Below are 115,343 nucleotides of genomic sequence, written 5' to 3'. Positions count from 1 at the left end.
TTGGTTACACTCCAGACCTGATGGCTGTTTTCGTAAAATTCGAAAAAGGCGCAATTGGCCATCCACACACTCATGATATTCATGATCAAATTGGTTATGTTGCAGCAGGTAGTTTTGAAGCCGAAATTGATGGCGTTAAAAAAATCCTTAAAGTTGGCGACGCATATATTGCACCTAAAATGGTGATGCACGGCGCGGTAGCATTAGAAGAAGGCAGCATGTTGATCGATATGTTCAACCCTGCGCGCCAAGACTTTCTATAAAAAATAGAGGAACCAATATGTCTATGTTGAATGTCGGGATCATTGGCGAATGCATGGTCGAACTGCAACAGCGCGATGGTTCACTCGCACAAAACTATGGTGGCGACACCCTTAACACTGCGGTTTACTTGTCACGCCTATCAAAAGGCAAAGACATGTCAATCAGCTACTTCACCGCACTCGGCCAAGACTTTTTCAGCAAAGAAATGCTCAAAATTTGGCAGCAAGAAGGCATAGACACACAACACGTTCAGATTATGGATAACAAACTTCCTGGATTGTATGCCATCGAAGTAGACGAAACCGGTGAACGCAGTTTCCATTACTGGCGTAATGATGCCGCTGCTAAATTTTGGCTTGAACAAGCAAGTAGCCAACTATTAGCCACATTAAGCCAATTTGACGTGTTGTACTTGTCGGGTATTAGCCTTGCCATCTTAACTGAGCAAAGCCGCGCAGTATTATTCGACGTGCTTAAACAATGTAAAGCCAATGGCGGCAAAGTGGTATTTGATAACAACTATCGCCCTCGCTTATGGCGCGATGCCGCGCAAGCCAAAGCGGTTTATCTTGAAATGTTGGCATTAACCGATATTGGTTTACTGACCTTTGAAGACGAAGAAGTCTTATTTGGCGACACCGAAATAGCACAATGCTTAGACCGCAGCTTTACCCTTGGCCTTAGCGAAGTTGTCATTAAACGTGGCGCGCAAGAATGCATTGTAGCAACTAAAGATTCGCAAATTAGCGTACCAGCAACACATGTCGACAATGTTGTCGACACGACCTCTGCAGGAGACTCGTTTGCCGCAGGTTATATGTCTGAGCGTTTACTTGGTCATGATGCCACCTTAGCAGCTAAAACTGGTCACGCACTTGCTGGCATCGTTATCCAGCATAAAGGTGCAATCATTGACCTTGCAGCAATGCCAAGCCAAGTTTAATCGTTAATAACAATTATATTTATTAGCCAAATTACTCTGAATATCCCAAAGGAAGTGACATGAGCACGCTAAATGAAAGACTAAAACAATTGCAAGTGATCCCAGTGATTGCAATTAACAATGCTGATGATGCCGTTTCATTAAGTAAGGTGTTAGTTGAAAACGGCATGCCTTGTGCAGAAATTACGTTTAGAACACCCGCTGCAGCGCAAGCAATTAAAAATATGCGCGAAGCTTATCCAGACATGTTAATTGGTGCTGGCACCGTGCTTAACTCAGAAACGGTTGATGCCGCAATAGATGCAGGCGTTGACTTTATTGTGAGCCCAGGCTTTAACCCAACAACGGTTAAATACTGTCAGCAACGCAATATGCCCATTATTCCAGGAGTGAATAATCCATCGCTTGTTGAACAAGCAATGGAAATGGGTTTAGACACATTGAAGTTTTTCCCAGCAGAACCTTCAGGCGGCATTCAAATGCTTAAAGCATTAACTGCGGTTTACCCAGTAACTATCATGCCTACGGGTGGTGTATCACCAAGCAATATTAACGACTACCTTAATATTGATGCCGTAGTTGCTTGTGGTGGAACGTGGATGGTGCCAGGCAAACTTATTGACAACCAGCAATGGGACGAAATTGGCGCGCTAGTACGTGAAGCCGTTGCCGCACTGAACGCTTAACGATTTGTTGGTATTGATAATCTGAGTCACCTATCAATACTTGTCAGGCCCAAATGACTCATTTGGTACTCCAAAGACCAAAGTTAAAAGGTGCGCCTTGCTAATCCTCAGGGCGCATTTAACCTTACGCTCCTGTTATGCATTTATGTTTAACAGTAAAAATAAATATAATAATATGCGTCACGCAAGTGGAAACAACTCTATCCCTGACACGGAGTTCGGGGATTTTTTCCTACCTCTACGGTTTAAATACCGCTTTAAAAACCCCTTTACTATGACCAAACAGTTTTACCGACAACGCCATAAATAACTCGGCGGTGGCAATGGCATCTACCGACGCACTGTGACCATGATATTCAGGTAAACCATAACGTTGACGAATAGACGCCAGTCGATAATCGCCATCTTGTTGATGCTGACGATTCGCTGACATCGACTTTTCAATGGCTAATGTGTCAAGCCACAATAACGGCATTGGCGGTAACCCAAAGCGCTTATACACATAATGGTCGACAAATTGCTGCTCAACTTGCTTAGCGTGAACCAAAAGCAATTTGCCCTGCATTTGTTCAAACATATGCATCATTACGTCATCAAGTTTGCGCGCCTCGCGGACCATTTGCGGCATAATATGGTTTATCACTGCCGTTTCAGGACGAACAACCCCTTTAATAAAAGTATGATCAACACTAGAAAGATCAATGGTTTTACCCTGCATGGTGACGTAGCCCACACTTAAAATATGATCAACCTTGGCATCTAAACCACTGGTTTCAATATCGACCGAGAAATACACTAAATCCTCAACTGGCGCATAGAGATCAGGCAGAGGTTCTTGCAAGAGTTGTTGTAACTGTTCTGGCATGGTGGGGTGAGCGAGCAAATAAGCCTTACGCGCCCGCGCTAAGCGCGACAACGGATGAAAATAATTAAGCCACTTATTCATATAATCGTCCTACTTAAAGTAGAGTTGATATTACTTTGCAAAGGTGTGGTTTCGCTAACGGTTAGTAATGGCTAAATCGAAGCTTTGATGCTTCTTGCATATTACTGATAATCCTAAAGACATCTTTTAAGTGCTTACGTTCAAACGAGCTAATCATGCTTGGGTCCATATGATTATCTGGTACTAATCCTGCTCTTAATGACGTTAGCTGATGGTCAAAGCGTACTTGGGTTAAAAAGTAAAAAGCTTCAATAATGTCTTTAAAGTCATTTTCAACTAATAGCTTCTTCTCTACCGCATACTCAAAACGCTCGCGAGTACCGCTACCACTGCAACCGACGGCCAAACCATAAATACGCGCTAAATCGACAATTAAATTTAATGCGTACTTTTTAATATTGAGGGTTTGAGTGTTATTGCCGCCCTTTTCAAGCACCAATTTGTTGAAAATGCCTAATGGCGGTTGTACCCGCACTGCATCGTTAACTAACGACGGTAAAAACTGACGTTCATCTTGAATCAATTGATGTAAATGTTTTTGCAATTCAGCAGATAAGGATTCATTGCCGTATAAACTGCGTACTTCTAGAAACACGCTGACATTCATCAACATGCTGTATTGCGGATTACTGACCCATTTGCTGTAAAACTCTTTCCATACCGACAAAGTTTGGCACCATTTGGTATTCGAGGCCATATAGTGACCACTGCAATTTGGGAAACCACATAAGTCGAGACTATCAGTAACAAATTGGGCAAATTTAGCAAAATAAGCTTTGTCTTCATCGGTGGCCGAATTCGTCAAAATAAGCGCGCTGTCTTGGTCTGATAACATATGGATTTCATTACGCGCATGCGATCCTGCCACAATCCAGTTAAAGTCACACGGTGGCGGGCCAAATTTATCTTCCGCCATTTGCAATAAACGGCGGTTATAACCGTCCATGATCATCGTCATTAATTGACCGATAATTTCCGAGTTAACCTTACCTTCAACCAACGCTTCAAAAATCGCTTGGCGCTCAGGTGTTAACTGCGCCAGCGCTTCGACGGTTTCGCTATATTTGAGTTTCTCAATTAAGAAAATCGCCTGCATACGGTGCTTTTGCACTAAATGCGATGACGTTAACAAACCAATCACCTCATCGCCTTTAGCAATAGGTAAACTGCGGATGTTGTATTCCATCATTAACGAGGCCGCTTTAAATACCAAGTCATCAGGGCTAATAGTGATCGCAGGAGATGTCATTACTTTACTGACAGGCAGTTGAATATCTACACCGTCAGCAATCACTCTTTTGGTCAGGTCTCGGTCGGTGATCAAGCCAACAATTTTCCCCTGTTGTTTTACTACCGCGGTAAAGCTTCTACAGGTATCACGCATCTCTTTGGCGACCTGTTGAATGCTCATATCCACATCCACCACGGCAACTTGACTATGGGCTACATCAGAGACCTTTTTAAGAAATAGGCCTTTATCTTTATTAGACCACACCACATTAAGTGCAGAGCGTAAACGCGACTGCGCCCCAGAGGAAATGCTTTCACTAAACTCTTGATGTTTTTTGGTCAGTTTTTGCAACTTACTGTGAGGAACAAGATAAAGCAGAGTATTTTCTATCGCGGTTGCAGTATAGCCTTCACGAGCATTTTTTAGCGGCGCTAAAAAAGTAAACCCAAACAAATCTTCTGGGCCCATTTTCGAGCGCAAAACACCATCGGGTTTACGCTGCTCCATCGAGCCGGTACGAATGATATAAAGGTATTGTTCATTCGAGTCTTCACTAAATTGAATCTGATCGCCGCGCCCAAGATAGGTAATGCTAATGCAACTAGCGACATCTTTTAACACCGAAGCAGGCAGAAGGTTGAAAGGATCGATTTGACCAATAAAATCAACAATATTAGGAATTAAGGATTCATCCATCTGACTACCCATTCTAGTGACGATATAATTTGTATGATTTATATCATAACCCACTTTTTAAGATAATGGACAACGCTTTAATGCGTTTCTTAGCTTAAGATCAATGAAAGTTAACATTCACCCCGCCCAGCTAAATGGGGGCAATTTACACGCTATTATCCTGTTTGTATTTGCTGGGGTATGAGAGGCAGTTGCTCATGTCAATATCATTAAACGCCGTTGTTGAGCAACGCGCCCAATAAAAAAGGCCAATGTGAAAACACATTGGCCTTTTTTATCAATGATAACGTTATTTAATCGCTTCTAACTCATGGTCACTTGCAGTTAATAAAGCTTGGCTTGCTTGGCGGGCTTTTTCGCTATTTCCCGCCATAATGGCTTCATAAATTGCACGATGCTCTTCAATACAGGTTGTGCCGCGTTTCGATGCATGATGAAAGTAACTTTTAAACATGGTCGATAATACGTTAGCAAACGGTAAGAAGAAGCTGTTGCCAGTAGAGATAAAGATTAAGCGGTGGAACTCTAAATCCACATCAACCCAGACATCTTGATCAAAGCCTTTGGCGATGCTGTCCATTTTTTGAAACAGTTCAGACAATTGCATACGTTGTTCAACCGATGCAAAACGTGCTGCACTCGCACATGCTTCTGGTTCAATCGCTTTACGTAATGCCAAAAATTCTTCGTATAGGTAAGCGGTTTTTTCCATGTCTATCAGCCAATCAAGTAGCTGAGAATCAAGGTAGTTCCAATACTGCTGTGGACGCACTCGAGTGCCGACTTTCGGCTTAGACTCAAGTAAACCTTTAGAGGTTAATAACTTAATGGCTTCACGCAGCGCAGTACGACTGACACCAAATTGGGTGCATAAGTCCATTTCGCCAGGAATAATCTCCCCTTCTGGCAGCTCACCTAAAATAATACTCCGCGCCATTTCACAGGCAACTTGCACATGTAAGCTTCTTTTTGAACCGCCAATTTGTGTAAACTTCGTACTCATGTTGTGGCTATCCCGTCTATGAATTCCACGTTAATTAATACAAAAGGCCGCGCTGATAGGTCGTTTAATGAGTTGACTTGTAACGCGTGGTGTCACTCTCGCCACAGTATTGAGGCGACGTCACCTAAGTGAATGTTGCGCGTCAAACTAAGCAAGTAAATGGCACTTTCGCTTGTCCTATAAATAGTAAAACTCATCCTTGGTTTTATATTTCAATAATATAAACAATTTAATAAGCGATTTTTTAAGTCACTTACTTTAACGATATCCTATGGCTAAACAGCCTTTTACTCTCATCAAGAATTTTTACATACCATCAAAAGTGGTATTTTCTATGTGGATTGATATTACCTGTTTTTGGCAAATAATAATATTAATGTGTTAACAATTGTGATGCGTAAAGAATAAATAAGGTTCATCCTCTATTGCGCTTTACACTAAACGTGATTGACCTAAAAACCGCCTCAATATCTGATGTAGATGAAAAAATGCCGCTTGCATCCATTAATTAAAAATGGGCAAAGCGGCATTTTGTGTCGGTTTTGGTTTGCAAAGGTAACACAAAGGTGATGTAGCTAGGGACTACCCCCCTTATGAGTCACTCAGTTAAAGGTTAGAAACTGTATTTATAACCTAACTCAACTGCGGTATCGACTTTACCATACCAATCATAACCACCGTTGTTTTCAGCTTTGTGGCTGTTTTTCTCTAGTTTTGATTTGTACTTATACTTAGCATAAAGCGTGTGCTTCTTCGCGTGGGGTAAACGGTAGTTTACTGCGAACTCTTGCTCAATCTTATGCTGTTTATTGTTGTCATAAACATGCTGCTCTTCGCCTGAGCTATTAAGCGCAGATGAATGCTTTTGGAAGTAGATAACGGTATAAACAAAACGGAAGTCATCCCAGCGGTAAGTAAACCAAGAGTCATATCGCATTTCTCTGTTGATATCATCACGGTAGCGATCACCTGTTGACATTCTGTCTAGGTTTTCACTGTAACGCGCACGGAATTTAACGTTAAAGTTGCTATTAAATTTATACCCGTAATAAGCACCAGTACGGATGTTATTAGCCCCTTCTTTGGTTTGGTAATCTAATACCGCCCCTACGCGGTGATCATTATCGGCACCAAAACGGTATTCATAGTCAGTTTTAAAGGTTAACTCATACTGTTTAGGCGCAAAACCACGGTCTAATTCAGTTTCACTGCGGTCATATTCCCAAACTTGTTCAACACCAAACTTGAAACCGTTACGCATACGGTGACCAAATTCAACTTTAGGTCGGGTTGTACGACCGTCGAGTAATTTATGTTCCCATTTTATTGCAATGGTACTTTTACCAGGCTTAAGATAATCTTCATCAGCCTGAGCGTTAAAACTTAGTGCGCCCAAAATCGCAAGTGCTAGATACTTCTTCATAATACTTTCCTAATATTTCGATAATCTAATCGGGTTAATGCGGTTTATTCAGCAGCATCTACTGCGTCAGGGCCCACTTGGTCAGCCGTTAGCATGACAAGTCCAGCTGCGCCTTTACCGTCAACATTACCGCCTGCAGTGGCAAGGAATAGTTTGTTATCTGCCACCGTTTCGGTCAGTTCTGCACTACCATTAGCCATTAGGTCACGTTCACCTTCTACTTCAGGGTAAAACCCTTGCGTATTTAAATCAGTCACTGCAAATACGTTACCAGCCCAAGTTGAAGCGGCATCGAGCTCACAGTCATCACGCATACCTTTGTCGCTTGAGTTAACACCATCAACACCATTGGCCACTAAGTTATTTTCAAACTTAACGACCGAGTCATTAGTACAAGCGCCAGACTTACCAAAGATAAAGCCTTGTTTTGCGCTCACAATGGTGTTGTTAGCAATGGTTGATTCTGCTTTCTCTGTCACGCCAGGATCAATTTCAGCTTCAAGTACTGAAATCGCGCCGACCTCGTTACCGGTTTTAGCGCGACCTGCGTTGTAGATATAGTTATTTGTTACCGTGTGACCTTTAGAGATAATACGAATACCCGCTTCATATTTACCGCTGTCATCACCTAAGCCTTCGTTAATGAAAATGTTGCTATCAGCCGTGTTATTTACACCAGCTTCTAGTGACACAAAGCCGTTACTACGAACAAAGGTGTTATGGTCAATGCTGTTACCACTGGTACGCACATAGATAAGGCGACGAGAGGCATTTACATCAGTGAATAAGTTTTCAGTGATGCTCGCATTGGTTACACGATCTGTGTCCTCATTGCTTTTAATACCGATACGAATACCGAACGCTTCGTTAGTACCGCTAAAGGTGTTACCTACGGCAAAGTTTTGGAAATGATTATGTTTAATTACCACGTCTTTATAAGAGGCACTTGAACCTTGAAGCGTAATAAATGAACCTTTTTCATTTGGCTTATCGGTGAACAAGTTATTGATAATTTGAGTGCCTTCACCACGCACCATCACCCAGTCAGTGATATCGCCTGAGTGACCAGCAGAAGCGAGATTAGTCCCATCAATCGTTAATCCAGAAAGCACAACACCAGCAGGTTTACTTTCAACCGTGCCATATTCAGTCCCCATAGAACTAGAGGTACCGACGTTAATTAACGTGGTAGTTGATGAGTCTTTACATGTTGGGATAACGTCTTTGAAAGTGATGTTATTTAACTGCATATTGTCAGCGGCAATCACCACACAACCGTCGCCGCCATTAATGACCGCTGCATCACCAAATTCACTACCTTCTTCGCCATCATAAGCAGCATCGCCACCAATTAAGACAACAGGCATTTCACTAGCAAGCACTAAGTTACCTAAACCAGTAAAATCAACAGTGTTATCTAACATGATGACAAGTTTACCGTCATCATTTTGGTCAGTTGTCGATTCAATAAATGAACCTAATGTGCTGATATCAGCGGCACCAAATACTGCATCGGGCTTCAAATCTGTTACTGGTGGTGGTGTTTCTCCCCCACCATCACCATCAGAGACATTTGGTTTATCATGGAAATCACAAGCAGATAATGTTGTTACAGCAAATACAGCACTAATAAATAGCGATAATTTATTAAGTTTCATACAACGTCCTTTATCTTTATAGTCTAATAATCAATTATTTAGTAATTGTGTAATTGGCACCGGTCTCGGCCATCGTCAGTACTTTTAAGCCTTTCGCTCCACCATCAAAATCCACGGCTTCTAATAAACCGTTTGGTGCAACCTTTAGCTCTGGCTCAGAAGTGCGAATACCTTGAGTGGGTAACTCAACGCCTGTGGTTGGGCCAAAGTACAATTCGTTTTCATAAGTTGGATTAACGAGCTTCGCAACATCATCATTACCTTTAATAGCTAACGATTTTTTAACTTTTGCATATGACAAGTTGTTTTTGAAACTCACATCAACACCAGCAAATACCGTCGATACCTTTTTGTTGTCATATAGGCTGACACGGTGCATCTTGTCTGAATAAAGGATGTTTTGACGCGAGTTTAAAATGGTGTTGTTTTCAATCGTAACCTTGTAAGGCGTGGCTTGTTTATTTAAGCCTTTGCCTTTCACTTCAGTGCTTAAACGCTCACCGTTTTGCACATCAGTAATCCCCGTATTAATGGCAATGCCACCACGGACATTACCTGTGCCCATAACACGTTCAATGTAGTTATTACGGATAACATGGCCTTCATCGTATAAACGAATGCCGCCTGAACGGTATTTGCTGTTACCTAAAATAACGTTGTTTTCAACAAGGTTATTGGTACCGTGACGCAGTGAAACCATTGATGAGCTGTTCATAATGGTGTTGCCACGTAATATGTTACTACCTGATTTAAATGACACTAATTCAGTTTCACCGTCACACTCATAAAATAAGTTATCTTCAATTAATGTGTGAGATGGGTAGATAGAACTTTTTGAATCACCAACACGAATCGCTTCCCAACTATTTGAGTTGTAACGAATAGCAGAGCTGATATCGAACTCTTCATATTGGTTATGTTTGTGATCATAGAAAAGGTTACCTTTAATGACATGGTTGTCAGCAGTGGTGTCACCTTTTGCTTTTTGAACACCGATTAAGGTGCCGCGCTTATGCTTGCCTTGGAATGTGTTGTTCAATAGTTTGTTGTTTTTACCATATAGCGTTACCCATAAGTATTTTGGGTATTCATCGCGGCGGCTATCTGGTTGATATTTATATTTGTCGTTGAAAAAGAAGAACGTTGAGTTTTGTAGGGTGTTATCGTTACCGCGAAATTGTAATCCGCCCATACGCTCAGCTGGACCACCTTCAGTAAACACCACACCGTCTACAGTAATGTTGTTACCTTCTAATACCATTTGAACTAAACCCGTGAACCATGTTTTACCTGGCACTTTGGCTTTAATCACGACATTGTTTGCTGTAATGCTAAATTTACCTAAATCTGGGTACTTACCAGGTTCAAGCACCAGCACATCTCCATCAGCAAGTGAAGTTAACTTACTTTTTAGTGCTGCACTATCAGCAACTTGAATAGAACCAGATGTGATTACTGCCTTCTCATTTTGCATGATAGACGCAACAGACACTTGGTTGACTTGCGTACCTTTAGCGACTTCAGCGAATTGTTCAGTGGCACACCCACCAAGTAAACCTAAAGTTACCAAACCTGCAATCAAGCTAATCTTCATTAAAATCGCTCCCTTAATTTGTGTTATATTATTGTTTTATTTTTAACGATTTTAATCTGTGACATAGCGCAAACTTTTTTGACAATTATCTGCATCATTTCACTAACATTTAAATTATTGCAAATATAACCATTTAATTCAATAACTTAAAGGTATCGGTAAACTACCGTATAAAATTCACAGTCAAATTTATGAGTCAAGTCACATATAAATACGCAAAATAGCACTTTAACAAACACGTTTGTATTGTATTATTTATTAGACTATTTTGTTGGAACTATGAAATGAAAAAAATAATAACAATCACCTTAGCAATGAGTCTTTCGTTAATACTTTCAGGCTGTGGTGGCAGTGACAGTGGCACTGAAACCGCACCAGAGATACCAAGTACCCCCGACGTGCCTGAAACGCCAGACATACCAACAGGTTACGAATGGAACATCGAACAATGGAAGATTACTCTACCTATAAGTAGGGATGAATATTACGGCCAAGGAGGAGAGTCTGCTGCAGAGTTAATCCCTGCTGACTGTAGTGGTAAAGAATGGTTTTCAAATGAAACTGACCTACCGTACTTTTGGGTTGATGAGCATGACAAACGCATGCACTTTGTGGTTAATCTCGCCGATAAAGGCGCAACCACAACCAATTCAGATTATGTTCGCTCCGAACTACGTGAACTGTATCAATATGAAAATGGTAATAAATGCAGTAGCAGCAATCAAAACTGGGAGATAACAGGTCGTCACTCATTACACGGGCAATTACAAATAGAACAATTCCCCACAATCAGTGGCCAACAACCTAAAGTTATCGTGGGTCAAATACACGGTTATGAAATCAAACAAGCATTAGTAAAATACCAGTGGGAAGGCGAGAACACGCCTGTAAGAGTGATCCTCAATGATAACTTTGCCGACAACAACTCAAGTGATTGCGGCAACTGCCAGTCATTTAGTGTTGAACTTGCCACTGTCGCAGCAAATACACCGTGGAGTTACGATATTGTCGCAGATAAAACCGAGCTAACATTATCGATGACGGTCAATGGTAAAACCACCACCAAAGTATTGCCATGGGGCGTGGCGGTAGAAGCTAAAGATGGTAAAAAGTACACCTTAACCAAAGACTGGCTTAACGAAACATTCTATTTTAAAGCCGGTATTTATCCACAAATACAGCCTAATACCACTTATCAAAACCAAATTTTTGAAGTGTCGTTCGACAAGATCAATATTGAACACAAAAACTAACTCAACAATCACCCGTAAGCCCAACTGACTCACGGGTGTTTTTTACCACTTTCATACCAAGCAGCTTATTTTCATCAATATTTTTTAGGCATAAAAAAACCGCTAACAACACGTTAGCGGTTACAACGTGACCCGAAATGACAAGAGATGACTTAATCAGATTCATCTCCAACTCAAAACAGGCTACTCAAAACAGGTATTTACACGCCAACAAGCAACGCTATCGATAACTCAAACACTAAGTCACCTCACCAAATCAAATCAAACAAGTCATATTAATTGTATTAATTCATGCTTTCGTGAAGTGTGTTGCTTCAATAATAAAGATATTAAACCACCCAACTACCAACGTATAGCCATAAATGTAATACAAATTACAATTTGTGGTTTTACGCAGCGTTCATTTTTTCAAAATGGATCAACATCACAAGAAAACACTAAACCCTTATTTTTTATGTGAAAATAATTTTAAACAGCAAATTAATTAACAGATCACCCAAATAACACTAACAACCAGATCTGGGTCACAGCATATAAATTGCTTAAAACACAACTCAATTGTATTATTTAACATCTAGTACACTTTCACTAAAGGATGGTATTGTGAAAAAGATGACATTACGCCCAATGACCCTGATATTAGGTGCTCTCGCCTTCACGCAGCCCGTTTTAGCCGCCGATTTTGTCTTTTTAAACGAAGATGTTTTACAACATAACCGTACTGTACTGCAGTCAGACGCTGCATCAGTTTCTATGCAGCAAGCTTACCAACGCTTATTAGAAGAAGCTGACATCGCCATGAAAGCGCCGTTATTTAGCGTGACCAACAAAGGAATGACCCCACCAAGTGGCAGCAAAAATGATTATTTGAGCATTAGCCCTTACTGGTGGCCAGACGAAACCCAAGCAGACGGTTTACCGTGGATACGCCATGATGGCAAAACCAATCCCGCCTCTAAAACCAACGAAACCGACTCTCGACGCATTGGTAAATTTACCCGTTCAACCCGTGCGATTGCCTTGGCATATTATTTTAGCCAAGACGAAAAGTACGCCAAGCAAGGTATTGAGCTAATTAGAACTTGGTTCATTAATGACGCCACCAAAATGAACCCGAACGTTAAGTATGGCCAAGGCGTACCTGGCCGTGCTGATGGACGACGCAGTGGTATTATTGATACTCGTACACTAGCCGATCGTCTACTCGATGCAATTGCGATTTTATCGCAGTCAAAACACTGGACAGATAAAGACGAACAACAAATAAAACAGTGGTATAGCGACTATCTAGATTGGATGTTAGAAGCAGACTTAGCTGGCGGCCCTAAAGGCGAAGCCAACGCACTCAATAACCATGGCACTTGGTACGACTACCAAATTGCAGGCATTTCATACTTTTTAGGCAATGAACACCTAACAAAAGTGATGGTGCAAAAGGGCAAAATGCGTATTGACACTCAATTTGCGGCCGATGGTTCACAACCTCACGAAATACAACGCACTCGTGCTTATCACTACCATTACTTTAGCCTTGTTCCTTTAGTGGGGATTGCTCAGTTAGGTGAAAAAGTGAATGTCGACCTTTGGCACTACAAAAATGCCCAAGGCGGTTCATTAGCAGCTGGTATTGGGCTAATGGCTAGCTATAACGACCCACAAAAGCAGTGGCCTTATAGCCAAAAAGATAAACGCCGCAGAGTAGAGCGGATGACAAGTTTGTACTTAAAAGCGGGCAAGTCTTTAAATAAACCACAATGGATAACCCTTGCCAAGCATACCGACTTTAGCCAATTTTCAGTGAAAAAGAACCTCGCTGAAGTGTGGGAACAACGTGCTGTTGAATTACTCCTTAACAAACAATAATCACGATAAATAATACCCAATGTGTTTATTCATTGGGTTCTTCAATCGTCAAGCTTGTCTTGGCTAACTATTTAGTTAAGACAAGCCCTAACGAGGCTTTTATGACATTATTTAAACCAACCACATTCGTTTTAGCTATATTGGGCAGCGTGGGGATCAATGCAACAGCAACAGCGGCAAATTTAGCCGAACAACAAGCACAATATAAAGCACGGCTGACGCAACCGTTAGACCCAAGCAAAGCCCCTTCGCAAAATTTTGATTTATCTAAAATGAAAATCAACTTACCTGTGCCAGACCATAAACCTGCCCGCAAAGGTAAAGTAATGGAAATTGAGATTGAACAGCTTAACGACCCTATTCATCCTTATACCAACCATTTTTGGTTTTACACCAACCCACAAGATGGTGCGATGGTGATGGCGTCACCTAACACCGCACCCACAACCAAAAACAGCAGCAATGCCCGCTCAGAACTAAGAGTAATGTTGCGTAAAGGCACAGCAGAAATGCACCCTCGCCACGCGGCAAACAACTTTGTAATTGCTGCTCACTCAACACCCGAAAAATTTGGGGCAATAGGAGGTGAACTTAGCGCAACATTAGCAGTAGATTGGGTTAGTACCAGTGGTGATGACAGTAAATTCCCTGCTCACTCTGTAGTCGTTGGTCAAATTCATGGCCCAAGTAAAACTGAACCGTTAAAAATTTACTACCGTAAAATGCCTAACCACGAGTACGGTTCATTATTTTGGAACTATGAGATTTACCCGCAAGATATTGACCAGCGTAAGGATATTCCAATTGCCATTTGGGGCGATCCTTCCCTCACTAAAGACAGTGCGGACCCAGTCAATGGTATTAAGTTAGGCGAGTTATTCAGTTATGACGTGACTATTAAAAATAACATTATGACACTGACATTTGTTAAGCACCCTGGTACATCAGCAGCCCAAACCAAAATCTTCAAAACGGATTTAAGCAAACCCTATCCTGGTGAGCCATTAGATCAAGGTTACAAGGATGCTTGGATGTACTTTAAAGCAGGCGCTTATAACCAATGTAACCAAGGCACCAAGCACCCAACCTGGGGCACAGGCTGCTCAAATAACGGCATTGAAGCTGGCGACTACACGCAGGTGAGTTTTTATCAACTCAATTTAAACCAATAACGCCAATTGTGCACAACTTGTTTGGTGTAAACCAAATCCACGCTAAGTAAGATACCAAGGGGAGTCAGTTCCATCCCCTTTTTTTACCGCCCCAAAAATGAACTTTCCCAGTCAACGCCTCATAACCTAAAACAGCAATTGATTAATTTGTTGCTTAACATCATCAACCGTTGGCACCTCAATACCACATACTGTCGCCTCATCAACAGCCTGATGATTAACATCAATGAGCGCTGTCATTTGATTAAGATCTTTTACCGTTTGGCAGCCGTCATACACATCCGCCGCAGTCACGGCCAGCATCACCCCAATACCAACATAAGGCACTGCTTCGCCCATAATGGATGAGGTGTTTCTAACCACACCTTTAACCACCCGCTTTGAGATCCGCCCAGATATCCTTTTCACTTGCACCATATTGTGCTTTTTCAGTTTCAATTGCTTTTTTAACTGCGCATTATTTAATTTAACCTTATTAAACTGGGCAGACTTGCCGTGGCCAAGCAGTGCTTGAGGCGACACATATGACAACGCACCATGCAATGCATCAAACACATTGGCGCTGAGCACCGTTGCCACATTTAACCCCAATGACGCAATCACCGTTATTGCCCACAACATGGTTTTGTACTTCATTGTCTTATCCTTTAATGCATGAATCTAAGCTTAGTTAAACACGGCGAGCCAATCATTTATTTAGCGATCACGATTAAACTGGGTTGAAGTTGATAACCCTTAAATCAATGCATAAATTCACTAAAAATAAAAAAGCCACCTGATTGCTCAAGTGGCTTTTATGATAGCGATTTTTAGTGGTCTGAACCGACTAGCGATTCACAACATCTATCTTAATCGTGGTTTAAGAGTTCGCTTTTGCTTCAGCGGCATCTTCAATTTTGTCATCAACGGCTTTGATAAGTAGCAGACCCACTGACAGTACAATGGCACCACACAACACAAAGATGAAGCGTCCAGACAATTCATTTGGTAAGAAGAACATCGTCATAATTGCGATACCTGCAACAGAGATTAAGGTCCCTAGCATCTTGCGTTGCTTGTTATCGAGTTTCTTCTGTTCATCATCTTCTGACACAAGTGGTGTATCTAAGTTCTCAAAGAACTTATCGACATCTTTTTGGCGCGCTTGTGACAATGGTTTGTAGAACAAGGTCGATAGGCAGAAGAAGCCTGCGGTAAAGATTAAGTGACCAACAAGACCAATTGCAACAACCAGATCAGACCATTCACGTGAAGTCAGTTTTTGAGACAAGCCCAATACAGACTCAACCATTTCTGGTGTCACCATAAAGCCGACGAAGAATGAAACAAAGCCACCAACAATCAATGTACCCCATGCAGCCCAGTCAGGTGTTTTCTTAATAAAGAAGCCACAGAATGCTGGAATCGTCATTGGGAAACCGATCAAGGCCCCCACATACATCATGGTGTCGAATAGGCTTAAACCTTTGAGCGAGTTAATAAATAACGCGACTAAGATAATGGCCACACCAAAGAAAGTTGATGTCAGTTTAGACACCATGACTAACTCTTTTTCGTTCGCTTCAGGGCGAAGAATCGGTTCATAGAAATTTTTAACGAAGATACCTGAGTTCTTATTAAGACCTGAATCCATAGAAGACATTGTTGCAGCAAACATTGCAGCAATTAACAGCCCCACCATACCTGCAGGCATGTATGTTTGTACAAAGTAAAGGTAAGCAAAATCAGCGGCTTTACTACCCGCTTCAGGGTAAGCGGCTGCTAAATCAACACCTTGACCAGCAATAAACCAGCTTGGCATAAACCAAATAACCGGGCCAACGGTCATTAATATACAGGCCAGTAATGCTGCTTTACGTGCATTTTTAGAATCTTTAGCCGCAAGGTAACGGTAAGAGTTAAGCATGTTGTTAGTAATACTGAACTGTTTTAAGAAGATAAATACCCCCCAAACAGCAAAGATACTTAAGTAGTTAAGGTCAGAACCAGCAATAAATGACTCTGTAGGGAAGTTTTCAATAATGTTCGTTACGCCACCGCCATGAATAATGGCTGCAACAGCACAGGTCACGGTCACTGCCATGATCACTAACATTTGTAAGAAGTCCGACGCAATAACCGCCCAAGAACCACCGGTAACGGACATAACCAATACTACTAACCCCGTTAGAATAATGGTGGTTGTCATATCAAAACCGAAGATACCAGAAGCAATAATTGCGAGACCATTTAGCCAGATACCCGCAGTAATGACACTGTTTGGCATACCTGTCCAAGTAAAGACTTGTTCGTTTGCTTTACCAAAGCGCATACGGATGGCTTCGATAACAGTGACGACGCGCAACTGTCTAAACTTAGGCGCGAAGTATAAATAGTTCATTAGGTAACCAAAAGCGTTAGCTAAGAACAAAATGGCAACGGCAAAACCGTCAGTGTATGCTTTACCTGCTGCACCGGTAAATGTCCAAGCGCTAAACTGTGTCATAAACGCAGTTGCCCCTACCATCCACCACAACATATTTCCGCCGCCGCGAAAGTAATCACTGGTATTGGTTGTGAATGATCTAAACATCCAGCCAATACCGACGAGAAATAGAAAGTAAATTCCTACAACAATCGTGTTAAGTTCCATTGTTCTACCTTAATCTTAGATGCTTTAGTGGACTATAATCTATAAGTCGCGGTCAATTGTACTACAATATAGCAAATATGTGATCAAACGCATAACACTAAATCATCTATCCAATATGTGTCGTATTTTTCACTCGTTTGCGCATAAAACCAAAATCCACCCCACATTTAAAACCAAAAAATAAACACCTAAAAACATATACTTACAAACAAACAAATATGGCGAAGGATAAATTACCCTTATCAATATTAACTATAACTAAATGCATGCCAAATATTTGTTCATAACAATAACGTAAATAAAATCCGCTCAATTGTAGTATTTATAAAAACACGTTGATCGTGATAACGTTATCATCATGATGATAAGCACTGCCAAACAATATTAACCATTCCTGTTTTAGCAATACCTTGTATTGGCTTTTTTATTCAATAAATTCATAATCTAATTTCAACGTCTTGAATATTTACTTGTAACACAACCCTTGTTCTAGCGCGTGTTTAACGGCATTTGTATCAGCTGACAAACAACAAAAACCCACAATTTTCCACCGTAAAAGCCACAGTAGATAACGCATTAACTTGCACCTTTTTCAGGTTCGCTTTACCCTCTGTGGCTTGTTGTTCGCTCACACATAACACTTTCTTTATGGCTAAACCCAACAAAAAGCTGCCCACTCGCACTGTCGATATTTTCTGCCGTCGCTGCAAAGGGCAATTATTTAAATACCATAAAGGAGGGAAAGGTAGTTTGGTGAAGTGTTTTAAGGAGCGAATTGCCGTTGACTACACAACCGAGCTTGGCGTGTGCCCACATTGCCAACAGGTGTTTGGCCGTGACACATTGGTTCGTGGTACCCCAGCATTAAAAATGATTGGCACCAAAGTAACGATGAAATAATCCAGTGACATACTCCAACAACCCGACGATTTGAGCATGCGACTGTAATCAGTTAGCGAAACCATCAATATTTGCAGTTAAATGTATTAAGGTAATAATTGATGACCGATCGTGAGCAACTTTTGACGCAGCCAATTATTCACCGGGTCTTGTTCAGCTTGTTCATGCCAATACATGTGTACCGGGATTGGTGGCACCTCAAACGGTAAAGGTGACACCGCAATAGGCAGTTTTTGCTGCAACATGCGTGCATACGCATTGGGCATGGTGAGCAACATATCACATTGGCACGCCACCGACGCGGCGGCAATATAATGCTCACAACGTAATACCACATTTCTGCTGACACCATATTTAGCCAACGCCATGTCCACCGTATCAATCGTCGATCCCTTTAAAGACACCACGCCATGCGAATAATGTTGATAATTTTCAACATTAAGCTCAGCTAAAATGGGGTGGTTTTGCCGACAAATTAACGAAAAGTGCTCATCGCATATCAACTGGCTTTTAATCCGTTTACTGGTGGGTGTGAGCATATCTATTACCAAGTCGACATGCTGCTCAGTTAACAACGGCTCAATTTCAGCAAGGGTAACTTGATGACTATCAATCCCAATATTGGGTGAGTTTTTGACAATATCGCTCAGTAAAGGTGGAAAGAAAATCGACTCTAAAATATCGCGCAACCCTAAGCGCATTATCCGAGGTTGATTAAGTACATCGTTTAACCCATCAATATTGGGTTCAGGATTTAAGGTGTTATAAAGCTCTGCCAATGACTTATCAATACTCGGCATCATTTGCTGACAAAACTCAGACGCCACCATTTTGCGCCCAAAACGGACAAACAAGGGGTCGTTATATTTACTGCGTAAGCGCGAAAGCGCATGGCTCACCGCGGGCTGAGTTAAATGCAGCTGCGCTGCCGCACGGGTAATCGACCCTTGTTGATATACCGCCTGTAAAACAATAAACAGGTTCAAATCAATTTTACTATGAATCATATTAATATTTACTCATTAACAAGCATCATTTGTATTAATACTACTTAGCGGTAGCCTAAAATTAAACCACTTTAATGAGAATGATGATGACTTCGATTGAACAGCAAATACAACAAAGCACTCGCGGCGATGCCCAGTTTAGTGTGCCGCGCCCGCCGGTATTTGACGACTCAATAGCTGAGCAAACATATTTAAAGCAAAGACTTGCCGCAGCTTTTAGAGTATTTGCCTTACACGGATTTGACGAAGGACTCGCTGGACACATTACGGTACGCGATAACATTGACCCCGACACATTCTGGGTAAATCCGTTGGCGATTCATTTTGCCCTGATTAAAGCATCAGACTTAGTTAGGGTTGATCATCAAGGTAATATCGTTGAAGGTCATCACCCCATAAACAACGCGGCGTTTGCTATTCATTCACGTATTCACCAAGCTCGCCCAGATGTGAATGCCATTGCCCATGCCCACACCACTTATGGCAGAGCTTTTTCAGCGTTAGGACAGCAGCTGCAACCCATTTCCCAAGACGCATGCGCCTTTTATAACAACCATGCATTACTAGACACCTTTACTGGCGTAGTTGCCCAGCTCAGTGAAGGCGACATGATAGCAACCGCATTAGCAGACCATTGCGCAGTGATTTTACAAAACCACGGCTTATTAACGGTAGCAAGCAGTGTCGACGCCGCTTGTGCGATTTTTTGCAGCATGGAGCGCTGTTGTCAAAGCCAGTTGCTGGCACAAGCAGCAGGACCACTTAAATTAGTCGACCACCAAACCGCGCTGCATACACGACAAGTCAACGCCTCTACGATTGTGACATGGGGAAATTTTCAACCTTTATATCAGCAAGTCCTTGCCCAAGACGCGAGTTTTTTAACCTAGGCTGATAGCTTGGTATCTTCAATAATTGCATTTAGCTAAAACGGCTCATTAAAACAGGTAATCCACAATGACAGCGTCTGTGTTAACCCAAGGCTTATTACCTTTGGCTATTGCCCTTATTATGTTTGGTATGGGCTTAAGCCTAACAATGACAGATTTCACGCGGCTATTTAGATGGCCTAAAGCGATGGTATTGGGCTTAATTGGACAAATATTGTTACTGCCGTTAATGGCGCTTCTCATCAGCGTAGCACTTGATTTGCCACCAGCAATGGCCATTGGTTTAATGATTTTATCTGCCTGCCCCGGCGGCACAACATCAAATGTTATTAGCCAATTAAGCCGCGCTAACCTGGCTCTTTCGGTGACATTAACAGGCTTAAGCACCCTCATTTGCTTACTCAGTACGCCGTTAATCATTCAATGGAGTCTGAATCATTTCAGCAGTGATAATCCTGTCGCGTTTTCATTATTAACCACAACGGTCGGCCTTAGCGCACTGACGTTACTGCCTTTGGCGCTTGGAATGTGGGTTAATCGCCATTGGGTGGTGAGCGCGCAAAAAATAGAGCCTATCTTTAGGCGCTTTTCCGCCATTTTCATGGTGCTAATGATTGCGGGGATTTTATGGCAAGAACGACAAATGCTGTCGCAATCGTTTAGCGACATGTTTCTAGCTTGTGTGCTACTTAATTTCACCAGTGTTGCCTGCGCGGTGTTGTTGTCACGCTTAGGCGGCTTAAGCAAACAAGATGCATTAACGCTCTGCATAGAAATAGGCATTCAAAATGCCACCCTAGCCATTCTGATCGCCATGACGTTTTTGAATCGCCCAGATTTAGCCGTGGCCGCAGGGGTTTATGGCGTAACCATGTATCTTGGCGCGGGGTTCATTGTATTGTGGGCAAAATGGCCAAATAAACAGCTTAGTGCGGTATCGATAAAACCTCGCCCATAAAACCAACCACGTTAGCTTACTGGCATCAATCTAAAGCCCATCGCCCCACACCGCTATCAACAGGGTTAAAAGATGTGCTTAATATTGTCTTTTAACCATGTTAAGGCGGGGTCAGCTTCGCTGTCTTGATGCCAATAAAAATGGGTATTTAAATTCGGTACATCAACGGGCATAGGCAATACCATCAGTGAGTCATCTAACAATTGCTTAGCAATAATTGACGGTAAGGTGAGCAAATAATCGGTGTTTTTAATGACATTTTTGGCCGTATAAAAGCTTTGGCAGCGTACTTTGTTTTGTCTATTAATTCCTTGTTGCAACAAGCTTATGTCTTCAATCACGTTACCGTCAATACGATTAGAGACCACAATATGTTTAGCCGCCAAATAGTGCGCTAATGATAATCGGTGTTCGCTAAAACGTTGTTTATCGACCAGCACCACAAAGTGGTCGCTCGACAAATTAGCATGCAAAATAGGCGCTTGAATTGGCCGAGCAATATCAATAACGACATCAACCAACCGATGCGCTAACTGGCGGCTCATATTACTGCGGTCGAGTTTAATACTTTTTAAAAACGCATTGGGCGCATGCTGATTTAATTGTTGTACCAGCTTGGGTAACACTATTGGCTCTAATGCTTCATGAATCGCCACAGTAAAGGTTTGCTGGCTTTGCTTGAGCTCAAACTCACCACAACGTTGCAGCACAATACGCAACTGAGACAGCAACGCCATCACCTGCGGCGCCATTTGTTGACACGCGGGTGTTGGCTCCATTATTTGCCCCTTGCGGACAAACAGTTCATCCCCTAATGACGCCCTTAACCTTTTAATGGCATGACTCACCGCTGATGGGCTGATAAATAACGTTTTGGCCACATGTGTCATGTTGCGTTCAACATATAGTGCTTCAAAAACTTTCAGTAAATTAAAGTCTATTTGCTGCAGCTGTTTTTCATTCAACATTTATCATCCCTCACAAGCTAGGCCACAACTATGAACCAAATTCATTACATGCTAACAATATATTTCACTTAATTCATTCAAACACCTGTATTAATGTAAATTGCACTGACCGATTTGGAGCAAAAAATGGACTTTCAAGCCAGCGAAAAAAGCCAAGCATATTTGGCCAAGCTCATCGCCTTTATGGATGAACATGTATACCCACAAGAACAAGCAATTATTGCTGAAAACCGCCGCTTAAATGAACACACCCTGTGGCAACATTGGCAAGTCCCCAGCGCAATAACCGCCTTAAAGCAACAAGCCAAAGCGGCAGGCTTATGGAACCTATTTTTACCTGATGCTGACTTAGGCCAAGGTTTATCTTGCCTTGAGTACGCCCCGCTTGCAGAAGAAACCGGTAAAGTATTCTTTGCTCCTGAAATATTTAACTGCAACGCGCCTGACACTGGCAACATGGAAGTCTTGTATCACTTTGGTAATGCGCAACAAAAGCAACAATGGCTCACCCCGTTGCTCAATGGCGATATTCGATCCGTCTTTGCGATGACCGAACCTGATGTTGCCTCGTCAGATGCGACCAACATGCAAGCCCGTATCGACGTTGAAGGCGATAACTTAGTGCTTAATGGCACGAAATGGTGGACGACAGGGCTTGGCCACCCGAATGCAACCGTCGCTATTTTTATGGGGTTATCGAACCCTGAAAACGCCAAACACAACCAACATTCCATGGTCATTGTGCCGCTTGATACCCCGGGCGTGACAATCAAACGTATGCTAACAGCCAACCAAGACTACGACGCACCATATGGTCATGGAGAAGTTCAGTTTACTGATGTTCGTGTGCCCAAAAGCAACTTACTTGTTGGTACTGGTAAAGGTTTTGCCATTGCTCAAGGACGCTTAGGCCCTGGGCGGATCCACCACTGTATGCGCGCGATTGGTGCTGCTGAGCGATGCTTAGCATTGATGATCAAGCGTGGCATGTCTCGCGTTGCATTTGGTCAGCCAATAATAAAACTCGGCGGCAACCTAGAGCGCGTAGCACAAGCAAGAATGGCCATTGATCAAGCACGCTTATTAACACTCAATGCCGCGTGGAAAATAGACAACGTGGGGGTAAAACATGCCATGACCGAAATATCAGCCATTAAAGTCGTCGTACCTAACATGCTGCAAATGGTCAGTGATATGGCCATTCAAGTCCACGGTGGCAGTGGCGTATCAGGTGATGTGCCACTGGCGTCATTTAACGCCATGGCGAGAATGCTTCGCCTTGCTGACGGCCCAGATGAAGTCCACATGGCAATGGTGTCACGCTTAGAATTAGCGAAGTACCGCTAATGAATAATTTATCCCCATATCGAATACTCATTACTGGCGGCGCAAGTGGCTTAGGTAAAGCCATGGCATTAACGTGGGCTAAGCATTATCAACAACAAGATAAACCCATTGCCATTTGCATTGCTGATATTCATCCACAAAGGGCATTAGAAACCCTTGATGCTTTAGATAGCTTGGGCGCAAACGCATTTTTTTGTCATTGCGATATAAGCCAAGATGATGATGTTACCCATTTAAGACAACAGGTTATCAAAGAATTTAACGGCGTTGATTGCATCATTAACAATGCCGGCGTGGCAACCGCAGGCTCACTTACCAGTGAAGATATTGCACAATGGCAGTGGCTATTTAACATTAACCTTTATGGCATGGTGCGGGTTTGCCAAACCTTTGTCGATGATTTTCGCCGCCAAGGCAACGGTTACTTTATCAATATTGCCTCTCAAGCCGCCTTAACCCCAACGCCATTAATGGCCAGCTATAACGCCGTTAAAGCTGCGGTAGTGTCGTTTTCTGAAACGTTAAAGCTAGAATTATGTGCAGATAACATTGCGGTAAGTGTTGTGTGTCCGAGTTTTTTCAAAACCAATTTAAATGAATCGCTGCGCTCAAGTGAAGCCTTAATGCACAACACCGTGGCGCGTTTATTTGAAAAAGCTGACCTGCACGCAGATGAAGTAGCGCAACACATTTACCAGCAAGCTCAACAGCAACGGTTTTTAATCTTGACGCACAAGTTAGGTAAACGGGCTTATTTTATGAAGAAATTCCTCCCGGTGGAAGTCTACCTAAAACGTGCCATTGCAGGCACAGCCAGATTGGTAGCTAAATCCAGACAAGCGCAGGAGAACAACAAATGAATCAGGCCATCATTGATAAAGCACACTCGGTTAGACAAGGCGAAGAGCTGGCTTTGGCTTGCCTTGGCCCTTGGTTGCAATCTCAAGCGTTAAATTTGCATGGTCAGCCCACCGTCACCCAATATGCTGGTGGCGCATCAAACTGGACTTACTGTTTAAGCTATGACAATACCGATGTTATTTTGCGCCGCGCACCAGCAGGAACAAAAGCAAAAGGCGCACATGACATGAAACGAGAGTTTACCTTGCAACAAGCGTTGCAACCGGTATACCCATACGTGCCCAATATGCTGAGCTTTTGCGACGATCCTAATATTATTGGCACTGACTTTTATGTCATGCAAAAACTACGCGGCATTATTCCACGCAAAAACTTACCCAAAGATCTCAGTACCAGCCCACAACAAACCCAACAGCTGTGTAAAAACGTCATCGATTGCTTAATCGAGTTGCACCAAGTTGACTACCAGCAAGCAGGCTTGAGCCATATAGCTAAAGGTGAAGGTTACATGGCGCGGCAAATAAGTGGTTGGAGCAAACGCTTTATTGACGCAAAAACATGGAATGTACCTAGCGGTAAATTTGTCATTAACTGGCTTGAAAACAACATGCCAGCCAATGAACGCATTTGCTTAACCCATAATGATTTTCGTTTTGACAACGTAGTGTTAGACCCACAAGACTACACCAAGGTCATTGGCGTGTTAGATTGGGAGTTAGCAACCTTAGGCGACCCATTAATGGATTTAGGCAATATGCTTGCCTATTGGGTTGAGGCGGATGATGACTTTCTAGCGCAAGCCACACGCCGCCAACCAACGCATTTAACCGGCATGATGACCCGCCAACAAGTGATAGAGTATTACTTAGAAAAAACCGCCATACGTTGTGACGACTTTACTTTTTATGAGGTGTACGGCTTATTTAGGTTAGCAGGCATAGTGCAGCAAATTTATTATCGTTATCATCACAAACAAACCGCTAATCCGGCTTTTAAACAGTTTTGGGTGTTTGTGCATTACTTACTTTGGCGTTGTAAAAAAGCCATTAAGGCGCAACAGCGCACCAAGCTGACATCAACGATTACTTCAGCCACATAACGAGGTCATAATGGGTTGTATTTATGTAGTTAGGCATGGGCAAGCGTCAGCATTAAGTGACGATTATGATCAGTTATCAGCTAAAGGTGAGCTGCAATCGCAAGTGCTGGGGCAATATCTCGCCGCCCAGCAGCTTACAGTTAATAACGTAATAAGTGGCACCATGAAACGCCACCAACAAACGTCAGCACTTGCGCTGCAGTCGTTGCCACAGTTAAGTTTGTCAGCACAATGGCCAGAATTAAATGAATTAGACCATCAAAATATCATTGCTAATTACGACCCGCGCTTTAGCAGTGCCAGCGCCATGTTACCCTTTGCCAAACAGGCGGATAACCCAAAAACATTTTTCTTAGAGACGTTTGGTCTAGCCATACAGAAATGGACTCAATCCACAGATAGTCACGGTTACAGCGAAACTTGGCCACAATTTGTCAGTCGTATGAATAACGCGTTAAATAAATTAATTAACCACGCCAACACTCACGGCAATGTAATGGCATTTAGTTCTGGTGGACCAATCAGTCTATTTTGTTGTCAGGCCTTAGGGATCCCGCTGACTCAGTTTCTAAAAGTTAACCAAACACTCGTCAATGCTGGACTCACCAAATTTATTACCAACAAACAAGGTCAGCTAAAACTGTCGACCCTAAATCAACACCACTATTTAGAATCCCCGCACGCTAATACACCCGAACATACCACCCTTATTACTTATACTTAATGGACGACTAGTATTATGAGAACCAATATTCTGATCACAGGCGCAAGCTCCGGCCTTGGTAAAGGAATGGCAATGGAATTTGCTAAAAAAGGCCACAATTTAGCCTTATGCGCGCGTCGGGTTGAGCGTTTAGAAGAGCTAAAACAACAACTCTTGAATATCAACCCACAGATAACGGTCATCATAAAGTCACTCGACGTAAACGACCATGATGCCGTGTTCAACGTGTTCAACGCATTTAAACAAGAACTTGGCACGCTTGACCGCATCATTGTTAATGCTGGCATGGGTAAAGGCGCATCAATTGGCCGTGGTTATATGCATGCCAACATGCAAACTGCGCAAACCAACTTTATTGCAGCAATCGCTCAATGTGAGGCTGCGGTAGAGATATTTAGACAACAAAAATCGGGACATTTGGTCACAATGTCATCCATTAGTGCTTTGCGTGGTTTTAGACGTGCGATGACAGTTTATGCCGCCACGAAAGCCGCATTAAGTTCCCTCACCGAAGGTATTCGCATCGACCTGCTAAAGACAAATATTAAGGTCAGCTGTATTCATCCAGGGTTTATCCGCAGCGAAATTAATGAAAAGGTTGAAAAAGTGCCGTTTATTGTCGACACCGAAGCGGGATGCAAAGCCTTGGTTAAAGCGATTGATAAAGAAAAGCCAACCAGTTACGTGCCTACTTGGCCTTGGGCGTTGTTACACTTTTTAATTCGCATTGCGCCGGTCAGCATATTGAGCAAAATGAGTTAAGGACGAATATTTACCCAAGCTGATGAATTCAATCCCATTTCTATTTACTTGAATTCATCAGCTTAAGGTGAGCGGCATATCACTCACCGATATATACCATTAACAGCAACAAACGCCATAACCACCAAAGCGTTGAGCCTTCATTATTGCCCCCTCAACGCTTTGGTATCCCGATTTAACGCCTTGGTTAAAAATATGATGTTGTTTTAAGCTTGATGCTAAAAACGAAAGTAGGTGTGATAAAAGAAATACACCGTGATAAGGCTGCTCATCACAATCACAAACTGCCTCATATGGTGCTGCGGAATTTGTTTCGACACCCTAGCAGACAAGTAACCACCAATTAATGTTCCCACCAATACAACACTACCCTCAAACCAAGCAATGCTGTCATTTGCAATAAACAAAATAATGGCCATTAACGACACCGACGATGACACAATTAGCTTAATGCCGTTCATGGTATTAATGTTGGTGTAGCCTGCCAATGCTAAATAACTTAGCGCAATAATCCCTAAACCAGCATTGAAAAAACCGCCATAAACACAGATACATAGCAAAACTAAAAATAACAACGCCGCACCGAACTGCGAAGCATATTTGTGCTGCCCAGATAAGCTTTTTGCAAAGGTATTTATTTTAGAACCAAAGACAAACAATAATGTGGCAAACAACAGCAGCCACGGAATGGCATGTTGAAACACACTTTCTGACGCCCACATCAACAACAATGCACCAATTGCACCACCAATTAAACTGGTAAAAATGATGACAGTAAGCGCTTTGCCGTGGCCTTTTAGCTCGCGACGAAACGCATACGCGCCACTTAAATAACCAGAAAAAGAGGAGAAGGTATTCGTTGCATTAGCACTAATGGGCGGCACACCAACAAATAACAAAGCAGGAAAGGTAATAAAGCTGCCGCCACCTGCGGCTGAATTTAACACCCCACCAACAACGCCTGCAATAAACAACAATAGTATTTCAAACACCATATAGACTCACTGGGTTATAAAACGACAAAAAGACACTCGTCAAGCTAGGTTACATAAGACACCGCTAACCAAGTAGCTTCTAATTTAACTTTGTTAAATCAGCTTTAAAAGCTGCTGTCATCCTCCCTTAAAATCAAAATGTTTTAAATAGCGTTGTCCATTTTCACTAAACAAAATGGAGAATCACAGGAAAAAGACACGCTTTACAGCAAGCCAAATGGTTAGTGAGTCTGGCGCACTGTTAGTGCCAGCGTTATGCCGCAAACATAATGTCGGTAAAAGTACCTGTTACAAATGACAACCAAAATAGGATGATATACAAGCCTCTGATTTACCCCGTATAGGTGAATTAGAAGCAGAGAACGCCAAATTTAAAAAGATGTTTGCTGATGGTCAGATCAAGACAAACCCTCGTGAGTTTAGAAGATACACCTTACTACCACTGTTGTTCGCGCATGGTACGTAAGGCGTTTTTGTGTGGTTTTGATAAATCGACTGGTGAGCACTTTGAGATCGCCGAGCGTGGGTTGATTCACGTATTGTAAAATTAGTATATTAATTATGGGTGGTAAGTTAGTTGTCCTGTCCCAGAAAATTTCGCGCTGGGCGGCTGGGTGATGCAAGGGAGTATAGCTGTTGATATCCTCTTGCTCGGGTGTGGGCGAAGCGCCACGACGTTGATTTTTTTTCAAAAATAATATAACAAACTTTGGGGCAAAACCTTCTCAGAGCAAAAGGAAAGCTATGACAACAAAGTTTTAAACTTTGTTGTCATAGTTCCAATCTTTATTGTCGAGTTTCAAACTTTAATGTCCATCAACAACAAAAATTTCATTCTAACTATTATTCTACCGTTACAGACTTAGCCAAGTTACGCGGTTGGTCAACGTCGGTACCTTTAATTAGCGCCACGTGATAAGACAGTAGTTGTAATGGAATGGTATAAATTAACGGAGCCATAAATTCATCACAATGCGGCACAGGGATCACTTTCATGGTGTCGTCTGACTCAAACTCAGCGTCAACATCAGCAAAGACATACATTAAGCCACCGCGCGCACGGACTTCTTCAACGTTTGACTTAAGTTTTTCAAGTAATTCGTTATTTGGTGCAACCACAATCACAGGCATATCGGCGTCAATTAACGCTAAAGGGCCGTGCTTTAGTTCACCTGAGGCATAAGCTTCTGCATGAATGTAAGAAATCTCTTTTAGCTTTAATGCGCCTTCCATTGCAATGGGGTATTGGTCACCACGGCCAAGGAATAATGAATGACTTTTGTCTGCAAAGTCTTCTGCTAATGCGGCAATGGCATCATCTAATCCTAATGCTTGTTCCACTTTTGCAGGCATAGACTGCAGGCTTTGCGTTATCGCTGCTTCCATTTCTGCAGACATAGCATTATGGCGACCAATTGCGGTAGTAAGCATTAACAAACCCGCAAGTTGCACGGTAAATGCTTTGGTTGAAGCAACACCAATTTCAGCGCCGGCTTTCATCATATAAGCCATGTCAGATTCACGCACAAGTGAAGAACCCGGTGCATTACAAATCGTCAATGTGGCTTTGTAACCCATTTCTTTCGCTAGGCGCATTGCAGCTAAAGTGTCGGCGGTTTCACCTGATTGGGAAATGGTAACTAATAAACTATTTGGAAACAGGTGTGACTTGCGGTAACGAAACTCTGATGCAATTTCAACATTACATGATACACCAGCCCAATCTTCTAACCAGTAACGTGCTGCCATACCTGCATGATAACTGGTACCACAAGCAATAATTTGCACGTGTTTGATGTCTTTTAATAGTTCCGCGGCTTTGTCACCAAAGGCGCTGTCTAATACTTTACCGCCAGCAATACGGCCATCAAGTGTATGAGCAATCGCCGTTGGTTGCTCATAGATTTCTTTAAGCATGTAGTGGCGATATTCACCTTTGTCACCAGCATCGTGTGTGACTTCAGACTCTTTGATTTCACGCTCAACAGGAGTGCCTTCAACGTCAAAAATATTGACTTCACGACGAGTAACTTCCGCTACATCACCTTCTTCTAGGAAAGCAAATGAACGCGTCACGGGTAATAGTGCAAGTTGATCAGAGGCAACAAAGTTTTCCCCTAAACCATAGCCAATAACTAAAGGGCTACCGCTACGAGCTACTATCATGCGTTCGCTGTCACGGCGGTCAATCACTACCGTGCCATACGCGCCTTCAAGCTGTTTAACACTGGCTTGAACCGCACTTAATAGCGTTTGATTAGTTTTAAGTTCGTGATGCACTAGGTGACAAATAACTTCGGTGTCGGTGTCTGATTCAAACACATAACCGTGACCTTTTAACATGTCGCGTAATTTGTTGTGGTTTTCAATAATGCCATTATGCACGACGGCAATGTCGCCTTGTGATTGATGTGGGTGAGCATTACGTTCACTTGGCTCACCGTGTGTTGCCCAGCGGGTATGAGCAATCCCCGTTCCACCAGCAAGCGGGCTGGTATCAAGTGCTGATGACAATTCTTGTACTTTACCAACACGACGAGTGCGCGTGAGTTCGCCGTTATTTAATACTGCGACACCTGCGCTGTCATAGCCGCGATATTCTAAACGTCTTAGTCCTTCAACTAAAATTTCTGCTACGTCTCTTTGCGCTACTGCGCCAACAATTCCACACATAATTTTGACCTAAAAATAATAATTTAATGATAATAATTTGTTGTAGATTACGCCTGCGTAATCGAGTCGACATAAGGGGCTAAAATAACCTTTACGCCGTGTTGTTCAATACTGTTAACCGCCTGCTGGGGAAGCCTGTCGTCAGACACAAACACACTAATATTGCTCCAAGGTAGCTCAAGGTTAGGAATGCGCCGGCCAATTTTTTCTGATTCAAGCATCACAACAACCTCCCGCGAAACCTCAGCCATCACTTTGCTTAAGCCGGTGAGTTCATTGAATGTTGTTGTACCTCGCGCTAAGTCAATGCCGTCAGCACCAATGAACAGTTGGTCAAAATTGTATGACCGTAAAACTTGTTCTGCTATTTGGCCTTGAAATGATTCTGAATGCGGGTCCCATGTGCCACCGGTCATCAATAATGTCGGTTCATTTTCAAGCTCTTGAATTGCGTTCGCCAGTAATAACGAATTGGTCATCACTAACAAGCCGCGTTTATTGTTTAATTGCGCAATTAGCCCCGCGGTGGTGCTGCCACTGTCGATAATAATGCGATTGTGGTCGTTAATTAATTGTGCAGCGGCTTTAGCAATTGACAGTTTGTTGGGCGCAATTTTGCTGGAAAATGATTGAATGACTTCATCAGGTACGGCAACTGCACCGCCATAACGGCGCAGTAATAAACCGCTTTTCTCTAATGTGGCGAGATCTTTTCGAATGGTCACTTCAGAGGTTTCGAAACGTAAGGAAAGCTCTTCAACACTTACTTCGCCTTGGGCGTTGAGCAAGTTAATAATGCTGTGACGACGCTGTTGAGTGTTTCGTTTATTCATTTATCTTTCATTAAGTTTCGATTCGAAAGATACATTATAATCAAACGAAACTTATTTGCTATATTTTTAAGCGTAAAAAAGCCACTATCGAATGATAGTGGCTGATGTTTCTAACAAAATGTGCTGATTTAGAATAGCACTTGCAATGCCAAACTCACGTGGCGACCGTCACCAATGGTAACGTCGGTATTGTTACCACCTGCAAGGTATTCGCTATCAAATAGGTTTTTGATATTCATCCGCACGCTGACGTCACTGCCTTTAATGTTCATCGAATAAGCAGCACCTAAGTCAAAGCGTACATAAGCATCTTTGGTGATGGTGTTAGCTTGGTTGGCATAGCGCTCACCCACATAAATAGCACCAAAGTTAAAGGCTAAGTCTTGGGTCATTTCATAACGAGTCCAAATATTGGCTGACCATTTTGGCGCATCAATGGGTGTTTTGCCATTTAATGCATCTGACTCTGGGCGCACATATTCTGCATCAAGGTTCATCATTGAACCGGTCATAAACCAGCTATCACTTATCTGACCTTGTGCGCCTACTTCAAACCCTTTATGGCGTTGCTCGCCCGACTGAGTCGTAATTGTAGTGTTGTCGTCAATATCTTCAGTAACGGTCACGTTGTCGACCGTAATATCAAACACCGCACTGGTTAATAATAAGCTGCCATCGAGTAGTTCCCACTTGGTGCCAATTTCGTATTGAATACCATATTCAGGGTCTAGATTCATTTGGTCATTAACGTCGTTTTCATCGTTAACAATGCTTTGTGGGGTAAAGCTTTTAGAATAATTGGCGTAAATACTCCCATTGTCTGTTGGTGAGTAGATGACCCCAAATTTTGGCGATACAGCATAGCTGTTGTTACCTGCACCATCACGCTTTTGTTCGTCATAACGCACGCCTGCAAGCGCCTGCCATTGATCGTTAATGGTAATAAGGTCTTGGAAGTAAAAACCATAATGCTTGTATTCGGTGACTGACTTGTCAGTATCTCGTCTGTAGTCAACATCGGGGCGGTCAATCGGTACACCAGGGGTAACATCGATAACGGTTTCACCGTTTTCACCAAGGTAGCTATCACGTAGCTGACCATAGTAATAATCAAGAATGTTAGCGCCAACTAATAGTTGATGGCTTATTTCACCGGTGTACACCTCGCCAGTGAAGTCTACATAAGCGGTTTTGTGCTGCCAGTCGTCATAACGGTCAAACGGTTTAATCGTGTAACCATCTGTCATGGCGTCTTGGTTGTATTGCGGTGATGAGTCTAAGCGTTGCCGATTAAACTGTTGATCGTTAAAACCAGTTTTGACTTTCCAGCTATCAGATAAATGGTACGTTAAATCAAGTCCTAAATTGGAAATGGTGTTGTCAGTAAATGCCCAAGACTGATCCCAGATAATATCATTACCACCAATTACTTCACCGTCGTCATTTAACCAACCACCACGGTCAATACCAGTTTTATCTTGGGTATGGTCGTATTTAACAGCAAGTAATAAGTCGTCGCTAATATCAAATTCAAGGTTAATATAACCTAACCAGCGATCACGTTCTTGATTGCTACCATCTTGATATTCACGTGAATACGTAGAGTCTTGCTTTACTAATACACTGCGATAACGAATGGTTTCAGACTCATTTAGCGCGCCACCAGCATCAAGTTGAAAACGGGTTGAACCATTTTCATCAGTATCAAAACCAAATTCAAATTGGGTTTCAGCGGTTGGCTTTTTGGTTACCATATTAATCAAGCCACCAGGGCCTGATTGACCATAAAGCATGCTTGATGGCCCTTTTAATACTTCAACTTGCTGCAGTGTTTCAATGGGTTGAACATAGTGTGACCATTGCTGTTGGCCGTTAATCAAAAAACCTGAACCCGAGGCGAGTTCAAATCCACGGATATTGAAAACCTGACGGTTCCATTTTTCACTTCCGCCAGTCACACTAGAATCATTCACTAATACTTCTGATAGATTCGTTGCAAGTTGTTCGTCAGTAACAAAGTCTGGGATAACGGTAACAGATTGAGGTGTTTCGAGGATTGACATATCACCACGCATCGCACCTGATGATGACCCCACTTTATAGTCGTTAAACTGACGTCCGGTGACGGCAATTCGTTCAATATTGCCATCATCAGGGGTAATATTTCCTTCAGCATTAACGGCTGTAGGAGTAAAACAGGCGGCGATTGCTAACGATAAGCAAGATAACTTAGTTAATGATTTCATCCATCAATCCATTCACATTATGTTGATGCGGGCAATGATAAATGAGAATTATTTTCATTAAATATTATTTACGTTAACTTTACCTTGTTAGTTAATTTGTTAACAAAAAAGGAAGGTTATGTAACCTTCCCTTTGGGGTGTTATATGCAATAGAGATTATTTTTTTGGCTGTTTTACTGGTCGATGCCAGTCAGCAATGTGACGCTGTTTTACTCGAGTAATCACCAATTCATTTTCGCCAACATCACGAGTGATAGTTGAGCCAGCACCAAGCGTTGCACCGCGGCCAATAGTTACTGGTGCAACTAATTGAGTGTCACTACCGACAAAGACGTCATCTTCAATCTTGGTTAAGTGTTTATTGGCACCATCGTAATTACAGGTAATTGTGCCGCAGCCAATATTTACCCCAGCACCAATTTCAGCATCGCCGAGGTAAGTTAGGTGGCCAGCTTTTGAGCCTTTGCCTAAACGGGCTTTTTTCATTTCAACAAAGTTACCAATATGGCTGTCTTCAACCAATTCAGAACCCGGGCGCATACGTGCAAAAGGCCCTGCACTACTTGCTGGCCCTACTGTCGCGTTTTCAATAATGGTATAAGGCTTAATTGTCGCGCCATCAGCAATGGTTGAATTAATCACAATAACACCTGCACCGAGTGTCACATTATTACCTAAGGTCACCTTGCCTTCTAATACCACGTTGACGTCTATCATTACGTCCATACCCACGCTGACGTCACCGCGAATATCAATTCGAGCAGGGTCACGCATATTGGCGCCAGCAATCATTAGCTTTTCAGCTTCTCGTTGCTGATAAGCACGTTCAAGTTGTGCCAGTTGCACGCGGTTATTTGCCCCTTCAACCTCAATAGCTGACTCAGGTTGTGCTGTGGTAATGTCTACGCCATCAGCATGTGCCATCGCAATAATATCTGTCAGATAGTATTCACCTTGAGCATTACTATTAGAAAGTTGGCTTAACCAATGTTTTAACTGTTTACCCGGTACAGCCATAATGCCGGTATTCACTTCATTAATAAGTAATTGTTCTGGGGTGGCATCTTTTTGCTCAACAATACCGATAACGTTACCGGCACTGTTGTCGCTATTAGCTACGCGTACAATCCGGCCATAGCCGGTTGGGTTAGCTAAGTTGACGGTTAAAATTGCCAAGCCATTTTCGGTTCTTGCTTGTAAAAGCTTTTCAAGTGTCGCTGCTTGAATCAGTGGCACGTCACCATAAAGAATTAACACGGTGTCATCATCAGCGATATTTGGGTTAGCTTGTGCAACAGCATGTCCTGTGCCTAATTGCTCAGCTTGTAATACCCAATTAAGTTGTTGTTCACCAAGTTTGGCTTGGAGTTTGTCCGCACCGTATCCGTATACCAATTGAATGGCATCACTACCGATACTGTTGGCGGTATCGATAACATGTTGCACCATGCTTTTATGGGCAATGGGATGGAGAACTTTTGGGAGATCTGAACGCATGCGAGTTCCTTTGCCTGCGGCCAAAATCACAACATTAAGTGTCATGGATATTTCCTTGATCTAATCACAATGAATTAACTGGTTTGTTTGGCAATTTTAATGGAATAGCCAAATAAAAGCGACTGTCGCGTAATTGCTGGTTGTTTGTTGCTAATAGGTTTAGACGTTTTAATCATTTGACTAAAATATCACCTAACACTATTATATCGTATAATTACAATATAACGATTTAGTTTAATTTGAGGTAACAAATGCTAACTCAATTTACGCCACTATCTGCACTGTTAGGTGGTGCTTTTCTTGGCTTTGCAGCGTTATTACTTTTAATTGGCAACGGAAAGATTGCCGGTATATCTGGAATAACCAGTAAAGCTATTAACCCTAAACACGCTAAAAGTTGGCATTGGAGCTTTGTTTTAGGATTAATCGTCGGCCCACTTTTATTGCCGTTGAGTCGCTTTGAGTTACCCCAAAACTTCGACAGCAGTTGGCTTGCTATTATTGTGGGTGGCTTTTTAGTCGGCCTTGGTAGCGTGATAGGTTCTGGGTGTACCAGTGGTCATGGAGTTTGTGGTATCGGTCGTTTTTCAAAACGTTCAATTATTGCCACGATTACTTTTATGTTCACCGCGGTTGTGGTGGTGTTTTTACGCCAACATTTTGCAATTAGCTTATAGGAGCCAACAATATGCCAACGGTTATCGCTTTTATTGCAGGGTTACTATTTAGTTTTGGGCTGGTTATTTCGCAAATGGTTAACCCAAGCAAGGTCATCAACTTTTTAAATATTACAGGGACTTGGGATCCAAGCTTAGCTTTTGTGATGCTTGGCGCTATTGCGGTGTTTGCTAGCGGCTTTTTTGTTCTCAAGCCAAATAAACCGCTTTTTAATAGTGAGTTTGATCTTCCAAGTAAAACAAACATCGATAAGCCGCTTATTATCGGCGCAGTTTTATTTGGTTTAGGTTGGGGAATAACAGGCATTTGTCCTGGACCAGCTCTGGCAAATATCAGCGGATTATCTCCAAAAATATGGGGGTTTATTTGTATGATGCTGGTGGGAATGACAATAGCAAATAAGGTAAAACAGCATAAATGAAACTAGAAGAAATGCAGGCTAATGCTGCTCAGGCTGTTAACTTACTTAAAGCAATGGGAAATGAAAATAGATTGATGATTCTGTGCTTATTGCACGATAAAGAATTATCGGTGACCGAGCTTAATCAGCAGTTAGCAATTCCGCAGTCATCATTGTCACAGCAATTAGGGGCATTGCGACGAGAAGGCTTTGTTAACACTCGAAGAGCGTCGCAAACAGTGTATTACTCATTATCGAGTACCGAGGTAATTGAAGTCATCCACACATTGCATAAACTTTATTGTAAATAGTTCGAGTCATTAGTCATTAGTCATTAGTCATTAGTCATTAGAAAACGATAAAAAATTTCAACAAAAAAGGCGCCCTAAGGCGCCTTTTTTTAATCAAACAAAACCTTATTTGGTGATGTTCTTTTTGATGGTGTCGACAACGCGAAGCTGTGCAATGGCTTGAGCTAGCTCAACCGCTGCTGCTGCGTAGTTGAAGTCAGCGCCAGCATCCGCCATAGCGGTTTCTGCACGGTGTTTAGCTTCTGCAGCTTCTTGCTCGTCAATATCATCTGCACGTTTAACAACGTCAGCCAAAACAGAAATTGAAGTTGGTTGAACTTCCAGGATACCACCTGAAAGATAAAACAGCTCTTCAGTTCCATCTTGTTTAACGATACGTGCCATGCCAGGCTTGATTTTGGTCAGTAATGCTGTGTGACCAGGCATAATACCTAATTCACCATCTACACCCGTCACTTGTAGCGATGCTACTCGATCAGAAACGATATGATTTTCTGCACTTACAATATCAAGCTGTACTGTCGTGGCTGCCATCCGTTCTCCTTTAAACTATCATTCTGTATTAATACAGCATCAATAGTTATTTTTTGTTAGCTTTCTCAACGGCTTCGTCGATTGAACCAACCATGTAGAACGCTTGCTCTGGAAGGTGATCAAACTCACCATCTAGAATACCCTTGAAGCCACGAATGGTGTCTTTAAGAGAAACGTACTTACCTGGAGAACCAGTGAATACTTCAGCAACGAAGAAAGGCTGTGAAAGATATTTTTCAATCTTACGAGCACGGAATACAGTTGTTTTATCTTCATCAGATAATTCATCCATACCTAGGATCGCAATAATATCTTTCAGCTCTTTATAACGCTGAAGTACAGTTTGAACACCACTAGCAACATCATAATGTTCTTGACCAACAATTTGCGGGTCAAGCTGACGTGAAGTTGAATCCAATGGGTCAACCGCTGGATAAATACCTAACGAAGCAATGTTACGTGACAGTACAACAGTCGCATCTAAGTGAGCGAAAGTTGTCGCTGGCGATGGATCCGTTAAATCATCCGCAGGTACGTATACGGCTTGAACAGAGGTAATAGACCCTGTTTTAGTCGATGTAATACGCTCCTGAAGTACACCCATCTCTTCAGCCAATGTTGGCTGGTAACCTACTGCTGATGGCATACGGCCTAGCAGTGCAGATACTTCAGTACCCGCTAAGGTGTAACGATAGATGTTATCAACGAAGAAAAGAACGTCTTTACCTTCGTCACGGAACTTCTCAGCCATTGTTAGACCAGTTAGTGCCACACGTAGACGGTTTCCTGGAGGTTCATTCATCTGACCATATACCATGGCCACTTTATCTAGAACGCCTGAATCTTCCATCTCGTAGTAGAAGTCGTTACCCTCACGAGTACGCTCACCTACACCAGCGAAAACTGATAAACCTGAGTGTGCTTTTGCGATGTTGTTAATAAGTTCCATCATGTTGACGGTCTTACCAACACCAGCACCACCAAACAGACCAACTTTACCACCTTTAGCGAATGGACATACAAGGTCGATAACCTTGATACCAGTCTCTAAAAGTTCAGTTGTGTTTGATTGATCTTCGTATGAAGGAGCTTCACGGTGAATCTCATAACGATCTTCTTCACCGATAGGGCCAGCTTCATCTACTGGTTGACCTAATACGTTCATAATACGGCCAAGGGTTTTTTCCCCAACCGGAACGGTAATTGGTGAACCAGAGTTAACAACCTCTAAGCCACGACGCAGACCATCAGAAGAACCCATAGCGATGGTACGAACTACACCACCACCTAATTGTTGCTGAACTTCCAGCACTAATTCTTCACTTTTGATCTCTAGAGCGTCATATACCTGAGGTACGGCATCATGTGGAAACTCAACGTCCACAACCGCGCCAATTACTTGGACAACAGTACCTGTGCTCATGATTAATCCTCTAAAACTTGTATTCGTTACCTAGCCTAAACAGCAGCAGCACCTGAAACAATTTCCGACAGTTCTTGCGTAATCGCAGCCTGACGAGCCTTGTTATAGACCAACTCCAAGTCACTGATAAGTTCACCAGCATTGTCCGTCGCAGCTTTCATAGCAACCATACGAGCTGCTTGTTCTGATGCGATGTTTTCAACAACACCTTGGTAAACTTGAGACTCTACATAACGCACCAATAATGTTTCCAAAAGTTCTTTTGGATCTGGTTCGTATAAGTAGTCCCAGTGATGAGAAATCTCATCTTCTTCTGACTTAGGCAAAGGTAGCAGCTGTTCGATCACTGGCGTTTGCGTCATTGTGTTAACAAATTTGTTGAACACAACGTACAAACGATCCAACTTGCCTTCGTTGTATGCTTCTAGCATGACGCGTACTGTTCCAATCAAGTCAGCGAGCTTTGGCGCATCGCCTAAACCTGAAGTGAAAGCAGAAACTTGTCCACCAAAGCTATTGAAGAATTGTACGCTACGTGCACCAATAGGGCAGAAGTCTACTTCTACTCCGGCTTCACGTTGCTTCTTCACGTCTGCGACAACCTTTTTGAAAAGGTTAACGTTCAGACCACCACAAAGACCACGGTCGGTTGACACAACAATGTAACCAACTCGCTTGGCTTCTCGGACTTCCAAATAAGGATGCTTATATTCGAGAGAACCTAGCGCTACGTGACCGATCACCTTACGCATATTTTCTGCGTATGGACGACTAGAAGCCATGCGATCTTGTGCTTTACGCATTTTGCTCGCGGCAACCATTTCCATTGCAGACGTGATCTTCTGAGTGTTTTGTACACTCGCGATCTTGGTTTTAATCTCTTTAGCGTTGGCCATCTTTACTCTCCAATCTGGACCTGAGGTGCCAAAGCACCTCTAATTTTTACCAGGTTTGGGTTTCTACGAACTTGTCCAAGCCAGCCTTCAACTCACCTTCGATGTCGGCATTGTAGTTGCCAGTTTCGTTGATGGTTTTCATTAGGTCAGCATGTTCACTGTTCATGAAAGAGAGCAGAGACGCTTCGAAATCACCGATTTTAGCTAAAGAAACAGCTTTCAAGTAGCCTTTTTCAGCTGCAAAAATAGACACAGACTGAGCAGCAATACTCATAGGAGCATATTGCTTTTGTTTCATTAGTTCGGTAACACGCTCACCATGCTCAAGTTGAGCACGAGTTGCATCATCTAAGTCAGATGCAAACTGTGAGAACGCTGCAAGCTCTCGATACTGTGCAAGTGCAGTACGAATACCGCCAGACAGTTTCTTGATGATCTTAGTCTGCGCTGCACCACCTACACGAGAAACTGAGATACCTGGGTTAACAGCAGGACGTAGTCCAGAGTTAAACAAGTCAGTTTCAAGGAAGATTTGACCATCGGTAATCGAAATTACGTTAGTCGGTACGAATGCAGATACGTCACCAGCTTGAGTTTCAATAATCGGTAAAGCAGTCAAAGAACCAGTTTGGCCTTTAACTTCACCTTTAGTGAACTTCTCAACATACTCGGCGTTAACACGTGAAGAACGTTCTAACAGACGAGAGTGAAGATAGAATACATCACCTGGATATGCTTCACGTCCTGGTGGACGTTTTAGCAGTAATGAAATCTGACGGTAAGCAACTGCTTGCTTAGACAGATCATCATATACGATTAGTGAGTCTTCACCGCGGTCGCGGAAATATTCACCCATTGTACAACCAGAGTATGGAGCCAAATATTGTAATGCTGCAGCTTCAGAAGCTGTAGCAACAACAACAATGGTGTTCGCCAAAGCGCCGTGCTCTTCAAGCTTGCGTACTACGTTAGCAATAGTCGATGCCTTTTGGCCTACTGCTACATACACACACTTAATACCAGAGTCTTTTTGGTTGATAATTGCATCAATCGCAAGTGCTGTTTTACCAATCTGACGGTCACCAATGATTAATTCACGTTGGCCACGTCCGATAGGAATCATTGAGTCAACAGCTTTATAACCAGTTTGCACTGGTTGGTCTACTGATTTACGCTCAATTACACCTGGTGCAATTACTTCAACAGGAGAGAAACCATCGCTATCGATTGGTCCTTTACCGTCAATTGGCTCACCTAATGTGTTGACTACACGGCCTAAAAGACCACGGCCAACAGGTACTTCCAAAATACGGCCTGTTGTTTTAACTTTATCGCCTTCTGCCAAGTTGGCATAAGGACCCATTACTACGGCACCGACAGAATCACGTTCTAAGTTCAACGCGATTGCGAAACGGTTACCTGGCAGCTCGATCATTTCACCTTGCATCACATCGGCTAGGCCATGGATGCGGATGATGCCGTCACTTACTGCAACGATAGAACCTTCGTTGCGAGCTTCACTAACGACTTCGAACTGCTCGATCCGCTGTTTAATCAGATCGCTGATTTCAGTGGAATTCAGTTGCATGCTCAAACTCCCAATTACGACTGCAGCGTATCAGACAGACGCGAAATTTTTCCGCGGACCGAGCCATCAATGACTAAGTCTCCTGCCGTGATAATTACACCAGCAATAAGGCTGGTATCTATGCTGCAATTCAGCTTAATTTTGCGTGCTAAACGTTTCTCTAAAGAAGCGTTTATTTCTTGTTGTTGCTCTGAGGTTAGCTCGGTAGCTGAAACAACATTTGCTTCAACTTCTTTCGCATGCTCACGTTGCATCTCAACGAATAGTTGAGCAACAGCAGGTAGCACTACTAAACGACCGTTTTCAGCCATTACCTTTAACAGGTTCTGAGCTTGCTCGTTGATTTGCTCACCACACACTCCGATAAAGAGTTCGGCAAGCTGTTTACTAGCTAAAGAGCCAGTGAGTAAAGGCTGCATAGTGTCGTTTTCACTAACTAATGCGGCGAAATTAAGCATTTCTGCCCAATTTTCTAAGTCTTTACTTTCAAGAGCAAAATCAAAAGCTGCCTTTGCGTAAGGACGAGCGATGGTGGTTATTTCAGCCATAACTCAAGCTCCTTATCAAAGTTCAGCAACAAGTTTATCAACTATGTCACTGTGGGCGGCTTCATCAATCGAACGTTCAAGAATTTTTTCTGCGCCAGCTATAGCCAATGCAGCAACTTGCTTACGCAAATCTTCTTTCACGCGATTGCGTTCAGCTTCAATTTCTGCTTGACCTTGAGCGATAATTTTAGCTCGCTCGGCATCGGCTTCAGCTTTTGCTTCATCGACAATCTGTGCTTTACGCTTGTTAGCTTGATCGATGATTTCATTAGCACTAGCTTTTGCATCTTTCAATTGCTCGGTCGCTTTAACTTGTGCTAGCTCTAAATCTTTGCTTGCACGTTGCGCGTCAGCTAAACCATCAGCAATTTTCTTTTGACGCTCTTCGATAGAATTCATCAAAGGAGGCCAAACATATTTCATGCAGAACCAGACGAATAGAATAAAAGCTATTGCCTGCCCTAGCAGAGTTGCGTTTATATTCACCGCATACTCTCCTTATGTTTGCAAATTAGAAAATATACCTAAAAAGGCACGATTATCCCGCTACAGCAAACATTATGTATAGACCCAGACCGACGGCAATCATTGGGATCGCATCAACAAGACCCATAACAATAAAGAACTGTGTACGTAGTAAAGGAATTAGATCAGGTTGACGAGCAGCACCTTCAAGGAACTTACCGCCAAGCATACCAATACCAATAGCGGCACCAATAGCTGCTAAACCCATCATAAGAGCTGCTGCGATGTACAACAGATCCATATTTAAATTTTCCATTTAAAACTCCAAAGTATTGCTTATTATTATTAACGAAATGGCTTAATGTTCTTCAGATGCTTGAGATAGATAAACTATCGTTAACACCATGAAAATAAATGCTTGTAACGTTATAACTAAAATATGAAATATCGCCCAAGGTACTGAAAGTACCCATTGAGACCACCACGGCAATAATCCTGCGATAAGTATGAAAATCAACTCACCAGCATACATATTACCAAAGAGTCGTAGACCCAATGAAATAGGCTTAGAGAGTAATGTTACACCTTCAAGGAGCAAGTTAATTGGTATAAATGCCCAGTGATTAAATGGCTGTAACGTTAGCTCTTTTGAGAATCCCTTTATCCCTTTTATCTTAATGCTGTAATACAGAATCAAAATAAATACGCCTAAAGACATTGATAATGTCACATTGACATCAGCAGATGGCACTACGCGAAGATAAGGAACGCCCATTAACATAGAAGCATGTGGGATGAAATCAACAGGAATTAAGTCCATAAAGTTCATTAAGAAAACCCATACGAATATGGTTAATGACAATGGTGCAATAAGTGCATTCTTCCCGTGGAAAATATCTTTCACAGTGTGATCGACAAACTCCACAATCATTTCAATAAAGCATTGAAGCTTACCCGGCACTCCTACAGTTGACTTCTTAGCTACAGATCTGAAAACCCAAAGGAAAATCACACCTGTAAGAACAGAGAAGATCAAACTATCGATATAAACGTTCCAAAAACTGGCCTCATCCGCCACCAATCCCAATTTTGCAAGTGAGAGGTTGGTAAGATGATGACCGATATATTCTGAAACTGTTTCAGGCCCAGACATAACTCATCCTATTTTTTGTAGTTTACTAATAATAAAGGCGCGAAAACACTCACACCAAGTACTATTAAATAGGTTAGTTTTAGTGGAGTGAACTCCACTTGCAAACACACATAGGTCGCAATAAATAAAATGATGGTTACCAGTATTTTTAGTGCTTGGCCTAAATAGAACGACATTAAAATGCCTTCTGCGGTCTTCGCGCTAAAAACACAAAAAGCAAAAATGCTATTTGCAATAAAACAGATCCCACCGCCAATAAGCGCTGAAAATCCTGACTGATAATCAATCACTAATCCTAAAGATATAGCAACCGCACAAACGACAATAAATTGGATCATCAACAGCGGCTTAGTTAAGCTACGGTTTGATTCAATTGTCGAAGGTTTCATGTATTTGTACCTTTTATATCTCACAAAACAGCATTTTGTGAGTAGACAGGTAAAGCGTGCGAGAACTGACAATAATGATAAAAATAACTTTTTAGTCACTTTTTGGCTTTAAAGGCAGCTTTTAAGTGAATTTCTTAGTTAACTAATTGCTTATTTAACATAAGAAATGCACTTTCTCACTTTTATGTTTTCTTACATTTGTTAAGATTGTTTTCAGAAAAAACTATCTGTAAAAAAACGTAGCAAGTATACCTTTTTTGCCATCCAATGCAACGATGGCATTGGGAAAAGAGGCCTTTTAAGCCTATATATAATTAAATCGATATAAACAACACAAAAAATACTTTCACCTAAGAATAACAATTAATTCTTTTATGTAAAATCACCTGATTTTACTAACAATTCCTTCTAATTCTTCTAAATTTTGATAGTTAATTACCATTTTACCTTTGCCTTTTTTATTGTGAGATAAAGACACTTTTGCACCTAATATTTCAATTAACTGAGTCTCTAAACGCTCAACATCATGATCTTTGCTCGCTTTTTCAGGTGTCTTAGTCGGATTTAAGGCTTTATTAACTAATAATTCAGTTTCCCGAACAGTCATTTCTTTGGAAGCAACCAATCTTGCTAGCTCTGTTTGCATATCCCCTTCAATACCAAGCAGCGCTCGAGCATGGCCCATTTCAATATCACCACGCTCAAGTAGCACTTTAACAGGCGCATTTAAGCTATTGAGACGTAATAAGTTTGACACGCTGACTCGAGATTTGCCTACCGCATCAGCAACTTGTTGATGGGTTAGCTCAAATTCATCTTTTAAGCGTGCAAGTGCAATTGCTTCTTCCATGGCATTAAGATCTTCACGTTGTATGTTTTCTATCAACGCAATTGCAACAGCTGCTTCGTCAGCCACTTGTTTAACTAAACAAGGTACGTTATCAAGGCCGGCAAGTTGAGATGCTCTCCAGCGGCGCTCACCTGCGATAATTTCATATTTGTCATCGCTAACCATACGTACAACTATCGGTTGAATAATACCTTGTGAACGAATTGATTCCGCAAGTTCTTCAAGCGCTTCTGGTGACATATCTTTACGTGGTTGATATTTTCCAGGTTGCAATAAGTCTGTGGCAAGCGTTAATAAATCATTAGCTTCTTTAGCTTGGGCATTATCAATTTGACTGGTTTTTTCGTTAGCCACATGACTCTTACTTAATAAGGCGTCTAAGCCTTTTCCTAAACCACGTTTTTTTAATGTCATTTGTATTTCCTAAGCTTCTTTGGCTTGATTTTGTTGTTCAGCTCGACGGATTATTTCCCCTGCAAGGGCTAAGTAAGCCTTTGCTCCAGCACTACTTTTGTCATAATACATGGCTGGTGCACCAAAACTTGGGGCTTCTGCTAAGCGAATATTGCGTGGAATAACCGTACGATAAACTTTTTCACCAAAGTGCTGTTTTAATTGATCAGATACATCATTAGACAAACGATTACGTGGGTCATACATTGTCCGTAAAATACCCTCAATGGTTAAGGTTTTATTGACCATCGCACCCAATTTAGTAATGGTATCAATCAGTGCGGTTAACCCTTCTAGCGCAAAGTACTCGCACTGCATTGGCACTAATACCGAATCAGCAGCAGACATGGCATTAACGGTCAACATGTTTAGTGATGGCGGACAGTCGATAAAAATATAATCGTAATCGTCTTTTATCGACTCAAGTGCATTACGCAAACGAATTTCGCGGGCAAAGAACTCCATCAGTTTGATTTCAGCGGCGGTGACATCACCGTTACTGGCTATCAGATCATATTTACCCGCGGTGTCTCTAACGACAATTTCTTCAAATGGTTTTTCTTCTACCAGCAGTTCATATGCGGTATTTTCAACTTCATATTTATCAACACCACTTCCCATTGTGGCGTTACCTTGCGGGTCGAGATCGATTAACAAAACACGTCTTTTCGTGGCTGCTAAAGATGCAGCTAAATTGACACACGTTGTTGTTTTTCCAACGCCACCTTTTTGGTTGGCTACGGCAATAATTTTACCCACAATGTCATCCTGTTATAAATTATTGATGTCCGGTAATATTTTAAACACTTTTACTTACGTCAATTGCGTTTTAGCGAGAAATTTTTAATAAATGACGTTGTTCTTCAAGTGTTGGTACGGTTAGGGTTATGGTATCAATCAGCGTAAACCCAGTAGGCATATTTTTGAGCTCGTCTGCTGATAATTGCCCTTTTAAAGCATAAAAAATGCCGTCATCACTTGGAAGATGGTGACACCACGTTAGCATATCTTCTATTGATGCAAAGGCGCGGCTTAATACACCATCAAATGTTTGTTCTGGCTGATAAGCTTCAACTCGGCTTTCAACTGATTGAATATTATCAATTTTAAGTTCGAATTTCGCTTGTTTTTGAAAGCGGATCCGTTTTCCTAAACTATCAAGCAAAACAAATTCTTTATCCGGATTTAAAATAGCAAGCGGGATCCCTGGTAATCCTGGCCCTGTTCCTACATCAATAAAGCGCTTGCCTTCAAGGTGGGCTGATACTGCTAAACTGTCCATAATATGGCGAATTAGCATTTGCTCAGGATCACGCACAGAGGTAAGGTTATAGGCTTTGTTCCATTTGTGAAGCATATTCACAAACCCAATAAGTTGTGTCTGTTGCTGCTCAGTTGCACAAATATTCATTTCGGCTAAGTAGCCACGTAGCTGGTCAGATAACACAAAAGCCTCGTTATATTTTAATTCGATCTGCCGTTATTATGATGCGCTAAAAGCACGAAAGGAAGCCTTTCGGCTCCCCTTACTATTTAAGTTACAAAAAACAGCTGTTTTAAGCACTTTTTTTCAATAATCCACGTCTTTTAAGGTGAACTAATAAAATTGAAATTGCTGCGGGTGTAATACCTGAAATTCGTGATGCTTGACCTACAGTTTCAGGTTTATGACTATTTAGCTTAGCAATGACCTCATTAGATAATCCGGGGACTTCTTGGTAATCAAGTGTTAAAGGCAATAATGAACTTTCATGACGAACAGCTTTATCAATTTCATCTTGCTGACGTTGTATGTAACCTGAATATTTTACTTGAATTTGCACTTGTTCAGCAGCGCGTTCATCAACAATTGCAGGGCCAAACCCTTCAAGAGAAGTTAGTTTGGCATAATCCATTTCTGGTCGACGTAACAAGTCTTCAAAAGAGGCTTCGCGAGAAATAGGTGTATTTAACACTGGATTTAAAACGCCTAGCAGTGGTGAACTTGGGTGAACCCATTGACTGCGTAAGCGCTGTAGCTCAAGCTCAATGGCTTCTTTTTTCTCACTATATTTCTGCCATCTATTATCGTCGACTAAGCCTAATTCACGTCCTTTTTCAGTCAGACGTAAATCAGCATTATCTTCACGCAATAATAAACGGTATTCAGCACGGCTAGTGAACATACGATACGGTTCTTTGGTACCTAATGTTGATAAGTCGTCAACTAGCACCCCTAAATAGGCTTGATCACGACGTGGACACCAAGCTTCTTTGCCTTGCACTTGCAGTGATGCGTTCATGCCAGCTAATAACCCTTGTGCCCCTGCTTCTTCATAACCTGTGGTGCCGTTAATTTGTCCGGCAAAGAACAAGCCATTAATCGTTTTGGTTTCAAGTGAGCTTTTCAGATCTCTTGGGTCGAAGTAATCATATTCGATAGCGTAACCAGGGCGCACGATTTCGGCATTATTTAAGCCTTTAATCGAACGAACTAAATTAAGCTGAACGTCAAATGGTAAACTAGTAGAGATCCCATTAGGGTAAATCTCATTGGTGGTTAACCCTTCAGGTTCAATAAATATTTGGTGAGATGATTTATCAGCAAAACGATTGATTTTATCTTCAATTGAAGGGCAATAACGTGGGCCAATGCCTTCAATAACACCCGAATACATTGGGCTACGATCAAGTCCACCACGAATAATATCGTGAGTTTGTTCATTGGTATGAGTGATATAGCATGAGATTTGCTCAGGATGTTGTTCCACATTACCGATAAATGACATCACAGGCAGTGGATTATCACCTTTTTGTTCCGTCATTTGACTGAAATCAATGGTGTTTGCATCAATTCTTGGTGGTGTACCTGTTTTTAAACGACCAACTCGAATTGGTAATTCACGTAAACGATGGGCTAATGCAATGGCTGGCGGATCACCTGCTCGACCACCACTGTAATTTTCTAGTCCAATATGAATTTGACCACTTAAAAATGTGCCTGTCGTTAACACGACACTTGGCGCTTCAAAAGCTAATCCCATTTGGGTGACAACACCAACCACTTTTTCATTTTCAACGATTAAGTCATCAACTGCTTGTTGAAAAATACGTAAATTCGGTTGGTTTTGAAGTATTTGTTGGATTTTTTGACGATAAAGTGCTCTATCAGCTTGAGCACGTGTCGCTCTTACTGCTGGGCCTTTACTTGAATTTAACGTTCTAAATTGAATACCTGCAAAGTCCGTTGCAATAGCCATTGCCCCACCAAGCGCATCGATTTCTTTGACTAGGTGGCCTTTGCCAATTCCGCCAATAGCAGGATTACAAGACATTTGACCTAAAGTATCGATGTTGTGAGTTAACAATAGGGTTTTTGATCCCATTCTTGCTGCAGCAAGCGCAGCTTCAGTTCCGGCATGACCTCCGCCGACAACTATGACATCAAACCGTTCGTGAAAATGCATTACGTGACCTTCAGTAAATTAATGAAATTTTGATCGTGGTTTCAAATTGAGCGGATCATTTTACCACTGACTGTACACAAGGTGAAAGATCAATTTTTGGTGTTTGATCTAGGGTGGTTTGCTTAATAGATCTTAAGATCTTTTTAAAGAGATCTTTATTATCTCTTATTATTAAGGAAGCCTTTTTCTGTGCGTAACTCTATTTTTTGTTTTAAATCATGATTTTGTATGCTTTCAATCATGTGATCAGATGGCGATCAAACTAGAGATAACTTGGGGATAGATCGGCTAGTTATCCACAGGGGGAAACATTGAGTCGATCTCACTGAAAACTGTACAAGGTTATGATCGGATAAAATAATAGTTTATCCACATATTTATTAAATAAGATCATAATATGTGGATAAATCTATTGTTATTGTGGGTATATATCTGTGTTATTCAGTTTTTAGATTTATTTTAGCGGTTAAATGGTGTCTTGCCATTGTGATAACCACGCGAGAGCGGGTTCTTCAGGTACCGGTGTATGTTGCACATCGATTTGGATCTTATCCACACACTGGCTTGATCCTGCCTGTGTAAACAATTCCACCAGCTTTTCTGGACCTTGACAAAATGTGTCATAACTTGAGTCGCCAATGGCACAAACGGCAAATTTTACCTTACTAAGATCGGGTTGAAACAACATGATCTGTTTAAAAAATGGTTGAATATTTTCTGGAAGATCGCCTGCTCCGTGTGTCGAACACACTAAAATCCATAATGAATATGTCGTTATTTCATCCAATTGTGGATCTAAAAAGACTGCTGTTTCATGACCGAGTTCTGTCAGCTGCGCTGCCATATCGTCAGCAACATATTCTGTGCCACCTAAAGTTGTGCCTACAATTAACGCTATTTTGGTCATTTTTTATTCCCAATTATTATCAATGTAGATAGTTTACTTGGTTTTGATTTCAGGTGTATTGCTATTGTACTGGTGACGGCTAATCGGTCATTTTATGGTTAATATCGCGAGGGTAAGCAGTATTATCGTGACAGTGGATTACGCGAGAATGGTTATTTTAAAGGCTGTTAATTTAGCTGATACAGTGTATGCACATTTAAGCTTTGATAATCCCTCAGTGCTGCCTATGCCGACAACTAAAGGTCAAATAGGAGGTCAATTATTGCGTTGTAAATGGGTAAAAGCGTAGGCTCGCTTGTGATTATATTCATCTTGTTCGTTAAAAGTGGATAGATAATAAATTACCAGCTTTTGAGTAATTTTTTTAATAAACCTTCGAGTTGTTGTTGTTCATCGAGGGTGAGTATTGCCATTTTTTGTTGTTCTTTTTGATGTAATTCAACCACTAACTTTTCAATTAATACCTTGCCTTTAGGGGTGAGTTTTACCAATTTACTGCGTTTGTCATCTGGGTTGTCTACACGGGTAATTAATCCTGCTTTTTCTACTCGATTTAATACTTTAGTGAGTCCACCTGAGCTAAATAATAAAGAATGATATAAGGCGGTAGGTGATAAACAGTAAGGCGCGCCAGATCTTCTAAGTGTGGTTAAAATGCCAAATTCAGCCCCCTGCAACTGGTATTTTTGCTGGACATTATTTAACACCACGTCGATATGATAATGGGTTCTAATCAATCTAAGAATCGCTGGCGTAATGGTTTTATAAGCTTCCGGCCAATGTGTTTTTGTGGAATACAAAATACTGTCGACAGTTTCTTGTTGCTGCAAAATGATGAAACCTTAGTTATGAGTTAGGTGTTTAATATATCTTGCTAGAAAGCTAAATGCTAGGTATTATCTTTCTAGAAAGATATATAGAGGTATAAATGCAACAATCCATATCAAAAAGCTTAATTTTTCTGTTGGCGGCTGTTTTTGCAATGACGCCTTATGCCATAGACTGTTATTTACCCGCTATCCCTTCAATTGCTGCTGACTTTAACGTTAATACAGCCATGATTTCTGTCACCGTTAGTATGTATATTTTTGGCATGGCGGTTGGCCAATTAATTGGTGGACCATTATCTGATAAATATGGGCGTCAACCAGTGATGTTTGCTGGATTAGTCATGTTTGGTGTATGTAGTCTAATGTTGGCTATTGCTGATTCATTATCGTATTTTTGGTTTTTGCGCTGTTTGCAATCAATTGGTGGTGGTATTGCTGTGGTTGGCGTACCTGCCACTATTCGGGATAATTCTGAAGGTAAGGAGGCCGCTAAGCTGTTTTCTTTGGTGATGCTTATTATGATGATTGCCCCTTCAATCGCCCCAGCAATGGGTACTTTAATAATGACGACAACGAGCTGGCATTGGATTTTTATTTCTTCTGCAATGTTCGCCATTTTTGTCGCTATTATGTCATTTTTTATCATGCCCAAACCTAAAGCTAACATTAATTCCATTCCAAGCGGCGGCTTTATGAGTGTGCTCAAATACAAACCTGCTCGGGGTTATTTAATTGCGGTGGCATTTTCTTATGCGGTCTTAATCACCTTTATTACCAATGCGCCATTTGCCTATTTGGTGAAATTTGGTATTTCGGAAGCCTTATTTTCAGCCCTTTTTATTGGTAATGTGATTGGTGTGGTGACGGTTAATCGAATTAATGCATATTTTCTTAATCGTTATGAAGCTGCGCGAATGTTAGTGGTGTTTTTATGCTTGCAGTTATTTGGTGGTGGTATTTTATTTGCGTCATTATTCTTTATGCCAGACAATTTGTGGTTTGCGGCCGCAGGCTTTATTACTTGTATGGCCGCCACAGGCGGTACGATGTCTAATGCCAGTGCTTGTTTCTTAAAGTTTTTTGCAAAGAATGCCGGTACAGCGTCAGCATTAATGGGCGCAACTCAATTTTCTGTCGGTGCGTTGATAAGCGGGTTAACGGCTTTATTTTTACATGATTCATTATGGCCTATGATATTGGTGATGTTCAGTTGCGCTGCATTTGCTTTGTTGTCGACGATGAAAACCAATCATTATCATCAGTCTCAACAACTTGTTGATTAAACGCTAAGGCAGGCATTAACTGTTTGGTGATAAAAAGGGATATTCATTGCTGAATATCCCTTTTTAGTTCCTGCTTTTGAGCTGATTTATGCTTTGAAGTTAGCAGCATGAAAATGCAGATGATCTTCTATAAAGCTCGAGATAAAGAAATAACTATGGTCATAACCTGGTTGGATGCGCAATTCTAGTGGGTAATTAACGGTTTTTGCCGCAGCGACTAATGCTTGAGGGTTTAGTTGCTCGGCTAAAAAGTTGTCGTCACTACCTTGATCCACCAGCGCTGGGATATGTTTATTGCTGTCAGTTAATTGCGTTATTAACGCACTACTGTCGTATTGTAACCAGCTTTGTTTATCCTGACCTAAATAGCCTGAAAATGCTTTTTGTCCCCACGGGCAAGTTGTTGGCTGACATATTGGGCTAAATGCAGAAACACTGCTGTATTTGTCGAGGTTTTTAAAGGCAATAGACAATGCGCCGTGCCCACCCATTGAATGACCACTGATTGCCCGTTGTTGATTGACGCCAAAGTTGGCTTCAATAACGCTGGGCAGTTCATTTACCACATAATCGTACATGCGATAGTGTTGGTTAAATGGTGGTTGGGTAGCGTTTAAATAAAACCCTGCGCCTAATCCAAAGTCATATGCATGGTTGTCATCATCTGGCACATTATCGCCTCTTGGGCTGGTATCAGGAGCAACAATTGCAATGCCTAATTGGGCAGCAACCTTAAATGCGGCCGCTTTTTGCATAAAGTTTTCGTCAGTACAAGTTAGCCCTGATAACCAATACAGCACCGGTACGGATTGATGTTGTGCTTGCGGTGGTAAAAATATAGCAAAGCGCATTTCGCACGATGTAGCGTCACTTTGATGACTAAATTGTTTGTGCCATCCGCCAAAGGCTTTAGTGGCACTCACTTGAGTTATCGACATTGTCTTTCCTTTTATCTAAACCAAAATACGGCGTTATTTTATGTGGCTAAAGAATAAAATACCCTTTTATCGATGACGGATAAAAGGGCTTAAACAGCTGCTAATCGATATTATTTATCAAAATGAATCACGCTACGGATACTCTCGCCTTTATGCATTAACTCAAAGGCTTCGTTGATATCTTTAAGTCCCATTGTATGAGTAATGAAATGATCTAACTTAAATTCACCATTTAAGTATTGTTCTACAATACCGGGTAATTCACTACGACCTTTAACACCACCAAAAGCGCTACCTTTCCAAACTCGACCTGTCACTAATTGGAATGGACGGGTTGAGATTTCTTGGCCTGCACCAGCAACACCAATGACCACTGACTCGCCCCAGCCTTTATGACAACATTCTAGCGCGCTGCGCATGACATTAACGTTACCAATACACTCAAATGAGAAATCAACACCGCCATCAGTTAACTCAACAATGACATCTTGAATGGGTTTGTCGTAGTTTTTAGGGTTAATGCAATCTGTCGCGCCAAGTTTAGTCGCTAGCTCAAATTTCGATTCATTTAAGTCAATACCGATAATGCGTGATGCACCCGCCATGGTTGCGCCAATTATGGCCGATAAACCAATGCCACCTAAACCAAAAATAGCCACAGTATCGCCTTTTTGAACTTTAGCGGTATTGAGCACCGCGCCCATACCGGTTGTGACACCACAACCTAATAAACAGACTTCTTCTAGTGGCGCTTCTTTATTGACTTTCGCCAGTGAAATTTCTGGTAATACTGTGTATTCAGAAAAAGTTGAGCAACCCATATAATGGAAAATAGGTTCACCGTCTTTATAAAAACGAGTGGTACCGTCAGGCATTAAGCCTTTACCTTGGGTTTCACGTACTGCGCTACAAAGGTTGGTTTTACCTGATTTACAGAATTTACATTCGCCACATTCTGCAGTGTAAAGAGGAATAACATGATCGCCCACTTTTACGCTGGTTACGCCTTCACCAACCATTTCTACTATTCCGCCACCTTCGTGACCAAGAATCGCTGGGAACACGCCTTCTGGATCATCGCCGGATAAAGTGAAAGCATCAGTGTGACAAACACCCGAAGCAATAATCTTAACCATTACTTCGCCAGCTTTTGGGTACATAACATCAACTTCTTCTACTGATAAAGGTTGGCCTGGTCCCCATGCTACAGCGGCTTTAGACTTAATAAATTGTGCTGACATTGTGTTTGTCCTTATTAAAGATGAATGGCTAAATTGAATCTACTTAGTGTAGATGAGATTTTATCGAGATAGATCTATTGTAATTATTTTCTGTCAGTTGATAATAAGCTTAAATAGCAAATGACTTTTACGAGAAGGTAACAATGCTACCATGGGAAGGTGTTTATGAATTTGTCGCAGTGGCTGAAACTGACAGTTTTACCGTAGCAGGAAAGCGTCTAGCCATTTCAACCGCGCAAGTTAGCCGTCAAATTAGCCAGATTGAAAATAGATTAAATACTAAACTTTTTTATCGCACGACTCGAAAAGTGTCACTTACTGAAGAAGGCCAAGTGTTTTATCGCCATTGTAGACAAGTGATTGATGGCCTTGAAGAGGCTGAGCGTGCCATTAGTAGTTTGCAAAATAAACCACAAGGGTTAATTAAACTGACAGCACCTGTGACTTATGGTGAGAAGTTTATTATGCCAATTGTGACTGACTATATGCAGCAATATCCTGATGTAGAAGTCATTTGTGAACTCACTAATCGACAATTAGATTTAGTCGACGGTGGCTTTGATTTAGCAATTCGTTTAGGGCGGTTACCTGATTCGAGCATGATGGCAAAACGTTTAGCCAGCCGTGAACAGTTTGTTTGTGCTGCACCTGAGTATATTAATCGTTTTGGTGCACCATATAAGTTATCGGAACTCAGTCAGCATAATTGCTTAATTGGTTCGCAATCGCATTGGCATTTTACTGAATCTGGTAAAGACAGGAGCATTAAAGTGCAGGGGAATTTACAATGCAGTAGCGGTATTAGTTTGCTTGATGCGGCATTAAAAGGGTTGGGGATTGTGCAATTACCTGGTTACTACGTTAAGCAAGCAATTAGTGAGAATAAACTAAAGGTGTTATTGGCCTCTTTTCAGCAAGCAAAAGAAGGCATTTGGGCTTTGTATCCACAAAACCGTCATCTATCGCCTAAAGTGAGGTTGCTAGTTGATAAACTCAAAAGTAATCTTTGTTAATTGCTTATTTATTAAATAATGTCTCTATTAAATATAAATCTTATATAAAGAAAGCGAATTTAATAAAATGAGTTAGTGTTTATCAATTATCAATTATCAATTATCAATTATCAATTATCAATTAACAATTTGGAACAAGTTCCAGATTGTTAATTATCGTTTATTTTTTATAAAAATATGCTTCGTCATTCATTTATAAAACCCTACCTCTTTATATATAACTAAACCTAGGTTAATTCCCTTTTTGGAATCAATTCCATCTTTATTATTGCGGTGTCAATTAAAAAAAAGGGTGATGACCTATGAGTAATATAGATCTATTAGGACGCCGTAAATTTATTGCAGGACTAGGTGCCGCAGCTGGTGCTGCAATGGTTTCGCCTGCAATGGCTGTGTCTGAAAAAGCAGATGGTGTTAAGTGGGATAAAGAATTAGAAGTCGTTATTATTGGTTCTGGTTTTGCTGGCTTAGCGGCAAGTATTGAAGCAATTAAGCTTGGCGCTAAAGATGTGCACATTTTTGAAAAAATGGCTTACTTTGGTGGTAACTCAGCGATTAACGGTGGGTTATTTGCTGTTCCTGGTTCTCCAAAGCAAGCAGAAAAAGGTATTAAAGATTCTGTAGAACGTATGGTTGCAGATCAATTAGCTTCAGGTCGTGGTATTGCTGATGAAGGATTACTTCGCCATGTTGCATCTCATGCAAATGAAGCATTACAAATGACACTTGAAGCTGGTGCTGAATTCCATCCTTACTTGCAACAGCTTGGCGGTCATTCTGTTGCTCGTACATACCAAACAACAGTAAGTTGTGGTGCTGGTATTACCCAACCTTTATTAAAAATGAGCCGTAAAATGGGCGTTCATACCCATAATCGTTCTAAATTTGAAGGTTTCCTTATTGGTAAAAATAATGAAGTGGTTGGCGTTAAAATGCGCGAAAATTACCACTTTGGTGAAAATCAACCAGGTAAAGTACTTAATATCCGCGCAAAACGTGGCGTGATTGTCGCTACTGGTGGTTTTGCTCAAAATATCAACTTGCGTATGGCGCAAGATCCTACCTTAACAGCTGAAGTAGGTTGTACCAATGCACCTGGTGCTACTGGTGAAGGTATGTTTGAAATGTTCCGTCTTGGCGCTGTACCTGTTCATTTAGCACATATTCAATCTGGCCCTTGGGCGTCACCTGATGAAGGTGGATTTGGTTATGTTTCTAACTATTCTATTTTCAACTTCCCTCATTCAATTGCGATTAACCGCCTAACAGGTAAACGCTTTATGAATGAAATTGCTGACCGTAAAACACGTGCAGATGCTGAACTTAGCTGCCGTGATGAAAAAGGAAATGCATTACCTCCAATCTTAATTACTAGCTTTAAGGATTCTAAAAAACATCCTAATACAGCCAAAGTCATCAAGTATAACGTAGGTTGGAAATTTGATTCTGTTGAAGAACTTGCTTCTCACTTTAAAGTGCCATTAAAAGAACTTAAAGCGCAAATCAAAGAATACAACGAATATGTTAAAACGGGTAAAGATACTCAGTTTGGCAAAAATATGACTAAGGCAAAAGATAAATATATCCAAGCGCCTTTTACTGTTGTTCGTTTGTGGCCAAAAGTACATTACTGTCAAGGTGGTGTTCAAGTGACCAAAAAAGCTGAAGTTAAAGATAGTTTTACTGGTAAACCTATCCAAGGCTTATATGCAGCTGGTGAAGTGTGTGGTGGTATTCATGGCGTCAGCCGTTTAGGAAGTTGTTCTATTCCTGAATGTATGGTCATGGGAATGACCGCTGTACGCAGCATGATGAAAGCCTAACCCAATTAACAAGAGGAATTATTGATGAAAACATTAAAGATGATGCTTGCATTGGGACTACTTAGTTTAAGTATTACATCAGCTCAAGCAGTACAAATTAGAGATTTCCATAAAGATGTCATTGGTCGTGATTGTAAAGCTTGTCATGATCATGGCATTAAGCAGTTTCCTTCAGATGAAGCTTGTTTGAAGTGTCATAATATTGATGATTTAGTTAAAGCGTCTAAACGTCCTGAAGAAGATAAATGGCAAAATCCACATAACAACTTGCACTATGGTAAAGATTTACCTTGTCAAGAATGTCATGCGGAACATAAAACTAAAAAACCTCTTTGTAGTAATTGCCACACTTTCAAATTTGATAAGCATATAGATTAATTTATATATTATTGTTTTTAGCTACATTATAAACAATTAAAGAAGGTCCTAACATTATATGTTAGGACCTTCTTTTTTATTAATCTAAATACTATGGGCAAACAAATATGACTTGAGTCAAAAATATAAAAACAGATTAAGTTTGTTTTATGAAATAGGTGTTAAAACGATTTTTGGAAACGATTCCAAATATACTATGTTGTGGTTTTATAAAAAATATAAATAAATAGGTGATGTATGAATAGTAAAATGATATTAGCAGCGCTATTACTTTCTAATGGTGTCGTGGCTGCAGAAATCCCAGACTTCTTAGATGCGAATGATATTAATTCTGCGCAGTTTACTTGTTTAGGTGAACAACCTACATATTCTGCAGCAGATCAAAAGTATATTGATACTTTATGGAATGAGACGTTAAGCTATTTAGAAGCTTATGCTGTTGCACTAACCAATGAGCAAGAAAGTAACTGTTTAAATTCAGATAAGGCTTTGGTTGATACCACTGAAGGTGGCCAAAAAATGTGTATCATGGATAGACGTGATATGAAATTAATGGTCAAAAATATTTATCAAGTCATTAATAATAAAGATGCTGCTAAAAAATGTTTTGGTGCTCGTGAAGATGTTAATTGGATATACAATCCAGGTGGGGAGTTAACTAAAAACTCACCAGTAGCACAACACTTTAAACGCACTACATTTAAAGAGTTTTTTGATAAAAAAGTAAAAGATAAAAAAGTTAAAAATTACGGTAAATCATTTACCAAAAACTTCTATAAAATGGTGACTGGTGATGAAGTTAAAATGCCAGCAGTTTTCCCATATGACATCAGTGCTAGAGCACTACCTAACTTATGGGCTGCAGCAGGTTGGTTCCCTATGTATGCTGAAGAAAGTAAGCGTAATGAGAAGAATTTTGATAATGTTCGTGGTGGTTATGCTTATGCAGAAATCTTTGGTCACTGGGGCTTGTTGCGTATTGATGAAATCAATGGTCAAAAAGTAGGTGCTGAAGTTGGTATGACAGTGCAATCAGTTGATACTTTATACCCATTCCATAACCATGCTATCTCTGAAATTTACTATAATATGCGTGTACCTGCCTGTGTTAATGAATTTAAAACGCTTGCTGTACGTGAAGATTCCCCTTTAGTTAAAACCGTTAAAGAAGACGACAAAATCCGTAAAGTTCAATTCGATGTTGGTCAACATAATTCGCAAACTTTGTGGTTATCGGGCAGTGCTAACAGAGACTCTCTAGTTTACTTACATCAAAACACTATTCACGCGTTTGAAGTTGATGGTTCTTGTGAAGCCAAACCTGAAGAACGTGCTTTAGTATCCGTATGGGCTCGTAGTAATGCCAATGATAAACGCAATGACTATGGTACGACTCGTCTTTGTGAATCCGCTAAAAACCCTGGTACGCCAGCTAAACGTGGTGAAGTTATTCAATGTGATTTAACAAAAGCTAAATGGTAATAACTTGCGTGTAAAAACGTGATTACTCATATCATAAGGTGTAAATATCTAAAAATTTACGATATAAGCCTTTAACAAGGTCGGCCTTATTAACTAGTCCAAGTTATACCGTATTTATTTTAGATGTTTTTTATATTAATGCTAAGTCATTCATTATTGGATGATTTAGCAAATAAAGGATATTTACTTTTATTTTAACGCTATCTTACCTTTTAAATTGATAGTTATTATTTTTATTAAAGTAAATACCCTAAAATATAATTAGGGTTTCTGATGAAAAAACAACTATTAAGTCTAGCCATTGCTGGTGTTTTATTACCTGCATTTATGAATTCAGCTGTTGCTGATAATTTAAACATCGGTGGTTCAGTTCGAGCCAACTACAGCTATAGTCAATATTCTGATACGTCAAAAGACAAGTTAGGTGATTTTGATTTTAATCTAGTGTCTGTAACGTTTAAAGATAAATGGAATGATATCGGTGTGGCGGCTGAATATCGTTTTTATAAAGGCTATGATTTTTTAAAATATGGTTATGCATACTGGGATGTTAACAAAGATTTTACCCTTAATGCAGGTGTTATTAGCAAACCTTTTGGTAACAAAGGTTATGCATCACACAGCTGGTGGTATAGCTTAAATTACTACTTAGGTTTTGAAGACGATTATGGTGTAGGTATTGGCGCTGCATATAAGAATGGTGCCTCACTTACTGAGTTAGCTTTTATTAAAGATGCAGCATATGGTGGCAGTGATCATCGTGATTTTGCTGGAACTGTTGCTACGGGTACCATTAAAATTGATGATACTCATAGTACTGACTATAACAACGAAGAAACCAACACCTTAGTTGGACGCCAAAGCTATACTTTAGAAACGGGTGACTTAACTACAGTGATTGGTGCTTCTGTTGAATATGGACAACTTTATAATGCAACAGCTGGTGAGAATGGCGATACTCTGAACTATGCCGTTCATCTTGATATGAACTATGATGGTTGGGGATTTCAAACACAATATTTAGCTTATGACTACGACCAATATGATGATGGTAAGATTGATCCAAATAAGATTGGTATGGGGATGTTAAACGGTTTTTATGAAGCTGCCAGCAAAGGTAAGGTATTAACGGCTAACTTATCAAAGAAAATTACCACATCTTGGGGTAACTATACTTTATATAATGATTTCAGCATGATTCAACCCGATGTTGATCAATTTGATGACTCTGTATTAAATACTACTGGTGTTTCAATCAGCTACGGTCCAGTGTTTGTTTATGTTGATTACTATGCCGCCAAAAATGTTCTTTGGCTTGGTGGAAATAGCTTAGGTTTGACACAAGCGAATGATGATTGGGAGCATCGCTTTAATGTTAATTTAGCTTATTACTTCTAAATATGATTACTTGTAAATAAACAAGCTAAAAAAGCCAACGTTATCGTTGGTTTTTTTATTATTATACTTTAAGTTTTTGAAACTTTAGCTAAATTTTTCACATTGGCTTTTATTAATGATATTAGCTGTTTGGTTGCATTGGTTTGAGTTTTAGGATTGAGGTAAATAGACTCATTAAAGGTTGGTAAAATTGGTAACCCATGTTCTATTGGATCTAATATTTGCATTTTATCGTTTATCATAAATTCAGCGACAGGAGCGATAGTAAGGTCATTTTCAACTGCCATACACAGTGCTTGTGGTGATGGAGTTGACAGTAATACATTAACTGAGCGCATAGTTAATTGATGATTTGCAAATACCTGAGCGCGAATAGGGCAGTTTTCAGGGTAAAGCGCCATTGGAATAACACTACGTTTATGGGCATTACCGTGCTTTGAGGCAACCCAATGAAAGTGTCGCTCAAACAGTAATTCTCCGTTGATGGGTGGCTGCCAATGAGTTGCTACAATAATATCGAGTTCACCATGTTGTAAACGTTTAAATAAATTGCCGCTAACATCGGTACTTATTACTAATTCAATACAAGTAAATTCGCGAATAAACTCTAATAAACAGCTATTTAAATATCGTGTAATATAATCTGTAGGCACACCTAAGCGTATGATTTCTTTGTTTTGGCATTCTTTTAATTCACATATCGCTTGTGAATTTAATTGCATCATTTTATAGGCATAATTAAGTAACGTGACTCCAGATTCTGTTAACGTTACCCCTTTATTATCACGGATTAATAAGGGTTGACCGACACGTTCTTCAAGTTTTTTTATTTGCAAACTTAAGGTTGATTGGGTTCGACAAATTTTTTCCGCAGCCTTTGAAAGATTGCCATTTTCTGCAATAGCAATAAAACTTTCTAACAATTCAATTTTTAACATAGGCTTAACTTATATTGGTATTGAAATAACTAATAGTGACATCATTATTACTCAATACCCTATTAGTAAAAAGCTTGTTATTGTATGAATGTGAAGTGATATCAAATTATAGCTAAAGGGTAAGGTGTGTATTATGAGTAGTTGGCAGCAAAGAGGGGATTACTTGGTCGAAGTCTCCCAACGTAGCTTAAAAGGTCATAAAACGTTTGATTTATGTCGCTCTCATTTAGTGAAGGCTAGCCAAATATCAAAGGGGACTATTTATAATCATTTTCCGACAGAGGCTGATTTAATGGTTTCTGTCGCTATTGATAATTTAAATAGTTGGTATGCACAAACAGAACTTGATAAACAAAATGACCAAACGCCTTTAATGCAATTTTTATTTCATCAATGCTGGCGTTTACACGATATTTTAGTGAATAAAAACTTTGTTATTGAACGCGTTATGCCTAACGCTGAGATATTATTGCAAGCCAGTGAAGTTTATCAGTTAGCGTATAAAAAAAGTTTTGAAACTTATATTTCATGGTTTAACAATATTGTTAATGAAATAGGTAAAGTAGAAGGATTTAACCGCGCAGAATTAGTGCTTAATTATTTACGCGGAACAATGATTAATAGTGATGATGCCGAAAAAGATGGTCATGATCCCCAGCTATATCATCAATTTTGTTATGCCATTGTGCATTTATTAGGTCATTCTGATAAACGGTTACCTGGAGTCACAACTTTTCAAACTTGGCTAAATCATTTGCCGCAACAGCAATCTGCGGCGTAAGGTTTACTTAAAGCCGCTATTTATAATCTGGATAACGCCGTTATTGAAATAATCAGTCTGATCATATTTATTTTTGAATCAGCTTAATATAATCCATTACTTTTGCTTTTGTCATACTGGTAATTTTTTTAATTTTATCAAAAGTGACAGCTTGCTGAGGTTGGTGCTGTTTAATGGTTTCAAGTTGCTGTAACCATAAATATCCTGTCATGGTGGCATCGGCTAATGCACGGTGAAAAACACCGTCATTAGGCAGTTGATGGTATTCAACTAGTGTGCCGAGCTTATGATTAGGTGCATCTTGGTGAATACGTCGAGATAACAGCAATGAACATGCAAATTGCCCTCGATATTGATGACCGATACGCTCAAACTCAGCATCTAAGAACTTTTTATCAAAACTGGCATTATGTGCCACTAAGTTAAACTCGCCAATAAAGCTTGCAAACCGGGTCATAACGGCTTCACAGCTTGGTGCATCGAGTAGCATTTTATTACTAATACCGGTGTATTGTTCAATAAAACTATTTACTCTGCGACCAGGGTTCATTAACTCTTGAAATGAATCGACGATTTCTCCGTCTACAATTTTAACTGCACCAATTTCAATCGCGCGATCACCATTATCAGGTGATAAACCTGTGGTTTCAAAATCGAGAACTACAACACTATTTGCCAAACACATTAATAAACCTCATTTTCAACGTTGTGCTACTTACCTATGCAAAAAGAGCTAAAGATTTTGCCAAGTAAGTCATCTGAGGTGAATTTACCGGTAATTTCAGATAATGCCATTTGGCACATGCGCAGTTCTTCTGCTAACAACTCTCCTGCTTGGAACACTTCGAGTTGTTCCTTACCTAGTTGTAAATGACTTGAGGCGAGATCTAACGCTTCTAAGTGGCGACGACGGGCAATAAAGCCGCCTTCTAAATTACTTTGATAACCCATCAGAGATTTTAAGTGTTGCTTTAACTCTTCTACACCTAAACCTGTTTTCGCTGAAATTCGGTAGACATTATAACCTTGCTCATTAGTATGAGAGAGTGACTCAGCGGTTAAATCAGCTTTATTGCGCACCACGGTGACGCCCAGTTTGGAAGGTAAACGGTCAATAAAGTCTGGCCATATATCGTGAGGGTTTATTGCGTTGGTGGTCGTGCCATCAACCATAAACAAGACTTGATCTGCTGTGGCTATTTCATCCCAGGCGCGCTCAATACCAATCTTTTCAACCGTATCAGCTGTTTCTCGTAATCCCGCGGTATCAATGATGTGTAGCGGCATGCCATCAAGGTGAATATGTTCGCGCAGTACGTCTCGAGTGGTGCCAGCAATTTCGGTGACAATGGCTGACTCTTTACCTGCTAGAGCGTTTAATAAACTGGATTTCCCCGCATTCGGGCGACCTGCAATAACGACTTTCATGCCTTCACGGATAATTGACCCCTGTTTGGCACTGGCTTTTACCGAGTCGAGTTTGTTTATGATGTTATATAACGCGTTGGCAATTTTTCCATCTGATAAAAAGTCGACCTCTTCGTCAGGGAAATCAATGGCAGCTTCGACATATAAGCGCAAGTTAGTGACTTGTTCTACTAACTGGTGAACCTCATCTGAAAACTCGCCCTGTAGTGAATTTAGCGCACTTTTAGCGGCTTGTTCGCTGGTCGCATCAATTAAGTCTGCAATGGCTTCTGCTTGGGTTAAATCTAGCTTGTCGTTCATGAATGCTTGTTCACTGAACTCACCGGGTTTAGCAATGCGTAAACCGTCAATTTCCATCACTCGTTTAATAAGCATATCTAGAACAATTTGCCCGCCATGGCCTTGTAGTTCTAATACATCTTCCCCAGTAAATGAATTTGGGCCTTTAAAAAATAGGGCAATACCTTGGTCGATAACATGGCCATTGGCATCGTTAAAATCACCGTACTGGGCGTAACGAGGTTTAGGTATATTGCCTAATATAGCTTGGGCGACGTTAGAGGCTAAATCACCTGAAACGCGAATAATACCAACACCACCTCTTCCTGGGGCGGTTGCTTGAGCTACGATAGTGTCTGTTGTCACGGTAGTACCTGCTTTTTTATAAAGGAAAAGGCGACTGGTTAAGTCGCCTTTTAATAAATTATATGAGGTCGAGTCTAAGGATTATTTTATGCCTTTTTTCGCCAAACCTGCATAAATAATCTTTTGCTGAGTGATTGCAACAAGGTTACCAACCAACCAGTATAGAACGAGACCTGCTGGGAACCATAAGAAGAATACGGTAAAGATAACCGGCATCCACTGCATCATTTTCACTTGCATAGGGTCCATTGTTGGTGCAATTGGCTGCATTTTCTGCATTGCCCACATTGAAATACCCATTAATATAGGCAGGATGTAATATGGATCTTGAACTGATAAATCGTTAATCCATAACATGAATGGCGCATGGCGTAATTCATAACTCTCAAGCAATACCCAGTACAACGCAATGAAAATAGGCATTTGGAAGAGAATTGGTAAGCAGCCACCCATTGGGTTAACTTTTTCTTTCTTATACAACTCCATCATGGCTGGACCCATCTTCTGACGGTCGTCACCAAAACGCTCTTTTAGCTCAGCCAACTTAGGTTGCAAGTTACGCATTTTAGCCATAGAGGTGTATTGCGCTTTTGTCAGTGGGTACAAAATACCACGAACAGTTAGCGTAATTAGAATAATAGCCATACCCCAGTTACCGACAATTGATTGGAAGAACATCAATAACCAATGGATTGGAATCGCTAACCACCACAAGAAGCCATAATCAACAACGAGGTTAAGAGACTCTGAAATAGCCGACAGTGCTTTTTGATCTTTAGGACCAACATAGAATTGCGCTTTAATCTCTTGTTGGGCTCCAGGGGCTATGTCATAAACCTTACCACGGAAACCAATATTGGCTAATTGCCCCTTACTTACACTTGAGAAAATCGTATTGGTATCTTCTGCTGGTGGCACCCAAGCTGAAACAAAGTAGTGCTGCAGCATTGCTGCCCAACCACCAGGAGTCGCTATATTGAGGTTACTTTTTTCCATGTCTTTAAACTTATACTTCTCGTAACGGGTGTCTTGAGTTGAATAAGCTGAGCCACGGTAAGTTGGCATCATCATATGGCTTTCTGATGGTTTTATTGTTTGTTTTATTTGACCATACATTTGCAGCTGCAGTGGTTGCGCTGATGTATTGCTGACTTGGTAATCAACCGTGATGTCGTATTGTCCACGGGTAAAAGTAAAGCTTTTTACAAACTTAACGCCATTTTTATCAGTGAAAGTTAACGGCACGGTTAACTCTTTTTGACCATCAGCAAAACTGAATGTATTTGATGATGCAGCGTAATGAGGACGACTTGTTGAACTGTCGATACCATTACGACCAATTAGGCCACTTTGAGCTATATAGGTGAAATCTTTATTTTGTTCAAGTAAGACAAATGGGTCTTCTTGATCTATTTCGCGTTTGTGTGCAACCAATGCTGCATGAACAATGTCACCACCAATAGGGTTAATTTTAATGCTCAATGTATCCGTATTAACGGTAATGAAATCTGCATTCATTGGTAATTGAACTGGAACGCCAACACTGTCGGCTTCAGGGACGTCAGCGCTATGGTCGGCAGCTGGCGTTGAGTGAGTAGCCACTTGTTGTACTTGTTGTACTTTTTGTGGTGCTTGATCAGTTTGCCATTGTTGCCAAAGCAAAAAGCTGACAAAAACGAGACCGATTAGCAAAATATTGCGTTGAGATTCCATAGTCTATTTATTACACCTGTTTTTTTTGGGTGGGACGGGATCACTACCGCCGGGATGTAAAGGATGACATTTTAATATGCGTTTGCCTGCAAACCAACAACCTTTTATCGTTCCATGCATATTAATTGCTTCAATTGCGTAATGGGAGCAGCTTGGGGTAAAGCGGCACCGTTGTCCTAGCATAGGACTAATTAAGAGTTGATAGCCTCGAATAGCCTTGGTGGCTAACCATTGTAACGGCGACTGAGTTTGCGCCATAGTTTCTCTATCAATTTATGTAATTGGGCATTTTCCATATCGACCACACCGTTGCGAACTAATACAACAATGTCGATATCAGGGATATCATGCTGATGCAAACGAAAACTAGTTCTGATCACTCGTTTAATTCGATTACGGTCACTGGCATTTTTTACAAAACGCTTAGCCACAGTTAATCCAATACGAGGATGTTGCTGGGAATTAGGAATCGCGAGCAGGGTTATTTCAGCAGAGGATGCTTTGATTGGATTGGTAAATACAGATTTAAATTGCGCGGGAGTTAATAATCTTAACTCCCGCTCAAAGGTATAACTAGTCACCTAATGCTACCTACTTAATTAAGCAGATAAACGTGCGCGACCTTTTGCACGACGACGTGCAAGCACCTTACGGCCGCCAACAGTGGCCATACGAGCGCGGAAGCCGTGAGAACGCTTGCGCTTCAGGTTGCTAGGTTGAAAAGTACGTTTACTCATGATGGCAATCCGTCTTTGTTAGTGAATAAACCTTATCTCCAAAATAGAGGTAAGGGCAAAAAAGAGGCCGAATTGTAATCACTTTACCCGCCAGCGTCAACTACGAAAGCGTGCTAATCGTGAAATTCTGCCTAATATTCTTTAAATCATTCTTGCCATAACCACCAGAAGGTGTGGATAACTCTGTTAACTAACACTATATCTTGTGGATCTTAACAGGCAAAAACAGATTAAAGGGCGGCTATTATAGATCAAAGGTGATCGGTTAATAAAGCCGTATATACGTCAAATTATCAATAATTGGATCGAAATTGATCTTTAATGATCCAAGATATCCACATACAATGATCGCATTGGGGATAAATATTATAGAAAGGATAGCGATCATTGATGTCTCGCTATAGAATACCCCTCCTTTGAAACAGATATTTGGGGATAATTAAGTGGCGGTTTCACTTTGGCAACAATGTATCGGCAGATTACAAGATGAGCTTTCTGCTCAACAATTCAGTATGTGGATCCGTCCGTTACAGGCTGAAATGGATGGCGATACGTTAGTACTGTATGCCCCAAATCGTTTCGTACTTGATTGGGTTCGAGACAAATATATTAATATTATTAATCAGTTTTTTACTGAACAATTAGGTGGTGATGCACCTAAATTACGTTTTGATATTGGTAGCCGTCCTTCTGCGCCTGTTGCACCTAAAAGCCCTGCAATTGCTCCTACAAAACCGGTCAGCACTCAAACACGTCCTCGTGTTGGTACGACTTTTAATGCCCAAGCAGAGCCGATGATTGATGCCAATCATCGTAGCAATATAAACCCTACTTATCAGTTTGATAACTTTGTTGAAGGTAAGTCGAACCAATTGGGTAAAGCGGCAGCCTTACAAGTGGCTGAAAATCCCGGTGGTGCTTATAATCCGCTGTTTTTATATGGCGGAACAGGTTTAGGTAAAACCCATTTATTACACGCCGTCGGTAATGGCATTATTAAGAATAATCCACATGCTAAAGTGGTTTATATGCACTCAGAGCGCTTTGTGCAAGATATGGTAAAAGCATTACAAAATAATGCTATTGAAGACTTTAAACGCTACTACCGGAGTGTAGATGCTTTGTTTATTGACGACATTCAATTTTTTGCTAATAAAGATCGATCTCAAGAAGAATTTTTCCACACCTTTAATGCATTGTTAGAAGGTAACCATCAGGTTATTTTAACCTCAGATCGTTACCCAAAAGAGATTGACGGGGTTGAAGACCGTTTGAAGTCTCGCTTTGGGTGGGGATTGACCGTTGCTATTGAGCCACCAGAGCTTGAAACCCGAGTGGCTATTTTGATGCGTAAAGCTCAAGAAAGTGGCATTAACTTGCCCGATGAAGTGGCTTTCTTTATTGCCAAACGGTTACGTTCAAACGTGCGTGAGCTTGAAGGGGCGTTAAACCGTGTGATTGCTAACGCGAATTTTACTGGTCGTCCAATCACGATTGATTTTGTCAGAGAAGCATTAAGAGACCTCTTGGCACTTCAAGAAAAATTAGTCACTATAGATAATATTCAGAAGACCGTAGCTGAATACTATAAAATCAAAATGGCTGATATGTTGTCAAAGCGTCGTTCACGAAGTGTGGCTCGTCCTCGACAAGTGGCGATGGCATTATCAAAAGAACTTACAAACCAAAGCTTACCTGAAATTGGTGATGCATTTGGTGGCCGTGACCATACGACGGTATTACATGCTTGTCGTAAAATTGCGCAACTGCGTGAAGAGAGTCATGACATTAAAGAAGATTATGCTAATTTAATTAGAACGCTGTCTTCTTAAAAATCAGGGAACGTGGACTTGATGAAATTTTCAATTGATAGGGATGCCCTATTAAAACCATTACAATTGGTTTGTGGTGCGGTTGAGCGTCGCCATAACTTACCCATTCTTGCTAACTTATTGATAGAAGTTAGTGAAGACTCACTTAAAATGACCGGTACAGACCTAGAAGTTGAGCTTGTTGGCCACGCTGCAATTTATGGCGAGATCCAAGTCGGTCGTACCACGGTACCTGCGAAAAAATTACTCGATATTGTAAAATCTCTTCCTGATCAATCCGCGCTTAAAATTGAGCAACAAGACAACCGTTGGTTATTACGTTCTGGTCGAAGCCGCTTCACGTTAGCAACGCTACCCGCGGAAGATTATCCGAATGTAGAAGCGTTTGAAGCTGAGATTGAATTTAGTATTAAGCAAGGTGTGTTGAAATCAATTATCGACTCAACACAGTTTTCAATGGCAAACCAAGATGTTCGTTATTACCTTAACGGTTTGCTTTTTGAAACCGAAGGTAATGTATTAAAAGCCATTGCAACTGACGGACACCGTTTAGCGTTAAGTCATCGTCAGGTTGAAACAACATTGCCAGAAAAACAGGTTATTGTGCCACGCAAAGGGGTGATTGAAATGTCACGCCTACTTGATACTGATGATGCCGATATCACCATCTCTATTGGCGACAGCGCTATTCGTGCAACGACTCATGCCGCGGTGTTTACCAGTAAATTAGTGGACGGCCGATTCCCTGATTATCGACGCGTGTTACCTAAAGGCGGCGATAAAATTGTTGTTGCTAGCCGTAATCACTTTAAGCAGGCGCTTACCCGTGCTTCTATTTTATCTAATGAGAAGTTTCGTGGTGTCCGCATCCAACTTGAACCAGGACTGTTGAGAATTACCGCCAATAACCCAGAACAAGAAGAAGCTGAAGAGATTATCGACGTTGAATATGATTCAGAAAACCTTGAAATAGGGTTTAACGTAAGTTACTTACTCGATGTATTAAATAACCTTGCCAGTGATGATGTACGAATCACCTTAATTGACGGTAATTCAAGTGCGCTGATTGAAAACCACAAAGAAGAAGATTCAATGTATGTGGTTATGCCAATGCGCCTATAAACGCGTATCAGGTAAGCTAAAAAGGTGCACAATAAAGATGCACCTTTTTTTGTTTTAAGGCTCTAAATCTAACAACAGGCGCTCATGAGTTTAACCCGTCTCAATATCGACTCCTTTAGAAATATTCTTAGTGCAAAATTAACACTAAGCGAAGGGCTTAATCTTATTTATGGTGAAAATGGCAGCGGTAAAACCAGTGTGCTTGAAGCCATTTTCTTTTTAGGTATGGGGCGTTCGTTTCGCAGCCATTTATCACAACGTGTCATTAATAACGAGCAAGATAACCTGACGCTATTTGCGCAACTAAACACTCAAGAACGCACCACAAAGGTGGGATTACGCCGTGCTCGTAATGGCGATATTGACGTTAAAATTAATGGCGATAATGTCAAACGTTTATCTACATTAGCCGAAACATTACCGATTCAAGTTATTACCCCTGAAAGCTTTTCATTACTGTTTGAAGGCCCTAAATCACGACGTCAATTTATTGATTGGGGGGCCTTTCACAGTGACCCTCATTTTCATCAAGCCTGGGCAAAGACTCGCCGAATTTTAAAGCAACGAAATCAGCTTCTTAGAAATCAATCTTCCTATTCCAACATTCTTTTTTGGGATAAAGAATTGGTACGGTATGCTGAGGTTGTTACTGAGATACGAAATCAATATGTAGACTCGTTAAATGGGCTACTAAAGGGTATAATAACGGAGTTTTTACCTCAGGTTGATTTAAAGGTTTCTTTTACCCGAGGATGGGATAGCAAAACGGAGTATTTGCAGCACCTTCAAAACCAATATCCTCGAGATTTAGCTTCCGGATTTACCAGTGGCGGCCCTCATAAAGCAGACTTACGTTTGCGAGTGGGCAACTTGCCTGCTCAGGATGCTTTATCACGAGGGCAGTTAAAATTATTAGTCTGTGCACTGCGTATTGCACAGGGAAAGTTGCTTAAACAACAGCTAAATAAAAACAGTATTTATTTGGTCGACGATTTACCGTCTGAGTTGGATGCAAAGCATAGGCAGCTATTGCTGAAACAGTTAACGGAAACGGGCGCACAAATTTTTGTTACCGCTATCGATCCTGCAGCAATAGTCGATTCGTTATCTTTACCTCCTGAAAGGATGTTTCATGTGCAGCAGGGCAAGATAACGGTTATTGAATAACAACGAGAGAGAAATATGTCTGAGAATAGTTACGATTCTTCCAGTATTAAGGTATTAAAAGGCCTTGATGCTGTACGTAAGAGACCGGGTATGTACATTGGTGATACTGATGACGGTACTGGGTTACATCACATGGTATTTGAAGTTGTCGATAACTCTATCGATGAGGCGTTAGCAGGACACTGTAGCGAAATTACCATCACTATTCATGCCGATGGCTCAGTCTCTGTTCATGATGATGGCCGTGGTATTCCGGTTTCTATTCACCCTGAAGAAGGGGTGTCAGCTGCAGAAGTTATTATGACGATACTGCATGCTGGTGGTAAGTTCGATGATAATTCATACAAAGTGTCAGGTGGTTTGCATGGTGTTGGTGTCTCTGTTGTAAATGCGCTGTCAGAAAAACTGCAAATGACCATTCGTCGCGATGGTAAAGTTTATGAACAGTTCTATAAAATGGGGGTTCCAGAAGCGCCAATTACACCGATAGGCGACACAGATAAAACCGGCACATCCATCCGTTTTTGGCCAAGCACCGAAACCTTCTCTGACACGTTATTTTATTTTGATATTTTGGCTAAACGTGTTCGTGAACTTTCGTTCCTTAATTCAGGTGTTGGTATCCGTCTTGTTGACGAACGCGAAGATGGCCGTGATGAATTTTTTAAATATGAAGGCGGTATTAGCGCATTTGTTGATTACCTAAACCGCAATAAAACCTCAGTTAACAAAGATGTATTCCATTTTGTACAAGAGCGTGAAGACGGTATTACTGTTGAAGTTGCGATGCAATGGAATGACGGTTACCAAGAAAGTATTTATTGTTTTACCAATAACATTCCACAACGCGATGGTGGTACTCACTTAGCGGGTTTCCGAGGTGCGTTAACACGTAACTTGAACAGCTACATGGAACGCGAAGGGTTTAACAAAAAAGGTAAAACTAACGCAACGGGTGATGATGCGCGTGAAGGCTTAACAGCGGTTATTTCTGTTAAAGTGCCAGATCCCAAGTTCAGCTCACAAACGAAAGACAAGTTAGTTTCAAGTGAAGTAAAAAGCGCAGTTGAACAAACAATGGGTGAGAAGTTAAACGACTACTTACTTGAAAACCCAGTAGATGCAAAATTGATTGTGGGTAAAATTGTTGATGCAGCTCGTGCTCGTGAAGCCGCGCGTAAAGCGCGTGAAATGACTCGCCGTAAAGGAGCGTTAGATTTAGGTGGTTTGCCGGGTAAGCTGGCTGATTGCCAAGAAAAAGACCCAGGTCTTTCTGAAATTTATATTGTGGAAGGGGACTCTGCTGGCGGATCAGCCAAGCAGGGGCGTAACCGTAAAAACCAAGCTATTTTGCCACTTAAAGGTAAAATTCTTAACGTTGAGAAAGCACGTTTTGACAAAATGCTTTCTTCACAAGAAGTCGCAACACTGATCACCGCACTCGGTTGTGGTATTGGTCGTGATGAATATGACCCAGAAAAAACCCGTTACCATAACATCATCATTATGACCGATGCTGACGTCGACGGCTCGCATATTCGTACCTTGTTGTTGACCTTCTTCTTCCGTCAAATGCCTGAATTAATCGAGCGTGGTTTTGTTTATATTGCTCAGCCTCCACTATTTAAAGTGAAGAAAGGTAAGCAAGAGCAATACCTTAAAGATGAACCGGCATTAACTGAGTACTTAACTACTCAAGCGCTTGATAATACCCATATTTACCCAAGCCAAGGTGCACCTGGTATTTCTGGTGAACCATTAGAGCGATTGGTTAATCAGTTCCGTGACGTAGAAGCTATTATTAATCGTTTAGAAAAACGTTACCCAACCAACTTGACCAATAGAATGCTTTATCATCGAGCTGTTACTGTCGAAATGATGGCAGACGAAGCCGCTATGCAAGCATGGGCACAAACGTTTATTGCTGACTTAACAGAACGCGAATCTGACGGTGTTATTTACTCTTCTGCAACGGTATTAGATGCAGAGCGTCAAACTTACACTCCAACTGTCACTATTCGTAAGCATGGTATTGATACTCAATATGCATTTAGCTATGACTTCTTTACGTCAGCTGACTATAGCGCTATTGCTCAGCTTGGTAGTGCTATTGAAGGCATTATTGAAGATGGTGGTTATGTACAACGTGGTGAGCGAGTCAAAGAAGTTGAAAGCTTTGTTGAAGCGTTAGATTGGACGATGAACGAAGCCAAGCGTGGTTTATACATTCAACGTTATAAAGGATTGGGTGAGATGAACCCTGAACAATTGTGGGAAACGACAATGGATCCTGAAACGCGTCATATGTTGCGTGTGACCATTGACGATGCCGTAGGTGCTGACCAACTGTTCACTACCTTAATGGGTGATCAGGTTGAGCCTCGTCGTGACTTCATTGAAACCAATGCGTTAAACGTAGCTAACTTAGACGTGTAGTTATTATGCGTTATTAAAAATAAGGCACCTTCGGGTGCCTTATTTTTTTATCATATTCTTATTACTGATTGGTAATAATGGGCGTAAAATATATTCAAATTATAAAATTGCTATAAGGTCAAAACCGTGGTGGTTGGCTTATTTAAAAAACTGTTTAATATCCGTGATAAAAAACCGCAGCCTAAATTTACCGGTGCCTCTGCTTCAGTTAAACGTCAACAAAAGCAACAAAGCCTTGCACAATCAATATCTAACTCGGCTAATGCCGATGTCGCTCAACGTATGCCTGTAAAAACAGAACAAAGCTGCGCTGCTGCCGTTGATTTAGCTTCGCTATTCTATGGACTGTTATTTTCTCAACAATCTCATGCAATGAGTGGCACAGCGAATAACCTTGAGCGTAAAGTGATGGCTGAAATAGAAATCGCTTTAAGTTCAGTTAAAGACATTGCTGATACTGTTCTTAAATTACCCAATAAAATTATTGAATTAGATAAAAAACTTGCTGATGAAAGTATTGAAAATAAAGAGTTACTTGCATTAATTGAGCAAGATCCATTGTTGAGTGTGGAAGTGCTAAAACTGTGTAACTCTGCCGCATTTAAGCGCAGTGAAAATGATGTCACGAGCCTACAGCAAGCGCTTGTTCAAGTCGGTCGAACACAATTACGACGCTTTGTGACTACGTGTTTATCACGCGAAATGATTGATATTAAGCCTATTTACTTTCGTCGCTTTGGTGCGCAAATTTGGCGTCATTCAATGCAGGTAGCTTTTTTAGCCAGTGAGTTGGCTGACGAAGATGCTGATTCTGCTTTTTTGCTGGGACTGTTGCATGACGTTGGCAAGCTTGCCATTTTCAAATTGATCATCGATGCATTTTATCAAGCAGAACCCGGAGAGCAGCCAAGATCATTACTTTTCAGTCAGGTAATGACAACGAAATCTTTAACGTTAAGTGCGCTATTGGCCAAGCAGTGGCAGTTACCAGCAACGTTTTCCAGCAACTTAACTGAGCTGGCTAATACCAGCATTGAGCCTCAATCTGGCTTATCTAGAGTGATATGGCAAGCAAACATTATTAGTGAATGCTCTATGCTCAAACAGGCTAATAAATTGCCTGAAACAACGTTAGAGATGCTAATCGAAACCGTTGGTGTTTCAATGGCCGATTTTGAGGTGCTTCATCAAAAATTACAGCAATTTTAATGACATTATTATTATCGGTATGCGTTTGTTTTTATCAAGGCTGTACTTGTGCTAACCGTATGATTGTTAAATAAAATATTCTACAAAACAGCGTTATTTTTATGGTGTGGTGTTTTTTATCATCATGCCTGTTGCCTGTTATTAGGCGACGATTATTGTTATAAAGGTTGTCTTACAAATTGTGATGATGAGGCATAGAGGGGACACCGTCCGAGTCTTGTCTGCTTGCTACTTTAAAATTAATACAACGAACGAATACAAAAAAGCGCCTATTGGCGCTTTTTCATTATGATTTAACTGCAATTGCAGGCAATCAATACTTATTGAAGTAGCGAAATATCCGCCGCGTGAAGGAATTGCTCACGTAAGCTGCTTAACAGCGCTAAACGGTTATTCTTCAGCGCTTCATCATCAGCCATCACCATGACATCTTCGAAGAAGGTATCAACACTGTCACGTAAATCAGCCAACAAGGCAAGTGCTTGTTGATAGTTTGCTGCAGCAAATAAGGGAGCCAGCTTAGGCTGAAGTTCAGCTAATTTTTCAGCTAATGCCTTTTCAGCCGCTTCAACTAACAAGCTTGAATTAACCGTTGTTGCTACATCACCGTCAACTTTGGCCAAAATGTTAGAGACACGTTTGTTTGCCGCAGCTAATGCTGATGCTTGCTCCAGTGTTCTAAAGTGAGCTACCGCTTTAATACGGCTTTCAAAGTCAGCGGGTGAAGTAGGGCGACGTGCTAATACCGCTAAAATAACGTCAACACTTACTCCGTGATCTTGATACCAAGCGCGGAAACGACCCATAAAGAACTCTAATGCTTGTTCGGCAACGTTATCATTGCTTAGGTTTTCACCGTGCAATGATTGTGCTTTAGCAATTAAATCAACCAAATCTAATGGTAGATTGTTCTCTAAACAAATCCGAATGATACCAATGGCAGCGCGGCGTAATGCAAATGGATCTGCAGCGCCTTTTGGTGCTTGGCCAATACCAAAAACCCCGACTAAAGTGTCAAGTTTTTCAGCGAGTGCAACACAAATAGAGGTTGGCGCACTCGGTACGGTATCGCCAGAAAACTTCGGTTTATATTGCTCAGCTAAGGCGAGGGCAACAGCTTCAGTTTCACCATCAAGGCGAGCGTAATGCATGCCCATGGTGCCCTGAAGATCGGTAAATTCCATGACCATGTTGGTCATTAAATCTGATTTAGACAACAAACCTGCACGAGCAGCTTGGTCGCTATCAGCATTTATTTTAGTGGCAATGTAACCAGCCATTTCTGAAATGCGGTTTACGCGGTCTTTAATGGTGCCAAGTTGCTTTTGGAACACGACTGTTTCAAGGCTACTTAAACGAGATTCAAGGCTATTTTTCTTGTCTGTTTCAAAGAAGAACTCAGCATCAGCCAAACGAGGACGAACCACTTTTTCATTACCCGCAATAATTTGTTGTGGGTCTTTAGACTCAATGTTGGTGACAAAAATAAAGTGAGGTAATAACTTGCCGGCTTTATCAAATACTGGGAAGTATTTTTGATCGCCTTTCATTGTGTAAACCAAAGCTTCTGCTGGCACGTCTAAAAACTTTTCTTCAAAGTTCGCGGTAAGCACAACTGGCCATTCAACCAATGACGTGACTTCTTCTAATAAGTCTTCTTCTAGCTCAACAACACCATTGATATCTTTTGCCGCTTGTTGTGCACCTGCAACGATTATATCTTTACGGCGTTGATAGTCGGCCATAACTTTGCCTTGGGTTTCAAGCTCAGACAAATAGTTATCTGCGTGGCTCAATTCAAAGCTTTTTTGCCCCATAAAACGGTGACCACGAATGGTACGAGCTGATTCAACACCTAATAATTTACCGGCAATAAGTTCATCGCCAAGTAACATGGTAACGGTATTAACAGGGCGGATAAATTGAATCTTATTACTCCCCCAACGCATTGGCTTAGGAATAGGTAACTTATCTAATGCTTTTTGCGCCATGTCGGCAATTAAGGTTTTGGTTTCAACACCAATCACACTGGCTTTATGTAATAGCCATTCGCCTTTGTCGGTTTTTAATCGCTCAGCTTGCTCAACCGTAATACCATTGCCACGTGCCCAACCCATAGCAGCCTTGGTTGGATTACCTTCGCCATCAAATGCTTGCGCAATGGCAGGACCACGTTTTTCAACAACTTTATCTGCTTGAGCAAGTGCAAGCTGGGTAACTGATAACGCTAAACGGCGTGGTGCGGCATGCCAAGTGGCTGTTTCGAATCCAAGATCCGCTTTAGTGAGTTCTTCAGTGAAGTTTGCTAAAAACGATTCGGCTAATTTACGTAACGCTTTTGGCGGTAATTCTGCTGTACCCACCTCAATGAGTAAGTTTTCAAATTTCATGCTAATTCCTCTACTTACACATTGGGAAGCCAAGAGCTTCACGGGCTTGATAATAGGCTTCTGCTACACCTTTTGCCATGGTGCGAACACGCAAAATATAACGTTGACGTTCGGTTACCGAAATAGCATGACGCGCGTCGAGTAAGTTAAACGAGTGCGATGCTCTCATCACTTGTTCGTAGGCGGGTAGCGGTAGAGGTTTTTCTAGACCAAGTAGGTGCTGACAAGCTTTTTCACAATCATCAAATTGCTTAAATAGCACTTCAACATTTGCATGTTCAAAGTTATAGGTCGATTGTTCTACTTCGTTTTGGTGGAAAATGTCACCGTACATGACTTTACCCATTGGACCGTCGGTCCATACTAGATCGTATACGCTGTCGACTTCTTGAATGTACATAGCGAGTCGCTCAAGGCCGTATGTCATTTCACCTGTAACGGGAGAACACTCTAAGCCACCAACTTGTTGGAAGTAGGTAAACTGTGATACTTCCATACCATTTAACCAAACTTCCCAACCTAAACCCCATGCACCAAGCGTAGGAGACTCCCAGTTGTCTTCTACAAAGCGTACATCATGTACATTCATGTCGACACCAAGTGCTTCTAATGAGCCTAGGTATAGTTCTTGAATATTATCAGGTGATGGCTTTAAAACTACTTGGAATTGATAGTAGTGTTGCAGGCGGTTAGGGTTGTCACCGTAACGACCATCGGTTGGTCTGCGAGACGGTTGTACATATGCGCTGCTCATTGGTTCTGGCCCTAATGAACGCAAAAAAGTCATAGGGTGAAAAGTACCTGCACCGACTTCCATATCTAATGGTTGTACGATTGCGCAACCTTGCTGCGCCCAGTATTCCTGCAGGGTCATAATAAAGCCCTGGAATGTTTTTACGTCGTGTTTCGTCGTCATGTCCGCTTATCTACTGGTTAGGCTGAATAGAAAATGGTATTGATTATACCTTGTAGATAACGGCTTATGTAGGTTATTTTCTAACGTACTAAGCAATTTTAATTTTGGATACAAGATTATGGATATCAAACGCTGCCATTGGGTAAGTGAAGATGAAATTTACCAACGTTATCATGATGAGGTTTGGGGGCGTCCGGTTTACGATAAACAAGATTTATTCGCAAAGCTTTGTTTGGATGGGCAGCAGGCGGGTTTATCTTGGATTACTATTCTAAAAAAACAACAAAACTATGAAGCGCTATTTGCTAATTTTGATGCCAATATTATTGCTACCTTTGATGACGCCAAAGTAGAGGCTTTATTGTTAGAGCCTGGCATTGTTCGTAATCGCTTAAAGGTTAATTCAATTATTCGAAATGCTAAAGCCTTGCTAGCGTTTGAAGCCAATGGCGGTGATTTTAGCGAGTTCCTGTGGAGCTTTGTTGGTGGGAAACCTAAAGTCAATCACTTTTCTTCAATGGTGCAGGTCCCGGCACAAACTGCAGAGTCTGAAGCAATGTCCAAAGCACTAAAAAAATTAGGTTTTAACTTTGTCGGTCCAACAATTTGCTATGCCTTTATGCAGGAGGTTGGCATGGTTAATGACCATACAACGGACTGTTTCCGATACGGTCAATAAGATGTTCATCTGTGAATATAAAAAAAGGGTGTTCCACGTGGAACACCCTTTTTATTTTATTCATGCTTAGGTTTACTTATCTTCAAAGAAGAATGTCTTGCGTTGACGTTTATCACCATTAAGCTGGTTCATGGTTTCTGCGTTGTACAGTTTACCGTTTGCCATGGTGTAAGTGACTTTATCAGTTGAACGGATATCTTTAAGTGGATTTCCGTCAATTACGATTAAGTCAGCTAACTTACCTTCTTTAATAGAGCCTAGTTGATGATCCATGCCAAAAGTTGTAGCTGGGTTAATGGTTGCTGTTTTAAGTACGTCCATGTTGCTCATACCTCCTTGAGCAAACATCCACATTTCCCAATGTGCAGCCAAGCCTTCTCGTTGCCCGTGTGCACCGATATTAGCTGGAATGCCTATCTCGTTTAATTCATTGGCAACACGAGTAACATTAAAGTGGTTGTAATGTTCATCCGGTGCTGTGGTACGGCGCATTGAACGCGCATTAAGTAAGTCGTCAGGGACATACATGCTTAACCGTGGATGTGCCCATACGTCCGTTTTGTCGTACCAGTAGTGCTCGCCAGAAATGCCACCATATGCAACCACTAACGTTGGAGTGTAAGCCACTTCAGTTTGGCTCCAGAATTGTTTGATGTCATTGTAAATTGCACCTGCCGGTAATGAATGTTCAACAGTCGTGTGGCCGTCGGCAATCATCGTCAAGTTATGCTGCATTAAGCTGCCGCCTTCAGGAACGACCATCATTTCAAGCTCGCGTGCGGCCTGAATAACTTGTTGACGTTGGTTTCGACGAGGCTGGTTGTAACTTTTAACACTGAATGCGCCTACTTTCTTCAGACGTTCTAAATGGAATTTAGCGTCATCAAGTGAGTCAACATGAGAGGTGTAACCCGGTGCATTTGCACCATATAAAATGGTACCAGTTGAGAATATCCGTGGACCAACAATGTTACCGGCTTTTTGTTGCTCTGAAGCGGCAAAAATTTCGGTAGTGTCATTAGATGGATCGTGTATTGCGGTTACCCCAAGTGATAAACCTGAATACATTTGCCAGTTTTGTTGCGGGATAATTTCATCATCACCTTGTGCGCCGTGTGCGTGAGCATCGAATATTCCCGGCATAATTGTTTTGCCTTTTATATCGATAACTTGTGCGCCACTTGGTACTTGCGTGCTAGCATCGCCGACCGTGATAATTTTGTTGTCTTTAACAATAACCACACCGTTTTGAATGACTTTGTCATTTTCCATAGTGATAACTTGTCCGCCAACAAATACTACTGTTCCACGTGGAACATCTGCGTCAACTTTAAAGCCGATATTATTGATTGCTGGCGCAGGTTCAGGGTTTTTATCGGAATAGAGAGTGTCAACTTTGGCTTGGTAAAGTTCTGGTCCTAAAGTCCAATAAAGTTCATTACTGTCATTGTTCCAGCTGATACTCTCGCCAGCTCTAACACTTAACTGAGTAACTGGTAGGTTATTGGCTTTTGGTCCAATACTGACAGTTTCACCATGCTTAGCAAATGGGGTGACATAGACGCGGAAGCGTTCTGCAAATGCTAAATGCTCGCCGTCTGGTGATACTCTAAATTCGGTGGCATGTTTACTGCTGTAGTGTGTGCGTTTGTCGTGACCTTGCAGGCTGATAGAGGCCAACTCTGGTGTGTCACCATAGTCCATGAAGTACACGCGGGAATTATCATTACCAAATTGGGGTTGATAACCGCTCGCGTTGATAAAGGTGGTTTGTTTACCTTTTACATCAACTTGATATAAGCCTGGCTCTTGTGACCAAGTGCGAGGAGTGACATATCCGCCTTTTGCTTTACGAAATACAATGGTTTTGCCATTAGGAGAAAATGTTGGTTCAACATATTTACCGGGTTCAGTGGTCAATTTTTTAGATTTACCGCCACGAGCACTAATGACCCTGACTGAACCTTGATCTTGGTCATTCCACGTTGTGTAGACGATTTTTTTACCGTCTCGAGACCATTGTGGGAAAAGCTCGTTAACGTTGTTAGCCAAGCGAGTCAGTCGCTTTTGCTTGCCATCTTTGATATCACGTATCCAAATTTTACCAAGCGCTTCAAATACCACTTTTTCCCCATTAGGCGAAACCTGTGCCATTCGTAGCATTTTTACATCAAATTGGTCTTTATCAAGATCTTGGGCAAAGCGTACTGAAGGCTGAACATCAAGCTGCGTTTTTACGCTGAACGGGATATCAGAAACCGTTTGTTTATCAACGTTTAAACGGTTAATTTTGCCGTTAGCCCAAAATACAATATCTTTATTGTCTTTAGTCCATGACATTGTTGGGTATACACCATGAATGGCCCATGTCTCTTGCATGTCACGGTCTAACTTGTCATAAAGCTTGGTGCGTTCACCTGATTTTAAATCTAATAAATATAATGTTGACTGAAAGCCGTCGCGTTTAATGTAAGCGAGTTTTTCACCATCAGGGCTAGGGGTTGGTCGAATTGCGCCACCCGTTCCTTGTATAAGTACTTTGATATCGCCTGTTACGGTGTCGTAACGTTTGATTTTGTAAATACCTTTGACTGAGTCTTTTGAATAGTGAAAGGTCTTTCCTGGTGTAGCATCTTGGCTGAAATAGATATACCGACCGTCTGGTGAGTATGCTGGTTCACCTAAATCTTTTTGATCATTCGGGCGCTCTGTTAATTTTACGCCTTCACCACCAGCTACGTGATACAGCCAAACTTCACCAGCGCCAAGGCTGCGGCTTGCGGTGAAATGCTTTCTGGCAACAATATATTGTGAATCAGGACTCCATGCTGGGCTGTTTAGTAATCTAAACGTTTCTGTGGTTACAGGGTGTGGATTGCTGCCATCAGCATCCATTATCCATATATTATCTCCGCCATCTTCATCTGAGGTAAATGCAATATATTTTCCATCTGGGCTATATACAGGTTGCATTTGCCACGCGATACCCGTCGCGATTGGTTTGGCTTCACCACCTGAAATAGGCATTTGGTAAATATCGCCTAATAAGTCAAAGACGATCGTCTTGCCGTCTGGTGAAACACTCACATTCATCCAAGTGCCTTCATTTACACTTATATCGACTTTCTCAAGTGGTGCTTCTGCAGGGGCATTAACCTGCCATTGTTTTTTTTCGTCTTCAGCAAAAGCGGTGGTTGATATCCCCAGCGTTAATGCAACTGCGGTATAAATGGGAGTGAGTTTTTGAGTAAACATATCATTTCCATTGAACGTTATTGTTATTAGAATTTGAGTAACAACGAGGTGCAACTCAATACGATGGTGACAATTTATCTCATAAACGACAGGTTAACGATAGTTTATTTATGTTTCTTTTTATGACAATAGCTGTTGCATTTGTGATGTGGTTTTAAGTGGTAGTTTGAGATCTGTATGTGTATCGGTAGGTTTTAATCTGTTGATGTTGATGTTGATGTTGATGTTGATGTTGATGTTGATGTTGATGTTGTGAGTAGTGGATATTTGGTAGTGATGGCATTTACTGATTAATTTTGCCGTTATTGACTGAAGCAAATCAATTTTAGTGTTATCAGGTTCTGCTGGATGTTGGCATAAATACGTAGATTAAGTCAGCTAAGCTATAACCGAATAGCAATTACGTTTTCTTGTGAAATATTGATTGATATGTTGAATCTAGCTCGGGTGTTTATGGCTATTTTATAACAACGGTATCTGCAATTGTAATGTGACCGCTAGCGATGACTTTTGCGGTGATACCGCCGCGCCAATCCAGTGTCAGCGCCGCTTCTAAACCGGTAACTGATTTTTCCATTTTGCTGCAAGGGTCTGTTTCTCCTGTGATTTCTAAGATTGTACTCTCACCAAGGTAGATGCGTTTCCCAACATCAGTTGCGCAAAAAGTATAGCCATCAATAAGTAGGTTTACTCGTCGAGTCAACCAGTCTAGTTGTTGATTAAGCTCATCACAGGCTTGTTGCCATTGTTGTTGCGACATGATGGTCACTTGGCGTTTTCCTGGGCGGCCAAAAATATCATTTTCGACACCGGATTCTGTGGTTACATTAGCAGATTGAAGCGGTTTCATGATGCCGCGTTTTTTATCTTTAAAGGCAATAGCTGCTAATGTTGGCATGGTTATAATCCCTTTTTGATTAAGTAGCGGTAAGGTGTCGTTGCGGTTTCACTTGAAATTAAGGTGTGATCCATAAATTCACAAAAGCTTGGAATATCACGCGTTGTTGCTGGATCATCAGCAATGATCAATAAGGTTTCGCCATCAGCCATTTTTCTAACCGTTTTGCGGATCATCATTACGGGTTCTGGACAGCGTAATCCAAGCGCATCTAGTTGATGGTTTGCTTGTTCATTTGTGGTATTCATCGAAACTCTTTTTACGAAAACGGGAAAGAACTAATTTTACGCCGGTAAAATTTTGTTGCCAAGTTTAGTGTTGGCTAATGTGATATTGGCTGTTTTTTAGCTTTAAGTTGCTTTTTACTAAAAAAATAATTTTCCTAGAATATGTTTCACGTGGAACAACTGTCGAAGTAGAAAAATTAAAAAAAGGCTCAATTTTATAATTAAATATAAAATCGAGCCTTTTTGTAAATTGTCAGTAACTAAAACAACAGTACTCAGACAACCATAATTTTGCTATTGGTGAAGTTTAATTATCAACACGTTCGAAAACGGTTGCAATACCTTGGCCTAAACCGATACACATTGTCGCTAAACCTAACTTGGCATCTTTTGCTTCCATCAGATTTATTAAGGTCGTTGAGATGCGCGTACCTGAACACCCTAATGGATGACCAAGTGCAATTGCACCACCATTTAAATTAACTTTTTCGTCAACCACGTCCATTAAACCTAAATCTTTTACGCAAGGAAGTGATTGAGCGGCAAAAGCTTCATTCAGTTCAATGACGTCCATATCATCAATGGTTAAGCCTGCTCGAGCGAGCGCTTTTTTCGTTGCGGGTACTGGGCCATAACCCATAATTGCAGCATCACAACCGGCAACGGCCATTGAACGAATACGTGCGCGAATAGGCAAACCAAGTTCACGTGCTTTTTGTTCTTCCATAACTAGCATGGCAGATGCGCCGTCTGATAGTGCAGACGATGTGCCAGCAGTAACCGTGCCATTGGCCGGGTCAAACACTGGACGTAAACCCGATAGTGATTCAATTGAGGTTTCTGGGCGAATTACTTCGTCGTGAATAACGCTGACTAATGTGCCGTTTTCGTCGTGACCTTCAATAGGGACGATTTCACTAGCAAAACGACCTTCAACTGTCGCAGCATACGCTCTAGCATGTGAACGCACCGCAAAAGCATCTTGCTGTTCTCGGGTAATACCATGCATTTTCCCAAGCATTTCAGCGGTTAAACCCATCATGCCAGAAGCTTTAGCGACATTGTTTGCTAGGCCTGGGTGGAAATCTACCCCGTGGTTCATTGGTACATGTCCCATGTGCTCAACACCACCTACGATAAAGGTGTCACCTTGACCGGTCATAATGGCGCGTGCCGCTTGATGAAGCGCATCCATAGAAGAGCCGCATAAGCGATTGACCGTAACCGCACCAGCTGTTTTCGGGATACCAGCAAGTAATGCTGCGTTACGGGCAACATTAAAGCCTTGTTCTAGCGTTTGCTGCACACAACCCCAAATGACATCTTCAATATCATTTGGATCGAGGTTGGGGTTGCGTGTCAGCAATGATTTCATTAACTGTGCAGATAAGGTTTCTGCACGAACGTTTCTAAATACTCCAGCCTTAGAACGGCCCATTGGAGTTCGAATACAATCTACTATTACAGCGTGTTTCATGATGTTAGTCCTTAACCGCTAAATTTAGGCTGGGTAGTAGCTGCCGTTGTTGGCTGCTAGTTCGCGCATTGTGTCAGTCACTTGGTATAGACCACCAAGGTGTGCATATTTGTCAGCTAATGCGACAAAGTTGGCCACGCCCATCGTGTCAATATAACGGAATACACCACCTCTAAATGGTGGGAAACCAATACCGTAGACTAAGCCCATGTCGCCTTCAGCTGGAGAAGCAATAATGCCTTCTTCTAAACAGCGAACCGTTTCAATGACCATTGGGATCATGCAACGTGCAATAACTTCATCAGCAGCAATCTCTTTTAGTGCGCCAAATTCATTGCTAAGTAGTTGGTAGCTTGTTGGATCAAGATCTTTCTTTGGCTTACCGCGACGGTCGAGTGAATACTGATAAAAACCAAGTGTATTCTTTTGACCAAAGCGCTTGTTTTCAAACATGATATCGATAGCATCTTTACCATTTTTGCCCATACGTTCAGGGAAGCCTTCAGCCATTACGGCTTGTGCATGATGACCTGTATCAAGGCCAACAACGTCAAGCAAGTAAGCTGGGCCCATTGGCCAGCCAAATTGTTTTTCCATGACTTTATCTATTTTTGCAAAGTCTGCGCCGTCAGCTAATAAGCCACTGAAACCAGCAAAGTATGGAAACAATACGCGGTTAACAAAAAAGCCCGGGCAGTCGTTGACTACAATTGGGGTTTTGCCCATTTTGCTGGCATAAGCAACAACAGAAGCAATAGTTTCCTCTGAAGAGTTTTCGCCGCGAATAACTTCAACCAATGGCATTTTATGCACAGGGTTAAAAAAGTGCATACCACAAAAACGCTCTGGTTTTTGTAAACTTTTGGCCAGTAAATTAATTGAAATGGTTGATGTGTTCGAGGTGATGATCGCGTCATCGGCCACGTGTTGCTCAACCTCTGCAAGTACTGAGGCTTTTACATTTGGATGTTCAACAACGGCTTCAACCACAACGTCAGCACCTTTTACTGGTGCATAATCTAACGCAGGAGTGATGTTGTTAAGCACTTTTGCCATTTTAGCAGGCGTTGAACGGCCACGTTTTACTTGGGCTTCAAGTAGCTTGGCTGCTTCTGATAAACCAAGTTCAAGTGCCGGTTGCGCAATGTCTTTCATTACAATAGGAGTACCTTTGCTAGCACTTTGGTAAGCGATGCCTCCGCCCATTATGCCTGCACCCAAAACAGCGGCACTGTTTACCGCTTTCGCTGACTTAGCTGCTTTTTTGGCTTTGCCTTTTACCACTTGGTCATTTAAGAAAATTCCAATTAAGGCGGTAGCAACTTCAGTTTTTGCTAATTTAATAAAGGCTTGGTTTTCGATTTTTAACGCTTGTTCGCGAGACTGTGTTGCAGCCTTTTCAATGACATCAATAGCCATCATTGGCGCTGGATAATGTTTCCCCGCCACTTTAAAGACCATGCCTTTTGCGGTCGCAAATGACATCATTGCTTCAAGTTTTGGCAGCGTTAATGGCGATAATTTACGATTGCGACGGGTTTGCCAATCAAGCTTTCCTGCAAGCGCATCTTTAAGCATGTTAATGGCTGAAACTTCTAGGTGCTCAGGTGTAACGACGGCATCAACTGCACCAACAGCTAGCGCTGCTTGTGGTTTTTGTGGTTTACCTGTGGTGATCCACTCTAATGCGTTGTCTGCACCAATTACGCGAGGTAATCGAACGGTGCCACCAAAACCGGGAATTAATCCTAGCTTGGTTTCTGGAAGTCCAATGGTTGCGGTGGTGTCGGCAATACGCAAATCAGTGGCTAAAATGGTTTCACAACCACCGCCAAGAGCGAAACCATTAATGGCAGATATCGTCGGGAATGGTAAGTCTTCTAATTTATCAAATACGGCACTTGCTTGTTCAACCCATGTAAGTAGGGTTGCTTCGTCTTGTTGGAATAAACCAAGGAACTCTGTGATATCAGCACCAACAATGAAGGTGCTTTTCGCAGAGGTTAGCATAAGTGCTTTTATATTTGATTGTTGGTTTAGGCTGTCTAATGCAGCATCTAATGAGGCGAGAGTTTCTCTATCGAACTTGTTGACCGAGCCCGGTGCATCAAAGCACAGCTTGGCAATATTATCTTCTAGTAACTCAACCTTAATGGTAGGGCTTTGGTAGATCATTGCTTGCTTCCTTATTGCTTAAAACGACTTCCACGTCTATTTGCTGTGTGGTTTTTGAGCATGTTTTTTCACAGCAAAATAGGTCATCTGTTGACCAATTGCTCAACAGTGTGCTTCTAAATGAATCAAAATACAACACCCAATTTAAACGATCGTTTAATCTCTGGCGGTAGTGGCTGATTTTTTTATCTTTGTGGTAAACTGACCGATAGGAAACTTATTGCACAAGGATTGAAAATGGATCAGCTTGGTCACTTATATCATGCTCATGTTACTGAACTTAACCGTCGCGTCGCTGAGATAACATCACGCGAGAGTATTGACGGACTTATCATTCATTCTGGCCAATACCATCGCCAGTTTTTAGATGATTTGAGTTACCCATTCAAGGTTAACCCGCACTTTAAGGCTTGGTTACCTTTACTCGACAACCCTAATTGTTGGATTGTTGCTAACGGGGTAGATAAACCGACATTGATTTATTTTCGACCGGAAGATTTTTGGCATAAAGTCAGTGATGTGCCAGAAGCATTTTGGACTGAACACTTTACAATTAAGTTGCTGACTAAAGCAGATAGAGTGGCGGAGTTATTACCGCAAAATACAAAAGCATGGGCATACATTGGCGAGCATTTAGATGTGGCTGATGTGCTGGGTATTACCTCGCGTAACCCTGACGCGGTGCTGAATTATTTACACTTTCATCGTGCAGATAAAACCCATTATGAATTGGAATGTTTAAGACGTGCTAACCAAATTGCCGTAAAAGGTCACTTGGCAGCGAAGCAGGCGTTTTATCAAGGTGGTAGCGAGTTTGAAATTCAGCAGCAATATTTGTCTGAAATTGGCCAGTCTGAAAACGAAGTGCCATACGGTAATATTATTGCGTTAAATGAAAATGCGGCTATTTTGCATTACACCGCACTCGCTCATCAAAGCCCTGCGCAGCGTCGATCTTTTTTAATTGATGCTGGGGCAAATTATTACGGTTATGCGGCTGATATTACTCGCACTTATGCGTTTGAAAAAACGCATTTTTACGACTTAATTGTTGCCGTTAACCAGTTACAACTCGACATTATTGACATGATGAAACCGGGGGTCAAGTACCCAGATCTTCATATTGAAACCCATGTGAAGTTGGCGCAACTACTTAATACGTATGGTATTGCCAAGGGTGATGTTGAAAGCTTAATTGACCAAGGTGTCACCAAAGCCTTTTTCCCACATGGACTTGGGCATATGTTAGGGCTACAAGTGCATGACCTTGGCGGTTTTGCACATGATGAACGTGGCACCAATATTCCTGCGCCAGAAGGCCATCCATTTTTACGTTGCACAAGAACATTAGCGGCTAACCAAGTGCTCACTATTGAGCCGGGTTTTTATATTATTGATAGTTTATTAAATCAGTTAAGCCCTGAAGCCAAAAGTGTAATTGATTGGCAGCAAGTTGACCAACTCCGACCTTACGGTGGTATCCGTATTGAAGATAACGTCATTGTTCACCAAGACCGCAATGAGAACTTAACCAGAGAGCAAGGTTTAATTGACTGAAGAATTTTTAATTCCTGCTAAAAATATCGAGCTTGAGGAGGAGATAAAGCATAGCCGCTTTATCTCCTTTATGTTTCATTGTCCTAGTGCTGATGTCATGAAGGCAGAGTTGGGGCGCATTAAGCTTGAATTTCCAGGTGCTAGCCATTATTGCTATGCATTTGTGGCTGGGGCACCGACAAATTTAATTGATATGGGATCGTCAGATGACGGTGAACCTAGCGGCAGTGCTGGACGGCCAATGTTGGCGTGTTTACAAGGCGCTAACATTGGTGAGCTCGGCGTGATTGTTGTGCGCTACTTTGGGGGCACTAAGTTAGGTGTTGGTGGCCTTGTTAGGGCATATAGCTCTGGGGTAAAAAAACTCATACCTCAGCTTGAAACCTGCCTTAAAACGTTGCGCTATAGTGCCAATATTGTTTGTGATTATGGTCAGTTAAATGACATTGAATACGTGATAAATCAATGTGAAGGCATTATTACCGACAAGCAGTTTTCTGCAACAGTGACTGTGACGTTTGAACTAGCAAAAGCCCAGCAAAGTAAATTTAATCAGCTATTAGCGACTCAAACTCAAGGTGCAATGCAAGTTAAGTTTACAGCGTGATGTGTAAGTGACAAAATGTCAGCCAATTGTTAATCGTCCAATATGATTATTGGCTAACTGAACTTACATGCAATATAAAACCATAATAAGAATTACAGGTTTACTCATGGGATTGTTTTCAATCACCATGTTGCCGCCCGCGTTGGTGGCGGTATTTTATAAAGATGGTGGCGGCACCGCTTTTATTCAGGCATTTTGCGTTAGTGTATTTTTAGGTTTTTTACTTTGGTATCCCAATCGGCATCAAAAAGCGGAGTTACGCACTCGGGAAGGCTTTTTAATTGTGGTATTGTTTTGGACCGTACTGGGCTCTATTGGCTCGTTGCCGTTTATCTTTTCTACCGAGCCCAATCTAAGCTGGACAGACAGTTTTTTTGAATCCTTTTCTGCGTTAACCACTACCGGTGCAACCGTCATTACAGGGCTAGATTATCTCCCTAAAGCGATATTATTTTATCGTCATTTACTGCAATGGATGGGCGGTATGGGGATTATTGTGTTGGCGGTGGCCATTTTGCCTTTATTGGGTATTGGTGGCATGCAGTTATATAAAGCTGAAATTCCAGGCCCAGTAAAAGACAGTAAAATGACCCCGCGTATTGCTGAAACGGCTAAGGCACTTTGGTACATTTATTTACTGCTGACGATTGCTTGTGCAACGGCATACTATTTTGCTGGCATGGATGGATTTGATGCTATATGTCATTCTTTTTCTACCATCGCTATCGGTGGTTTTTCCACTCATGATGCCAGTTTAGGTTATTTTGAAAGCCCCTTAATTAACGTTATTTGCGCGGTATTTTTACTGATAGCCGCGGTGAATTTTAGTCTGCATTTTGCCGCATTTTCTCGTCGGGGTATTAACGTTAAAGTCTATCTAAAAGATGTTGAATTTAAGGTGTTAATTGCGGTTCAGCTTATCTTAACCGCTATTTGTTTTGTGACGTTATATCACACAGGTATATACGATAGCGCCGAAAAAACGCTTGATTATGCTTTTTTCCAAGTGGTGTCAATTTCAACAACAGCAGGGTTTGGAACTGAAAGTTTTTCTTCTTGGCCGTTGTTTTTACCTATGTTGTTAATCTTTTCTAGTTTCATTGGTGGCTGTGCGGGCTCTACAGGTGGCGGCATGAAAGTCATTCGGCTTATTTTGTTGTTCTTGCAGGGCTCGCGTGAGCTAAAGCGCTTAGTTCACCCTAAAGCGCTATATTCTATTCGAATTGGCTCAGTTGCGTTACCGGACCGAATTATTGATGCCGTATGGGGGTTCTTTTCAGCATACGCATTGGTGTTTTTTATTTGTATGATGCTGTTAATGTCGATGGATATGGACACCACGACAGCGTTTAGTGCAACGGCGGCAAGTTTAAATAACTTGGGCCCTGGTTTGGGTGATGTTGCAGATAATTATGCCTCAATTAGTGACGGGGCCAAGTGGGTATTGGTGGTGGCGATGCTATTTGGTCGTTTAGAGGTGTTTACACTGCTGGTGTTATTTACTCCTACATTTTGGCGTAATTAACCCTAGGTTGTCTTTAGGTGGATTATTCGTGAGGTTGATGACTTATCTTGGGAGGGGAAAGCGAGATGATTCGAAACCTTTTGGGTTACAAGGCGTCTTTAATCCGGTTTTATCTGATGGACTCTTTCCAATCTGTGATCGTTAATGTCGCTTAACGTTGGCTTTTTTGACACACTCACGGGTAATAATTAGCGAGGTGGAAACTTAATGGCAAATATTTTAGTGGTTTATTATTCTCGCGGCGGCCACACCGCCAAAATTAGTAATGCGATAGCGCAAAAGATTGTCGCAATAGGTAATAGCTGTGATGTGATTAATTTAAATGACACTCAACAGCCAATTGATTGGGCTCAATATGATGCTGTGGCGCTAGGTGCTTGTGTTTTATATGGCTCATACCACAAGTCAGTATTTGAATTTTGTCGTCAACATCATCAAGACTTAGCTGCACTGCCCAATAGTTTCTTTTGTGTCAATGTGGTGGCAAGAAAACCAGAAAAACGTATTCCAGAGAACAATAAATACTTACAGAAGTTTTTAGCACTTTCAGATTGGAAGCCGCAAGATGTTAAAATTATTGCTGGTAAAGTCGATTATCCATCGTGGAATTGGTACGACAGTTTGGCAATTAAATTAATTATGAAGATCACCGACGGCCCAACAGACAGTAAAGCGGTTATCGATTACACCGACTGGAATGATGTTGATGTATATGCTGAGCATGTAGCCCGTCTCGCGCAAGCATAACCACCACAAAGATTTGATCTAAGCGTCGAATAAAAACTAAAAAAGCGTTATTAATGTTAATTAATAACGCTTTTTTATGGTTAATTTAAGGCAAGTAACTTGCTACCTTTACGATTAAATATCAGCGTTAACTCACGCCCTTATTCGCCAACCTTAATGACATTAATAGCGCCAAAACTGTGGGTGGAATAACACTGCAATCGTTAAAATCTCTAACCGCCCTAATAACATTCCTATTGATAATAACCACTTTGCCGCATCTGGCAAGCTAGAGAAATTACCTGCTGGCCCAATAATTGGCCCTAGGCCTGGCCCTACATTAGCAACCGCGGTAATTGCGCCAGTAAAGCCGGTGACGGGGTCTAATCCGCATAAAACCAATAGAATAGAAAGGCTGATAATCGTAAGAAAAATTAAGATAAAGAAGGTCACCATTGAACGGACAATATCGTCTCTAATACGATGGCTATTATAGGTTTCAGTAAAACTAGCGTGAGGGTGAAACTGTTGTTTTAACTGTTGTCGCATGACAGCAAATGCAATCTGAAAGCGGAATATTTTAATCCCACCAGCAGTTGATCCTGAACAGCCACCAACCAACATTAAAAACAAAAATACGATACCTGATACCGCTCCCCAAGCTTGATAATCTGTCAGACCAAAGCCTGTTGTAGTGACAACGGAAATAACGTTAAAGCTACTTAGGCGTAATGCATCCATAAAAGGAATGGTTTTGTGGATACTCAACCAAATGGCTAAGGTGACAGAGACCAATGTGACAAACAACAAGAAGCCTTTGACCTGCTGGTCATTCCAAATGCTCATGTCACGTAATCGAATAGATTGAACAAACATCAGCAGGGGTAAACCACCTGCGAGCATGAAAATAATACCGACCCAATGCGCAGCAGGCGAAAAGTGTGCCATGGAGGCGTCAGAGGTTGAGAAACCACCGGTAGAGAGCGTGGTCATTGCATGGTTGATTGCTTCAAACCAGCTCATCCCAGCAAGGTTGTAGGCCAAAATACACAGCAAGGTGAGCATGACATACACTTGGAATAAGTATTTGGCTAAATGCTGGGTTCTTGGGGTACTTTTATCGCTCCAGTCGGAAGATTCGGTTCTAAATAAGCGCATACCACCGACGTTTAAAAATGGCAAAACTGCCACCGCCATGACAATAAAGCCAATGCCGCCAAACCATTGTAATAATGAGCGCCAAATTAGGATGCTGTGATCGGTTGTATCTAACCCTGAAAGCACCGTTGAGCCGGTCGTTGTTACTCCAGACATGGTTTCAAAAAACGCATCGGTATAACTAATGCCATGATAGAAAGTAAACGGAAGTGCGGCAAATAGGCTGATAACGAACCATGTCATGCTGGTTAAGAAGAACATGTCACGTATATTAAGCTCTACGGCTTTAGTGTCACTCGACTGGATTAGCAGTATGGCTGCACTGCCAGTAATAATTGATGAAATAATGAAATCAGCAATGGTTTCTTCAGCGTAATAAACTGAAAAAACCATCGGGATAAACATAAACACCGTTAAAATAGAGAGAAAAATCCCTAAGATATAAATAAGAGGTTTAATGTTTAACATAAGGCTTAAAAGAAAAACGCACTAGGTTGGAAAAGTTTTTCCACATCAGAAATATATTTCTTGTGGACGAGGAATAACACCACGTGATCACCTTGCTCAATAATTGTTTTGTCATGACCCATCAACACTTCATCTTTACGGACGATTGCACCAATTGTCGTCCCCGGCGGTAGTTTGATTTCGCTGATGCGTTTACCCACCACTTTAGAGGTGTTTTCATCACCATGAGCAATCGCTTCAATGGCTTCAGCTACTCCGCGACGTAGTGAATACACATTACAAATATCACCTTGGCGAATATGCGTTAATAATGCTGAAATGGTTGCTTGTTGAGGTGATACGGCAATATCGATATTGGCTTCTTGGACGATATCGACATAGGCTTCACGCTGAATAAGTACCATGACCTTTTTTGCGCCCATACGCTTAGCTAATAAAGCCGACATAATGTTGGCTTCATCGTCATTGGTTACCGCAATAAATACGTCTGTTTGGCCAATGCTTTCTTCATTGAGTAACTCTTGAGCGGAGGCGTCACCATGGAATACGGTGGTTTTTGTCAGTTTTTCAGACAATAACTCAGCACGTTCTTTATTATGTTCAATCAATTTAACTGAATGCTGGCGCTGTAACTGCTCCGCTAGGCCAAAACCAATGTTACCACCACCGGCAATCATGATATTACGATAGGAGTTATCGAGTTTTTGCATTTCACTCATGACCGCACGAATATGACGACTGTCAGTTAAAAAGAAGACTTCATCATCCGCTTCGATAATCGTCGTCCCACGAGGCATGATGTGCTTACCTTGGCGGAAAATAGCTGCAACCCGGGTATCAATATTAGGCATGTGTTCACGCAGCGTTGCCAGTGCATTACCAACTAACGGACCACCATAATAAGCTTTTACTGCAACTAAACTCACTTTACCACGGGCAAACTCGAGCACTTGCAGTGCCCCGGGGTAATCAATTAAGCGTTTGATGTAAGTGGTTACTAACTGTTCGGGCGCGATAAGTTCATCAATAACAAAGCCGCCACGAGGTTTTACATCACCGGTTTTCACTTCGGTGTTGATAAACAGCTTTTCTTGCATTTGTAGGTAAGGCTCTGAGCGAATGCGGGCAATTTTGGTTGGTGTACCATAGAGGCTATAAGCTATTTGGCATGCCGCCATATTACATTCATCGCTGTTAGTGACAGCAATGAGCATATCGGCATCTTCAGCACCGGCTTGCTTTAACACATTCGGGTGTGCGCCATGGCCTGCGATGACACGCAAATCAAACTTATCTTGGAGCGCATTTAACCGAGCGCGGTCATTGTCGACTAATGTAATATCGTTATTTTCGCCAACGAGGTTTTCAGCGAGTGTGCCACCAACCTGTCCAGCACCTAAGATAATAATTTTCATTGCGTAACGCTTACCTTATTGGTCTTTCACTAAACGAGCGTAGTAAAAACCATCCATATTGTTTTGACCGGGTAATATTTGCCAGCCGATATCTTGTGGGTTCTGTTGCTGAGCAATCGTAACTAACTTGGCGTCGGGGGTTCGTGCCAAAAATTGGCTTATTTGGTCACGATTTTCTTGTGGCAAAATAGAGCAAGTTGCATAAAGCAATGTCCCACCAGGTTTTAACCACGTCCAACAATGGTCAACAATTTGCTGCTGTAAAACCGCCAACTCTTCAATGTCGTTATTTTTGCGTAACCACTTAATATCGGGGTGACGACGAATAACGCCAGTGGCTGAACACGGTGCATCTAATAAAATTTTGTCGAATTTACCACCTTGCCACCAACTGTCAATATTGGCAGCATCACCATGAATAACTTGCGCTTTTAAATTTAATCTGTCGAGATTTTGTTGCACTCGTTCAAGGCGTTTGGCGTCAAAATCAACCGCAGTAAGGTTAATTTGAGGTGCTAATTCTAATAAGTGGCATGTTTTCCCACCGGGGGCTGCGCAGGCATCTAAAATGACCTCGTCAGCTTGTGGGGCGAGTAAGGTTGCAGCCCACTGCGCAGCACCGTCTTGTACTGATGCCGCACCTTCTGCAAAATTGGGCAAAGCGGTAACATCTTTTGGACTTGCTAATAAGATTGCGTCGTCACTTAATCCCGCAGAAGCTTCAATATCTAAGTCAGATAACGCTTGCAAGTATTGCTGGCGAGTTTGCTGCAGCTGGTTATTGCGCAGCCACATTGGAGGACGTTGATGACTTTGTTCAATCACCTGTTGCCAGTGCTGTGGATAAGCTTGTTGTAAACGCTTAATTAACCAAGCTGGCGTATTGTAAGTTAAGGTCTCTGCTGCTTCACTTAATGGTGCTTTTTGGCGCTCAATATTACGCAGTACGCCATTAACGACTTTCACTAAGCCGTTAAATTTTAACTGTCGGCACGCTTCAGCGGTTTCTGATACTGCAGCACGTGCTGGAATGCGGGTAAAATATAGCTGGTAGCAACCAACAATGAGCAATTGATGCAAAATGCGTTGTTTGCCCTTAAATGGCTTAGTAAGGCAATCACTGACGCACTTATCTAATTGTGGCAATTGGCGCATCACGCCGTAGCAAATTTCAGCTAATAAACCTTTGTCTTTGCTGTTCTGTAATTTTTGTTGTTGATCAGGTAACGCCACCGATAATGACAACCCGCGTTCAAGCACATCAAAGATAGCTTTTGCTGCTAAGGCGCGTACGTTCATGTTATTGCGCCTCTACAGTTAATTGAGAGCCAACTTCAAACCAGTCGGCTCGCGAGTTAAGAACATCGGCTGCGGCTAAGGGTTTTTTATTTGGTAGTTGCAATGTTTCAATCACTAATGCGCCATCAGCAGTTGCAACGACAATGCCTTTTTTGTCGGCGCGAATGATGGAGCCTACCGCGGCGTTGTGTGCGGTTGAATCAACACTGGCTTGCCATACTTTGATGGTGTGCTGGTGGTGACTAAAATGACTTGTTGGCCATGGATTAAACGCGCGGACTTCTTGCCATAATTGTGTGGCTGATTTACTCCAGTCTAATTTTGCTTCTTCTTTTGATAGTTTGGCTGCGTAGTTAGCGAGTGCTTCATCTTGTTTTTCGGCGGTTAGTTGGCCTTGGCTTAAGCCTTCGAGCGCTTCTACCAACGCTTGAGGCCCTTGAATAGCGAGTTTTTCATAAAGCGTTGCGGAGGTGTCGGTCTCTTCAATGGTGAGGTGGGTTTTTAATAACATATCACCCGTATCAAGGCCGATATCCATTTGCATTACGGTGACGCCCGTTGCGGCATCGCCAGCCCAAAGTGCTCGTTGAATCGGCGCTGCACCACGCCAACGTGGCAAAATTGAACCGTGGACGTTAATACAGCCTAAGCGTGGTGTATCTAATATCGCTTGCGGTAAAATGAGTCCGTAAGCCACAACCACCATAATGTCTGCATCAATGGCTTGTAATTGTGCTTGTGCTTCTTCGTTACGTAATGATTTCGGTTGGTACACCGTAATGTCATGTTCCAGAGCCAATGCTTTTACTGGGCTTGCTGTTAGTTTTTTGCCTCGCCCAGCTGGTCGGTCTGGTTGAGTGTAAACTCCGACAACTTGATGAGCAGAGTCTAGCAATGCTTGTAAATGTCTTGCGGCGAAATCTGGCGTACCAGCAAAAATAATTTTTAACGGTTTCAAAGCTTTTCCTATGCGTTTTTAGCGGCTAAACGAGCTTCTTTTTCAAGCTTGGTTTTAATTCGTTGACGTTTCAGTGGAGAAAGGTAATCAACAAATAACTTGCCTTTAAGGTGGTCGAGTTCATGTTGAATGCAAATGGCAAATAGCTCGTCTGCTTCAATTGTAAATTCTTCACCATGACGGTCTTGTGCCTTTAAGGTCACTTTTTCAGCGCGGTCTACTTTAGCATAAACACCAGGGACAGACAGGCAGCCTTCTTCATTGGTAAAATCACCACTGCTGGCAACGATTTCTGGGTTGATGAAGATAATAGGGCGTTCAACCTCGTCTTGAAGATCCATCACAATTAATTGCTGATGGAAGTCAACTTGAGTGGCAGCAAGACCGATGCCTTTTTCTTCATACATGGTTTCAAGCATGTCATCAATTTGGGTTTGTAAAGCCGGACCGAAATCTGTCACTGGCTTTGCAATGGTGCGTAATCTTTCATCTGGAAAGCGTAAAACATTTAATAGTGGCATATTTAAACTCTTAACAAGTCTGTCAAATTTCAGCCAGTTAGCTATACTGGCACAGGCAATTAGGGTAATTTTAATCCTAACGGACTATCAATAACAGTAAAAAGCGCTATTTAAGCTTAATAACATGGACCTCTGCATGAGACGTTTACTAATTCTGGCATTTTTGGCTTTAAATATAACTCAAGTCAATGCTGATACACTGACATTAAAAGCAGGGCACCCTGATACTTATGTCGTTAAAAAAGGCGATACGCTTTGGGATATTTCAGGATACTTTTTAAAAGATCCGTGGCGTTGGCCTACATTGTGGGGGCACAACCCACAAATAGCTAATCCTCACCTTATTTACCCTGGCGACAGATTAACCTTGGTGTTTATTGACGGTAAACCTCGTCTGGTTGTTAAGCAGCACCTCGTTAAAAGTGTTGAAGGCCGAATTAAGCCTAAAAATGGGGCGATTCCGGCCGTTGATTTATCTCTTATTCATCAATATTTAAACCAAAACCGTGTTGTAGATGAGCAATGGCTTGATGGTTTACCTATCGTATTAAGTGGTGAAAGCCCGTCCCGACATCATATTATTGATGATATTGTTTATGTGAACGCGAAATTACCAAGTGGGCAAAAGGTACTTATATATCAACCTGCCCGTGAGTTTACTAATAAGGACTCTGGTGAGGTTCTCGGTCGTGAAATTATTGTCTCAGCCAGTGGCCGTGTGGTTGATTCAGGTGATATTTCTAAAGTGCAATTACTGAGTAATTTACGAGAAACGAGAGTGGGCTTTAAAGTTGCTCCTGTCGATGATGACTCATTAATGCCTGCTTATTTTGTACCGCAAGCGGCACAAACTGAAGGCGCTTCAGTGTTAGCTACCGTGGGTAATATTCGCGAAGTGGGTAAGCTAGATGTGGTGTATTTAGATAAAGGCAGTGAAGACGGTGTGCGCCCTGGCAATGTATTTTCAATTTACCGCGACGGTGAAGAAATTATTATTGGCAATGACGGTGTACCAGTACGTGTTATTGACCGAACATCATATGAAAAAGTATTAGCTTATTTTTCTGAAGATAATGTGACGAAAATGCCAGATATCTTCCATGGTAAGTTGATGGTGTTTAAGGTTTTCGATAAAACCAGCATGGGGTTAATTATGCACAGTGATCGCCCTGTACGTGTTGGTGACAAGCTGATGATCCCAGAGAAGTTAACCTTAAAGGGGCAATAATTTCAGATAAGCTGGTCGATTGGCTAGTTGTTTATGCAGTTTCTGGGCTAGGACCGGCCCGGATTAAGCAATTATTAACTTACATGGATGTAGAGGAGTTACGGTTAAGGTTAGAGTTTGAGAAACAAACTCTACCTTTGCCCACTCAGCTAATCAATAAGTTGCGCCTCGCTCCCGACAAAGTTGAGCAGGCGCTCTCTTGGCTTAATGCCAATGAACATCACCATATTATTACCTTGTCTGACCCTTTATACCCTCCGCTGCTTGCTCAAATCATCGATCCTCCTCCACTATTATTCGCTAAAGGCGATATCTCAAGTCTACTGTTACCAAGTATTGCATTGGTTGGAAGCCGCAATGCTTCCCCTGGCGGAATTGAGGTGGCTAATACGCTAGCGGCTCAATTAACCATTGAGGGTTTTAGCGTAACCAGTGGTATGGCATTAGGCATTGATGGTGCTGCACACCGAGGCGCGATAAGCGCGGGTGGTTCAACTATGGCGGTATTAGGCTCTGGTCTTGAAAAAATATACCCACAGCGCCATCGCTATTTATATCAAGATATTATAGAAAATGGTTGTGTAATAAGTGAGTTATGGCCAGATGTTGGGCCATTTGCGGGTAACTTTCCCAAGCGAAATCGTATTGTGAGTGGACTTTCTGTTGGGACGGTTGTGGTTGAGGCGACCCAAAAGAGTGGTTCACTGATTAGTGCGCGATTAGCCATGGAGCAAAATCGTAACGTGTTTGCTGTCCCGGGGTCAGTGTTAAGTGGTTATCATGAAGGTTGTCATGAGTTAATTCGAAATGGGGCAACACTTGTGGAGACTGCGGCCGATATAATAGAAGAGTTAACGAGTTTATCGCACTACCACCTTGAAGAAGTGCGTGCGCGTCACCATATAGAAGCCAAGAGTAATTGTAGTTTGCCATTTCCTCCCCTGTTAGCTAGTGTAGGATATGAAACAACGACGATAGACCGTGTCGTTGAACATAGTGGGCAATCGCTAGATCTGGTGTTAATACAAATGCTTGAACTTGAATTACAAGGGTGGGTTACCGCGGTACCCGGTGGTTACGTCAGATTAAAGAGGAGCTAGCCATGTTTGATATCCTCATGTACTTATTTGAAAACTATGTTCATAGTGAAGCCGAACTATTGGTTGATGAAGACGAGCTAACAAAAGAGTTAACTCGTGCAGGATTCCATCAGGTTGATATTTTAAAGGCATTAGCTTGGTTAGAACATTTAGCGGATTTGCAAGAAGCTGATACACCATATCTTTGCAATCATGCTCAACAATCGTTTCGCATTTATACCAAAGATGAAATGATTAAACTAGATGTAAGTTGCCGTGGCTTTTTATTGTTTTTAGAGCAAATACAAGTACTTAATGTAGAGCTTAGAGAGATGGTAATTGATAGGGTAATGGATCTAGATGAACCCGTGTTAGTGTTAGAAGACCTCAAGTGGGTTATTTTAATGGTACTATTCAATGTGCCTGGAAATGAGTCTGCTTATGAGCAAATGGAAGACCTCATCTTCGAACAGCCCGATAGTAGGCTGCATTCGTAACGAGGTATAAATTAAGGAGGCTAAGCCTCCTTTTTTGATCGTTTATTATAAGATTGAGAACCTGATGTCGAAAATTGACCAACAATTGTTTAATGCCCATGAACATGCTCTGGCAAAAGAGTTTGAGCTTTGCCCAACATGTGGTGGTGAGCTGGCTTTAAAGCACAGTAAAAACGGCAGTTTTGTTGGCTGTAATAATTACCCCAGTTGTGATTATACTCGCCCTTTAGTGCAATATGAATCTATTGATACTGAGGTGATTGCCGGTTCTCAATGTCCTGAATGTGGCCATGAAATGGCGATAAAGTCAGGCAGGTTTGGTATTTTTATTGGGTGCACAAATTATCCTGATTGCCATCATATTGAAAAGTCGAATCAACCTAATACTGAAGTAAAGATACCTTGTCCTCACTGTGAATCTGGGGTGATGGAGTCGCGCACGAGTCGCTATGGGAAAACCTTTTATTCTTGTAGTGCTTATCCCAAATGCAAATATATTGTAAATTACCCACCAATTGCACAAACTTGTCCCGATTGTGGCTTCGGTATACTTGTTGAGCGTAAAACCGCATCTGGGCATCGTCTTGAATGCCCGCAAAAAAGCTGCAAATATAAACAAGTTATTTAGATTACAGACAATCGGTCTAATCGACGAGTACATAAACCCTAAGAACATCAGCATAATTAAGGAAAATAAATGCAACAATTACAGCCATTTGAGGTTGGAAACCTTATCGAAAATGGAGGGGTAATTGCTTATCCAACAGAAGCGGTTTATGGCTTAGGTTGTGATCCTGACAATAAACAGGCGATAGAAAAGCTGCTTCAAGTGAAGCAACGTTGCTGGAAAAAAGGTTTAATTTTAGTCGCAGCAGAAATCGATCAACTACAAGCATATGTGGACTTCAGTCAGTTAACTGCTGAGCAATTGGTGTTGGTCAAACAAAAATGGCCAGGGCCGTTTACTTTTATTATGCCTGTGGGTGAAACTACACTGCCTATTTTGAAAGGTGAGTTTGATTCTATTGCGGTTCGTGTTTCGGCTCATCCTGTTGTAAACCGTATTTGTCAGGCGATTGGTAAGCCGTTAGTGTCAACAAGCGCTAACTTAGCGGGTGAGCAGCCCATTTTAACCTTGCCAAAAGTATTAACTGACTTTAAAGATAAAATTGATGCCGTTGTATTAGGGGACTTAGGTCAACAATTGCAACCTTCAACCATCATAGATGCCCGCAGTGGCAAAATCCTTCGAAATGGAAATTAACACTATGGCACATAACTTTTCCTCAACCCAAAATAATAAAAAACCAAATGTTGACGAAGTAAAAGCGTACTTAATTGGCTTGCAACAAACTATTTGCGAAAGATTAGAAGCATTGGATGGTAAAGCTCAGTTTCAAGTTGATAGTTGGCAGCGTGAAGAAGGTGGTGGTGGTGGTGCCAGTCGAGTATTAACCGCTGGTGGTATTTTTGAGCAAGCAGGGGTTAATTTTTCCCATGTTACTGGAGATGCGATGCCTGCATCAGCAACTGCGCATCGGCCTGAACTGGCAGGGCGTAGTTTTGAAGCCATGGGCGTGTCCTTAGTCATTCATCCTAAAAATCCTTATATACCGACAACACATGCAAATGTGCGATTTTTTATTGCAGAGAAAGAGGGTGCCGATCCGGTTTGGTGGTTTGGTGGCGGGTTTGATTTAACGCCGTATTATCCATTTGAAGAAGATGTGATTGGTTGGCATCAAGCTGCGCACGATATTTGTCAGCCGTTTGGTGATGAGGCTTACCCTAAATATAAAAAGTGGTGTGATGATTATTTTTTCTTACCTCATCGAAATGAAACTCGCGGTGTAGGTGGGTTATTCTTTGACGATCTCAATGAAGCTGGTTTTGAGCAAAGCTTTGCTTTCATGCAGGCGGTGGGCAGTGGCTTTATTGATGCTTACGAACCCATTGTTACTCGCAATAAAGATCTTGAATACCAAGATGAAGAACGTCAATTTCAACTATATCGTCGTGGTCGATATGTTGAGTTTAACCTTGTTTATGATCGTGGCACTTTATTTGGGTTACAAACAGGCGGGCGAACTGAGTCGATATTAATGTCAATGCCACCTCTAGTACGCTGGGAATACGGGTTTACGCCAGAGCCTGACTCACCAGAAGCTGAACTGTATGAGGTTTATCTAAAACCGCAAGATTGGTTAGCAAAAGCGAACTAGCCCCTTAAACGCTTAGTGTACAAATAAGCAGTAAAGAAAGCCTGAATATCGTAAAGATATTCAGGTTTTTTTATGCCTTAAATATTCATTTTTAGCATGGGAAGCTCTTTTGCACAGAGAAGCCAAAAGAAAAAATGCAGAATGAATGAACTCGCGAAGGCCCATTAATTAAAGTGATCTTAAATGAAAACAATTATTTGATATTTTGTTAACGTTTTGAAACCAAATAAATATGAAATTGTATTTATTTACTCAGCCAACTTGTTTAAATTAACGCAAAATAACAAGGAGAGCTCCATGGCTAAATTCGCCTCTTGCGCGGTTGCAATCGCGGTTTCAATTGTTTTGATGGGTTGCCAACCTACAGAGCAACAAGATCCAAAAGTGACAATTAACAAAAATCCTTATCCTAGTACTTATCAACCTCTTGTTAGCCAAAGCACGTTAATTACCAATGCCACCGTATTAACCGGTACAGGCAAACGCCTTAATAATGCTGATGTGTTATTGGTTGACGGTAAAGTCAGTGCGGTGGGTGTCGATCTCGTTGCAAAAGATGCTATTGAGATCAACGCGCAAGGTAAATGGGTTACACCGGGGATTATTGATGTGCATTCTCACTTAGGGGTTTATCCAAGCCCTAGCGCTGAATCACACAGTGATGGCAATGAGATGACTTCTCCAAATACCGCCGAGGTATGGGCAGAGCACAGTGTTTGGCCACAAGATCCTGGCTTTAATCGTGCCCGTGCAGGTGGCGTGACCACGCTACAAATTCTACCAGGCTCAGCAAACTTAATTGGCGGCCGAGGTGTGACCTTGAAGAATATGCCGGCAACAACCATGCAGGCAATGAAGTTTCCTCAAGCACCTTATGGTTTAAAAATGGCTTGTGGTGAAAATCCTAAAGGCTTATACGGGAAACGTAAACAAGCACCAATGACCCGAATGGGAAATATGGCTGGCTATCGCCAAGCATTTATTGACGCGACACAGTACAAACGGGCTTGGGATAAATATGAAGCAGACTATGCCAAAGGTTTAAACCCACAAGCGCCAAACAGAGACTTAACCCTTGATACCTTAAAAGGGGTGTTAGATGGGGAAATCATCATCCATAACCACTGCTATAAAGCTGAAGAGATGGCGATGATGATTGATTTAGGCAAAGAATTTAATTACCACTCAGGTACATTCCACCACGCGATTGAAGCTTACAAAATTGCTGACTTACTCAGTGAAAATGGCAACTGTGCTGCAATGTGGCCCGATTGGTGGGGATTTAAAATGGAAGCATACGACACCGTAATCGAAAATGTTGCCATTGTTGATAGTGCTAAAAATGCTTGCGCTATTGTGCATTCTGACTCATCAACCACGATTCAGCGTTTAAACCAAGAAGCTGCCAAAATTATGTATAGCGCCAATACCAATGGTTTTATGCTAACAGAAGAGCATGTCATTGGTTGGATTACCTCAAATGCGGCTAAGTCATTAGGTGTGGCAGACAAAACGGGGTCGTTACAAGCTGGCAAAAATGCTGATGTCGTTATTTGGAATACCAATCCATTTAGTGTTTATGCACAAGCTGAAAAAGTATTTATTGATGGCGCTAAAGTTTATGACCGCGATGATGAAAAATACCAAGCCATTAGTGATTTTCTATTAGGTCAAGAATAAGGAGCGATGCCATGAATAAAATAAAACACACCATGGTTGCGCTATCTGTAGCCAGTACCTTAGTGGCAACTACTGCATTGGCGCAAAGCGTAGCGATAGAAAATGTCACCGTGCATACTGCAACAGACGCAGGTGTACTTAATAATGCGACGGTTGTTTTTGGTAACGGTAAAATTACTGCCATTAATCCTAGTGTTATTTCTGCACAGACGGTTATCGATGGTAAGGGGAAAATCCTTACACCAGGCTTTATTGGCGCGCTAAATACCGTTGGTTTGGTAGAAGTGGGTCAAGTGAAAGACAGTCGCGACACTAGAGACGATAAAATAGATATTCTCTTTGATCCCAGTTTTGCTTTTAACCCTAAAAGCACGGCAATCGCCTTTGCACGTAAAGGCGGTCTAACGACTAGTGTAGTTAACGCTGATGGCGGTGAAGGGATTTTCGCTGGGCAAACCTTTAATACACAAATGAATGGTGAGTGGGACAGTATCTTATCTAACAAAGGAGCATTAGTGGTGCACCTTGGTGCGTCACACGAGGGTTCTCGCGCAGTTGGTATGCAAGCGTTATTTACTCAACTTGAAGATGCTAAGCAAGCGCTTATCGATGACAAAGATAAAGCAGATACAGACGCTGTCAATGATGAGTCTAAAATACTCAATGCCGTGTTAAGTGGCGATAAAATCTTGGCCGTAAAGGTGGATAGAGCCAGTGATATTTTAACGTTACTGAAATTAAAACAGCATTTCCAATTACAGCTAGTGCTGATTGGCGCGGCAGATGCAGTATTGATAGCGCCACAAATTGCCGCGGCCAATGTTCCTGTGGTGATGAATGGTTTACGAAACTTACCTGAGAGCTTTGATTCACTGCATAACTCACTCGATAATGCTGCCAAACTGCAACAAGCGGGGGTAAAAGTCATCTTAACTGCTTCACACGGTGCTCATAGTATTTACGCGTTACGTTATGTTGTTGGCAGTGCCGTTGCAAACGGTATGGACTATAACGCGGCATTAAAGTCAGTTACCGTGAATGCGGCAACGACATTTAAGATCGATGCCGGCGTGGTTGCTGTTGGTAAGCGAGCCGACTTAGTGTTATGGAGCGGTGACCCATTTGAGTACTCGACACAAGTTGACACCATGTGGATTGGTGGAGAACAACAATCCACAACAAGTCGTCATGATAAATTGCGTGATCGTTACACAACTGAGTCAAACATGCCTAGAGCATATACCCGCTAAGCGAGTATGATAGTAGGATAAACCTATTCATACTGACTTTAGGAATTTTGATGACCGACAAGTATGCCGTCTTTGGCAACCCGATAGCGCAAAGCAAGTCGCCATTTATCCATACGGATTTTGCCGCACAAACTCAGCAAAACCTAAGTTACGAGGCTATATTGGCGGGCGTGGATCAGTTTCCTCAGTCATTAAGATTATTCTTCGGCCAAGGTGGAAAAGGGGCAAATGTTACCGCGCCTTTTAAGCAACAGGCTTTTGAGCTTTGTGATGAGCTGAGCGAGTTGGCTCAGCTTTCTGGGGCGGTGAATACCTTAATTAAGTTAGCCGATGGACGTATTCGTGGTGATAATACCGACGGTGTTGGTTTGGTGACGGATGTAGAAGCGCATTTTGGTGAACTGACGCATAAACGAGTTTTGTTGGTCGGTGCTGGTGGCGCTGCACGCGGTTGCCTCAAGCCACTGCTCGATGCCGGTGCGAAGGTGACACTTTGCAATAGAACCTTTACCAAAGCGCAGGCTTTAGCTGCCATTTTTGCTGATATTGGTGATGTGAATGCTTGTGAAATCGCACAGCTATCTCAACCATTTGATGTTGTTATCAATTCAACATCAGCAGGATTAGCTGGCGAGCTGATTACGTTGCCAAGCGAGATAATTAACGCTCAAACCCATTGCTATGATATGACCTACAGTGCGCAAACCACGCTGTTTAATCAGTGGGCAGGTGCACAAGGCGCTAAAAGTGTGGCTGATGGGTTAGGGATGTTAGTTGGCCAAGCTGCGCAAAGTTTTTATGTCTGGCGTGGTGTTAAACCTAATATGAGTGACACCATGGCCCAATTACGCTTACAAATGGCTCAATAACAACAAAGGTAAATGATGAATCAAGCAATTCAATTTGATAATGAGCTGGCCATCAGTGAAAACTCGGTGATGTTTAATGCGCAGCAAAGTGGTCAGGTGTTACCTTGTATTATTGGCTTTGATGTTTTATCTCAATTGGCGCAATTAACTGGCTCTGAGCAGGTAGATGTGGTTAATGCCGATAATGCAGCTGCGCTATTTGAGTTATTACGGTTTGATATTGAAGACTTAGCAGAAACATTGATAAAGCAAGAACGTGTTAATGACGCTGGTGAAGTGATTATTAATTGCTAACCATGGTTTGTGTGAGTATGTGTTTTTATCGACAACTGACGGCAGTAAGCGTTTAACTGACGTTCAACCTACAATACGAGTTATTGTGTTTGATATAAATTACCAATAATGCGTGAACGTATTTATTTAAAAGTTGCCATAAATAAATGAGGCAAATTAAAAGTGACCAGTTTGGTCGCTTTTAATTGTTACATCATAAGCGGCTAGCGCATGCTAATCCTGCAAATATTCATTTTTTAAACGAACATAATTATCTGCCGATTGTGCCAAAAATGCGATTTCAGCATCAGTTAATGCGCGTGCTTGCTTACAAGGGTTGCCCATATACAAAAAACCACTCACTAAGGTTTTATTTGGTGGCACTACGCTACCAGCTGCAACCATGACGTCATCTTCAATAACAACCCCATCTAAAATCACCGCGCCCATACCAACCAAAACCCGATTACCCACTTGGCAACCATGAAGCATGGCCTTATGCCCGATAGTGACGTCATCACCAATAATTAACGGATGGCCATTGGGCTTAGCTGCTGATTTACGAGTAACATGAAGTACCGACCCATCTTGAACATTAGAGCGTTCACCAATGCGAATAACATTCACGTCACCACGGGCTGCAACTAACGGCCAAATACTGGCATCTGTTGCTAAACGGATATCGCCTACCAACACACAGGCTTCATCGATATAGACACTGGAATCAAATTGTGGAGAAATGCCTTTGTATGCGCGAAGTGACTGAACCATGGAGTTTCCTTTGATTTTATATCATTTTTGGATGGACAATATTACGCCAATGTTATCATGATTATGGGTTTTTAAGGTTAAATCTGTGCTTTGTTGAGTTTGACTTGTTTGTTGTCATAGTAATTTATTACACTGATTTCAATTAAGGCTCTTAGGCTAGGTATAGTCGTTTATGAAGATTGTTATTGCTGGAACAGGTTATGTTGGTTTATCCAATGCCATTATTCTTGCGCAACATAATGAAGTTGTTGCATTTGATATCAACCCCACTCGCGTTGAACAACTTAATCAACGTATTTCTCCTATTGTGGATAATGAAGCTGAGGATTTTCTCAAAAATAAGGAATTAAATTTAACTGCAACGTTAGATAAGCATCAAGCTTTTGTTGGTGCTGACTATGTCATAGTTGCTACTCCCACTGATTATGACCCTGAAACCAATTATTTTAATACCAGCTCAGTAGAGTCGGTTATTAAAGATGTGATTGAAATTAATCCACACGCTATCATCGTGATCAAATCAACCGTGCCAGTGGGCTACACTAAAACATTAAAGCAGCACTTAGCACATGCCAATATTATTTTCTCGCCTGAATTTTTACGTGAGGGACGGGCGATACATGACAACTTGTTCCCGTCGCGAATAGTGATTGGTGAGCGCTCACCCCGCGCCGAGATGTTTGCTGGGTTATTAGTGGAAGGGGCGATTAAAAAAGATGTACCCGTATTATTTACTGATGACACCGAAGCCGAAGCGATTAAATTATTTTCAAATACATACCTAGCAATGCGGGTGGCTTATTTTAATGAGCTTGATACGTATGCCGAAAGCCTTGGATTGTCTTCACGGCAGATTATTGAAGGTGTTGGTTTAGACCCGCGTATTGGCTCTCATTACAATAATCCATCTTTTGGTTATGGTGGTTATTGCTTGCCCAAAGACACCAAACAGTTGTTGGCCAACTATCAAGATGTGCCTAATAACATTATTGGCGCGATTGTCGACGCCAATACCACGCGTAAAGACTTTATTGCTGAGTCAATATTAAAGCGTAAGCCACAAACGGTAGGGTTATATCGGTTAATTATGAAAACTGGATCAGATAATTTCCGAGCATCGTCAATACTAGGAATTATGAAACGCATTAAAGCCAAAGGCATTAATGTGGTGATTTACGAACCCGTAATGGAACAAGACAGTTATTTTAATTCTACTGTAGTACGTGACCTTAATGACTTTAAACAACAGTCTGATGTAATTGTATCGAATAGAATGATGGATGATTTATTGGACGTAGAAGACAAGGTTTATACTCGCGACCTATTTGGTTCTGACTAATTACCGTTGCAGATGAACCAATAAAAAACGCATTCAATTGAATGCGTTTTTTGTTTTAAACTCTAAAGCATAAAGCGCGAGTAGATGTCGAGTGACTCTGACACTAAGCTTAATGAATACTACGTTTTTGCGGAATAGCTAAATATAAACCCAATAGAATAAAGCCAATGCCGAGCATTTTAGCGCTGCTTACTGCTTCATTAAGCCAAGGTAAGCTAATTGCGCCTAAGTACACTAAAACGTAACTTAAGCTTAAAATAGGGTAAGCCGTTGAAAGTGGTAAATGCTTTAATGCCATCACCCAACACAGCATTGATAAAGCATAACAACACAGGCCGACTAATACAGCACTTAAACTTATATAACTAAGCTTAATGATGGCCAGTAACTCTAATGGGCTTACCAATAATTGCAGTTGTGGCCATAATTGATTAAGCGACCCCATGCCCCATTTCATGGCTAATTGCGCCGTAGAAATTAACATAACACTCACTAGAGCCAACACAATACCTTGGTTGTTTTTAGCGTTAACTACCATGCAATACCTCCGCTAAGTAGTGCCACTCCAACCATGATAAATGCCACGCCAAGCCATTGTTTCAGCGCAATGACTTCATTAAAACAGTACTTTGACATTACCAGCATAACGATAAAGTTAATGCTCAATAGTGGATACGCGGTTGAAACTTCCCAATCAGTTAGTACCGCAAGCCAAGTTAACGCGCCCAAACCTAAGAACAAAATACTGAGGATGATAGGCTTGTTAAAGAGCTTTTGACTTAAGCTCAGTGTTGGCTGCGCCTCTAAAAAAGCAGAGGCGCGTTTTTGCCAATACTGGCTCAAAGAACTTGCGATAACCGACAAGCAAAATAAAATTAGCGTCATCAGGTTACTGATCTTTTTTATAGTAATACACGCGATACTTACCTCGTACCACTTTTTCGTCTGGTGGCGTCAAGTGGTCTGGTGTTTCTCTTTCTCGGAATAAAATCATCACCGAGTGCTGTTGTTGCTGGTGGCGAATAAAATGGTTTAAATCATCTTCAGCCACATAACGATGGCTAGAGTCAGAGTAATTTAACCCATAAGTTAGCTCACCTTTAGCACCGGTTAGATACACATCGTCACGCTTAAAGTACCAACTAAATGCCGACATTGAACTTGGGTGGTCGGCCATTAATACCGTATTTTCAGTAATTAAAGAACTCACTTGGTTGAGCACTCTTTCTGGCATTTTCCCATCAATACTAATGTTAGGAATAATGGCCCAAACTAATAAAAATAAACTTAACGGCATTAACATGTAACTGGTGACTTTTGCTTCAAGGCTAGTCACCTTAATGGCGACAATGGCTAAGCTTCCCCATGAAACAAGGACAAATGCCAATAACCATGGTCGATAGGTTTCATCTGCTGTTAGCGGAAGTTTGCCCATGTAAAACAGGATTAATACCGCAGCGGCCACGACAAAGAAAAATCCCGCATTCACCCAAGAACCGACAGTAAAGCTTTTGGATTTTTGCTTAATAGCGGCAATAATGCCTTGAGCTAAAATAATCGCTATTGGCGCCATGCACGGCAATATATAGGTGGCCAGCTTGCCCTTTGCAATAGAGAAAAATACAAAGGGAATAACCGCCCACAAAATCGCGTAGCGAATTAAACGCGAGTCCCATTGTCCTGAAAGGTGCTTTAGTGCACTTGGGACAACAAATAGCCACGGTATAGTGCCAAGCAATAAAAATGGCATGTAATACCAAAATGGAGATGCATGTTGTGCATCTTCAGCGGCAAAACGTTGTATATGCTCAATCCAGAAAAAGTAATGCCAAAAGTCAGGCTCTGCGGCATGAATGGCTAATGCCCATGGCAGGGTGACAATTAACGCCACCAACATGACCCACCAACCCCATTTGAGGATATCTTTTAGCTGCTTTTGCCAAATCATAAATGGCACCACAACAATCACCGGTAATGCGAGTGCCAAGAACCCTTTTGTGAGTAATGCAAACGCACAAAATAGCCCAGCCAAACCATAATACTTTACTCTTGATCGACTTGTGGGTGAGTCAGCGGCATAGAAAAAGGCGGTAAATGCAGCGGTGAGCCACATGTTTAGCATGCCATCAAGTACGCTGTAAGAGCCTAAATTAATGACTAAGAATAAACTCAGGAATACTGCGGTGGTTACCCACGCTTGTTGTCTATTAGCAAACCTTGCCACTAATAAAAACAGACAAAAAGCCGCGCCAAAGGTGCTAAACGCCGATGCAAAACGGGCAGAGAAATTATTTTCGCCAAAAATCACCTGAGAAATAGCATTCATCCAATGGCCCATAATAGGTTTTTCAAAATACCTAATGTCATTGAAGGTGGGAACTACCCAATTATTATTGTGTACCATCTCGCGGGCGATTTCGGCATAACGTAACTCGTCTGGAGACCATAGGTCACGCATGCCAAGGGGTAAGATATATAACGCGATAAAAAATAGCGGCACAATGACCGCTAGATTAATTTTATATTTAGCCATTCTTCATCCAATTAAGAATTTGCAGTTTTTTCAACCATTGAACGTTGATGAGTTAACCAACCTTCACGTCCTTCAAGCTCAATATTAACAATTGAGTCTTGCGGTAAACTTAATTTGTCACAATCATCGAGTAATTCAATTAAAGGAACAAATTCAATATTTTGAGCGCGAGCTTTTACTATTAACTCTTCAAACATATCGGCGCACACAATGCCTTCTACTTCCGCATGAATGGTATAGACATTAAGTTTGCTAGATGAAATGCGCTTGATAATTTCATCATTGTAGTTTTGTTGGTCAATATTACCTTGGCCGATAAGCTCATCGTATGTTGGCAGCGTCACAGGTATTTGCGGTGTTAAACCTTTACCGGGAATAAAAATCGATTCACCCCGACAATCACTGTTGTATTGAAAGGCAAACTTTTGCTTTTCAACTAAAGTTTGCTCAGTACAACGCCAACCGGCAACAGCACTGCTTGAAAGCGACTCGCCAATCAGGTTTGTTAACAGGTCATGACCTTTTTTTATTTCGTCGTGTAATTGCTCAGCTGACATAAAATCGGTTTTCATTTGCCACTTGTGGTGGTCCCATGAATGGAGCCCCATTTCATGACCTGCTTGATGAGCTGCACTAATGATATGTTTTAGCTTTTTACCGATGATAGGGCCTGGCCAAAGGGTGCCACGAATAAGAATATCCCATCCGTACAAACTGGCCGCTTTTGAGCGCAGCATCTTTTTTAAAAATGCAGGGCGCAAAAGACGCCAAATATGACGTCCCATGTTATCTGGGCCAACAGTAAAGAAAAATGATGCCTTGATGTCATGCTTTGCAAACAATGACAATAACTTCGGCACCCCTAAACGGGTGCCTCGATAAGTATCAACATCAATCCTAAGACCGACTTTCGTTACTGGTTGTTGGCTCATTTTTGCTCTTCAACAGCAGTTTTTAAGAAGAAATCTAAAGTATCTTCAATGGTTTGATCCATCATGATCTTAGGTTCCCAGTTAAGCAATTTCTTCGCATTTGCAATACTAGGACGGCGATGTTGCACGTCTTGATAACCGTCACCATAGAAAGACTGGCTTTCCACTAGGTTATAACCTGCAAATGGCGGGAATTGATCACGTAAAGGATGTTGTTCAAACTTCTGTACTAAGGTTTCTGCCATGACTTTAATGCTGGCTTCGTTATCTGGCGAGCCAATATTAATAATTTGGCTGTCACATAAGTTATCTTTGTTTTCAATTACACGGAATAACGCTTCAATGGCTTCTGAAATATCTGTGAAACAACGTTTTTGTTCGCCACCATCGATTAACTTAATTGGAGTACCTTCAACTAAGTTCAGAATCAGCTGAGTGATTGCACGGCTTGAGCCAACACGAGCTGAATTTAAGCTATCTAGACGTGGGCCCATCCAGTTAAATGGACGGAACAAAGTGAATTTTAAGTTGTCTTTTTTGCCGTATGCCCAGATAACTCGGTCAAGTAATTGCTTTGAGGTTGAGTAAATCCAACGTTGACGATTAATTGGACCGGTAATTAGTGGCGATGTATCCTCATTAAATTCTTCATCAGTACACATGCCGTAAACTTCAGACGTTGATGGGAAGATAATGCGTTTGTTGTATTTGACACATGCACGGACAATTTTTAAGTTTTCTTCAAAATCTAATTCGAATACTTTTAATGGATTACGTGTGTATTCAATTGGTGTTGCAATCGCAACTAGCGGCAATACGATGTCACACTTCTTAATGTGGTATTCAATCCATTCGTTATGAATAGTGATGTCACCTTCAACGAAGTGAAAATCAGGGTGAGCTAAATGCTGCTCAATTTGATTTGAGCTCATATCCATAGCGTAAATTTCGTATTGACCATCATCGAGCAAACGCTTGGTTAAATGATTACCAATAAAGCCATTTGCCCCCATGATTAATACTTTTTTGCGGCGAGTTGCAGCAATGACAGCACTCGCTTGTGGGCCAAAACGCATGCCAGCAACAAGGTGCATTTCGGTTGACAGTTGATCGCCGCTAAGGAATAAGCCGTTTTCAGTTTGACCGGCATTAACAACAATTGAACCTTGAGCACATGCAATTGTTAATGGCTTAGTTTCTACAATGCTACCAGGGGTTACGTCATAACTTTTTTGTGATGCAGTTGCACTCCAAATAATAACTTTACGTTCGCCTAAGAATGAAAATGCACCAGGGAAGGGTTCGGTAACCGCACGAATTAAGTTGAACACGGTGCGTGAATCATTAGTCCACTTTATTTCACCGTCAGCAGGCGTGCGGCGGCCAAAGTAACTTGCTTGGTTTGCATCTTGCTTCGTTAATGTATGACTACCATTAACAATTTTTGGCAGCGTCTCTGCCAATAACTGGCTGGCTACCTGGGTCATTGAATGATGTAAGGTTGCCGCAGTATCGGTATCAGAGATAGCAATTTTTTGTTGAGCGACAATATCGCCAGCATCAGGTTTAGCTGTCATGGTGTGTAAAGTGACACCTGTTTGCGTTTCACCATTAACTAGCACCCAATTGATAGGTGCGCGGCCGCGATAGTGTGGTAACAATGAGCCGTGTAAATTGAACCCGCCTTTAGGGGCGATATCCAGAATTTCTTGACTCAACATATGACGGTAGTAAAAAGAGAATAAGGCATCTGGTGCCATCTTTTTGATTTTTTCAATCCATAAAGGATGGTTAACATCTTCAGGTGCAAAAACAGGAATGCCTTTGTTAGCAGCAAGCTTGGCAACTGATTCAAAAAAGACATTTTCATTAGCGTCATCAACATGAGTGAAAACGGCGGCAATTTCAACACCACTTTCAAGCATGCTCTTAATAGCTGCGCAACCAATGTTGTGATAAGCAAAAACGACTGCTTTCATAGAATTTCCTTACAAAAGTTAAAATATAAAATTTATGGTGATTATTTGTTTTCGTCTGATTCGCGTGCATCTTTTGTGGCTTCACCAACAAGGATGTCTTGCACGTAATATCTTGGTCTGGCTCTTACATCAGAATAAATTCGGCCAATGTATTCGCCTAATAATCCTAAACCGACAAATTGCGCACCAATGAAAATAAACAACACAGAGAAAAGTGGGAAAACACCATCAACGCCCCAAGCTGCGCCATATATCACACGCAATATCATTAAAAAGGTCGCTAACAGAAGTCCTATTGCCGCTATTCCGCCGCCAACAATACTTAACATACGTAATGGGGCGGTGGTCATGCTGGTCAGTAGGTCAAACATCAAATTGATGAGGCTTAAAAAGCTGTATTTAGATTCACCTGCTGCGCGTTCATCATGATGAACATCTATTTCCGCTGTATTTCTAGCAAAGCCGTTGGCTAGAATTGGAATAAAGGTGCTGCGTTCATGACACTCAAGCATGGCGTCAACTACATGACGACGGTAAGCGCGTAACATGCAGCCGTAGTCATTCATTTCTACACCGGTTGAGCGCTTAACGAGTTTGTTGATGAGTTTAGAAGGGTAACGACGAAGACGACTGTCTTGACGATTACGACGAACCGTTCCAACAGAGTCAAAACCTTCTTCTGCTTTAGCAACTAAATTAGGGATTTCTTCAGGCGGGTTTTGTAAGTCAGCATCTAAGGTAATGATTAAGTCACCTCTAACATGTTCAAACCCTGCCATTATTGCGCTGTGTTGGCCATAATTACGGTTTAATATAATCCCAACGACATGGCTATCTTGCTCAGCTGCTGCGGCTTCAATCAGCTCTGCACTTTTATCGCGGCTGCCATCATCAATTAGAATCAGTTCAAAGTGCTTATTCATTGAGTTAGCGGCTGTTAATGTGCGTCTTAATAATTCAGGCAGTGTGGCTTCTTCGTTGTATACCGGAATCACAATCGAAACGAAGTCGATGCTTTGGTTATGCTTCATGTTTATTGTCCAACAATGGTTTTTATTGCGCTGATTACTCTATCTACATCTTCTATTTCCATTTCAGGGAATAAGGGTAAAGAGCAAATTTGTTCGCTGTTAAATTCGGTGTTGACCAAGTTAGGGGTAATTGCCCCAAACTTAGTGTCGTAATTCTCGCGATAATACTTTTGCGTATGCGCCGCTTTAAAGTGAATACCTGCGCCAATGCCTTCGACTTTCAAATGAGCGATCAGTTCATCTCTATTGATGCCCGCTTTTGATTGATCCACTCGTACTATTAATAAATGCCAACAATGGGTATGAGGGTGTGTGGGGACACTTAAGGGGGTAAAGCCAATAAGTTGTTGTAATTGCCTGCGGTAATGTTGCGCTAAAAGAGTGCGTTTATTGGTGATTTGCTCAATCCGAGATAATTGCCCTAATGCTAAAACTGCGCAGATATCAGGCATGTTATATTTGAAACCGGGCTCAATGACTTCAGCTTGAGGTGCACGACCTTGTGTTTCACGGTCAAAAGCATCAACGCCTAAACCATGGAACTTTAAGCGTCTAACTCGCTCTGCAAGTGCAGCATCATGAGTCGTTAATAATCCGCCTTCTGCTGTGGTGATATTTTTGATGGCATGCAAAGAAAATAAACAAGTACCGGTTTGGCCTATTGGGCGGCCTTTATACTTACATCCCATCGCATGGGCTGCATCTTCAATAATTGGCAGATTATATTTTTCACCTAATGCATAAAGGGCGTTCAAGTCCAAACTCGCCCCCGCATAGTGGACAGGAATTATCGCTTTAGTGCGCGGTGTGATTAACGGCTCAATCAATTGTGCATCTGTCATTAATGTATCAGCATCAACATCAACAAAGACAGGCTTAGCCCCTATTAGTGTAATGAGGTTAATGGTGGAAACCCAAGTTAATGACGGGGTGATGACTTCATCGCCAGGTCCAATTCCCAAAGCAAGTAACACTAAATGCATACCTGCCGATGCGCTACTGAGTGAAACTACATGCTCTGTATGAGTGTATTCTTTTACTTGTTGCTCTAACGCAGCACTTTTCGGGCCGGTAGTGATCCAACCGGAACGTAAAACATCGACGACAGCTTGAATGTCTTGCTCATCGACAGCAGGTCGACATAAAGGAAGAAATTGTTGATTCATTTTAAACCCATTAATTGTCAAATTTGACCAAATAAAGACAGGGTGTTCCAATCTTCATATGTATCTCACCACAGAGCGTAATGATCGATTATATCGGTTTCTTACTTCCATAGAAGAGGCAAAACTTAATTAAAGATGAAAAAGAGGCTATTTTTGTTCAAAAAATGTGATAACTGGAATATGGGTGATAGATGCTCTGATGCTCTATCGTGCAAACACAGCAGATTGTCGTTACCATCATCATCTATTATCAATAATGTAGGCACTCAATACCAAAAGCTTCTAAAACTATGATTAAAGAGTGGGTGATAAATGATATTTATAGCCAGAGCTCTATTAACAGTAGGGTATATAAGTTATCAGATATTGAAAGCTTCGATGGAAGATGTTTAATCTAAATAAGAAGAATCTAATCAAACAGCCCGCTACTTTGTGCTTGTTAATACCATCTGCATCATTACAAATAGAATGCCCTATAGCGTGAGGGGCAAAACAAGAAACGCGATTCTTTGGTCGATAGCGATATTATTACGATAAAAAGGGGCGATTCGCCCCTTTTTTGCACGTTTAGTCCAAAAAAACATCTGTTGAATCACTTTTGCTAAATTACTTCAAAAAAGCCCTTGCGCCGTTCTCAAATCTGCCTATAATGCGCATCCACTGACACGGCATAACAGCTTCTGC

The 115,343-nt window shown here is 41.5% G+C and carries 104 protein-coding genes and 1 pseudogene (1 of these 105 running past the window's edge); 46 read left to right on the top strand and 59 right to left on the bottom strand.

What is annotated here, in order from left to right; all coding sequences use genetic code 11:
• The 3 genes in view from G3R48_RS13170 to G3R48_RS13160 are tightly spaced (at most 59 nt apart) and all read left to right on the top strand, a layout consistent with a single transcriptional unit that may run on beyond the window.
• On the top strand, positions 1-263 hold the 3' portion of the coding sequence (locus G3R48_RS13170) for a cupin domain-containing protein (RefSeq protein WP_153665371.1). It extends 70 nt beyond the left edge of the window; only the last 263 of its 333 coding nucleotides appear in the window; its start codon lies off the left edge, out of view; it ends in the stop codon at positions 261-263.
• A 17-nt stretch (positions 264-280) separates the two neighbouring features.
• The gene (kdgK, locus tag G3R48_RS13165; RefSeq protein ID WP_153665373.1) at positions 281-1,207 is read left to right on the top strand and encodes a 2-dehydro-3-deoxygluconokinase; all 927 of its coding nucleotides are present in this window, start codon (positions 281-283) and stop codon (positions 1,205-1,207) included.
• 59 nt (positions 1,208-1,266) lie between these two features.
• Entirely contained in the window at positions 1,267-1,893 is a 627-nt protein-coding gene (locus tag G3R48_RS13160; protein WP_153665375.1) for a bifunctional 4-hydroxy-2-oxoglutarate aldolase/2-dehydro-3-deoxy-phosphogluconate aldolase, read from the top strand.
• Between the two features lie 238 nt (positions 1,894-2,131).
• Here G3R48_RS13160 and G3R48_RS13155 read toward each other — a convergent pair whose 3' ends face one another.
• The 6 genes from G3R48_RS13155 to G3R48_RS13130 all read right to left on the bottom strand — a co-directional run bounded on the left by G3R48_RS13155 (position 2,132) and on the right by G3R48_RS13130 (position 10,444).
• Positions 2,132-2,839 carry a 3'-5' exonuclease gene (locus G3R48_RS13155; RefSeq protein WP_153665377.1) on the bottom strand — a complete coding sequence of 236 codons (708 nt, stop codon included), beginning with the start codon at positions 2,837-2,839 and terminating at the stop codon, positions 2,132-2,134.
• A 61-nt stretch (positions 2,840-2,900) separates the two neighbouring features.
• Positions 2,901-4,766 (bottom strand): DUF294 nucleotidyltransferase-like domain-containing protein, encoded by a 1,866-nt coding sequence (locus G3R48_RS13150; protein WP_153665379.1) that lies wholly within the window; start codon positions 4,764-4,766, stop codon positions 2,901-2,903.
• 289 nt (positions 4,767-5,055) lie between these two features.
• Entirely contained in the window at positions 5,056-5,769 is a 714-nt protein-coding gene (locus G3R48_RS13145) for a FadR/GntR family transcriptional regulator (RefSeq protein ID WP_153665381.1), read from the bottom strand.
• Positions 5,770-6,382: 613 nt separating this feature from the next.
• Positions 6,383-7,192, bottom strand: a complete 810-nt coding sequence (locus G3R48_RS13140; protein WP_153665383.1) for an oligogalacturonate-specific porin KdgM family protein — start codon at positions 7,190-7,192, stop codon at positions 6,383-6,385.
• A 44-nt stretch (positions 7,193-7,236) separates the two neighbouring features.
• Positions 7,237-8,850 (bottom strand): chondroitinase-B domain-containing protein, encoded by a 1,614-nt coding sequence (locus G3R48_RS13135; protein WP_153665385.1) that lies wholly within the window; start codon positions 8,848-8,850, stop codon positions 7,237-7,239.
• Positions 8,851-8,884: 34 nt separating this feature from the next.
• Entirely contained in the window at positions 8,885-10,444 is a 1,560-nt protein-coding gene (locus G3R48_RS13130; RefSeq protein ID WP_153665387.1) for a polysaccharide lyase 6 family protein, read from the bottom strand.
• 284 nt (positions 10,445-10,728) lie between these two features.
• Here G3R48_RS13130 and G3R48_RS13125 point away from each other — a divergent pair, with 284 nt between their 5' ends.
• The 3 genes from G3R48_RS13125 (at position 10,729) to G3R48_RS13115 (ending at position 14,732) form a co-directional block, all read left to right on the top strand.
• The gene (locus G3R48_RS13125; RefSeq protein ID WP_153665389.1) at positions 10,729-11,697 is read left to right on the top strand and encodes a polysaccharide lyase family 7 protein; all 969 of its coding nucleotides are present in this window, start codon (positions 10,729-10,731) and stop codon (positions 11,695-11,697) included.
• 612 nt (positions 11,698-12,309) lie between these two features.
• On the top strand, positions 12,310-13,560 hold the full coding sequence (locus G3R48_RS13120; RefSeq protein WP_153665559.1) for an alginate lyase family protein: 1,251 nt from the start codon (positions 12,310-12,312) through the stop codon (positions 13,558-13,560).
• Positions 13,561-13,661: 101 nt separating this feature from the next.
• The gene (locus tag G3R48_RS13115; protein ID WP_153665391.1) at positions 13,662-14,732 is read left to right on the top strand and encodes a polysaccharide lyase family 7 protein; all 1,071 of its coding nucleotides are present in this window, start codon (positions 13,662-13,664) and stop codon (positions 14,730-14,732) included.
• A gap of 126 nt (positions 14,733-14,858) precedes the next feature.
• Here the strand turns inward: G3R48_RS13115 and G3R48_RS13110 are convergent, their stop codons facing one another.
• Positions 14,859-15,368: a hypothetical protein gene (locus G3R48_RS13110; RefSeq protein ID WP_153665393.1), complete on the bottom strand. Its 510-nt coding sequence runs from the start codon at positions 15,366-15,368 to the stop codon at positions 14,859-14,861.
• 223 nt (positions 15,369-15,591) lie between these two features.
• Entirely contained in the window at positions 15,592-17,364 is a 1,773-nt protein-coding gene (locus G3R48_RS13105) for a sodium:solute symporter family transporter (RefSeq protein WP_153665395.1), read from the bottom strand.
• Positions 17,365-18,012: 648 nt separating this feature from the next.
• Here G3R48_RS13105 and G3R48_RS13100 point away from each other — a divergent pair.
• Positions 18,013-18,264 (top strand): hypothetical protein, encoded by a 252-nt coding sequence (locus tag G3R48_RS13100; RefSeq protein ID WP_153665397.1) that lies wholly within the window; start codon positions 18,013-18,015, stop codon positions 18,262-18,264.
• A gap of 86 nt (positions 18,265-18,350) precedes the next feature.
• On the opposite strand, the gene G3R48_RS13095 is transcribed toward G3R48_RS13100, so the two are convergent.
• Complete coding sequence (locus G3R48_RS13095) at positions 18,351-19,271, bottom strand: LysR family transcriptional regulator (RefSeq protein ID WP_153665399.1); 921 nt, start codon at positions 19,269-19,271, stop codon at positions 18,351-18,353.
• An 83-nt stretch (positions 19,272-19,354) separates the two neighbouring features.
• Between G3R48_RS13095 and G3R48_RS13090 the strand changes: the two genes are divergently transcribed.
• Both G3R48_RS13090 and G3R48_RS13085 read left to right on the top strand, forming a co-directional pair.
• The gene (locus G3R48_RS13090) at positions 19,355-20,161 is read left to right on the top strand and encodes a class II aldolase/adducin family protein (protein WP_153665401.1); all 807 of its coding nucleotides are present in this window, start codon (positions 19,355-19,357) and stop codon (positions 20,159-20,161) included.
• Between the two features lie 67 nt (positions 20,162-20,228).
• Positions 20,229-21,119: a bile acid:sodium symporter family protein gene (locus tag G3R48_RS13085; RefSeq protein ID WP_153665403.1), complete on the top strand. Its 891-nt coding sequence runs from the start codon at positions 20,229-20,231 to the stop codon at positions 21,117-21,119.
• 65 nt (positions 21,120-21,184) lie between these two features.
• Here G3R48_RS13085 and G3R48_RS13080 read toward each other — a convergent pair whose 3' ends face one another.
• Complete coding sequence (locus G3R48_RS13080; RefSeq protein WP_153665405.1) at positions 21,185-22,087, bottom strand: LysR family transcriptional regulator; 903 nt, start codon at positions 22,085-22,087, stop codon at positions 21,185-21,187.
• A gap of 126 nt (positions 22,088-22,213) precedes the next feature.
• On the opposite strand from G3R48_RS13080, the gene G3R48_RS13075 reads away from it, so the two are divergent.
• The 5 genes from G3R48_RS13075 to G3R48_RS13055 are packed head-to-tail and all read left to right on the top strand — an operon-like array spanning position 22,214 to position 26,880.
• Positions 22,214-23,434: an acyl-CoA dehydrogenase family protein gene (locus tag G3R48_RS13075; RefSeq protein ID WP_153665407.1), complete on the top strand. Its 1,221-nt coding sequence runs from the start codon at positions 22,214-22,216 to the stop codon at positions 23,432-23,434.
• Positions 23,434-24,294 carry an SDR family oxidoreductase gene (locus tag G3R48_RS13070; protein WP_153665409.1) on the top strand — a complete coding sequence of 287 codons (861 nt, stop codon included), beginning with the start codon at positions 23,434-23,436 and terminating at the stop codon, positions 24,292-24,294. The genes G3R48_RS13075 and G3R48_RS13070 overlap by 1 nt, the downstream gene beginning before the upstream one ends.
• Positions 24,291-25,394: a phosphotransferase family protein gene (locus tag G3R48_RS13065; protein WP_153665411.1), complete on the top strand. Its 1,104-nt coding sequence runs from the start codon at positions 24,291-24,293 to the stop codon at positions 25,392-25,394. Before G3R48_RS13070 ends, G3R48_RS13065 begins: the two co-directional genes overlap by 4 nt.
• Before the next feature lie 10 nt (positions 25,395-25,404).
• Positions 25,405-26,118, top strand: a complete 714-nt coding sequence (locus G3R48_RS13060; protein WP_153665413.1) for a histidine phosphatase family protein — start codon at positions 25,405-25,407, stop codon at positions 26,116-26,118.
• Positions 26,119-26,133: 15 nt separating this feature from the next.
• Positions 26,134-26,880, top strand: a complete 747-nt coding sequence (locus tag G3R48_RS13055) for an SDR family oxidoreductase (protein WP_153665415.1) — start codon at positions 26,134-26,136, stop codon at positions 26,878-26,880.
• 218 nt (positions 26,881-27,098) lie between these two features.
• Here the strand turns inward: G3R48_RS13055 and G3R48_RS13050 are convergent, their stop codons facing one another.
• The gene (locus tag G3R48_RS13050) at positions 27,099-27,875 is read right to left on the bottom strand and encodes a sulfite exporter TauE/SafE family protein (protein WP_153665417.1); all 777 of its coding nucleotides are present in this window, start codon (positions 27,873-27,875) and stop codon (positions 27,099-27,101) included.
• Between the two features lie 389 nt (positions 27,876-28,264).
• On the opposite strand from G3R48_RS13050, the pseudogene G3R48_RS17435 reads away from it, so the two are divergent.
• Positions 28,265-28,425 (top strand): annotated as a pseudogene (locus G3R48_RS17435) (transposase); the annotation flags it as partial.
• Between the two features lie 293 nt (positions 28,426-28,718).
• Here the strand turns inward: G3R48_RS17435 and glmS are convergent.
• The 4 genes from glmS to glmU all read right to left on the bottom strand — a co-directional run bounded on the left by glmS (position 28,719) and on the right by glmU (position 35,169).
• Positions 28,719-30,548, bottom strand: a complete 1,830-nt coding sequence (gene glmS / locus G3R48_RS13045) for a glutamine--fructose-6-phosphate transaminase (isomerizing) (RefSeq protein WP_153665419.1) — start codon at positions 30,546-30,548, stop codon at positions 28,719-28,721.
• Between the two features lie 47 nt (positions 30,549-30,595).
• Positions 30,596-31,381, bottom strand: a complete 786-nt coding sequence (locus G3R48_RS13040) for a DeoR/GlpR family DNA-binding transcription regulator (RefSeq protein WP_153665421.1) — start codon at positions 31,379-31,381, stop codon at positions 30,596-30,598.
• A 128-nt stretch (positions 31,382-31,509) separates the two neighbouring features.
• Entirely contained in the window at positions 31,510-33,627 is a 2,118-nt protein-coding gene (locus G3R48_RS13035) for a TonB-dependent receptor (RefSeq protein ID WP_153665423.1), read from the bottom strand.
• 156 nt (positions 33,628-33,783) lie between these two features.
• Complete coding sequence (glmU, locus tag G3R48_RS13030) at positions 33,784-35,169, bottom strand: bifunctional UDP-N-acetylglucosamine diphosphorylase/glucosamine-1-phosphate N-acetyltransferase GlmU (RefSeq protein ID WP_153665426.1); 1,386 nt, start codon at positions 35,167-35,169, stop codon at positions 33,784-33,786.
• A gap of 206 nt (positions 35,170-35,375) precedes the next feature.
• Here glmU and G3R48_RS13025 point away from each other — a divergent pair, with 206 nt between their 5' ends.
• Genes G3R48_RS13025 through G3R48_RS13015 form a run of 3 tightly spaced genes read left to right on the top strand, consistent with a single transcriptional unit; the run spans position 35,376 to position 36,513 of the window.
• The gene (locus tag G3R48_RS13025; protein ID WP_153665428.1) at positions 35,376-35,801 is read left to right on the top strand and encodes a YeeE/YedE family protein; all 426 of its coding nucleotides are present in this window, start codon (positions 35,376-35,378) and stop codon (positions 35,799-35,801) included.
• Positions 35,802-35,812: 11 nt separating this feature from the next.
• Entirely contained in the window at positions 35,813-36,223 is a 411-nt protein-coding gene (locus G3R48_RS13020) for a YeeE/YedE family protein (RefSeq protein ID WP_153665430.1), read from the top strand.
• Positions 36,220-36,513, top strand: coding sequence for an ArsR/SmtB family transcription factor (locus tag G3R48_RS13015; protein ID WP_153665432.1), 294 nt, complete (start codon positions 36,220-36,222; stop codon positions 36,511-36,513). Before G3R48_RS13020 ends, G3R48_RS13015 begins: the two co-directional genes overlap by 4 nt.
• A gap of 105 nt (positions 36,514-36,618) precedes the next feature.
• Here G3R48_RS13015 and G3R48_RS13010 read toward each other — a convergent pair whose 3' ends face one another.
• The 15 genes from G3R48_RS13010 to G3R48_RS12940 form a co-directional block, all read right to left on the bottom strand.
• Positions 36,619-37,047 (bottom strand): F0F1 ATP synthase subunit epsilon, encoded by a 429-nt coding sequence (locus tag G3R48_RS13010; RefSeq protein ID WP_153665434.1) that lies wholly within the window; start codon positions 37,045-37,047, stop codon positions 36,619-36,621.
• A 46-nt stretch (positions 37,048-37,093) separates the two neighbouring features.
• Entirely contained in the window at positions 37,094-38,470 is a 1,377-nt protein-coding gene (gene atpD, locus G3R48_RS13005; protein ID WP_153665436.1) for a F0F1 ATP synthase subunit beta, read from the bottom strand.
• A gap of 35 nt (positions 38,471-38,505) precedes the next feature.
• Positions 38,506-39,366 (bottom strand): F0F1 ATP synthase subunit gamma, encoded by an 861-nt coding sequence (gene atpG / locus G3R48_RS13000; protein WP_153665438.1) that lies wholly within the window; start codon positions 39,364-39,366, stop codon positions 38,506-38,508.
• A 46-nt stretch (positions 39,367-39,412) separates the two neighbouring features.
• On the bottom strand, positions 39,413-40,954 hold the full coding sequence (gene atpA / locus G3R48_RS12995; protein ID WP_153665440.1) for a F0F1 ATP synthase subunit alpha: 1,542 nt from the start codon (positions 40,952-40,954) through the stop codon (positions 39,413-39,415).
• Between the two features lie 14 nt (positions 40,955-40,968).
• Entirely contained in the window at positions 40,969-41,502 is a 534-nt protein-coding gene (gene atpH / locus G3R48_RS12990) for a F0F1 ATP synthase subunit delta (protein ID WP_153665442.1), read from the bottom strand.
• 15 nt (positions 41,503-41,517) lie between these two features.
• Positions 41,518-41,988 (bottom strand): F0F1 ATP synthase subunit B, encoded by a 471-nt coding sequence (gene atpF / locus G3R48_RS12985; protein ID WP_212593356.1) that lies wholly within the window; start codon positions 41,986-41,988, stop codon positions 41,518-41,520.
• A 52-nt stretch (positions 41,989-42,040) separates the two neighbouring features.
• Positions 42,041-42,268, bottom strand: coding sequence for a F0F1 ATP synthase subunit C (gene atpE / locus G3R48_RS12980; RefSeq protein WP_425516757.1), 228 nt, complete (start codon positions 42,266-42,268; stop codon positions 42,041-42,043).
• 57 nt (positions 42,269-42,325) lie between these two features.
• Positions 42,326-43,120 carry a F0F1 ATP synthase subunit A gene (atpB, locus tag G3R48_RS12975; protein ID WP_153665446.1) on the bottom strand — a complete coding sequence of 265 codons (795 nt, stop codon included), beginning with the start codon at positions 43,118-43,120 and terminating at the stop codon, positions 42,326-42,328.
• A gap of 8 nt (positions 43,121-43,128) precedes the next feature.
• Positions 43,129-43,509 carry a F0F1 ATP synthase subunit I gene (locus G3R48_RS12970; RefSeq protein WP_153665448.1) on the bottom strand — a complete coding sequence of 127 codons (381 nt, stop codon included), beginning with the start codon at positions 43,507-43,509 and terminating at the stop codon, positions 43,129-43,131.
• A 382-nt stretch (positions 43,510-43,891) separates the two neighbouring features.
• Positions 43,892-44,773 carry a ParB/RepB/Spo0J family partition protein gene (locus G3R48_RS12965; protein WP_153665450.1) on the bottom strand — a complete coding sequence of 294 codons (882 nt, stop codon included), beginning with the start codon at positions 44,771-44,773 and terminating at the stop codon, positions 43,892-43,894.
• A gap of 9 nt (positions 44,774-44,782) precedes the next feature.
• On the bottom strand, positions 44,783-45,571 hold the full coding sequence (locus tag G3R48_RS12960; RefSeq protein ID WP_212593355.1) for a ParA family protein: 789 nt from the start codon (positions 45,569-45,571) through the stop codon (positions 44,783-44,785).
• Positions 45,572-45,641: 70 nt separating this feature from the next.
• Positions 45,642-46,259 (bottom strand): 16S rRNA (guanine(527)-N(7))-methyltransferase RsmG, encoded by a 618-nt coding sequence (gene rsmG / locus G3R48_RS12955; protein WP_212593354.1) that lies wholly within the window; start codon positions 46,257-46,259, stop codon positions 45,642-45,644.
• 109 nt (positions 46,260-46,368) lie between these two features.
• The gene (gene mnmG, locus G3R48_RS12950) at positions 46,369-48,258 is read right to left on the bottom strand and encodes a tRNA uridine-5-carboxymethylaminomethyl(34) synthesis enzyme MnmG (protein WP_153665452.1); all 1,890 of its coding nucleotides are present in this window, start codon (positions 48,256-48,258) and stop codon (positions 46,369-46,371) included.
• 466 nt (positions 48,259-48,724) lie between these two features.
• Positions 48,725-49,165: an FMN-binding protein MioC gene (gene mioC, locus G3R48_RS12945; protein WP_153665454.1), complete on the bottom strand. Its 441-nt coding sequence runs from the start codon at positions 49,163-49,165 to the stop codon at positions 48,725-48,727.
• 341 nt (positions 49,166-49,506) lie between these two features.
• On the bottom strand, positions 49,507-49,995 hold the full coding sequence (locus G3R48_RS12940) for a MarR family winged helix-turn-helix transcriptional regulator (RefSeq protein ID WP_153665456.1): 489 nt from the start codon (positions 49,993-49,995) through the stop codon (positions 49,507-49,509).
• A 98-nt stretch (positions 49,996-50,093) separates the two neighbouring features.
• Here G3R48_RS12940 and G3R48_RS12935 point away from each other — a divergent pair, with 98 nt between their 5' ends.
• A complete protein-coding gene (locus tag G3R48_RS12935) occupies positions 50,094-51,278 on the top strand; it encodes a multidrug effflux MFS transporter (RefSeq protein WP_153665458.1) in 1,185 nt (394 codons plus the stop codon).
• An 86-nt stretch (positions 51,279-51,364) separates the two neighbouring features.
• Here G3R48_RS12935 and fghA read toward each other — a convergent pair whose 3' ends face one another.
• A complete protein-coding gene (gene fghA, locus G3R48_RS12930) occupies positions 51,365-52,216 on the bottom strand; it encodes an S-formylglutathione hydrolase (RefSeq protein WP_153665459.1) in 852 nt (283 codons plus the stop codon).
• Between the two features lie 110 nt (positions 52,217-52,326).
• Positions 52,327-53,457, bottom strand: coding sequence for an S-(hydroxymethyl)glutathione dehydrogenase/class III alcohol dehydrogenase (locus tag G3R48_RS12925; protein WP_153665461.1), 1,131 nt, complete (start codon positions 53,455-53,457; stop codon positions 52,327-52,329).
• Between the two features lie 143 nt (positions 53,458-53,600).
• On the opposite strand from G3R48_RS12925, the gene G3R48_RS12920 reads away from it, so the two are divergent.
• The 5 genes from G3R48_RS12920 (at position 53,601) to G3R48_RS12900 (ending at position 59,551) form a co-directional block, all read left to right on the top strand.
• Positions 53,601-54,470 (top strand): LysR substrate-binding domain-containing protein, encoded by an 870-nt coding sequence (locus tag G3R48_RS12920; protein ID WP_153665463.1) that lies wholly within the window; start codon positions 53,601-53,603, stop codon positions 54,468-54,470.
• 302 nt (positions 54,471-54,772) lie between these two features.
• Positions 54,773-56,293 carry an acrylate reductase flavoprotein subunit ArdA gene (gene ardA, locus G3R48_RS12915; protein WP_153665465.1) on the top strand — a complete coding sequence of 507 codons (1,521 nt, stop codon included), beginning with the start codon at positions 54,773-54,775 and terminating at the stop codon, positions 56,291-56,293.
• Between the two features lie 24 nt (positions 56,294-56,317).
• A complete protein-coding gene (locus G3R48_RS12910; protein ID WP_153665467.1) occupies positions 56,318-56,671 on the top strand; it encodes a cytochrome c3 family protein in 354 nt (117 codons plus the stop codon).
• 237 nt (positions 56,672-56,908) lie between these two features.
• Positions 56,909-58,153, top strand: coding sequence for a dimethylsulfoniopropionate lyase DddY (gene dddY / locus G3R48_RS12905; protein WP_153665469.1), 1,245 nt, complete (start codon positions 56,909-56,911; stop codon positions 58,151-58,153).
• A 273-nt stretch (positions 58,154-58,426) separates the two neighbouring features.
• Positions 58,427-59,551, top strand: coding sequence for a hypothetical protein (locus G3R48_RS12900; RefSeq protein WP_153665471.1), 1,125 nt, complete (start codon positions 58,427-58,429; stop codon positions 59,549-59,551).
• A gap of 68 nt (positions 59,552-59,619) precedes the next feature.
• Here G3R48_RS12900 and G3R48_RS12895 read toward each other — a convergent pair whose 3' ends face one another.
• Entirely contained in the window at positions 59,620-60,489 is an 870-nt protein-coding gene (locus G3R48_RS12895) for a LysR family transcriptional regulator (RefSeq protein ID WP_153665473.1), read from the bottom strand.
• A gap of 133 nt (positions 60,490-60,622) precedes the next feature.
• Between G3R48_RS12895 and G3R48_RS12890 the strand changes: the two genes are divergently transcribed.
• Positions 60,623-61,270: a TetR/AcrR family transcriptional regulator gene (locus G3R48_RS12890; RefSeq protein ID WP_153665475.1), complete on the top strand. Its 648-nt coding sequence runs from the start codon at positions 60,623-60,625 to the stop codon at positions 61,268-61,270.
• Positions 61,271-61,337: 67 nt separating this feature from the next.
• Here G3R48_RS12890 and G3R48_RS12885 read toward each other — a convergent pair whose 3' ends face one another.
• From G3R48_RS12885 to rpmH, 6 genes are all read right to left on the bottom strand, one after another.
• Entirely contained in the window at positions 61,338-61,955 is a 618-nt protein-coding gene (locus G3R48_RS12885; RefSeq protein ID WP_153665477.1) for a 3'-5' exonuclease, read from the bottom strand.
• 26 nt (positions 61,956-61,981) lie between these two features.
• Complete coding sequence (gene mnmE / locus G3R48_RS12880) at positions 61,982-63,343, bottom strand: tRNA uridine-5-carboxymethylaminomethyl(34) synthesis GTPase MnmE (RefSeq protein WP_212593353.1); 1,362 nt, start codon at positions 63,341-63,343, stop codon at positions 61,982-61,984.
• Between the two features lie 81 nt (positions 63,344-63,424).
• Complete coding sequence (gene yidC, locus G3R48_RS12875; protein WP_153665479.1) at positions 63,425-65,056, bottom strand: membrane protein insertase YidC; 1,632 nt, start codon at positions 65,054-65,056, stop codon at positions 63,425-63,427.
• A 3-nt stretch (positions 65,057-65,059) separates the two neighbouring features.
• Positions 65,060-65,314, bottom strand: coding sequence for a membrane protein insertion efficiency factor YidD (gene yidD, locus G3R48_RS12870; RefSeq protein ID WP_153665481.1), 255 nt, complete (start codon positions 65,312-65,314; stop codon positions 65,060-65,062).
• The gene (rnpA, locus tag G3R48_RS12865; protein WP_212593352.1) at positions 65,281-65,637 is read right to left on the bottom strand and encodes a ribonuclease P protein component; all 357 of its coding nucleotides are present in this window, start codon (positions 65,635-65,637) and stop codon (positions 65,281-65,283) included. Before rnpA ends, yidD begins: the two co-directional genes overlap by 34 nt.
• 18 nt (positions 65,638-65,655) lie before the next feature.
• On the bottom strand, positions 65,656-65,793 hold the full coding sequence (rpmH, locus tag G3R48_RS12860; RefSeq protein ID WP_006083827.1) for a 50S ribosomal protein L34: 138 nt from the start codon (positions 65,791-65,793) through the stop codon (positions 65,656-65,658).
• 443 nt (positions 65,794-66,236) lie between these two features.
• On the opposite strand from rpmH, the gene dnaA reads away from it, so the two are divergent.
• From dnaA to G3R48_RS12835, 5 genes are all read left to right on the top strand, one after another.
• Entirely contained in the window at positions 66,237-67,625 is a 1,389-nt protein-coding gene (gene dnaA, locus G3R48_RS12855; protein WP_212593351.1) for a chromosomal replication initiator protein DnaA, read from the top strand.
• Between the two features lie 21 nt (positions 67,626-67,646).
• On the top strand, positions 67,647-68,747 hold the full coding sequence (gene dnaN / locus G3R48_RS12850) for a DNA polymerase III subunit beta (protein ID WP_153665483.1): 1,101 nt from the start codon (positions 67,647-67,649) through the stop codon (positions 68,745-68,747).
• A gap of 84 nt (positions 68,748-68,831) precedes the next feature.
• On the top strand, positions 68,832-69,914 hold the full coding sequence (recF, locus tag G3R48_RS12845; RefSeq protein WP_153665485.1) for a DNA replication/repair protein RecF: 1,083 nt from the start codon (positions 68,832-68,834) through the stop codon (positions 69,912-69,914).
• A 15-nt stretch (positions 69,915-69,929) separates the two neighbouring features.
• The gene (gene gyrB, locus G3R48_RS12840) at positions 69,930-72,350 is read left to right on the top strand and encodes a DNA topoisomerase (ATP-hydrolyzing) subunit B (protein WP_153665487.1); all 2,421 of its coding nucleotides are present in this window, start codon (positions 69,930-69,932) and stop codon (positions 72,348-72,350) included.
• A gap of 126 nt (positions 72,351-72,476) precedes the next feature.
• Positions 72,477-73,559 carry an HDOD domain-containing protein gene (locus G3R48_RS12835; RefSeq protein WP_212593350.1) on the top strand — a complete coding sequence of 361 codons (1,083 nt, stop codon included), beginning with the start codon at positions 72,477-72,479 and terminating at the stop codon, positions 73,557-73,559.
• A 320-nt stretch (positions 73,560-73,879) separates the two neighbouring features.
• Here G3R48_RS12835 and glyS read toward each other — a convergent pair whose 3' ends face one another.
• Both glyS and glyQ read right to left on the bottom strand, forming a co-directional pair.
• Positions 73,880-75,949 carry a glycine--tRNA ligase subunit beta gene (glyS, locus tag G3R48_RS12830; RefSeq protein WP_153665489.1) on the bottom strand — a complete coding sequence of 690 codons (2,070 nt, stop codon included), beginning with the start codon at positions 75,947-75,949 and terminating at the stop codon, positions 73,880-73,882.
• A gap of 10 nt (positions 75,950-75,959) precedes the next feature.
• Complete coding sequence (gene glyQ / locus G3R48_RS12825) at positions 75,960-76,865, bottom strand: glycine--tRNA ligase subunit alpha (protein WP_153665491.1); 906 nt, start codon at positions 76,863-76,865, stop codon at positions 75,960-75,962.
• A 118-nt stretch (positions 76,866-76,983) separates the two neighbouring features.
• Between glyQ and G3R48_RS12820 the strand changes: the two genes are divergently transcribed.
• Positions 76,984-77,544 carry a DNA-3-methyladenine glycosylase I gene (locus G3R48_RS12820; RefSeq protein ID WP_153665493.1) on the top strand — a complete coding sequence of 187 codons (561 nt, stop codon included), beginning with the start codon at positions 76,984-76,986 and terminating at the stop codon, positions 77,542-77,544.
• 72 nt (positions 77,545-77,616) lie between these two features.
• Here G3R48_RS12820 and G3R48_RS12815 read toward each other — a convergent pair whose 3' ends face one another.
• The 5 genes from G3R48_RS12815 to fadB all read right to left on the bottom strand — a co-directional run bounded on the left by G3R48_RS12815 (position 77,617) and on the right by fadB (position 85,576).
• Positions 77,617-80,799, bottom strand: coding sequence for an amidohydrolase family protein (locus G3R48_RS12815; protein ID WP_153665495.1), 3,183 nt, complete (start codon positions 80,797-80,799; stop codon positions 77,617-77,619).
• Positions 80,800-81,256: 457 nt separating this feature from the next.
• Complete coding sequence (locus G3R48_RS12810; RefSeq protein WP_153665497.1) at positions 81,257-81,697, bottom strand: MOSC domain-containing protein; 441 nt, start codon at positions 81,695-81,697, stop codon at positions 81,257-81,259.
• 2 nt (positions 81,698-81,699) lie between these two features.
• Complete coding sequence (tusA, locus tag G3R48_RS12805) at positions 81,700-81,945, bottom strand: sulfurtransferase TusA (RefSeq protein ID WP_153665498.1); 246 nt, start codon at positions 81,943-81,945, stop codon at positions 81,700-81,702.
• Positions 81,946-82,231: 286 nt separating this feature from the next.
• Positions 82,232-83,401, bottom strand: coding sequence for an acetyl-CoA C-acyltransferase FadA (gene fadA, locus G3R48_RS12800; RefSeq protein WP_153665499.1), 1,170 nt, complete (start codon positions 83,399-83,401; stop codon positions 82,232-82,234).
• A gap of 24 nt (positions 83,402-83,425) precedes the next feature.
• Positions 83,426-85,576 (bottom strand): fatty acid oxidation complex subunit alpha FadB, encoded by a 2,151-nt coding sequence (fadB, locus tag G3R48_RS12795; protein ID WP_153665501.1) that lies wholly within the window; start codon positions 85,574-85,576, stop codon positions 83,426-83,428.
• 237 nt (positions 85,577-85,813) lie between these two features.
• Between fadB and pepQ the strand changes: the two genes are divergently transcribed.
• The 4 genes from pepQ to hemG all read left to right on the top strand — a co-directional run bounded on the left by pepQ (position 85,814) and on the right by hemG (position 90,012).
• The gene (pepQ, locus tag G3R48_RS12790; protein ID WP_153665503.1) at positions 85,814-87,133 is read left to right on the top strand and encodes a Xaa-Pro dipeptidase; all 1,320 of its coding nucleotides are present in this window, start codon (positions 85,814-85,816) and stop codon (positions 87,131-87,133) included.
• Positions 87,126-87,740: a YigZ family protein gene (locus G3R48_RS12785; RefSeq protein WP_153665505.1), complete on the top strand. Its 615-nt coding sequence runs from the start codon at positions 87,126-87,128 to the stop codon at positions 87,738-87,740. Before pepQ ends, G3R48_RS12785 begins: the two co-directional genes overlap by 8 nt.
• A 67-nt stretch (positions 87,741-87,807) precedes the next feature.
• Entirely contained in the window at positions 87,808-89,265 is a 1,458-nt protein-coding gene (locus G3R48_RS12780; RefSeq protein WP_153665507.1) for a TrkH family potassium uptake protein, read from the top strand.
• Positions 89,266-89,472: 207 nt separating this feature from the next.
• A complete protein-coding gene (hemG, locus tag G3R48_RS12775; RefSeq protein ID WP_153665509.1) occupies positions 89,473-90,012 on the top strand; it encodes a menaquinone-dependent protoporphyrinogen IX dehydrogenase in 540 nt (179 codons plus the stop codon).
• Positions 90,013-90,174: 162 nt separating this feature from the next.
• Here hemG and G3R48_RS12770 read toward each other — a convergent pair whose 3' ends face one another.
• Genes G3R48_RS12770 through def form a run of 5 tightly spaced genes read right to left on the bottom strand, consistent with a single transcriptional unit; the run spans position 90,175 to position 95,810 of the window.
• Positions 90,175-91,617, bottom strand: coding sequence for a TrkH family potassium uptake protein (locus G3R48_RS12770; protein WP_153665511.1), 1,443 nt, complete (start codon positions 91,615-91,617; stop codon positions 90,175-90,177).
• 5 nt (positions 91,618-91,622) lie between these two features.
• Complete coding sequence (gene trkA, locus G3R48_RS12765) at positions 91,623-93,032, bottom strand: Trk system potassium transporter TrkA (RefSeq protein ID WP_153665513.1); 1,410 nt, start codon at positions 93,030-93,032, stop codon at positions 91,623-91,625.
• 15 nt (positions 93,033-93,047) lie between these two features.
• On the bottom strand, positions 93,048-94,331 hold the full coding sequence (rsmB, locus tag G3R48_RS12760) for a 16S rRNA (cytosine(967)-C(5))-methyltransferase RsmB (protein ID WP_153665515.1): 1,284 nt from the start codon (positions 94,329-94,331) through the stop codon (positions 93,048-93,050).
• Between the two features lies 1 nt (position 94,332).
• Positions 94,333-95,289, bottom strand: a complete 957-nt coding sequence (gene fmt / locus G3R48_RS12755; protein ID WP_153665517.1) for a methionyl-tRNA formyltransferase — start codon at positions 95,287-95,289, stop codon at positions 94,333-94,335.
• An 8-nt stretch (positions 95,290-95,297) separates the two neighbouring features.
• The gene (gene def, locus G3R48_RS12750; RefSeq protein WP_212593349.1) at positions 95,298-95,810 is read right to left on the bottom strand and encodes a peptide deformylase; all 513 of its coding nucleotides are present in this window, start codon (positions 95,808-95,810) and stop codon (positions 95,298-95,300) included.
• Between the two features lie 124 nt (positions 95,811-95,934).
• Here def and G3R48_RS12745 point away from each other — a divergent pair, with 124 nt between their 5' ends.
• The 10 genes from G3R48_RS12745 to G3R48_RS12700 all read left to right on the top strand — a co-directional run bounded on the left by G3R48_RS12745 (position 95,935) and on the right by G3R48_RS12700 (position 104,929).
• Positions 95,935-97,038: a LysM peptidoglycan-binding domain-containing protein gene (locus G3R48_RS12745; RefSeq protein ID WP_153665521.1), complete on the top strand. Its 1,104-nt coding sequence runs from the start codon at positions 95,935-95,937 to the stop codon at positions 97,036-97,038.
• Between the two features lie 83 nt (positions 97,039-97,121).
• Positions 97,122-98,138: a DNA-processing protein DprA gene (gene dprA, locus G3R48_RS12740; protein ID WP_153665523.1), complete on the top strand. Its 1,017-nt coding sequence runs from the start codon at positions 97,122-97,124 to the stop codon at positions 98,136-98,138.
• Positions 98,139-98,140: 2 nt separating this feature from the next.
• Complete coding sequence (locus G3R48_RS12735) at positions 98,141-98,614, top strand: DUF494 family protein (RefSeq protein ID WP_153665525.1); 474 nt, start codon at positions 98,141-98,143, stop codon at positions 98,612-98,614.
• A gap of 64 nt (positions 98,615-98,678) precedes the next feature.
• Entirely contained in the window at positions 98,679-99,242 is a 564-nt protein-coding gene (locus G3R48_RS12730) for a DNA topoisomerase family protein (protein ID WP_153665527.1), read from the top strand.
• Positions 99,243-99,311: 69 nt separating this feature from the next.
• Positions 99,312-99,878 (top strand): L-threonylcarbamoyladenylate synthase type 1 TsaC, encoded by a 567-nt coding sequence (gene tsaC / locus G3R48_RS12725; RefSeq protein ID WP_153665529.1) that lies wholly within the window; start codon positions 99,312-99,314, stop codon positions 99,876-99,878.
• 4 nt (positions 99,879-99,882) lie between these two features.
• A complete protein-coding gene (hemF, locus tag G3R48_RS12720; RefSeq protein ID WP_212593348.1) occupies positions 99,883-100,836 on the top strand; it encodes an oxygen-dependent coproporphyrinogen oxidase in 954 nt (317 codons plus the stop codon).
• A 297-nt stretch (positions 100,837-101,133) separates the two neighbouring features.
• The gene (locus tag G3R48_RS12715) at positions 101,134-102,516 is read left to right on the top strand and encodes an amidohydrolase (protein ID WP_153665533.1); all 1,383 of its coding nucleotides are present in this window, start codon (positions 101,134-101,136) and stop codon (positions 102,514-102,516) included.
• A gap of 11 nt (positions 102,517-102,527) precedes the next feature.
• Positions 102,528-103,766: an amidohydrolase family protein gene (locus G3R48_RS12710; protein WP_153665535.1), complete on the top strand. Its 1,239-nt coding sequence runs from the start codon at positions 102,528-102,530 to the stop codon at positions 103,764-103,766.
• A 50-nt stretch (positions 103,767-103,816) separates the two neighbouring features.
• A complete protein-coding gene (aroE, locus tag G3R48_RS12705) occupies positions 103,817-104,635 on the top strand; it encodes a shikimate dehydrogenase (protein ID WP_153665537.1) in 819 nt (272 codons plus the stop codon).
• Positions 104,636-104,650: 15 nt separating this feature from the next.
• On the top strand, positions 104,651-104,929 hold the full coding sequence (locus tag G3R48_RS12700) for a DUF1488 family protein (protein WP_194823908.1): 279 nt from the start codon (positions 104,651-104,653) through the stop codon (positions 104,927-104,929).
• A 213-nt stretch (positions 104,930-105,142) separates the two neighbouring features.
• Here the strand turns inward: G3R48_RS12700 and G3R48_RS12695 are convergent, their stop codons facing one another.
• Positions 105,143-105,679, bottom strand: coding sequence for a gamma carbonic anhydrase family protein (locus G3R48_RS12695; protein WP_153665541.1), 537 nt, complete (start codon positions 105,677-105,679; stop codon positions 105,143-105,145).
• 172 nt (positions 105,680-105,851) lie between these two features.
• On the opposite strand from G3R48_RS12695, the gene G3R48_RS12690 reads away from it, so the two are divergent.
• Complete coding sequence (locus tag G3R48_RS12690) at positions 105,852-107,018, top strand: nucleotide sugar dehydrogenase (protein ID WP_153665542.1); 1,167 nt, start codon at positions 105,852-105,854, stop codon at positions 107,016-107,018.
• Positions 107,019-107,127: 109 nt separating this feature from the next.
• Here the strand turns inward: G3R48_RS12690 and arnF are convergent, their stop codons facing one another.
• Genes arnF through arnB form a run of 7 tightly spaced genes read right to left on the bottom strand, consistent with a single transcriptional unit; the run spans position 107,128 to position 114,659 of the window.
• Positions 107,128-107,556 (bottom strand): 4-amino-4-deoxy-L-arabinose-phosphoundecaprenol flippase subunit ArnF, encoded by a 429-nt coding sequence (arnF, locus tag G3R48_RS12685; protein WP_153665545.1) that lies wholly within the window; start codon positions 107,554-107,556, stop codon positions 107,128-107,130.
• Positions 107,550-107,903, bottom strand: a complete 354-nt coding sequence (locus G3R48_RS12680; protein ID WP_153665547.1) for an EamA family transporter — start codon at positions 107,901-107,903, stop codon at positions 107,550-107,552. Before G3R48_RS12680 ends, arnF begins: the two co-directional genes overlap by 7 nt.
• Before the next feature lie 4 nt (positions 107,904-107,907).
• Positions 107,908-109,551, bottom strand: a complete 1,644-nt coding sequence (gene arnT / locus G3R48_RS12675; RefSeq protein ID WP_153665549.1) for a lipid IV(A) 4-amino-4-deoxy-L-arabinosyltransferase — start codon at positions 109,549-109,551, stop codon at positions 107,908-107,910.
• 11 nt (positions 109,552-109,562) lie between these two features.
• Positions 109,563-110,483 carry a 4-deoxy-4-formamido-L-arabinose-phosphoundecaprenol deformylase gene (gene arnD, locus G3R48_RS12670; protein WP_153665551.1) on the bottom strand — a complete coding sequence of 307 codons (921 nt, stop codon included), beginning with the start codon at positions 110,481-110,483 and terminating at the stop codon, positions 109,563-109,565.
• The gene (gene arnA / locus G3R48_RS12665; RefSeq protein ID WP_153665553.1) at positions 110,480-112,462 is read right to left on the bottom strand and encodes a bifunctional UDP-4-amino-4-deoxy-L-arabinose formyltransferase/UDP-glucuronic acid oxidase ArnA; all 1,983 of its coding nucleotides are present in this window, start codon (positions 112,460-112,462) and stop codon (positions 110,480-110,482) included. The genes arnD and arnA overlap by 4 nt, the downstream gene beginning before the upstream one ends.
• 41 nt (positions 112,463-112,503) lie before the next feature.
• Positions 112,504-113,493, bottom strand: a complete 990-nt coding sequence (gene arnC, locus G3R48_RS12660) for an undecaprenyl-phosphate 4-deoxy-4-formamido-L-arabinose transferase (RefSeq protein ID WP_153665555.1) — start codon at positions 113,491-113,493, stop codon at positions 112,504-112,506.
• A 2-nt stretch (positions 113,494-113,495) separates the two neighbouring features.
• Positions 113,496-114,659, bottom strand: coding sequence for a UDP-4-amino-4-deoxy-L-arabinose aminotransferase (gene arnB, locus G3R48_RS12655; RefSeq protein WP_153665557.1), 1,164 nt, complete (start codon positions 114,657-114,659; stop codon positions 113,496-113,498).
• Positions 114,660-115,343 lie beyond the last annotated feature (684 nt).

The sequence above is a fragment of the Shewanella intestini genome, from assembly GCF_018221465.1.
Lineage (GTDB): Bacteria > Pseudomonadota > Gammaproteobacteria > Enterobacterales > Shewanellaceae > Shewanella > Shewanella intestini.
Note: the sequence above shows the minus strand (reverse complement) of the source record. Positions and strands in the feature narration are given on the sequence as shown.

Bases quoted from the DNA above. Each gene is read 5' to 3' on its own strand.
- G3R48_RS12965 (WP_153665450.1), bottom strand. From the start codon at position 44,773: ATGACATTAAAAAAACGTGGTTTAGGAAAAGGCTTAGACGCCTTATTA.
- G3R48_RS13135 (WP_153665385.1), bottom strand. From the start codon at position 8,850: ATGAAACTTAATAAATTATCGCTATTTATTAGTGCTGTATTTGCTGTA.
- arnA (WP_153665553.1), bottom strand. From the start codon at position 112,462: ATGAAAGCAGTCGTTTTTGCTTATCACAACATTGGTTGCGCAGCTATT.
- G3R48_RS12920 (WP_153665463.1), top strand. From the start codon at position 53,601: ATGCTACCATGGGAAGGTGTTTATGAATTTGTCGCAGTGGCTGAAACT.
- gyrB (WP_153665487.1), top strand. From the start codon at position 69,930: ATGTCTGAGAATAGTTACGATTCTTCCAGTATTAAGGTATTAAAAGGC.
- fadA (WP_153665499.1), bottom strand. From the start codon at position 83,401: ATGAAACACGCTGTAATAGTAGATTGTATTCGAACTCCAATGGGCCGT.
- atpA (WP_153665440.1), bottom strand. From the start codon at position 40,954: ATGCAACTGAATTCCACTGAAATCAGCGATCTGATTAAACAGCGGATC.
- G3R48_RS13075 (WP_153665407.1), top strand. From the start codon at position 22,214: ATGGACTTTCAAGCCAGCGAAAAAAGCCAAGCATATTTGGCCAAGCTC.
- arnT (WP_153665549.1), bottom strand. From the start codon at position 109,551: ATGGCTAAATATAAAATTAATCTAGCGGTCATTGTGCCGCTATTTTTT.
- yidD (WP_153665481.1), bottom strand. From the start codon at position 65,314: ATGGCGCAAACTCAGTCGCCGTTACAATGGTTAGCCACCAAGGCTATT.
- G3R48_RS13010 (WP_153665434.1), bottom strand. From the start codon at position 37,047: ATGGCAGCCACGACAGTACAGCTTGATATTGTAAGTGCAGAAAATCAT.
- G3R48_RS12745 (WP_153665521.1), top strand. From the start codon at position 95,935: ATGGACCTCTGCATGAGACGTTTACTAATTCTGGCATTTTTGGCTTTA.
- G3R48_RS12715 (WP_153665533.1), top strand. From the start codon at position 101,134: ATGGCTAAATTCGCCTCTTGCGCGGTTGCAATCGCGGTTTCAATTGTT.
- G3R48_RS12710 (WP_153665535.1), top strand. From the start codon at position 102,528: ATGAATAAAATAAAACACACCATGGTTGCGCTATCTGTAGCCAGTACC.
- G3R48_RS12815 (WP_153665495.1), bottom strand. From the start codon at position 80,799: ATGTTTACTCAAAAACTCACTCCCATTTATACCGCAGTTGCATTAACG.
- G3R48_RS12970 (WP_153665448.1), bottom strand. From the start codon at position 43,509: ATGAAACCTTCGACAATTGAATCAAACCGTAGCTTAACTAAGCCGCTG.
- tusA (WP_153665498.1), bottom strand. From the start codon at position 81,945: ATGAATACCACAAATGAACAAGCAAACCATCAACTAGATGCGCTTGGA.
- G3R48_RS13155 (WP_153665377.1), bottom strand. From the start codon at position 2,839: ATGAATAAGTGGCTTAATTATTTTCATCCGTTGTCGCGCTTAGCGCGG.
- arnC (WP_153665555.1), bottom strand. From the start codon at position 113,493: ATGAAGCATAACCAAAGCATCGACTTCGTTTCGATTGTGATTCCGGTA.
- G3R48_RS12900 (WP_153665471.1), top strand. From the start codon at position 58,427: ATGAAAAAACAACTATTAAGTCTAGCCATTGCTGGTGTTTTATTACCT.
- pepQ (WP_153665503.1), top strand. From the start codon at position 85,814: ATGGATCAGCTTGGTCACTTATATCATGCTCATGTTACTGAACTTAAC.
- atpD (WP_153665436.1), bottom strand. From the start codon at position 38,470: ATGAGCACAGGTACTGTTGTCCAAGTAATTGGCGCGGTTGTGGACGTT.
- trkA (WP_153665513.1), bottom strand. From the start codon at position 93,032: ATGAAAATTATTATCTTAGGTGCTGGACAGGTTGGTGGCACACTCGCT.
- G3R48_RS12820 (WP_153665493.1), top strand. From the start codon at position 76,984: ATGGATATCAAACGCTGCCATTGGGTAAGTGAAGATGAAATTTACCAA.
- fadB (WP_153665501.1), bottom strand. From the start codon at position 85,576: ATGATCTACCAAAGCCCTACCATTAAGGTTGAGTTACTAGAAGATAAT.
- G3R48_RS12895 (WP_153665473.1), bottom strand. From the start codon at position 60,489: ATGTTAAAAATTGAATTGTTAGAAAGTTTTATTGCTATTGCAGAAAAT.
- ardA (WP_153665465.1), top strand. From the start codon at position 54,773: ATGAGTAATATAGATCTATTAGGACGCCGTAAATTTATTGCAGGACTA.
- G3R48_RS13040 (WP_153665421.1), bottom strand. From the start codon at position 31,381: ATGAATAAACGAAACACTCAACAGCGTCGTCACAGCATTATTAACTTG.
- fghA (WP_153665459.1), bottom strand. From the start codon at position 52,216: ATGTCGATAACTCAAGTGAGTGCCACTAAAGCCTTTGGCGGATGGCAC.
- G3R48_RS13080 (WP_153665405.1), bottom strand. From the start codon at position 22,087: ATGTTGAATGAAAAACAGCTGCAGCAAATAGACTTTAATTTACTGAAA.
- arnD (WP_153665551.1), bottom strand. From the start codon at position 110,483: ATGAGCCAACAACCAGTAACGAAAGTCGGTCTTAGGATTGATGTTGAT.
- G3R48_RS12810 (WP_153665497.1), bottom strand. From the start codon at position 81,697: ATGCCAACATTAGCAGCTATTGCCTTTAAAGATAAAAAACGCGGCATC.
- yidC (WP_153665479.1), bottom strand. From the start codon at position 65,056: ATGGAATCTCAACGCAATATTTTGCTAATCGGTCTCGTTTTTGTCAGC.
- dprA (WP_153665523.1), top strand. From the start codon at position 97,122: ATGGATGTAGAGGAGTTACGGTTAAGGTTAGAGTTTGAGAAACAAACT.
- atpH (WP_153665442.1), bottom strand. From the start codon at position 41,502: ATGGCTGAAATAACCACCATCGCTCGTCCTTACGCAAAGGCAGCTTTT.
- G3R48_RS13115 (WP_153665391.1), top strand. From the start codon at position 13,662: ATGACATTATTTAAACCAACCACATTCGTTTTAGCTATATTGGGCAGC.
- G3R48_RS12680 (WP_153665547.1), bottom strand. From the start codon at position 107,903: ATGACGCTAATTTTATTTTGCTTGTCGGTTATCGCAAGTTCTTTGAGC.
- G3R48_RS13140 (WP_153665383.1), bottom strand. From the start codon at position 7,192: ATGAAGAAGTATCTAGCACTTGCGATTTTGGGCGCACTAAGTTTTAAC.
- G3R48_RS12770 (WP_153665511.1), bottom strand. From the start codon at position 91,617: ATGTTAAACATTAAACCTCTTATTTATATCTTAGGGATTTTTCTCTCT.
- atpG (WP_153665438.1), bottom strand. From the start codon at position 39,366: ATGGCCAACGCTAAAGAGATTAAAACCAAGATCGCGAGTGTACAAAAC.
- atpE (WP_425516757.1), bottom strand. From the start codon at position 42,268: ATGGATCTGTTGTACATCGCAGCAGCTCTTATGATGGGTTTAGCAGCT.
- hemF (WP_212593348.1), top strand. From the start codon at position 99,883: ATGGCACATAACTTTTCCTCAACCCAAAATAATAAAAAACCAAATGTT.
- G3R48_RS13095 (WP_153665399.1), bottom strand. From the start codon at position 19,271: ATGATTCATAGTAAAATTGATTTGAACCTGTTTATTGTTTTACAGGCG.
- G3R48_RS13130 (WP_153665387.1), bottom strand. From the start codon at position 10,444: ATGAAGATTAGCTTGATTGCAGGTTTGGTAACTTTAGGTTTACTTGGT.
- glyQ (WP_153665491.1), bottom strand. From the start codon at position 76,865: ATGACGACGAAACACGACGTAAAAACATTCCAGGGCTTTATTATGACC.
- G3R48_RS13070 (WP_153665409.1), top strand. From the start codon at position 23,434: ATGAATAATTTATCCCCATATCGAATACTCATTACTGGCGGCGCAAGT.
- arnB (WP_153665557.1), bottom strand. From the start codon at position 114,659: ATGAATCAACAATTTCTTCCTTTATGTCGACCTGCTGTCGATGAGCAA.
- G3R48_RS13020 (WP_153665430.1), top strand. From the start codon at position 35,813: ATGCCAACGGTTATCGCTTTTATTGCAGGGTTACTATTTAGTTTTGGG.
- G3R48_RS13145 (WP_153665381.1), bottom strand. From the start codon at position 5,769: ATGAGTACGAAGTTTACACAAATTGGCGGTTCAAAAAGAAGCTTACAT.
- rpmH (WP_006083827.1), bottom strand. From the start codon at position 65,793: ATGAGTAAACGTACTTTTCAACCTAGCAACCTGAAGCGCAAGCGTTCT.
- G3R48_RS12780 (WP_153665507.1), top strand. From the start codon at position 87,808: ATGCAATATAAAACCATAATAAGAATTACAGGTTTACTCATGGGATTG.
- G3R48_RS13065 (WP_153665411.1), top strand. From the start codon at position 24,291: ATGAATCAGGCCATCATTGATAAAGCACACTCGGTTAGACAAGGCGAA.
- dddY (WP_153665469.1), top strand. From the start codon at position 56,909: ATGAATAGTAAAATGATATTAGCAGCGCTATTACTTTCTAATGGTGTC.
- G3R48_RS13055 (WP_153665415.1), top strand. From the start codon at position 26,134: ATGAGAACCAATATTCTGATCACAGGCGCAAGCTCCGGCCTTGGTAAA.
- G3R48_RS13060 (WP_153665413.1), top strand. From the start codon at position 25,405: ATGGGTTGTATTTATGTAGTTAGGCATGGGCAAGCGTCAGCATTAAGT.
- G3R48_RS12700 (WP_194823908.1), top strand. From the start codon at position 104,651: ATGAATCAAGCAATTCAATTTGATAATGAGCTGGCCATCAGTGAAAAC.
- G3R48_RS13110 (WP_153665393.1), bottom strand. From the start codon at position 15,368: ATGAAGTACAAAACCATGTTGTGGGCAATAACGGTGATTGCGTCATTG.
- recF (WP_153665485.1), top strand. From the start codon at position 68,832: ATGAGTTTAACCCGTCTCAATATCGACTCCTTTAGAAATATTCTTAGT.
- glmU (WP_153665426.1), bottom strand. From the start codon at position 35,169: ATGACACTTAATGTTGTGATTTTGGCCGCAGGCAAAGGAACTCGCATG.
- G3R48_RS13160 (WP_153665375.1), top strand. From the start codon at position 1,267: ATGAGCACGCTAAATGAAAGACTAAAACAATTGCAAGTGATCCCAGTG.
- rsmB (WP_153665515.1), bottom strand. From the start codon at position 94,331: ATGAACGTACGCGCCTTAGCAGCAAAAGCTATCTTTGATGTGCTTGAA.
- dnaN (WP_153665483.1), top strand. From the start codon at position 67,647: ATGAAATTTTCAATTGATAGGGATGCCCTATTAAAACCATTACAATTG.
- G3R48_RS12925 (WP_153665461.1), bottom strand. From the start codon at position 53,457: ATGTCAGCACAATTTATTAAGTCTAAAGCCGCTGTAGCATGGGGACCA.
- arnF (WP_153665545.1), bottom strand. From the start codon at position 107,556: ATGGTAGTTAACGCTAAAAACAACCAAGGTATTGTGTTGGCTCTAGTG.
- mioC (WP_153665454.1), bottom strand. From the start codon at position 49,165: ATGACCAAAATAGCGTTAATTGTAGGCACAACTTTAGGTGGCACAGAA.
- G3R48_RS12695 (WP_153665541.1), bottom strand. From the start codon at position 105,679: ATGGTTCAGTCACTTCGCGCATACAAAGGCATTTCTCCACAATTTGAT.
- glmS (WP_153665419.1), bottom strand. From the start codon at position 30,548: ATGTGTGGAATTGTTGGCGCAGTAGCGCAAAGAGACGTAGCAGAAATT.
- mnmG (WP_153665452.1), bottom strand. From the start codon at position 48,258: ATGCATTTTCACGAACGGTTTGATGTCATAGTTGTCGGCGGAGGTCAT.
- tsaC (WP_153665529.1), top strand. From the start codon at position 99,312: ATGCAACAATTACAGCCATTTGAGGTTGGAAACCTTATCGAAAATGGA.
- def (WP_212593349.1), bottom strand. From the start codon at position 95,810: ATGCCACTATTAAATGTTTTACGCTTTCCAGATGAAAGATTACGCACC.
- G3R48_RS13120 (WP_153665559.1), top strand. From the start codon at position 12,310: ATGACATTACGCCCAATGACCCTGATATTAGGTGCTCTCGCCTTCACG.
- G3R48_RS13085 (WP_153665403.1), top strand. From the start codon at position 20,229: ATGACAGCGTCTGTGTTAACCCAAGGCTTATTACCTTTGGCTATTGCC.
- G3R48_RS13105 (WP_153665395.1), bottom strand. From the start codon at position 17,364: ATGGAACTTAACACGATTGTTGTAGGAATTTACTTTCTATTTCTCGTC.
- G3R48_RS13015 (WP_153665432.1), top strand. From the start codon at position 36,220: ATGAAACTAGAAGAAATGCAGGCTAATGCTGCTCAGGCTGTTAACTTA.
- G3R48_RS12735 (WP_153665525.1), top strand. From the start codon at position 98,141: ATGTTTGATATCCTCATGTACTTATTTGAAAACTATGTTCATAGTGAA.
- G3R48_RS13125 (WP_153665389.1), top strand. From the start codon at position 10,729: ATGAAAAAAATAATAACAATCACCTTAGCAATGAGTCTTTCGTTAATA.
- G3R48_RS13050 (WP_153665417.1), bottom strand. From the start codon at position 27,875: ATGGTGTTTGAAATACTATTGTTGTTTATTGCAGGCGTTGTTGGTGGG.
- G3R48_RS13100 (WP_153665397.1), top strand. From the start codon at position 18,013: ATGGCTAAACCCAACAAAAAGCTGCCCACTCGCACTGTCGATATTTTC.
- kdgK (WP_153665373.1), top strand. From the start codon at position 281: ATGTCTATGTTGAATGTCGGGATCATTGGCGAATGCATGGTCGAACTG.
- G3R48_RS12910 (WP_153665467.1), top strand. From the start codon at position 56,318: ATGAAAACATTAAAGATGATGCTTGCATTGGGACTACTTAGTTTAAGT.
- atpB (WP_153665446.1), bottom strand. From the start codon at position 43,120: ATGTCTGGGCCTGAAACAGTTTCAGAATATATCGGTCATCATCTTACC.
- G3R48_RS12935 (WP_153665458.1), top strand. From the start codon at position 50,094: ATGCAACAATCCATATCAAAAAGCTTAATTTTTCTGTTGGCGGCTGTT.
- glyS (WP_153665489.1), bottom strand. From the start codon at position 75,949: ATGAAATTTGAAAACTTACTCATTGAGGTGGGTACAGCAGAATTACCG.
- G3R48_RS12690 (WP_153665542.1), top strand. From the start codon at position 105,852: ATGAAGATTGTTATTGCTGGAACAGGTTATGTTGGTTTATCCAATGCC.
- G3R48_RS13090 (WP_153665401.1), top strand. From the start codon at position 19,355: ATGATGACTTCGATTGAACAGCAAATACAACAAAGCACTCGCGGCGAT.
- G3R48_RS12890 (WP_153665475.1), top strand. From the start codon at position 60,623: ATGAGTAGTTGGCAGCAAAGAGGGGATTACTTGGTCGAAGTCTCCCAA.
- aroE (WP_153665537.1), top strand. From the start codon at position 103,817: ATGACCGACAAGTATGCCGTCTTTGGCAACCCGATAGCGCAAAGCAAG.
- G3R48_RS13150 (WP_153665379.1), bottom strand. From the start codon at position 4,766: ATGGATGAATCCTTAATTCCTAATATTGTTGATTTTATTGGTCAAATC.
- G3R48_RS12885 (WP_153665477.1), bottom strand. From the start codon at position 61,955: ATGTGTTTGGCAAATAGTGTTGTAGTTCTCGATTTTGAAACCACAGGT.
- G3R48_RS13025 (WP_153665428.1), top strand. From the start codon at position 35,376: ATGCTAACTCAATTTACGCCACTATCTGCACTGTTAGGTGGTGCTTTT.
- hemG (WP_153665509.1), top strand. From the start codon at position 89,473: ATGGCAAATATTTTAGTGGTTTATTATTCTCGCGGCGGCCACACCGCC.
- G3R48_RS12730 (WP_153665527.1), top strand. From the start codon at position 98,679: ATGTCGAAAATTGACCAACAATTGTTTAATGCCCATGAACATGCTCTG.
- G3R48_RS13035 (WP_153665423.1), bottom strand. From the start codon at position 33,627: ATGAAATCATTAACTAAGTTATCTTGCTTATCGTTAGCAATCGCCGCC.